Here is a 113,195-nt window from a genome sequence, read left to right on the forward strand (position 1 = left end):
GGGACCAGGTGGTCACCGTGGTGCCGCCGACGCTGGCCGAGCAGTCGTGGGTCAGCAAGACCAAGGCCGGGGAGGAGTACACCGAGGCCTGGGCCATGTACGTCGCCATGCTGCTGGGCAACGTCACCCCCTCGAACGCCACCGTGGTCAAGGAAGCGCTCGGCCCCATACTTGATTCGGGCATCTATCAGGACGTGATGGAGGTGCTGGACCATCAGATCTTCCTGATCCGCCAGGACCGGGTCTCGCTGGGCTTCGAGCCGCAGAAGGTGCTGCGCGATAACGCCAATCCCAACAAGTTCTTCGTCGTCGGCCGCTCGGTCAGCGAGGGCCCGATCGGGGACAAGAAGCGCCAATCCCGCACCTACGAGATGGAGTTGGTGATCCGCAACTACCGGCCGCTGCTGAGCTGGCTCAATACCTATTCGGGGGAGGCCCGCAGCCAGGATGTGATCGACCGGGAGACCAAGATGAACGAGCGGATGGACAAGCTGCACAACAAGACGGAATAGGTCTGTGCCGTATCGGCGCAGAACGGCAGTGAGGGCCAGCCTTCCTTTGGAATGGCTGGCCCTCTTCGTTTTTTGGGGGCCTTTCGAGCCAGAAAATCGCCGGAAAAGGCCGCACAGAAACAGATCGACTTTTCAGAATGGAGGCATCCGAGAACAGAGGTTGCCCCCATGCGTCCCACTCCATCTGCCCGACCTTCCCGCTCCGCCCAATGCTTTCGGCCTGCTGCCCTCCTGCTGGCCATCGCGGCGGCCACCAGCCATGCCGCGGATGATGTCAGCATCCCCGGTCTGAACCTGCCGATGGCGGCCAGCGAGCTGGCGCCGGCCGTCGAGGCCCAGGTCGAACCGGCGCAAACCGAGCGGAAAAGCTCCGCCCGGCTGGCCGCCGCCGAGCTTCCCGCGGTCCCGGCGCAGGTCGTGGCCAAGCCGCCGGCGGCCCCCGTGCCGGTCGAGACTCGCCAGGAGGTCCTGGTGTCGCCCGGCGCCAACACCCTCATCCCGATCAGCAGAGGCCAGATCAACCGGCTGGTGACCCCCTTCGAGCGGCCGATCATCCAGACGGTCAGCGGGGCGGACATCACGGCGAGCGGCAACGCCCTCTACGTCACGCCGCACACCGACCAGCCGATCACCATGTTCGTGACGCCGGAGGACGACGAGTCGATCGCCCTGTCCCTGACCCTGCTGCCGCAGACGATGCCGCCGATCCAGGCGAACCTGATCCTCGCGCAGAACGGGCCGGGCGGCTGGAAAGGCCAGGCTGTGCAGACCGGCGCCCGCACGAGCACGGAAGAGGCGAGCAAGTGGGAGCGCAGCCAGCCCTACATGGACACCCTCCGCGGCATCCTGCGCGACATGGCGCTGGGCACCCTGCCGCCCGGCTACAGCTTCGGGGCATTGCCCTCGGGCGCCTCGATCCCGGCCTGTGCCCAACCGGGGCTGAAGTTCGATTTCAGCAAATCGCAGCTGGTCACCGGCCACGATTTCCGCATCTTCGTGGTCGTCGCGCAGAACCTCTCGAGCCGGACCCTGGAGTTCGATCACGGCGCCTGCACCCACCCCTACCGGGCGGCGGTGAGCAGCTGGCCCCACGAGATCCTGGAGCCGGGCCAGAAGACGGAAGTGTTCCTGGTCACCCGGGTTCCCGTGGATCGCCCGGATCGTTCTTCCCGTCCGAGCCTGCTGCAGTAAGGAGCCCCCATGCAGAATCTCCAGAGCCTATACGAAAACCTCACGCCGACGGCCAAACGAACCCTAGCCATCGGCGGCACGGTGGCGGTCGTCGGCACCCTCGTGGCCGTCGCCATGAGTGCCGCCAATCCGGACAGCAGTGCGCGCAGCGCCCCGAGCAAACCCAAGGTGGAGGCGATCCTGACCGACGACGACCCGCGTTCGATGGGCCTCGATGCCCTGGTCACCCAGATCCAGAACCTGCAGAAAAGCCAGTACCGGATGGAGCAGGCGATGGGGCTGCGCGAGAAGGAAAAACAGGACGATCGGACCCAGCAGCATGTCAACGAGCTGGAAAAGGAGCTGAAAGAACTGCGCAATGCGCTGGCGCAACTGGAACGGCAGCGCGAGGCGTCCGAGGCATCCGGCGAGGAGGTTTCGCCGGGAACCCCCCTGGCGGACGAGAGCTACGAGCCGGCAAGAAGAAGACCCTTCGTTTCCCGGGCGACCAGCTCGCCGGCCGAGCTGAGCCAGGTGTACGCCAACATGCCGGCGCAAACGCCCGTCGCGGTTCCCGGCCAGCCCGGTTCGGGCGAAGCCGCCGCCCCGAAGATCCGCACCATCCGCAGCGGCGCGAACGCCAAGGACGCGGGCAAGGACAAGCTGCCCAAGGCGGTGACGGTCAGCCTGCCGGCCGGCGCCATCCTGTCGGGGGTGCTGGTCACCGGCATGGACGCGCCGACGGGCAGCAAGGCCCAGAAAGACCCCTATCCCAGCCTGGTGCGGATCAAGAGCGAGGCGATCCTGCCCAACCGTGCCCGCGCCGATTTCCGCGAGTGCTTCCTGATCGCCGCCGGCTGGGGCGAGCGCAGCTCGGAGCGGGCCTACATGCGCGCGGAGCGGTTGTCGTGCGTGCGCAACGACGGGGCCGTCCTCGAGACCACCCTGGATGCCTACGTGACCGGCGAGGACGGCAAGGCTGGCATCCGCGGGCGTCTGGTCAGCAAGCAGGGCCAGTTGCTCTCCCGCGCGCTGCTGGCCGGGTTCGCCGAAGGGATTTCTTCCGCCTTCGATGTCCGCCAGGTGCCCTCGATCAGTGTCACCCGCGGCGGCGATGGCGACTCGGGCAAGGTGTCCAGCCCCGTCTACGAGCAGGCGCTCGATGCCAATGCGATGCAGGGGGCCGCGGTGCGCGGCGTCGGTAGCGCCCTGGAGCGCCTGGCCGATTACTACATGGACATGGCCGAGGAAATGTTTCCGGTGATCGAGATCGATGCCATGCGCGAAGTGAACTTCATCGTCAAGAAAGGCCTGTCGGCCCAATTCGACGAAAGCTCCCTGAAACTCAGTTCGGTTAAGTGAGGAGAATTCAAAATGACCCAGAAAATTTTCGTCCTGCTGGCGCTGGTCGGCGCGATCACCGGCTGTTCCAGCCTCAAGATCGGCGAGGAGGAGTACAGCTGCAAGGGCATGCCCGAAGGCGCCACCTGCATGTCCGCCAGGGAGGTGTATGCGGCCACCGACGGCGGTGCCTACAAGACGGTGCTGCGCCAGGAGCAGGACAAGGGCACGGCGAAGAAAGGCAAGGACAAGGAGAAGGAGGGCAAGGAGAGCGAGCCGGAAACCCGCGTGTTGTTCGCCGAGGGCGCCGACAACACGCCGCTGCCGATGCGCGTGCGCAGCCCGCTGCCGATCCGCAGCCAGGCGGTGGTCATGCGCATCGCCGTTGACCCCTGGGAGGACGACAATGGGGATCTGTACGTGCCAGGGTTCGTCTATACCGAGATCGAGCCGCGGCGCTGGGAGATCGGCACGCGCAATCCCCAGGTGATTCCGTCGCTGCGGCCGTTGACCGTCCAGAAGTGAACCCGAAAGCCGTGGAGTCCGAGCACAGCACTTCGCTGTCTCGGTCGGTCGAACTCGGTGCAGGCCTGCGATCACGCCCATGGGCATTTTGCCTGTCCGGCTGGCGAGATCCATGCCTCAAGGTCAGGCAGTGGATCCGGATGCCAACGGCAGACAAACGCTCGACCGTGGCTCGGACATCCATAGCGTTGCGCTCGAAGCCAACGATCCGATCTGCCTGAGTCACCCTGCCACAGTGACGGCATGCCACGGTGACGTGGTGCGCCATCTGGGTACACTGCAGATGGTCATCACTGTGAGCTTTCTGCTTCCATAGCACGCCTTGCCGGCATGTTGTACTCCAGCAGCATCGCCGGCTTCTTCTTTTATCTGCTCTGCCCATACCCACGGTAGTGCCTCTCTAATCTCATCCATGCCACGCCTCTACCCCCTGTAAGCTATCGCCTACAACAGATCGAGCGTTCTCCCAATTTGCTCGAAACGGCTATCGGAGTAGATTGAATCCCACCAAGACGTCGAAGGAACGACGCAGGCTGACCAAGGATGGCAGCCAATGGGACAGTCGCAGGATGCGGCTAATTCATCAGGATGATGAACCCAGGGATGTGGTGTTTACATGAAGCGGCGAGGCTAACCCCCTCGCCGTTTTGTTTTTGTGTGCGCCGGAAAAGCGGCTACCCAGCCCCGCTGCGCTCTTGATGACCACCTGGAAGCCGCATTCCTTCGCGCCTTGAACCGTACCTATTGGTCGCCCTCCGTATCACCCGTCTGTCCCACGCACCGTGTTTCCAATTCTCGCCGGGTCTTGTCCAGTTCCTCGGCCAGCAGTTTTGCATCGGGCAGCACCGTCTGGTACTCGGCGGCCAATACCTTGTTGGGCAGCCCCTCCAGTGCATAGTGGGCTTCGGCCGCGCCTTTCTCGGCACAGAGGACCAAGCCCACTGGCGGGTTCTCGCCGGGTTTCATCCAGTGCTCGCGGGCATAGTTCAGATACATGTGCATCTGGCCGGCATCGGCATAGCTGAACTTGCCGACCTTCAGATCGATGACCAACAGGCATTTGAGCTGGCGGTGGAAGAACAACAGGTCGATACGGAACCAGCTGTCATCGATGCGCAAACGGCGCTGGCGGCCGACGAAGGCGAAGCCGTCGCCCAACTCCAGCAGGAAGTCGGCTAGGTGCTGGATCAGCGCATCTTCCAGGTCGGACTCGGAGTACTCGTCCTTGAAGTTGAGGAACTCCAGGACGAAGGGGTCTTTCAGGGCCTGCTCGGGCGTAATGAGGTCGCCCGGCTCTGCGTGCTCGGCCTTTTGCAACATGGCCACTTTGTTGTGCGACAAGGCGATGCGCTCGTAGAACTGGCTGTTGACCTGCCGGTCGAGTCGGCGCACAGACCAGCCGCAGCGCAGCGCCTCGGTTTCGTAGAAGGCGCGAGCCTGCGGGTTCTTGACCGAGAGGAGGCGGACGTAGCCTGACCAGGTTAGAGGAAACGCTTTGGCCAAGAGAGCGAGGTCGAAAGATTTTCGAGACAGTGACTCGGAAATCTCAGTACCGGCGGAACTCCCAGACACTGTCTGCGCAATTGGGGCAGGGCCCAATTGCGCAGACAGCGCGTAGGCCTGCCCTCGACGCCATCCCATGAGCCACCTCCCGCGGTTACCGAACCTCTGCTTTCTGTTCCGCGTGGCTGTCCGATTCCGGTCTGGCTATAACCGCTAGTCAGGACGAAAACGCTCTAACTCAGACATAGCCTTTACGATATGAGCACCTGGGATCCGAAGGCGCGGCCGGAGCGCACTCGCCAGCGCTGGCGGGCGGAAGCCTGGAGGCCATGGTGAACGAGGCGTTGGTCGAGGCGCAGGAGATCCTTCAAGCCGAGGGAGTGCTGGTCGAGCAGGCTGCGTAGGTCAGATGGAAGTGCGGCAGGATGCCATACCTCCAGCGCATATCTTTGAGTGGTGCACGAATAGCTCTGAGACTTCTATGCCTTCCCTGCAGCTTCCCTGCCCTGGCTTCCGGCCGGGGCAGATTTCAATGCCGTAATGTTGTTGCAACGGCTCTGGCGGCCTCCTCTATGGAGCGCTCATCGTAAGGAGCGAACCCCATCACCAGTCCCGGCGCTCGTGTATTCACGCAATAGCGCGCCAGCGGCATGGCATCGATACCTGCTGCCTGCAACCGCGCGAACGCATCGCTCTCGTCCTCGACTTGCAGGGAGCAGGCGATATCCATCCCGGCACGAATTTCTGGCACCGCGATCACCCCCTTCCAGTGACGCTGTGCCGCTTCGGTGAACGCCTCGGCGCGAGAGGCATAGATCTTGCGCATGCGCCGCACATGGCGGTCGAAGTGCCCTTCGTGGATAAAATCGGCCAGCACTGCCTGCGCCAGGCTGTTGGCGTGCCGTGACATCAGCGCCGCCGCGCGGGTGAAGCTTTCCACCAGTTGTGGCGGCAGCACCAGATAGGCCAAGCGGATGGCTGGGAACAGCAGCTTGCTGAAGGTGCCGGCGAGAATTACCGAATGCTCTGCCGCAGGCATCGAACGCAACGCTGGAATAGGCTTGGCGACGAACCGGTACTCGCTGTCGTAGTCATCTTCGAAGATGTAGCTGCCACACTCAGTCGCCCACTGCAGCAAGGCCAGGCGACGTGTCGGCGACAGTTCGCCGCCCAGCGGCGCCTGACGCGACGGAGTGACATAGGCCAAGCGGGCATCGGGGGCTAGGCGAATGCCCTTTTCCACCTGTAGACCGTCCTGGTCCACCGGCACATCCACGCGACGCACACCGGAAGCGTCGATTAACTGGCGTGCGCCCGGGTAGCCCGGATCCTCCATCCATACCCGAGCGTTCTCCGGCAGCAGCAGGCGCAGGCACAGATCCAGCCCCTGCTGCACGCTGTTCAGCACCAAAATGCGCTCGGCCGACACCTGTACTCCGCGCGCGATGGACAGGTAACCGGCGATGGCCTCACGCAGCACCGGCAGGCCGCCTGGGTCCGAGTCGAGCAGCATCGAGACGCGTGAGGCGCGCAATTGCTGGATATGCAGCTTGCGCCACAGATCAATAGGAAATGCCTGGATATCCCCTCGATGGGGGAAGAACGGCCGCAGCCCCGGCGTCATCCTGCTCCGGGTGAAGACCGGGGTGATGGCATTCAGGCGCTCTACCCAGGGTGTCGCCGGCGTCTCTCGTGGTGCCTCCGCCTTGGGCACCACCTTGCGCCGCACGTAACCGGCATTGAGCGTGGGATCCGGCAGCATCTCGCTGACCCGTGTGCCACTGCCGGTACGCGCTTCCAGGTAGCCCTCTGACAGCAACTGCTGATAGGCCGCCTGCACGGTGCCTCGTGCCACCTTGTGGTGCTCGGCCAGCAGTCGCGTGCTGGGCAGCTTGCTGCCGGCCGGCAGACGGCCGCCGAGGATGGCGCTACGCAGCGACTCGTACAGCCAGCGCTGCAGGCTGGTACCGGGTTCAGGTGTTCCTAGCGGCAGAAAGATCACCAGCGGCGGCGTTTTTTCGGGTGGCATACGTACCTCAAAAGTGGACCAATAATTTCTAGCAAGAATGGATCAATACCCTGATCCAAGTTAGAGACAGAATCGCTTCCGTAGTCAGTCAATAGCCTCTTTCTTCTCTACGGGAGTCAAACCCATGAAACAACAGATCCTGATCATCGGGCCGGCTTCGGCGGCATGTGGAGCGCCCTCAGTGCCGTTCGCCTGCTGGACCAGCACCAGCGTCTTGACGTCGCTGTTACCGTACTGGCACCCCAGGCTGAGCTGCGCGTTCGCCCGCGCTTCTACGAAGCCGACCTCTCCACCACCGTTGCCCAGTTGGGCCCGTTGTTCGAGGCCGTGGGTGTGAACTTCGTTCGGGGCAGCGCCACCCGCATCGACGCAGCGGCCAAGCGGGTGATCTACCGAGACGCCTCCGGCAGCCAGGCTGAACTGGACTACGATCGCCTGATTCTCGCCTCCGGCAGCCAGGTTTCCCGCCCACCGCTGGCCGGCATCGATCGTTTCACCTTCGACGTCGACAGCCTGGAGTCCGCCCAGAAGCTGGAGGCCCATCTGCAGAGCCTGAATCAACAGCCGGACAGCCTGGCCCGCAATACCGTGGTGGTGGTCGGCGGCGGTTTCACCGGCATCGAGACCGCCACCGAAATGCCTGCCCGCCTGCGTGCGATTCTGGGCGACAAGGCGGACATCCAGGTAATCGTCGTGGATCTCGGCAAGCAGGTCGGCGGCGCCATGGGGCAGGAAAGCGCCGGAGTGATCGCCGAAGCCAGCGAAAGCCTGGGCGTCACCTGGAAGCTGGGCAGTCCGGTATCCGTGGTGGATGAACGCGGCGTGGTACTCGATAGCGGCGAGCGCATCGAGGCCAGCACGGTGATCTGGGCCGTTGGTGTGCAGGCTTCGCCGCTGACTCAGCAAATCGCCGGCGAGCTCGACCTGCGCGGCCGCCTGCATGTCGAGCGCAACCTCAAGGTACTCGGCCATGACGCCATCTATGCTGCCGGCGACACGGCCTACGCGGTGGTGGACGATCATGGCAACCACGCCTTGATGACCTGTCAGCACGCCATCGCCCTGGGCCGCTCGGCCGGCAACAACGCGGTGGCGGATCTGCTCGGCATCGAGCCGATCCCCTACAGCCAGCCCAAGTACGTCACCTGCCTGGATTTGGGCGGCTGGGGCGCGGTATTCACCGAGGGCTGGGAACGCAAGGTGGTGCTGACCGGTGAGGAAGGCAAGCAGCTCAAGATTCAGATCAACACCCAGTGGATCTACCCGCCGGTAGCCGATCGAGAAATGGCCCTAGCTGCGGCCGATCCCCTGATCCCCGTGGTGGCTTGAGCCGTCTCACGCACAGACTCGGGCCAGTTTCCTTCTTCTGCAAAGCGTTGGACCGTTCGACGAGCCCTGGATCAAGCGCGACCTACACCCTGAGTAGAGCGAGGGGACGTGCGCACTGACGAGGTGCCGCCGCGTCGCCAAGCGATCCGCTGCAACAGGCGGAAACCGGCCGATTCTGTTGAAAAACTAGCTACCCCGGCAGACAGCAGCCAGACTCCTCGTGTCGGCAAGCGAGAGGGCACGCAGCATGATGGGGCAGCTGTCGAGTGGGCAGGAGCGGCTGTTTTACGCGCTCAACCTGGAAGAGTACGTCCCCGGCCAGCACCTCCTGCGCCGTATCGATCGCTGTCTGAATTTCGGCGATCTGCGCCACTACCTCAAGGATTTCTACAGCCCTGTCGGGCGTCCTCGATCGATCCCGAATTGATGATCCGCATGCTGGTCGTCGGCTATTGCTACGGCATTCGCTCCGAGCGGCGGTTGTGCGAAGAGGTCCATTTGAACCTGGCCTATCGCTGGTTCTGCCGCTTGGGGCTGGAAGACGAAGTACCCAATCACTCGACGTTTTCCAAGAACCGGCATGGCCGCTTTCGGGCCAGCGGCCTGTTTCGCTGGCTGTTCAATGAAGTGGTACGTCGCTGCATGACCGCCGGCCTGGTCAAGGGTGAAGGCTTTGCCGTGGATGCCAGCATCATCAAGGCGGACGCAAGCCGGCAGCGTGGCGTCGCCGGGGATGAAGCGATCAACTGGGGCGACCCGGCACTCAGCACGCGCGCCGTGCGTGAGTACCTCAAGGCGCTCGATGACGAAGCGCTGGCGGAAGCGCTACCCAAGCGCTTGTCGCTGACCGACCCTCTGGCCCGCTGGACAGCGGCTCCAGGCGGTCCGGCGTTCTTCGCCTATTCCACGAACTACCTGATCGACACCGAGCACGGCGTGATCCTGGATGTGGAAGCCACGCCTGCTCATCGTACTGCCGAGGTCGAGTCGACCAAGACCATGGTGGAGCGTGTCGAAGAGCGGTTCGCTATCACACCGGAACGTCTGATCGGCGACACCGCCTATGGGACAGCGCCCATGCTGGCCTGGATGGTAGAAAAGGACCTCGAACCGCATGTGCCGGTGTGGGACAAAACCGAACGCCAGAACGACACCTTCTCAAGCAATGATTTCCACTGGAATGAAGAGGTAGGGGAATACCGCTGCCCGGCCGGACGCCCCCTGCGTAGCGAGTGGCGGGCCTTCAAGCGTCAGCGCTCCCACGTCACCAAGGCCAACACGGTGATCTACCGATCCAGCCAGGCTGCCTGCACAACCTGCCCGCTGAAGTCACGGTGTTGCCCGAATACGCCGATGCGCAAGATCGTCCGCAGCGTTCATGAAGCCGCCCGGGACGTGGCTCGGCGCATCGCCAGCACAGCGGCATACCAACGCTCTCGCTGCGAACGTAAAAAGGTCGAGATGCTCTTCGCCCATCTCAAGCGGATCCTGAAAGTCGATCGCCTGCGGCTACGTGGACTGACTGGCGCAACCGATGAGTTCACACTCGCCGCAGCGGTACAAAATCTGCGGCGGTTGGCCAAGTTGATCCCTCAGGGGCCAGCGGTCACGGGATAGATATGCCTGTTTGGGGCAGAAACCCTCCAAATACCCCCAAAACTCGGGCCTGAAAGCTCAGCAGAACATCAAAAGACCATTGAAAGTGATGGACCAGCCCTTCGTTGGCAAACGTGAAGGCCGGCGTGCCTACTGTAAAACCGACTTTTTCAACAGAATCGGTTGAAACTCGCCAGCCACACATGACTGTGGATTTTGGCCCAGCAGGCTGCAATCTCTTTGAATGGCCGAGGAACACGGCGATTTTCAATTTTGGCTCAGCGGACGGGAGGATTGAGACGGGTATCGAGGGCAAAACGCTCCTGCAGGACTGGCTCGTACAGCCCTTCCGCCAGCGCGGGATTCATCACGATGTTCCAGCTGTAGCGGGATACGGTCGAGGGGATCAGGACGAAGGGGTGTTGCGCCAGCAACTCATCGCCGAACCGTTGTTGATCAAGGCTGGGCGTGCCGGGAATCAGCCAGTTGGGGTTTGGCACCTCCTCGGGGTCGACCCGATAGATCCGGGAGGGGTCGAGTAGGCGCGCGGCCGTAAGCACATGCGGCACCGTGTCGAGTGCCCGGAAGCCCTTGTGTACCGCCACCTCGAGGATCGCCGTCGAAGGATCGGTGGACGCATATACCGCCCTGACGCCTTTCGAGTTCCAGCGGCCACCGCCCAATTCGGCCCCGATGCCGCTGTTCCAGCTGTCCGCATGCTCTTTTCTGTCCAGCCGCCAGAGGTAGGCCTCCCCGCTCCAGGGTACTGCCGCCATCAGCAAAAATCCGCGAGAACCCTCGCCCATTCGGGCGGGGAGGAAAGCGGGGCGTGCACGGCACGCCTGAGGGACGCAAGGGTTGACGGAGCCGTTGGGCTGAATACTATATATTTATCCAGCTTTCTGGTGTGATTCATGCTGAAGGCCACCAAGGTACGCCTCTACCCGACCACCGAACAGGCGGAGTTTCTCCATCGCCAGTTCGGTGCCGTGCGGTTCGTGTACAACAGCGCTCTTCTCATCCTGTCCCACCGCTACAAGCACCACGGCCAGTCCCTGAGTGCCAGGCACGACATCAAGAAGCTGCTGCCGGTCGCCAAGACCTCCCGGAAGTACGGCTGGCTGAAAGAGGCGGATTCGATGGCGCTCCAACAGGCGTGCCTCAACCTCGACAAGGCCTTCCAGAACTTCTTCAACCCCAGGCTCAAGGCCCGGTATCCGCGCTTCAAGAGCAAACGCGGCAAGCAGTCCAGCTATCACTGCGTGGGGGTGAAGGTCGTGACGACTGGATCAAGGTGCCCAAGCTGGGGCCGATCAAGGCGCGGATTCATCGGCCCCAGGGCGGCAAGCTGAAAAGCATCACGCTGACCCGCACCGTTACCGGCCAGTACTACGCTTCCCTCCTGGTTGATACCGGTGAGGCAGCCCCGGCGCCGCTGACGACGCTCGACGCAGGCAAGGTGCTGGGTCTCGATGTGGGCCTGACCCACCTGCTGATCGACTCCAACGGTGCCAAGATCGACAACCCGCGCTTTCTCAGGCGTGCCAGGGCGAACCTTCGGCGCAAGCAGAAGGCGCTGTCGCGCTGCCGGAAGGGCAGTGCCAATCGGGCGAAAGCCCGCCTCAAGCTGGCCAAGGCCCATGAGCGCGTGGCCAACGCCAGAAATGACTTCCAGCACAAGCTGTCTCACACGATTGTTGGCGACAACCAAGCGGTGATCGTCGAGACCCTGCAAGTCAAGAACATGCTGAAAAACGGCAAGCTGGCCAAACACATTGCCGATGCCGCATGGCACTCTCTGCTGATCAAGCTGGAGTACAAGGCCAAGGTGCAGGGCAGACACCTGGCCAGGATCGACCCGTGGTTCGCCAGCTCGAAGACCTGCCACGTATGCGGCTACAAGGCAGAGTCGATGCCGCTGGGTGTCCGTGCATGGCAGTGTGCCGATTGTGGCACCCCTCATGACCGTGACATCAATGCTGCCCTGAACATCAAGCGACAAGGCATTTTGAAGTTGAAGGCGGAAGGACTGTCCGTCTCTGCCCATCGAGGCTTGCATAAATCCGGTGTGTCGCCGGTTGCAGCCTGAGAAGTGGGAAGCCTCGCCCGATAGGGCGGGGAGCAGTCACGAGTAGACCCCGTACTGCAGACGGGTCAGAAAGTCCTCGACCAGCTCGAAGCCGACCTGGGTCGTGAGCAGGTCGATGGGCGCACGCCCCTCGAGGCCCATGGCCGGCGTCACCATCCACTTCGCGGCCTCCTGGCGATCGCCCAACACCTCTTCCGCCTTGCTCAGCACCTCGGCAAAGCACCAGGCACGGCTGCTTTGCTCGGCCGACAGCGGCTCGGGGTGCTTGATGCGCCGCTGGAAGGTTCGCTCCGACATGCCGATCACCTTGGCGAAGACCTGCCGGTCCTTGAGCAGGCCGACGCTCTGCATGAGGGCGATCACCGTCTCCGAGGGAAAACCCTTCTCGATCAGCTCGTGGAGTTCGAACGCTGTGCGGGCCTTTGGCGGTTTGCTGCCGAACAACAGCTGCAGCGGCCTGGTCGGGTCCTGGGCCTGGCGGGGCCGGCTTGCTTCGGGGTAGCCATCGTTGTGTCGCCTCCACGTTACGCCATTTGGCAAAATTATACCGCCAAATGGCGTAAGGCGTGATGCCAAGTGGACACCTCAATTCCGCTACCGCCCGAGGCACTAAAAAAGTTTGGAAAAACCCCCGTTTTTCCTAATTTCCGGCAAAAAAGTGGCTCGATAGCGCCGCACAAGCCCCCTCGAACTCTGAAAAATCACTCCCCAGCGCAGTCACGCGCTTCCCACCTCAGGAGTGAAAAACCATGCAAGCCATCAACAAATCCCATGTTCAAGCCATCTCCCTCGTTGCTCTGATGATCGCTGCCGGCGCCGTCATGGCCGGTACCGGATCGACCACCTTCGACAGCGTCTGGACCACCATCACCGACTGGATGCAAGGCACCCTCGGCCGCGTACTGGTCGGCATGATGATCCTCACCGGCATCGGCGCCGGCGTTCTGCGTCAGTCTTTGATGTCCTTCGTCGTCGGCGTGGGCGGCGGTGTGGGCCTGTACGCCGCGCCGGACATCATCGAGTCGATCATGACCGCCACCGTCCCGGCCTCCGTCAAGGCTGCCGAAGCCCTGCTGGCGCTGCCCGTCGGCATGTAAGCCAGCGCTTTTTTTCGCCTCCCTTTCAGGCCATAAAATCGCCGGAAAAGGGGCTTTTTTTTGTCCCGACTTTATAGCCTGAGGGGACTTCCTCAGGAGATAACCCCCATGCGTCAACCTCTCTGTTCCGCCGCTTTTCTTTCCCTCTGCTCCTCGCCGGAGCCGCTTTCGCCCAGCCTTCCCAGCCCTCCTGGATCGACTCCGACAGCCTCGTCCTGTTGCCCGCCACGGCCGTCTTCGCCATCGAGAAGAACGGCAAGTTCGCCGTCATGACCGACACCGGCCGCTTCATCATCCAGGGCTCCGTCTACGACGTGTGGGCCCAGAAGGAGCTGAAGACCCTGGCGGACGTTCGCCATGCGGTCCGGTACGTGCCCGTCGACAAGACCCACCTGGGCTTCGGCGATCTGGCGCCGCTGCGCATCGGGCACGGCGACAAGGCCGTCACCCTGTTCGCCGATCCGGCCTGCACCTACTGCAAGGAGCTCATGCAGGAGGCGCGCACCGGCCTGCCCGAGGGCTACCGCCTGGATGTGCTGATGCTGCCGATCCTGACCCCGCGCAGCGCCCGCCGCACTCAGGAGCTGCACTGCGCCGAGGATCCGGCGGCGGCCTGGCAGGCAACGGTGGCCGGCGATCTGGATACGCCCCTGGCGCAGAAGCCCGACGGGGCGTGCGATCTGGAGGTGATCGGCAAGCGCCGCCTCACCGCCCAGTTTCTCGGTGCCCGCAACGTTCCCTACCTCATCCGCGACGACGGCCTGACCCGCGAGGGCAAGCCGGCCGAAGGCCTGCGCGCCTGGATCGAAGCCCGTTCGTCGAACTGAAGGAGTCCCCCCATGCTGTCCAAACTGATGACCCATATTCCACGCCTGTCCAAGCTGGTCGGCGTCCTGGCCTACGACCCCGACCAGGCGCTGTTCCAGCTCGAAGGCAAGCGGATCGGCTTCGGCTTCCTGTGTGCCCCCTGGCCGGGAGCAACGGCGACGAAGGCGATCGCCTGAAGGCGGGCCTGGCCCTGGAGTGGCCAGAGGGCTCCACCATCCAGTTCAGCCTGATCTGCACGGAGAACATCAACCGGGTCAGGACCGGCTACCTGAAGCTGCGCCAGGTCGCCCGCGAGTCCGGTCGCTTCGCCGTGGACCAGGACACCCTGGAACTGCTGGCCACGGCGACCCAGGCCCGGGCCGAGTATTTCGCCGAGCGCACCTTGCGCCCGGTGGATAGCGTCTCCGGGGTGAAGATCCGCGACCAGAAGCTGGTCATCGCGATCACCCTGCCGATCAAGGAGGCCTTGCCCAGCGACAGCGAAGGCGCCATGGCCCGCGAGCTGTCCGATGGACTGGGGGCCGCGCTGGAGAGCTGCGGCCTGGCGCCGGTCGCCTTGACCAACCACGCCTACAAGGAAATTTTCTCCTCGGTGCTCAACCAGGGCCCCGACGCCTCCTGGCGCCTGGACCCCGACATCAAGGCCGACCTGGACAAGCCGATCAACGAGCAGCTGCTGGACTACAACCGCAGCCTCGACGTGCGCAAGGACCACCTCCAGCTCGGCGACGACTGCTTCGCCAAGACCCTCTCGGTGAAGCGCTACCCGGACATCATGTGGCAGGGCGATGCCACCCAGTATCTGGCCGACCTCCTCTCGCAGCGCGGCGGGCTGCGCGGCAACTGCGTGATCACCATGACCCTCTACTTTCCGCCACAGCTGGAGACCAAGGACAAGCTCACCAAGCGCCGGCAGTGGGCGATCAACCAGTGCAGCGGCCCGATGGTCAAGTTCGTCCCCATGCTGCTCAAGCGCAAGGAGGCCTACGATGTCTTGTTCGAGGATCTGGACCGGGGCGCCCACAACGTCCAGGCCAACATGACGGTCGTGGTGTTCGGCAAGAACCGCGAGGAGCTGGTCCAGGCGACCTCGAACGCCAAGACCCATTTCGCCACGCAGAACTTCACCCTCATGGAGGACAAGTTCTGCCTGCTGCCGGTGTTCATCAACGCCCTGCCCCTGTGCGCGGACGCGGACGCCATCCGCGATCTGTTCCGCTACCGCACCCTGAGCCTGAACCAGGCCCTGCCGATTTTGCCGATCTATGGCGACTGGAAGGGCACCGGCACCCCGGTCGCGCCGTTCATCTCGCGCAACGGCCAGCCGGTGACCTTCGACCTGTACGACTCCGACACCAACTACAACGCCACGATCGCCGCGCAGTCCGGCTCGGGCAAATCCTTCCTGACCAACTACTTGGTCACCTCCTATCTGGGCATCGGCGCCAAGGTCTGGGTGATCGACGTGGGCCTGTCCTACCTCAAGCTCGCCGAAGCCTTCCAGGGCGATTTCGCCCGCTTCGACCACGACTCCAAGATCTGCCTCAACCCCTTCGAGCTGGTGAAGGATTTCAGCGACGAGGAGGACGTGCTGATCGGCCTGCTGACCGCCATGGCGGCGCCGACCGTCCCGCTGGTCGACTTCCAGACCTCGGGCCTGAAGCGGATTCTGACCGCCTGCTGGGAGCAGAAGGGGCACGAACTGACCGTGGACGACATCGCCACCGCGCTGCTGGCGGACGACGAAGACCAGCGCATCAAGGACATCGGCCACCAGCTGTACCCGTTCACCCGCAAGGGCCAGTACGGGCGCTACTTCAACGGCAAGAACAACCTTAACTTCCAGAACCCCTTCACCGTGCTGGAGCTGGAAGAACTCAAGGGCCGCCAGCATTTGCAACAGGTGGTGTTGCTGCAGCTGATCTACCAGATCCAGCAGGACATGTACCTGGGCGAGCGCGACCGGCCGAAGATCGTGATCATCGACGAGGCCTGGAGCCTGCTGGCGCAGGGCAACGTCGGCGAGTTCATCGAGCACGGCTACCGGCGTTTCCGCAAATACGGCGGCTCGGCCATCGTCATCACCCAGGGGGTGAACGACCTCTACCAGAACAAGGTCGGCCAGGCGATTGCCGAGAACTCGGCCTTCACCCTGCTGCTGGGCCAGAAGCCCGAGGCGATCAACGTCATCCAGGAGAACAAGCGGCTGCCGCTGGGGGAGGGAGGCTACCGCATCCTCAAGACGGTGCACTCGAGCAAGGGGCACTACTCCGAGATTTTCATGATCACGCCGCGTGGGATCGGGATCGCCCGGTTGACCGTGGATCCCTACTCCCTGCTGCTGTACTCCACCGCGCCGGAAGACGTGCAGGCGGTGCGCAACTACACCAAGGCCGGCATGCCGCAACGGCAGGCGATCCTGCAGGTGCTCGAGGACCGGGGGATCACCCTGTCGCCCGCCGAGGAGGTCGCCTGATGAAGCGGCGCAACCCCTTCTCCATTCAGGCCAAAATCGAGCGGGCCATGGCCGAGGTCGAGCGTGCCCGCCAGCCACGCCGGATCGGTGTCAGCGCCGGCTTCCTGGCCAAGGGCGCCCTGTTCTCGGCGCTGGTCGCCGCCGGCGTGGTCGCCCTGGCCCAGCGCTATTCCGTGGCCATTGCCGGGCAGGCCGAGCTGTGCCTGCCGCCGTACCGCGTCTGGATCATCGACAAGTACGAAACCGAACCGGCCCGGGGCGCTATGTTCGCCTTCAAATCCCGGGGGCTCGGCCCGCTGTTCGCGGACGGCACCACCCTCGTCAAGGTGCTGGACGGCCTGCCGGGCGACCGGGTGGCGGTCACGGAAGAAAGCACCCGCATCAATGACCAGGTGATCGCCACCGGCCTGCAGGTCGCACGCCAGTATGGCTTCGATCCACAGCGCTACGTGCGCCAGGGGGTGATCGAGCCAGACCGCTACTGGTTCTTCGGCCGCACGAACGATTCGTTCGACTCCCGCTACTGGGGATCGGTCGCCTCCCATCAGATCATCGGCAGGGCCTACCCGCTATGGTGAAGACACTGAGGGTGAGCGCCCTGGCGGCGGCGCTGGCGGGTCTGTCTCTGGGCGGCGTTGTTTTCGCCTCGGATAATCCCGCCCCCGCCAATCCGCTGGGCGCCAATGTCTACAAGCCGAGCGATCTTCCGGCTGCGCTGCTGGAGCAGGCCAGCGACCTCTCCCGGCAGGGACGGGCGGGCGCCCGGGCCCTGACCGAGCGGGGCGAGCTGGAGTGGGTGCAGGGCTTGTCGCGCAACACGGTGGTGCAGGCCGCGCAGGCCCGGCACGAGGCGCTGGATCTGCCCGCGCGCGAAGAGGCCCCCGCCGAGCGCCCGCACCCGCTGGGCGAGGGCTTCCGGACGCTGATCTTCGTCTCGTGGTCGCTGGGCGAGGCGGCGCTCGAGGACATCCTGCGCCGCTACGACGGCCAGCCCGGGGTCGGGGTGGTGTTTCGCGGCATCCCCGACGGCCTGCGCATGGTCGATGCAATGACCCGGATGCACCGGCTCACCCAGGCGACCGAGAGCCAGGTGCCAGTGCTGCTCGATCCGCTGGCGTTCCGGCGCCACGGCATCCAGCTGGTGCCCGCGGTGGTGTTCGAGCGTCCCGACGAGTCGCTGGCGGCGAAGGTCGTGGGTATCGACGCGGTGACCTATGTCGAGGAGGCGATGCAGCAGGGCCGCGCCGGCGACCTCGGCACGCTGGGGACACCCCGCGATATTCTCGAGCCCGACCTGATGGAAGTCGCCAGGGCGCGCATCGAGGGGCTGGATTTCACGGCCATGAAGCAACGCGCCCTCGACCGCTTCTGGCACGTCCACACCGGCCATGCCCTGCCGGCCGCCACCGAGAACACCACCCGCCGGGTCGATCCTTCGGTGGTGATACCGCAGGACATTCTCGACGCCGAGGGCCAGGTCGTGGCCCGGGCCGGGAAAATCAATCCCCTGCGTTTGCGGCCCTTCGATCAGAAGCTGGTGGTGATCGACCCGACCCAGCCCTGGCAGGTGGCTCTGGCCCAGCGCGAGCGGGCCGCGCACGGCCGCGGCCTGACCGTCACCGTCATGGCCACACAGATCCCGCCCGACGCCGGTTGGCCGCTGTTCGAGCGCACCCAGCAGGCGATCGACGCCCCGCTGTACCTGCTGCCGGGCGACCTGGCCCGCCGCTTCCAGATCCAGAAGGCGCCCTCGGTCGTCACGGCCGAGGGAGAGGTTTTCATGGTGCGCGAGTTTGCCCGCGAATCTGTCCAAGCCAAGGAGGTGCGTGATGTTCAGGAGTAAATGGTTCGCCGCCACGGTACTGACGGCCCTGACCGGCAGCGTTTCCCTGCCGGGGAAGGCGGCCGATCCCCTGTGCGAGGACTCCTCCCTGCTGGGCCCGAAGCTGTTCACCGACATCTGCTGGGCCTGCCTCTTTCCCATCCGGGTGGCCGGCGTGCCGTTCATGCCCGGCGCGGCCCCGGACAGAGCGACCGACAAGGTGTTCTGCCTGTGCGAGGAGGGCAGCTCCGGCCTCTACAAGCCGGGCATCACCACCTCGATGTGGGAGCCGGCGCGGATCGTCGAGACCGTCAAGACGCCGGGCTGCTCGCCCACCCTGGGCGGCGCCACGCTGCCGCTGGGCAACAAGCGCAGCTATGGCCGGCTGAACGCGGACAACCACTCGATGACCGGCCAGCACGACGGGTCGTTCTACCACACCCACTACTATGCGTTCCCGCTGCTGCAGATCCTCGACCTCTACACCCCCACCAAATGTAATGCCGACGGCTACCTGGACCTGGACATCATCAGTTTCACCGAGATTGACCCGACCTGGAACAACGCCACGCTGGCCTTCTTCCAGCATCCGGAATCCGCGGCGGTGGCCAACCCGGTGGCTCAGGCCGCCTGCGCCGCCGAATCGGCCCTGGTGACTGCCCGGGAGGAGCCGCTGGAGTCGCTGTGGTGGTGCACCGGCACCTGGGGAAGCATTTATCCGCTGGCCGGCAGCGTCTTCAGCCAGGACCAGAACCGCACGACGGCCCTGCTCAGCGCGCGGCTGCTGGCACAGCAGCACCGGCGGGGCCTGGCCCGGCGCACGATGGGCGACGAGAACCTGTGCCGGGCCTCGATCTACCCGACCATTCCCAAGAGCCAGTACAAGCTCACGCAGTTCTGGCCCAAGTCGCAGACCCAGCGCTCCCTGTGGCTGGGCGAGCCCCCGCAGACCTGGGAGGGCGGCCCCGGCCGGCACGTTCCCGGCACGGGCAACGACGCGATGTACCTGATCTGGCGCTGGACCGACTGCTGCTCGAAGATGTGAGGGAGAAATTTCATGTCCGATTTCCTGGCGATTTATTTACCGCTGGTGGTGTTCTTCCTGGGGTTGGGGGCGATCGCTCATGCTCGCCTGCTGGAAAGGCCGGCCTATCGCGGCTGGTGGGGCGAGTACAAGGTGAACCTCCTGCTGAGGGTCTGCCTGAGTGCGGAATACGGGGTGTTCACCCACGCCCTGTATCCGGGAAGGGACGAGGCCAAACCGACGCAGGTCGATCATGTCGTGGTGTCGCGCTATGGCCTCTTCGTGATCGAGAACCGCTGCCTGAAAGGCTCGATCGTTGTCGACCCCACCGAGCCGAATACTTGGCTGCAGACCATCGGTCGGCGAAAGAACCGGGTGCGGAATCCGCTGGTGCAGAACTACGCGGCGATCAAGGCCGTGCGGCAGGCGATCGGGGGGCATGCCTCGAAGATCTCCAACTATGCGGTGATGAGCGGTTCGGCGACCTTTCCGGCGGGCTGGCCCCCGCGGGTATTTGGTCCCTGGGCCTTGCTGCGCAAGATCCAGAGCAAGAAGACGCCCCTCTTGACGGGGAGCCAGGTGGCGTCGATCTGCCGTGCCCTGGAGCGGGGGCGGATCAGGGAGGGGTATTGGGCGGCGCGCAAGCATGGCGAGCGGGCCAACACCAGGTCAGCCAGCCGGTTTGAGGCACGTTAGATTTTTCTATAAAATATCTAACAAATAGAGGCCACCATGATGAGCACATCCCAAGCCGTTCGCGAACGTATCGCTGCCCAGCCGGCCGGTGCACCGTTTACACCCGCCTTGTTCGCAGGGCTGGGATCGCGTGCGGCTATCGATCAGGCGTTGATGCGGCTGGCCAAGGCCGGCAGCATCGAGCGCATTGGGCATGGCTTGTACGTCGTACCCCAAGTCGGCCGGTTCGGTATCAAGACGTTGCCTGCCCCGAGCGAGTGGCGCAGACCGTGGCCGAGGCGGAAGGGGCGACGATCGAGATCCACGGTGCAGAGGCCGCACGGCGTTTCGGTTTCACGACGCAGATGCCGGCGCATGCGGTCTTCTACACCACGGGTTCGTCGCGCGCGATCCGGCTGGGCAAGATGATCGTCCGGCTGCAGCACGTGGCCCCGCGCAAGCTGGTACTGGCGGGGCGGCCTGCGGGCCAGGCGTTATCGGCGCTCTGGTATTTGGGGCGAAACCAGGTCTCGCCCGGCACATTCAAGCGCATTGCGGAGAAGCTGCCGTCCAGCGAGTTCCAAGCCCTGCGCGAGGCCAAGGCGTCGATGCCTGCCTGGATGGTGAAAGCCCTGACCGGCTACGAGCGTGGCGAGCTCACGCATGCCTGACTCTTCCGTGCACTACTTTGGCTTGTCCCTGCCCGAGCAGGCAGAACTGCTGCATGGCTTGGCGCCCGTGCTGGGGCGTCGTGCCGAGATCCTGGAAAAGGACATCTGGCTGTGCCAAGTGCTGGGCATCCTGTTCGCGCTGCCATGCCGCAAACCGATGGCCTTCAAGGGCGGCACCTCGTTGTCGAAGGTCTACCAGGCCATCGAGTGCTCAACGACTAATACGAATACCCGATAGTGGGTTAGAGAGATAGATATAGCTATTGACGAGCACTCTTTCGGGGACAGGCTTGCCCTGTGCCAGGTGCTTCATCATCCGGTAGCTCTGGCGGCCAATTTCTTGACTGCTCATACCCAGGTAGGCCTGAATCAGGCCGTCGTCGAGGAGCGCGCGTTGTGCTGCATTGGGCTCTGGCGTCGCGATGATGATGGTCGGCCGGGCAGCCTTTTCTTCCTGCTTGGCAAGCAGCGGGCCGATTTGCTGACGATACAGTTCGGCTTGATGAATCGGCCAGCTCCCGATGCTGATGAGGGTGTCGACCTGGTTGCTCGAGGACAACAGGGTGGCGAGCTTCATCAACGCATCTTTCTGGTTGGCGGTGTTATACAAAGGACACCGCTCCGACTCGCTCCAGCCCTTCTCCCCGCCCAGCCGATCGGCTACGCCTTGCTCGGCCTGGCCGCGCAGCTGCTGACGAAGGCCCTGAATACGCTCCTGGTGGTTAGTGTCCTGTGGATTGCCACTCAAGATGCACAGTTTCCCGCCCTGTGGCTTGAAGTGCTGGGCGAGCATGCCCAACTGCCTGCCGAAAGCCAGGTTGTCGAGTCCGACGTAACCTCTGCGCAGATGCTGCTCGCTGGGTCCGAGATCCGAATCGAAGGTAATCAACAGCGTCTGGCCAACACTTTTCAGCGCATGATTGGCCAGCCATGCCGAATGGGTCACCGACAACGCAAGGCCGTCCAGTCCCATCGTCAGGGCCTGTTCCAGCGCTTCGTTCTGCTGGCGGAAATGCGACGAATCAGGAGGGCCCAGCAACAGGCAGGTATCGCCTTCGGCTTGGGCCGCCTCGGCACAGCCCTTTCCGGCCTGGATGAAAAAAGGGTGATTGATCCACTTGGAAACCAGTGCGAACTGCAAGGGTTCGGCATGGGCAATAACAATGAAAAAGCTTCCGCAAAGCAGGCCCATGGCGAAGAGACGGAGGAAAAAAGGCAAGGTTTTCACGACAAGTCCATGCGAACTACAACGTCATTGCTCTGGCGACAATGTTACGCTCGATCACTCCTTATGCCTGACCAATGATCGGAAATCACACACTTTTCTTATGCTCAAGAAGGGCTATTTAAGACTTCACAGAGTATTTGACGGCGCCTGGGGCAAGTAGATGTTAAAAGTGTCGATAAGTACCCTCTCGGGGACGGCTTGGCCTTGCACCAGACGCTTGAGCATCCGGTAGCTTTGACGGCCAAGCCCGTAACTGTTCCAGCCAATATAGGCCTGAACCAGACCATCATCGAGCAGCGCTCGTTGTGCCGCGTCCGGGTCAGGGGTGGCGATGATGATGACCGGGCGTGTTCCCCTCCCATCAAGCTCAGCCAAGATCGGACCAATCTGCTGACGGTATATGGCCGGCTGGTCAATTGGCCAGCTGCCAATATTAATGATGGCATCAAATTGGTTGGTGTTCAGCAGAGTAGCGAACTGGAGCAGCGCATGTTCTGTTGTTTCGGCCCGCTCGAGCGGGCAGCGACTTGGCTCGATCCAGCCCTTCTCCCCCCTCAGCCGCTCAGAGCCCCCCTGCTCTGAAATAGCGCCAAGTTGCAAGCGAATCCCTTGCAGGCGCGCCTGCTGGTGGGGGTTCTGCAGGCTTCCGGTTAGTACACAGAGTCTTCCGCCCTGTGGTCTGAGACGTTGTGCAAGTCTGCCCAGTTGCTTGCCGAATGCCAGGTTGTCAAAACCGACATGGCTGTGGCGCAGTTGCTGCTCCGTAGGGTTAAAGTCGGTATTAAAAGTGATCAATGGAATATGCCCCATCTGCTTCAGGGCATGCTCAGCCAGCCATTCAGAATGGGTTACTGCCAAGGCGATACCATCCAAGTCCCGATGGAGGGCCTGCTGCAGCAGTTGGTTTTGCTTGCGGAAGTGGGGTGGCCCGGATGCTCCCAACAATATACAGACATCACCCTGAGCCCGGGCCGCCTCAGCACACCCCTCGCCTGTCTGAATGAAGAAGCGTTGATCGATCCGCTTGGCAAGCAATGCGAACTGCAAGGGCTCTGCAAAGGCGGGAGCGATGTATAAAAGCCCGCAAAGAAGGTTTACAACCCACAAAAAGCAGAAAGATATCCCTCTTTTCACAGCGGCTCCTTGCTGCTCAAAAGCATCCCGATGGGGCAAGATATCATTTGTTTTATAATTAATAATGGAAAGTATGCCTCTACCGCATGCCGAAACAAGGCCATTGATTGCAGGTCGAGTATTTCCTTATTAGCATCAAGGTCTTTGTTTGAACAAGACAAGATACTGATAAAAAGATGCTATTTTGAGCATTGGCCAATTAGGGTCGATTTGCCGGGCTCCAGAGCGGGGCTGGATCAAGAGTCGGTATCGGACGATGGGCGTAGTGCCAAGCATGGCGAGCGAGTCAACGCGCTAAAAGAAGGAAAGGGGGCTTGAGCTGCTAGGATGTGCGGCTTCCCATTGATTTGTTAAGGAAAAGGCCCATGCTGGCTGAGTTGTTTGCCGTGATGGCGCCCATCTTTATCGTGGCGGGTGTCGGTTACGGCTGGGTGCGCTTCGGTCATGTCTATCCCACCGACTTTGTCACTCGCCTGATTCTCAATATCGGCACGCCCTGCCTGGTGCTGTCCACTCTGAGCAATTCGGAGATCGCCCCCGGGCCTTCGGTCAGATGGCGGCCGCCTGCGTAGCAGTGACCTGCTGCATGGGATTGGTCGGTCTGTTGCTCAGCCGACTGTTGCGCTATGACTGGAAGGTGCTGGTGCCGGCCTACCTGTTTCCCAATTCAGGCAACATGGGGCTGCCGATCAGTCTCTATGCCTTTGGCGAGGAGGGGCTGGCGCTGGCGGTGGCTTTTTTCCTGGTGCTTTCGGTAGGGCACTTCACCTTGGGCATGGTGCTTTCCGGAGCCGAGCAGTCCTTCAGAAAGCTGTTGGTCAATCCGATTATCATCAGTCTCGGAGTGGCCCTGCCGATCCTGTTGCTGGACCTTGAGTTGCCACGCTGGCTGGACAATACCGTGCAACTGCTCGGGGGCATGACCATTCCGCTGATGTTGGTCACACTCGGCGTGTCGCTGGCGAGCATCCGCACCCCCCAACTTGGCCAAGGCATGCTGCTCGGTGCGCTGCGACTTCTCTGCGGGGCTGGTGTGGCCTGGGGTGTCGGCCTACTGCTGGGGTTATCTCCCTTGGCTCAGGGGGTACTGGTCATGCAGTCGGCCATGCCGGTGGCGGTATTCAACTACCTGTTCGCCGTGCGGGCCGGGCGTTCTCCGGAGCAGGTGGCGAGCCTCGTGCTGTGCTCGACCTTCCTGGCGTTTGGCTTTCTTCCGCTGCTGCTGGCGTGGTGGCGGCTGTCGACAGCGCTCTGACGTATAGGAATATTCTGCATAGGAGCGTTATCCCATCAGATGCTCCTGCTTGGGGCCGGCTGGATCGCGAAACGCCCCTCGCAGGGGCGTTCTATTGTGGGGGCCACGTCTCACGCGGCGGATTCGGCCGTCTCCGCTATCTCGGCCACGTCCTCGTCCGCCCCGGTCGGCTCCACGAAACCGGCGGCCTCGCGCTCCTGCCTGTCGGCGGCCACCTGGGCTTCCACCTTTTCGATGTCCTTCTGCACCTCCACCTCGTTGTTGGCATAGGCCATGGCGCGCGCCGCCGCCCCATGCTTGATGAGCGCCTTGACCATCTTGCGCATGTCGTCGGTCTTGCGCTCGCGGAAATCCGCGGCCTCATTACTGTCAAGCTTCTGCGCCAGCCAGGCGGTATCGATGAGCGAGATCAGCGTGTCGAACGCCTGGAGCAGATGGGTGAGGCGCATCACCTCCGGGGAAGATATGTTGAATTTGCGCTCGAGCGGGTTGCTGTAGTTCGGACGCTGGCTGATGCCTTCCTTCTTGAGGAAGGTCTCCAGACGCAGGATCTCGTTGCTGACCTCCGTCTGCATTTTTTCGATGGTTTTGGATACGGCATCGGCCACCACTTGGTGGTTGAAGTTCTTTCGGCGCCGCGCCAGCTTGCGCGCCATCACGTCGATAACGAACAGGGCCGAGGTCACGTTATCGAACTCGGTGCCGCCAAAGCGCTTGGCTTGCTCGGAATTCAGGTGCAGCAGGCCGGGAAAGGAAGGGGTCGAATAGGCGTACTTCCGTGCAGGGGTTTTCGGGTCAGCCATGTTGGAAACTCCATAGGGGGATGGTGCCCCCTATTGCATCAGGTTGAATCCGTCCTGTGCGGCCAATTCAGGCCATAAAATCGCCGGAAATTAGCGCCGAAATTGAATTGACGCTGGAAAAACGGGCCGAGAGAATGGCCACATGCATCGACACGCTGTCGATTGAACCCCCGAGGGGGCCAAAGAAAACTCAGTCCCTTGCGTGTGCAAGGTGCTAGTTGCCAAGTGCTCTGTGCTTGGTAAATGCCCGGTTGAGCTTATCAACCTAAAACGTGAGTAGCCGTCGGCTATTCATGCCTTGAAAAAGAAGGAGGCCCTTGAGCCTCCTTTTTGCTTATCGAAACCCTGACGAGGAACATTCCCGTTCGGGGAAGTTCTCCGACATCTGAAAGGAGAACCTGAATGTTCCATATTAAATTTGTCTTCGATCTCAAAGGCTTCGATGTCTCTACGTTGGAGACTTCCGAACCTTTGATTATCAAAGGACCGATAGGCGAAATCCTCCTGACCATATCCAAAGCGGCTCCCTGGTCTTTCGCGCAGTTAAGGGCTATCGATTTCGAAGCCTTGTTGGGCGAGCTCGATGTCTGTGATGCCTATCTGGGGAGCCAATGGATAGGTAGTACCGAGATTTAACCTTTGATAATGGCTGACTCGTAAGCCTCTACCCAAAACTTTATACCCTGACGGGGAATATCCCCGTAGGGGCGTTCTCCGTCCTGATGAATGGAGAACTCGAAGTGACCACTCAAGAAACGCTGAAGGCAAAAGTTCTGTTCACCCTGGGACTGATGCTCTCGGTCGTTGCCGGGATCATCCTTTCCGACGATCAAAAGCCCCTCTTTCTGTTTGCCTTGTGCGTGCTGGTCTCCGTGCTGGCGCTCTACGCACCGCAGTACCTGAGGGTCGTTCTGCTGGGCATGAAAGCCCGCCGCCGTCTGGCTCGCCTCCAAGCGACCAGGGCGCCGCAAAGCGGCTGTATCCACGCCGTCTGGTGTTCTTCGGACATCGATTACGAGCGCTACCTCGCTCCGACCTTCCTGCGCCAGCGCAAGGGGAGACGGCTGCAGAGGACGTTCGACCACAGGCTGAGCAAGGCGTGGTTCTGGGCGAATTCATCGCCCGGGACGAGTCCTGCGAGCAGCCGGCAGCCTGCGCCACGGAGGCTGTCGAGAAGCGGGAGAAGGCGCTGGAGAAGGTCTTTCAGGCGCCACAGGAATCCGTCACCGGGCTCTATGCCGGTTCGGGTTTCGCTCCCTACCGGTTCCACAAGAAAAACCCCCAGTCGTTTTTCCTGCGGATCGGCAAGCACCTGGTCTGGGGCATCGAGCTGCACGCCGCGCTGCGGCAGAGCGGTGTTCGGCAGGGCCAGGAAATCACCCTGACCTTCCACGGGAAAACCCCGGTGAAAGTGCTCAAGACGAAGCGAGTGAACGGCGTGGTTGAACAGGACTGGGCAGACGCCCTGCGCAACGCCTGGTCGATCGAAGCCGTGCAGTAGCCAGCCATGAGCGCCCGTCCGGGCGCTCATTCATCCCCAGGAGGTCACGATGTCTGCTTGCTCGACGGGCGTTTACGCTCCAGAGAAAAAAGATGTGCTCGCTGCCGCCGAAGGTCGTTGGCTACACATCTACCAACTGTTGGCCCCTGAACTGGTCGACGCTCAAACGCAACCCGGCGTTGCCCGTCACTGTCCCGTTCACGGCGGCAAGGACGGCTTCCGGGTGTTCAGGAAAACCGCCGGCACGTCCGGAGGTGGCGTGTGTCAGACCTGTGGCATCAAGCCGGACGGCCTGGCCCTGCTGATGTGGGTGCGGGATTGGGGCTTCCATGAGGTGCTGCAGGAGGTCGGCTCGCTGCTGGGGGTGAAAGATCCTCACGGTCGCTACGGCAACGTGCAGCCACCGAAGGAAGTGATTCCGCGCCAGCCGGTGGTCACGTTGCCGCCCAGCGACAGCTGGCTGCGTGAGGCCCTGCGCAAGGTGTGGAGCGAATCCGTACCGCTCACGCACCCGGCGGCAGAACCGGCGCGTCTGTACCTGCGGTCGAGGGGAATCCTTGCCTGGGATCGTCCGGGCCTGGCGCGCAGCGTGCGCTTTCATCCGTGTCTGACCCATCGCGGGAAGGACCGGGAACGCACGCGGCACCCGGCCATCGTGGCCCTGATCTCGGATGTCGAGGGACGGGCGGTGACGATCCAGCGGATCTACCTGACGGCCAAAGGTGAAAAGGCTCCTCTGGAGTCGCCCAAGAAGATGTTCCCGATCCCGAGCGATCGCTCCTTGCCAGGGGGCGGCATTCGGACTTCCCAGCCGGGAGCGGTCGTGGACGTGTGCGAAGGGCTGGAAACCGCTCTGGCAGTGGAAACCGCCACGGGCCTGCCGGTTTGGCCCCTGGTGAACGCCTACCTGCTCGAGCACTTCATGCCGCCGCCGGCGGTCACTGCCGTCCGTATCTGGGCGGACAAGGACCGCAGGGAGGGTGGCCAGAAGGCCGCGCTCGCACTGAAAAAACGCCTCTGGGAAATGGGCATCAAGGCGCAGATTCTGCTGCCCTGGCTGCCGATCCCGGACGGCGCCAAGGGAGTCGACTGGAACGACGTTCTTCTGGAGCACGGCCCGTTCGGCTTCTCGAAGCGTCAGGCCGAGGTCTACCGAGCGGTGCGGTAGGCCTTGTGCCTTTTCGTGGTCGATAGGCAGAAACCGACTCAAGGGCACCTCTAAAAACCGCCCTCCGAATCACGCTGAGCGATGAAATACGCTCGTGCTCGCAGCAGAGCTACCCGTCAGGCTCGACGCTCACACGGTAAAGCGGCCCGAGGCAGCCCGGCCAAAGGCCTGGATCAGGCCATTTCCAGCAGACTGCTCATCCTTTTCAGGTTGTACACCGCCGATTTGAGCGTCAGACCAAACTCAGCCCGTGCCAGGCCGATGCTGCGGACGGCCTTGCCGCCCATCTGGGCCAGGCAGGCAAAGACATGTTCGACCCGGGCTCGGGGACTGGCTATGCGTTTGTTTCGTGCCTTGCCCCGTTCACCGATCGGCTTGCCGGCCTGGCCCTTGCGCTGGATAGATGGCCTCCAGCCGATCAGTTGGAGCCAGCGCTCCCGGGGTCTGTCGTGATACCCGCGATCCGCCCAGAACTCCCGGCTGCTATTGCTTCGGTCGAGCACATCCACCAAATGCTGGGTATCGGCCTCGCTGGCATCGCTTACCCGGACGCAGCGAATCAGCTTGTGCCGGCGATCCACGCTGACCGACAGCTTGTAGCCGAAGTACGACTTGCCGTGTTTCTTCGTCCAGCGCGCCTCGACATCCTTTTGCCGGCGCTTGGCGGGCGACCATTCGACCGGTACGGCCTGCTCTTTCACCATGGCCTGCTCATCGGCCGTGTTGTGCTGGATCGGTGCCCGGATAATGCTGGCATCGATGATCTGCCCCTCGCGGGCCCGCAAGCCGTGCTCCTGCAACTGGCGCTGCACCTCGGCAAAGATCTGGTGCTCGACGTCGGCCTGTACCAGGCGCTCGCGAAAGACCCAGATCGTGTTGCGATCCGGAACTCGGCCGGAGTTTTTCAACCCGGCAAAACGCTGGAAACTCATGCGGTCGAGCAGTTGGAACTCCATCTGCTCGTCGGACAGGTTGAACAACTGCTGGAGCACCAGCAGGCGCGTCATCAGCTCTGTTGGATAAGGCGGCCGACCGCCCTTGGCGCGGCTGGGGCGAGGAGTTCTGCGGTCGATCTCGGCTGCCAGGGCGACAAAGTCCACATGCTTGTCCAGTAGAGCCAGTGGGTCGCCCAGGCTATCGAGCCTGGCTTCTCGCTCCTGGTCGGCAAACAGACTGAACATCAGCAGGCTCCGGGTGATCAACAGGCGGATGATCTTACCCGGCGGCCGGGCTGGTTTTTAGAGGTGCCCTCAAGACGGACATTAAAAGGTACTCTGTGCCTGAGTGACCCCCACAAAATCACCCGAGTTCCTGCGCTTGCCGGTGGAACTCCTGCCGCAGGGCCAACTCCTGCTCCCGCAGCCTCTTCCGGGAAATATCCCCGGCATAAGTGCGTGCATACTCCTGCCCCAGCCGCCACAGCGACAGAACGTGCCTGTCCTTGACGTTGTTGCTCTGAAAGCACCGCTCGCGTCCTGCCTCCCGCGCCTGCAGGCACAGCACATAGCTGGCCAGCACGGCAATCAGCAGCAGGATCTCGATGCGCTGCGGGCAGCGGCTTCGATGCCGCCCCAGGCCGAACCCCAGCCGATGGCTCAGGGGCTGGGGCTATTCTGGAGACACGCTATCAAGCATCCATTGGCTAGCCAACTGAGAAGACATATCGCCCTCTGCAGGCACAGCAGTCGAAATTTAGGCATCATGGCCTTGTTAATCCACAAGGCTCGAGTATTTTCCGAAAACTACCAGATCAAATCATTCTTATTTCAAGCAGATAGGCAGCGCTTCCTAATGTCATGCTCTTCTTTTTCTCTTGATTTTCCACAAGCTACCCAAGCTCAGCTTGCGGCTTTAATGCAAAACATCTTGGATGATGACGAAATTGATTTGGAGGCCTACTGCCCAACAAAGCCCGTGCCTGATTTTACAGCGGCAGAATTGGCTGACTGTTACCGTCTAGCCTGGCAGCTTCTGGCCTCCGGCGTGAGTGCGTCCTCTGCCCGGCGCCTTGTTGCAACCATTGCTGTTCGCTGCTCAGCCACTCCCGACCAGGCCACCAGCTTCAAGCTCATACGCGCACGCTTCAAGCATATGCGTTTTGCCTGCACTAACTGTAGCGAGCAACACTCATACCCGGAGATACTTCATTCCACTACCCGGCTGATGGGCGATTTCCAGGATGCCTTCAAGCATGGCCAAAGGATTCGAACTCTCAAGCTGGGCATCAAGCTTTGGTACCGGCTTCAGACGGGTTTCTTTGAGGCTTTGCGTAAGAGCATTGCTGATGCTCAGACCTCTACCATCGAAAGCTTCCAGCGCTATCTTGCGGCAGAAAATCAGCATCTCGCCGATGCTACGCAAGAAGGGGCATACCTTACGGCCCGGCAGTTTCACAATCTACGCAAAATCATAAGTCGCCGCACAGCATTGAATGATACACGCCGCGCGCTCTATCCCTCTCCCGAGCTTGATGTCCTTTCTTTCTACCTGGCCACCATAAATGGCCTCATGGGAGACATGCATGATGACCTTGTTCTGAAACGAATCCGGAATGAGCTCGACTATGATAAACAGTTATTTAAGTTGCCAGAGGAAATTGCCAGCAGGATTCGGGCTTTTGTCATGACCCAGCAAGATCTGCATAAATTATGCGTCTAAAACTTAGCTCTCGGCCAGCGCTCTCATACCCAGCGGTCAATGCGGTCGATAGTGGTTGTAGAACTGAACCCAATCGCCGATCACCCGACCGGTACGTTGCAGACGCTCGAAATGTTGCCGACGGGCGCACTGCTCCTTCCGCGTGCGGCTCATCGAGTCTCGCTGCCAGCAGCCAGACCAAACTCCACTCACACCAGACCTCACCGTACTCGCTTTCGGTAGGTGCTTCCACGAAATACTCCGCTTGGCGATGAGGTATTTATAATTGGCGAGCTATAAAAGTATGCATTTTCTTAGAATACCGGGGCGAAAGGCTCCGATCATTGCAATCGTCGGCTCAGATGGCAGTGGAAAAACGACCGTAAGCCACGAAATATTGCGCTTCATGTCATCTTATCGCCCTACGACCCTGTGTCATCTAGGTAAACAGACGGGCAACCTGCGAAGAGCGATGCGCCAACATTCCTTAGGAAAGAAGGTTGATAGCCGCATCAAAGAAGCGGGAGTATCCGCACGACAAAATGGCATATCTTTTCCGGTCGCGCTGGTCATGTTCATAGCGTCCATGAGACGTGTACTCCGATTTACGAAAATGTTTTTCTTTCATTGCATGGGGCGTGCGGTTCTAACAGATCGTTACCCGCAAATAGCCGAGCCCGGCGCTATGGACGGTCCACTTTTAACCGGCCGGCAGCTTGCGGACGTCGGAGCAAAGATGCTTATGCATCTGGAGTTCTGGCTTTACAGGAAGATGACGGCACTTCGTCCCGATGTTGTGCTGCGACTGAATGTCGATCTTGAAACAGCAGCCAGACGCAAACCTGACCACCAAATTTCCTCTCTAAAGAAAAAAATTCAGGTCGTCCCCAAATTATCTTTCAACGGTGCCCCCATCATTGACCTTGACTCAAGAGAACCGCTGGAGAAAGTTCTTGAACAGTCACGAGAGATTGTCGGCACCATCATGGACTGCTATTGACATAGCATTCAGGTAGGCCTGAAAAAGCCACGCGACCTCCTGCCTCCCTGCCGAATTGCTCAAAAAAATGGCAGCTCCGTGGAAGTTCAGGCCAATACCGCTCTGCAAATCCATGGTTTTGCACTTGAGGAGTACCTTGCTTGCAGGCCACCTCTAAAACTTGCCGCCTCTCTGTAAAATCGACGCCCATTTGACCAGCCAGAGCCCCACCTATGCCCAGCCTATTTGCCGACCACTAGGCTAATGTTTGGGTTTCTCTTCAACCTAATGATGGCTGGCAACTCACACCTATCATCTTGGTACTTCAGCAGCTCCGAAGTGGGGTGAGAAGAAGTCCATCCCATTGCTTGAAAACCAGTCGAAAGAGTTTTTCAACAGAATTGTCCGCTTGCTGCCTGATATGACCGGCAGGTTCGGGTCGCTTCCATTCTCAAGCAGCGGCCCCATTAGCTTTCTCACCCCATGCTTGGGGTGAGATTTTTCAAGGCCGAAATCGAGCCAGAAAATGGCCTGAAATGGCCACACAGCCCTCTTGCCAATCAACACAATCGGGACTCCTGTCACCGACTGCTGGTTGATTGCATGCCCCATTTCAGACATCTCAGCCCCATCGCCCTGGCCATGGCGATGACGGGCCAGGCCCTGGCCGAAGCCCCTGCAACGCCCCCTGCGACTGCGGCCAAACCCGACCACACGCCCGCGCTCGCCGGCGAGTCCTTCTATCAGGACAAGGAACGCGGTTGGTTCTGGTACGAAGCGCCGCCCGAGCCCCAGCCAGAACCGGATCCCGCTACCGATCCCGCTCCGAAGCCACCCGAGCCGCCGCCCCCGAGGCCGCGCCGGCGCCCCCGGCCGGGCCGAAGCCGGGGACGGTGGCCTGGATCCGCGAGGTCCTGCCCAAGCTGCGCGAGGCCGCCATCGACAACCCCAGCGACGAGAACCTCCAGGCGTACTACTACGCCCAGCGCCTGATGATGGACAAGTCCGAGCGCTTCTCCCGGCGCTCCATGGAAGTGATCCGCAACGACCCGTTCCTCGACGAGGACCTGCGCTATCCCGCCTCCAACGCCGCCTCCGATGCCCTGGCCAGCGCCGCCGGCCGGCAGAAGGAAACGCTGCTGAAGATGATCGCGGGAAATGCAGGGATCGTTTTCTTCTTCAAGGGCGAGCAGTGCCCGCTGTGCGAGCAGGCCGTCACCGCGCTCGCCGCTCTCGAACACCGCTACGGCTTCAGCGTCATCCCGGTCTCCCTGGATGGGAAGCCCCTGCCCAGCGGGGCCTATCCCATCTACCAGACCGACACCGGGCTGGCCGACCGGCTCGGGGTCGTCACTGCCCCGGCCATGGCGCTGGCGGTCCCGCCGCACGGCTCGCAGATCATCAGCTACAGCACCGTCTCCATGGAGACGGCGACCAGCCGAATCCTCAACGTGGCCCGCCAGACCGGCCTCATCAGCGCCGAGGAATACCACGCCACCTCGCGCCTGGCCTCCATCGGCCTGATCGACAGCCAGGCGATGAAAACCGCTCCGCCCGCTATCGCCGAAGACCGCAAGGCCTTCGTCAACCGCCTGCGCGAGGCGGCACGCCGCGCCTATCTCAACGAAAACGGAGGCAACCCATGAAGCTCAAACCCCTGGTCCTGGCGATGGCCGTTCTGGCGCCCGTCGCCTCGATCGCCAATGTCCAGCAGCAGATCCACGCCATGTACGACGGTCTGATCAATGCCACGGCGCCCGGCTCGTACCAGACCGCCACCCGCGGCGTGGTCACCGGCGGCAGCGTCACCCTGCGCAACCGGATCTCGACCGCCAACCTCGTCTCGATCACCGCACCGTCGGCCAAGGGTGGCTGCGGGGGGATCAACCTCTACACCGGCTCGTTCTCCTTCATCAACGGCGAGGAGTTCGTGGCGCTGATGCGCAACGTCGCCTCCAACGCCGTGGGGGTGGTGTCGGGTTTCGCCTTCGAGCTGGCGATGGAGGCCATGGACTCGGCCACCAACGGCGTGCTGCGCAATCTGACCAACAAGATCCAGTCGCTCAACCAGATGTTCTCCAACAGCTGCCAGCTGGCGCAGGGCGTCGTGGCCGGCGCGGCGGATGCCTTCGCGGAAAAGCGCGATCTGAAGTCGGCCCTCGGCGGCGTGCTGGAAAACGTGGCCTCCGACCTGTTCGCCTCCAAGTCGACCAAAGAGGAGTCGCCGGCCAAGCGCCTGGCGAGCAGCGGCAAGGCCAAGGCCTGCACCGATACCGGCAACATCCTCTGGTGCGCCATGCTCAAGACCGGGCTGAGCAGCCAGGTCTTGTACGGCAGCGAGGAAAACGCCGAATTCATCCTGTCGATGGTCGGCAGCTACAATGTGGTGCTGGCCGGGGACGATGCCGGGGGCGAGACCTTCGTGCCCCAGCCGATCCCGCGGCTGATCGACAAGAATGCGCTGCGCATCTTCGTCGAGGGTAACGACGACACCACCACCCGGGTCTACGACTGCGCCTCCGACGATCTCGACCAGTGCCTGGAGCCCAGCACGCGCAGCCTGGGCACCTTCAAGGGGCTGGCTGCCAAGATTGTCGACGACTTGCAGCAGAACCAGGTGTTCGAGCGCTTCGCCCAGAACACGGCCACCCCATCGGACGGCACCCGTCTGGACTGGCTGACCCGCAGCCGCATCGGCGTGCACCTGCTGAGAATCGTCCAGAAGAACGGCGCGCAGGCCGGCTACGACTACCTGGGCAACTACGCCCAGCTGCTGGCGGCGGACGCGATCACCTCCTTCGTCATCCAGCTGCTCGATGTCACCGAGCAGGGATTGTCCAGCATGACCATGGCCGACTCGGTGAACGCCCTCGACAACCTGCGCGACACCCGCAACCGGGTGATGGGCGAGTACCGGGATCTGCTGCTGAGCTACGGGGGCTACAAGGATGCCGACCAGCAGGCGCTGGATCTGCTCGAGACGGCGCCGAACTCGGACCCGGGCAAGCTGCCGCAAGGCACCACGGCTTCGCACGCCGGCTGATCGGAGGAGCGCATCATGGATCTACCCATCTACACAGTCGGCAGCGCCGAGTTTCTGGAGATGATGCTCAACGCCTCGGCGATGATCACCGGCAGCGGCCATGCCGAAGACCTGGCGAAGATCGGCGCCCTCCTGGGGCTGGTGCTGATCGCCTTCCAGGCCGTGCTGAACAACCAGCCGATCGCCTTCCAGCGGGTCGGGGTCATGCTGGTGCTCTATATGGTGTTCTACGGACCGACGACCACCGTGACCATCGAGGACACCGTGACCGGGCAGGTGCGGGTCGTCGACAACGTCTCCCTGGGGCCGGCCTTCGTGGGCTCGGTGCTGTCGACGATTTCCTACGACATCAGCAAGGTCTCCGAGCAGGCCTTTTCCACGCCGGGCATGACCCAGTACGGACTGTTCTCCAGCCTGACCTCGCTGACCCGGATTCGCGATGCCCTGCGCAATCCGCTGGCGCTGGAGCAGTTCCAGACCTACCGGGCCGGCGAGGGGCACAACCTGCCGAAGACCCTCGAGGAGTACCTGACCTTCTGCACCCTCAACCCGGTCTCGCTGCGCAACGAGCAGGGCATCGACCAGCTCTACCGGGCCGGCAGCCTGGCGCAACTGATGTCCAACGCCGCCACCTCCCAGTACGTCTACGTCTATGACGGATCGGGGGCCCAGCCCCTGAAGAGCTGCGCGGAGGCCAAGAGCTATCTGAGCAGCGCCTTGCCGGACGCCTACGAGGCCGTGCTGGGCGACATCCTCAACCGGGGCTTCGCCGAAGACCGGGCCGCCGGGCGCATGGCCGACGGCGGCGATGTGGATGGGTCGGCCGAGCAAGCCCTGCAGAGCTTTTCCATGAGCGGCAAGTCGGCCCAGCAGTACGTGATGACCGCCCTGGTGATGCCGATCTTCAACGACTCGCGGGTGAAAGCCCTCGAGCACTGGCATGAGAAGCGCGCCGCCATGGCCTTGCGCGAGTCCCTGAACCAGCAGGAGATCCAGTGGGCCGGCAAGGGCGACTCCTTCAAGAACTACATGCGCCCGATGATTTCCTTCTTCGAGGGGCTGCTGTACGCCATGACGCCGTTCATGGCGTTCGCCCTCATGCTGGGGCGGCCCGGCCTGTCGGTACTGGGCAAATACCTGATCCTGCCGCTGGCGGTGGGACTGTGGATGCCGCTGCTGACCATCGTCAACGCCTTCACCCTCTGGTACGCCGGCGCGCAGATGGAGTCCATCCTGATGGGCTACGACGCCACCGGCGAGGGCTTCGCCATGCTGCAGGTGCTCGACATGGACCAGGCGATCACCAAGGCGCTGGGCGTCGGGGGGCTGCTCGCCGCGTCGGTACCGCCGCTGGCGCTGTTCATCGTGTCCGGCTCGACCTTCGTGCTCAACTCCGTGATGGGGCAGGCGACCTCGGCCGAGAAATTCCGCTCGGAGGACGTGCTGCCGCGCGCGAGCCAGCCGGCTCCCGTCTTGAACACCACGCCGATGTACAGCGCCGATCATGTGACCCAGGGCGTGGCGCTGTCCGGGATGCGCGAAACCGGGCCGCAGATTTCCGCGCAGCAGGCGGCAGACGCGGTCGTGGAGAGCAGCCGCACGGCGGCGGAAACGCAAACGGCCCAGTTGCAGCAGAACCTGCAGGCGGGCTTCACGCAGATGTCGTCCACCGCGGAGGGGCGTCAGACCCTGGCGAGCCTGGGCGAGCAGATGCAGTCCAGCATGGGGCTGTCCACGAATGCGGCCTACCAGCAAGCGGCTCGCCGGCTGAACTCGCTGGGCATCAGTCAGGATCAGGTCGCTCAGGGCACCTACGGCATGTCGGTGGGCGCAGCAATACCGTACGGCGTGGCGGGTGTGAGGTTGGAAGACAGCGAGCAGTTCCGAAATATGTCCTCGACACAGCAGCAGGAGGCCCGTGAGGCCATGAGCCAGCTTCAGCAGGCGGTGCAGGCCAGCATGAACGAAAGCACGGTGTTCAACGCCGCCGATGCCTTCACCCGCAACAGCCAGGCGATGTCGCAGAGCTCGAGCGGCGAGACCGTCTCGAAGTCGCTGACCTCGGCCCGGTCGGCGCAGAGTGCCTATCGGGAAGCTCAGGCGCAGCGCGAGGGCTGGGGCGCCGGGCAGAACCTCAACCTGGGCACCGCCGCGGCGCTCTCCATCCAGAACAGCGGCCAGTCCCGGGAGGATGCGGCACGGGGCATGCTCGATATGGCGGGGCGCAGCCTGGACGACCGGGACAGTATCCGCGCGCTGATGGGGACGGCCACGGTCCAGGGGGTGTCTTCCGACCTGCACGAACGGCAGATCGCCGCGGCCACGCTGCACATGATCCAGACGGGACGCATGGGCGAGCTGGTCAGCTCGGACTACTCGCCGTTCAACTTCGGGGTGGAGGCGGGGAATGCCAGGGAGAATGCCGGCCTCGACAAGCCGATCGCCGGCGCGGACGGGCTGCAACAGCGGTTCGACAGCGTGCGGGGAGCTGCCGGCGGAGCCTACGCTTCCGAGAAGGACATGGCCCGCTCGGGGTATCAGAGTACCAAGGAGGCGGGAGCCCAAGTCACCCAGGACAGCTACGACAACAGCACGGCGGTCGTTCAGGACTCGGCGCAGACCCATTCAGCCTTGGTAAAAGCTGCGCCGGATCAGGGGCTTACCGGGCCGGAGATCAAAGTCCAATCTGCGACGCCCATGGAGGATACGGCCCAGAATCTTCTGGAGATCAGTACGAACAACACACTTATTGTGGGAGCTAAACAAGTTGTAAGTGGTGTGGCCGCAGGAGTTGAAAAGCAGTTGAAACCGGAATGGAGTCTTATGAGCAGCTAAAAGAAATGGACCGGGAGTACCGAGCACGGTATGCGGCTCAAAACAAACAGGACAGGCAGGAGGAAATAGAAAGTAAGGATTAGAGAAGAGGGGGCGTTAAGCCCCCTTCTTTTTGATTGGATTCTAGAATGATAGCTTTGTTGTATTTACCAGCCACTTATAAGTTTGGTATCCGAGGTAAATAGAGCCAAAGATAAGGGCGGCCGCCAGCCAAGTTGTATATTCTTTGATTGATGGTTGATGATTGAAGTAGTCGTTGATTATATGTACTGGAATTAGGCTAACGAAAACATAAACGTAACCAAGAAAAACGGATATCGCCAAAGCCACTGTCTTGAACAGCACACCGCGATGCACCCGCTCGACCCCATCCCAGTCCTCGTCCAGACAGAAGGGGCAAATGCTACCGATGACCCGGCCGCCACCAACTCTCCAGCCATTGCTCCATATTCCCCGGCTGAAAATCGGTCGTGGCACCATCCACTTGCCGCAGCATTGGCATTGAACCTTGTCGTCTCGCATTTGAAATTTCCCCTTGTTCGACACTTCCATCTTCCTCGCCAAAGACCAAATCCCAAGAAAACTTTTCTCGTGGATCAGGAGCCGGGCCCTTCGGCCCAGACGAATGCCGGGCAGAACCCTACCAGAGATGGCGGCGACCTTGGGAACGCCTCGCCTGGCTGGGACTAAGAGCCGCACCACGAGCACTTGTGCGGGAGACGATGGTTTGCACATCCAGCTGCTTGCAATGAGAGCACTCCATCAGTCTGGCCTCCTGGGTTTTGATCGCGTTGCTGAGCCGGAAGGCATTCGAGGCCAGGAGCAGATCGTCGTAGGCGATGCCGAGGTTTGAACACAGCTTGCAATACTCCTCGTGGGCCTTGATCACTGCCCTGGCGTTCAGGGTCTTCTCCCCATCCGCCGCCAGCAGCAGGTAGCAGGCGAGATAGAGCAATGCGTGAAACGGCTGCTCGGCGATCGTCCGCTCGGCGGAGCGGATACGGCCGCTCTTGGAGTTGTAGATCTTGCCGGAGCGTACCTTTGCCCGCTTCTTGCCATCGATCCACTGCTCATTATGGCCGGTGTGCGCGGCGACCAGCTTCGGCTGGATCTGGGCCTTGAGCATCTGGTCGGCAATCTCGTCCAGCGACATCAGGCCGCGGTTGAAGTCGGCCACCGGCCCGAGGTGTTCCGGCTTGTTCGCTTTCAGGTAGCGGAACTCGGCGAGCAGGATCGCGCAGGTATCCTGCAGCAGAGCGATCTTGTCCGTCGGGTCGAGGTTGAGCTTCTTGATGCGCACCCGCGATTGGATGGTGAAGTCGCCCCGGTACACATACGCCTGCCGTTGCAGGAAGTCGGCATTCGAAAACCGGCTGTAGCCGTCCTCGTCGAATCCGATGGCCACCAGCGGGTGGAGCTGGTTACGGAGTGCGAAGTTCTGGATCTCGGTCAACATGGAAATGCGGTACACGGTCTCTCGGAACGCCTCGTTCTCCAACTTGCCGCAGCCGGTATCCTTTGCATCCAGGCTTTTGTAATTGACCCGGAACAGGGAAACCGGAAGCCTGTCCAGCGCCTCGAGGCGCTCGGGAGACAGTGTGGAAAGATAAGCCAGGTCCTCGGAATGTATCCGTTGCGACTGGTGCACCATGTTGTAGTCGGTGCCTTCGATAAACCAGCGCAAGCACATCTGTGTCATTCCCTTGTTGATCTTCAGCATATTCACGCTCCTGCGTTCAACCGTTTCAGAGACCGCCAGATCTTCAATACACGTTGCGCGTAGGCCCTCGCTTGAACATTACGTTTGGGGTTCAGGGTGTGGTAGCCGCCAATGGCAAGTTGCAGGTCGATCGGATGGCTCCTGATCGACTCGCAGAGAATGTCGGCGGCCACGCGGATATTGACTTCCATATTCAGCAGCTCATGCGGCTCCTTGACCCGATGAGCATTCCAGCGGTAATTGATCTGCATAATACCGATATCGGTCAGCCGGTCTTCCGCTATATAGCGCTGCAGGACTAATTTGGCGTCATCCAGGGTTTCTGGATAATGGGCGCCACTCGGTTCATTGCGCAGTGCATAGGGGTGGGGTGCAACGAATCCTCTTTTCACGGTATGCCCGGACTCTTGCAGCGCCAACGAATAGAGCAACAAGGGATCGGGCTTGCAGGCGGCAGAGGCGGCGGCACGTTCCCATGTCGTACCTTTCAGGCTGAACCCACCCGAATAGGCAGAAGTCCCAGTCAGGATGGAAACAGCCAACAGGATGATCGAGCTCGCTTTATTCCTTTTCATGTTCTTGGCCTGACAACCATTTGGGGGCTGTGCGTTGCTGAACCCTGGGTTTCAAATTGTCGTCCGACTCGGTTGCCGGCAGATGCTCTTGAATGGGATGCTCTCGAATAGCCGGCGTTTGAATCGTGTGCTCCCGAATGGAGGAAGTAGTTTTCATCTCGTGCAGTTGCATGGCTGCCAGGGCGACCAATCGCTTGCCGCGATATTCCTTGTCGATGCTCTCCAGATGCTCCAGCAATTCCTGATGAACCGGCGTCACTCTGACCTGCAGTCTCATATGTTTTCCTCGGCGAACTTCCGTGTTCAGGAATGGGCGATATGCCAGAAACCCTGGGCGTTACTGCGGATGATGTCGGAAGAGCACAGGATCAGCGCCGAGGGAAACTCCTGGCGGGCATAACTCTCATACAGGGAAGCGCCGCCACCGCCGAGAATCACACAGTCCACCTGGTTTTCCAGCTTGCGCAGTTCCTGTTTGATTGCACGCATGACGGTCGGAATGACCCGATCCGAAGCGCGCTTCAGATAGTCTGGCAGATCGACTTTCCGGCCAAACAACATGATGCTGTTCTTGCCTTCCTGAAGTGCCCATTCGATCTTGTCGGTGCCCGGGTTTCCTCCAAAGTCCAGGGCAACTTCTTCGGCACAGGTTTCCAGCAATACCGACATGGCCTTGAGGCTGGAGTTGCTGGTTTTGGTGGCCAGTTCGCGCTGTATAAATACGACCCAATCCACACTGAAGAAACCGGGGTCGATGACCAGCACCACGGACTCTTCGATAACTTCGGCATGCTCGCTCGTGCAGTAGACATCGGTCAGCGTGCCTACCGGTTGGGGCACGACTTCAACTTTCTTCACTTCAATTTCGATCTTCGGACTGATCCGGTGACGCCCGGTCATTCGCTCCTTGAGGGCTCGAACATAACTCTTGTCGTGGAATTGGGAAACCGGAAGTCCGGTTACCAGCGTGTCGACTACATCGCTATTGCAGGCGGCATTAAGGAGTGCTCCTTTGAACAGCGCCTGATAATAGTCGGACGCGGTGTAATCCTTGTGCAGCTCCCGATCGCTCGCCCGGCCCGGGCCGGCAAAGGCGACCCACGGCTGTCCGTCCACCTCCACGATGACTTCGCCGGCGCGCAGGCCGCTATCCCTGGGCAGAGCGTTCAGCGGCGTGGCACGCGCTGGCCTCACGATGGACTCCTGGTTGCCGGAATCGCCACTGTAGACGGCGATCACGTTGCTGTAGCCAATATCCAGTCCAACTTTCTTGCTCATGGAAACACTCCTCGATTCGGTAAGGTGCAATGCCTGCACACCAAACGGCGGTCAAATGACGACGGGCTCATGCTAAGAGGGGCTTCGCCAATCCCAAGTCCGCCCTGGCGACATCAAACGGTTGTCAAACGGCCGTCAAATGACGACGAGGGGCACGGCAAGCAGACTCCTTCCATTGCCCGGGCGAGCTCGAGCACCAGACGGTTGCCAAATGGCCTTGGAATGACGACGCACTTGCGATGATCCACATCGGAGCGGGGCTTGTGTGGCCCTTTCAAGCCAAAAAGTGGCTTGAAAGGGCCGCACAAAATCGCCGGCCTTTCCGACAATGCCTCCCAGCCATAGGGGAGATGAGCAATGATCGATACCGACCGAATGACCGAGCAGTCCGTTGAATTCCTCGATGCCGCCTACCAGGACATCGTGGAGCGGGCCAGGCACCTCGCCGAGCAGTATTTCGAGCAGGCCAGGCTGCTGCTGGCCGAGGTGCAGAAAACGCATGTGCCGGTGGTGATCACTATCCGGCAAACCAGCCCCAATGCCTGCAGCTTCTACTGGGCTCGAGTGCATCCCGGCCTGGGTGATGAGAAGGGAAAAATCGTGACGCGAACGATCCCGAAAGGGTTGGGCCACAAGTATCCGACTGGGGCGTTCAGCTTCGTGAAAGGCCGCCTCAATCGGCTCGTGAGGAGCTACGAAAACCGGCTGGCCGAGCTGCGCCAGCTGGCCGCGGAGAACCGAGCCCTGCGCCGGAGCACCTTGGCATGGGCTGGGCGCTACCAGAGAGTCCTGACCTTCGATGACCTGACACTGAGCGAGGCTGTGTGATAGATCCAATCAGTGAAAGCCAGTAACCACGCGGCTTTCACTGATTGGCAGGGCCGTTTTCACTGATTGGCGGGGGCTTTCACTGATTGGAACTGGCCGTTTTCACTGATTGGCTCATCCAAACCCGGCAATGCCCCCGTCGAAATTGCTGAAAGCCAGTAACCACACGGCTTTCACTGATTGGCAGGGCCGTTTTCACTGATTGGCGCCATGACAGCTGAAAACGCTGATTTCCCTATATGTAAGTGAGCCACCAGACTTACATAATTAGTTTATGTGTAGTCCGCTACTTTGGCCGATTTTGTGTCGCGAAGCGGGTCGGAGACCACTGTGTCGCGCAGCGGAAATTTGCTCGGCGTCGGGGTACTCCGAAGGGGCATCCACAGGGCGGAATAATGGTCGGGCAGCGGGATTGTGGTGGGGCTGAAGGAGCCGGATTCGAGAGGAGAAAATCCGCTGGGCGATCAGGTTGAGCTGCGGGTGGAAGTCCACCGGATCGAATGGGGAAGGTGAAAGAGGGGCCGAGCGGGTCAGTGGGTGCCGATCGTTTGGCGGGCATCAGGGGCAGCCGAGGGATACCCTGGCAGGCTGTTCGGAGGTGAGCCAAGGCGGTGGGTGGTCAGCGAGAGGCTGGTGGCAGCTCGAGCAGGTGATCGAGAGAGTGGGGTCGAGCCCACCTCACCCCCAGCGAAACGAATGGTCCAGGTGCAGGGGCACCGATCAGCAGGTGGTGCCCAGGTGAGCACGATGGGTAATGGGGGGCGAGGGACACCCAGGCAGGCTGTTTGGAGGCGGGCCAGGGAGGTTGATCTCGCTGGCGCCTCACAGGGGACCTCTGTGGGCCGGATGGCTCTGCTATCGTGGGCGCGCCTGGTGCATCTTGCCAGGTGAAGCAGGGACAGCACGGCCCATATGCAGCGGGCTGGCCGGCCCAACTCCAGACCTATCAAAGGAGAGCTCCAACATGGAATTCCGTGAAGTGGCACCCGGCAGACTCTGGCCCCCGATAATTCCCGAGGGAACTGCATACGGTTGTTCGCAAATCGCACCAGGTAAACTCATGGAGTTGTTCAAGATAAAACCGGAGGGAATTTTTTGTGCTGGGGCTAATTACGCCTGGGGAGATTTGGGTTCCATATCCACCATCAATGACACGATCTGGATTCACAGCGAAAAGTATTCGTCTGGTGGTTTGCGCTTCAAGGAGCATCCCTTTTACCTGATCGATCCATTCGGCGAGCGCTTCGATTATATCCATGGCTACCGGGCGGCCTGGTGTTTGGTGAACCGGGTGATGTATGAGCAGCAGCTTGCTGAGAGTGGTAGGGGTGTTTTGATATAAATGTATGCCGTGGTTCTTGCTCAAGTTTTTTGAGGTTATCGGAGGCTCAACTTGGTTAGTGAGAGTCTTTGGGTTTCATCTATAAGAATTTTCTTTTGGAGATTTATAATGGATTCTAGGAAAGTAGGATTCATGCTAGACGAGGAGGTTTTGCGCGTTAGCTCTCCAGAATACGTTTATGACTGGCTAAAGACTAGAGCGATTAATAGCGCTAACGCTGGAGATGTGTCGTCAATCTCTTTGCGGTATCGTTTGTTGGAAGCGGGGGATTATGAGCTTGAAGAAACTTTACTGCTTCGAAATGACCCGCTTATTGATCTTGGCCTGGCCCGATTTTGCATCAACGAAAATGTTGGCAGGAGGCTGTTCGCCAAATCCATTGATTATGAGCGCACAGGTATTAGTGAAACCCATGCTAGAGCAATTAGGATTGGACTACTTTACAACCAATGGCTTATGTTTGGTGAGATATTAGAAAGTGGTGTGATTGATGGTTTGTTAGAGTCTGCTACCAAGGAAGAACTGGCTGCTATATGTGAAAACCCTAACCCAAGAGACAAGTCACTACTGTTGCCATTGATAGAGAAGATCGCAAATAAAAGCTCAAGACTATCTGATGAAAAAAAATTAACAGCGATATCTGCTCTTGCCAAGAATAATAATTTCTCGGATTCAGTAAGTTTCGACATCTATGATGACTTAGAAATTTATGAAGTACAGAAATCGCTGTGGAGACTTGTAAAAACCCTTCCAGTTGAAAAGGTTTGGGCAAGCGCTCTGGCTGAGCTTCTTTGCAATCTCAAACCAATGTATCAAGTCTTCACATTTGAGGAAATAATTGAGCTCTCTGAGCGCTGGCATCCAGACTCAGAACGCAAAAGCAAAACGACATACCTGTCGAGCTTTGGGGTTATTCGTCAGCGCATTGGAAGGATTGCATTCAGTAGTAACTATGATGAGGCTGAAACACTACTGAATAATGATGACGTTGCGCTCCGATGTGCGGCGTATGCCCATGCTAAATTGACTCCGGCTCTTATCAAAAGTGCGTATGAGCTTGATGGAGGAGTAGTTCTTGAATATCTATTGGGAAACAATAGTGCTTGGTCTTCCCCTGAAAAAAGAGAAGTCATAAAAAACATTATGAGCAATGAGGATTATACATATAGCTTTGCAGAGCTAGAGAATGAGTGGGCTAAGAGTCACCCGCAATATTTCGCGAGCAATGATTATCCTCAATCCAAAACTATAGATTCTTTATCGGAGGAAATATTTATTTTTAGGAATGGTGTAATTGATGACCATAATTTTATTTTTAAGTGGTTGTTTTTTAACTTCGCCATTACAGGCTCTGTACTGGTATATTTGTTAGTTTTCTAAGATATTTTATCCCCAGCCTTGGTGAGTAAAGCTGTGGAAAACGCGGCCGGCCTCACGTGGGATGCGCGCCAGCGCTCGGCGGTCAAAAACTGACCAGAGCGCAGGGGGATCGCAAAGTTGCGAGGGAGGGCCGGCGAGTTCTGCCTTGAGCGGTGTGCCTTCTGCCCCCCCTAAGCGCTCAAGCCTGTAGCCAGCTCGCCGGGCAGTAGCGAAGGCGCTACAGGCCATCTCCTTCCCCTATGGCCAAACGCAACTGGTGGGCTTCCTGGCGGCTTGCTGAATTGCTCCCTCGTTGTCGGTTCACCTCGTTGCGCTTGCGTGCACCACTGGAGGTCGGGATGGCGCTCGAACCAGGTGGTGCACGAGCAGCCTCTTTTCCGGCCACAAAAGCGCCGGAAAGCGACGCACGGCGTGCCGAGAAGCAGGTAGCGTCAAGGCCTCCCAAACGGCACAGGAAGCCCACTCATGCCCGCACCTATTCTCGCTTCGTCCATCGCAGTACTGCCCTTGCCGCCGTCGGTGAGTGACCATGCGGTCATGATTCCGGCCAGCGACTACATAGTTGGCGACAAGCTTTTTTCTCTGGAATCGGCCTCCCGTTGCGAGGGGTTGATCGCCCCGCATTTCAAAAGCAAGCCCTATATGGCCGTCGTTCTCGCCAATGTGGATGATGTGATCCGTCTCGGCCAGAACGGAACCATCTTCCTGGCGGACTCCAAGTCCGCGCTGATGCGAGCGGCTTTGCGCTTCGACTTGCTGGGTGCTGAAGTGGTGTGGGTGGAGTCCAACAGCGACCAAGAGCGAGGGGAGTTCGAGTGGGCTCTCAAGTCAGAATTCGACAGTTTTTGCGCCTCGTTGAAATATCACGATTGGTGGAGACCTGAAGATGAAGAGCGTTACCAATGCCACCTCAAAGAAATCGTCGGCGGCCAATGGCAACTCCTGGGTATGCCAGCCATTAAAGGATTGGCTTGGAAATCTCCTTCTGCGCCAGCCATCAAGAACTTCAATCTCAGCCAAAGAGAAGTCGAGGATATCTTTTGGGCCCAGATTTACGACTGGCTTCAAGGAGGCAATGAGGACGGTGAAAATGGTATAGGCCTCACTATCGAGGACCCGATCACCGGATATACCTTTCTCACGGAATTGTGGCGCTGTCTGGTAGAAGGGATGGGACGACTTTTCCAATCGCATTATCGCGCCCGGTCTTGAGTATTGCGGCACTTCCCTACTCAACACTTTTCAAGGAAATCCAGTGAAAAAGATTGTCCTGTTTTTCGCTTCAGTTATTGCCATGACTGGCTAGTGTGGTGAATCACAACTACTCAGGATAAATCTTGTCTACCGCGGAGCTGACAGAGTTCTTTCGGAGGGCATGCGATGAAAACAGGCCGCCCAGCCGTTCGGATCGAACTGACCGAACAAGAGCATGCCGAACTCACCCGCCGCCGAGCCAGGCACAAGGGGCCTGCCGATATGCAGCTGCGCGCCGAGATCATTTTGTCCTGCGCTCGGGGCGAGTCCGGCTCCTCCATTGCTCGACGGCTTGGCATTACGGCGCAAACCGTTTCGAGGTGGCGCCTTCGCTTCGCCCGTTTGGGCCTGCAAGGCCTCAATGACGAGCCGCGCTCAGGCCGCCCACGCAGCATCAGTGATGAAAAGGTCCAGGAAGTGGTCGACCGGGTGCGGCAGACCCGGCCCGACGATGCCAGTCATTGGAGCTCGCGCCGGATGAGCAAGGCCACCCATATTTCACCGGCGAGCGTACAGCGTATCTGGCGAGCCTTCGGGCTCAAGCCTCACCTGGAGCACACCTTCAAGCTGTCCACCGATCCTGCCTTTGTCGACAAGGTGCAGGATATCGTAGGGCTCTACCTGAAGCCGCCGGATAAAGCGCTGGTACTGTGCGTCGATGAGAAAAGCCAGATCCAGGCGCTCAATCGAACACAGCCGGGGCTGCCGCTGGAGCCTGGGTATCCGGCGACCCGTACCCATGATTATCAGCGCCATGGCACGACGTCCTTGTTTGCCGCCCTGGATGTGGCCACCGGCGAAGTGATCGGACGCCTCAAGCGCCGTCACCGCAGCGCAGAATTCCTGGAGTTTCTCAGGGCCATTGAGGAATCGGTCGAAAGCGACAAGGCCATCCACCTGATCATGGATAACTATGCCGTGCACAAGACCGACAAGGTGCGCGCCTGGCTTGTCGCGCACCCGCGTTATCACGTGCACTTCACCCCGACGTCTGCGTCATGGCTGAATCTGGTGGAGCGCTTTTTCTCGATGCTCACCCAGAAGTGGATAAAGCGCCAGGCCCATACCAGCGTGAAGGATCTCGAGCAGTCCATCGAGTATTACCTGGCGACCTACAACCAGAATCCAAGGCCCTTCCGCTGGAGTAAGGGAGCAGGTGAAATCCTGGCCTCTGTCGGCAGGGCTGCTCGAGCCTTGCAAAGAAATAATAATGAAGCGAACTTGTGATTCACCACACTAGCATGTTCTGGCTGGCGCCCCGGAGTCGTTCGAGAAAGCCAAGATCGCCCTGCGCGAGAAAGTCTACTTCGACCGGCAAACTTCCGACGTTGGGGACCTGTATTGCGGTTGCCGGTGGACATGGATGGGGCGCTCGGGTGGCCGTATCGACCTGAAGTCCTGCGGCTACGAAGTCCGGGCCGACAGCAACCGCGCCCAACGCATCGAGTGGGAGCACATCGTTCCGGCCTGGGTGCTCGGTCACCAGCGGCAGTGTTGGCAGAAGGGCGGCAGGGAGAACTGCAAGACCAGCGATCCGGTGTTTCGCGTCATGGAGGCGGACATGCACAACCTGTCGCCCACGATTGGGGAGGTGAACGCAGATCGCAGCAACTACAGCTACGGCGTGCTGCCCTCGACGCCGGCGCAGTACGGAGCCTGCCCAACCAGGACGGATTTCAAGCAGCGGGTGACCGAGCCCCGAGACGTGGTGAAGGGCCTGGTTGCCCGGGTGCAGTTCTACATGCACGACCGCTACGGGCTGTCGATGTCGCGCCAGCAGCAGCAACTGTTCATGGCCTGGAACCGGATGTACCCGGCCAGCGCCTGGGAGCGCGAGCGTGATCAGCGGATTGCGAAGGTCATGGGCCACCATAACCCGTTCGTGACGGGCGAGCGCACCTGGACGCTGGGGCACAAGCCGAGCCGGGAAGGCTTGGGCGGGCCGGGCACGGCCACGCCCGCCCGCCGGCCGGTAGCGCCGCCGGTGCAGGTTGCCGAGCAGGGCGGCAGCGCCCCGGTGATCGGCAACCGCGCCAGCAAGGTCTACCACCTGCCGGTCGGCTGCCCGAGCTACGAGCAAGTGCAGGAAAAAAATCGTGTTTCGTTTGGCTCGGCGGCGGATGCCGAGGCCGCTGGGTTCCGCCGGGCTGGGAACTGCCGATAGGCAATTACGCCGCCGCTGGCGCTTTCTTCTGGAAGGCCAGCGGCGCGTCCGGTTTCCTGCCGTCGCGGCGGTCGACGAACTCCTTCATGATCTCCAGTACGGTCGAGTTGACGGCCAGCACCTGCATGGCCCGGGTGCAGGCCACGTACAGCAGGTTCATCTCGTCCACCCAGGCCTCCGGGTCGTTGTCCGGGTCGAACGGCTCGAAGGCGAAGTCCTCGGCGAGCTGAACGGCGTCCCACTCCAGACCTTTGGCCCGGTGCGCCGTGCTCAGGGTGATACTGGCCTCCGGCTCGTCGGTGACCGCATTGCGGCGCAGCTTGGCGAACAGCTCCGGCAGGTTCTGGCTGTACTGCTCGACGCTCTTGACCGAGCGGGTCATCTCCGAGTCCTGGCTTTCGAAAGCGACATCCTTGTAGTGGTCGTAGTCGGGATAATCCTGGAGGAGTTTTTTTCCCTTGATCCGCTCGCGCCAGCCCTTCGACAGGGCGTGCAGGTCTTCGAGGTCCTGCAGGTTGTAGCCCTCGATACCGCCCACCCAGAAAATCTTCGCCCCGGTTTCGACCCAGGCCAGTGCCTCCTCGATGACGCCGACCACGGTGCGGCAGAGGATCGCCCGGTGCTCCAGATCGGCGGGCAGGGTCTTGGCAATGCGCGTCTGCTGCCCAAGGCCTGCCAGTTGCCGGCGCTCGCCCTTGAAGTGCAGCAGCATGTTCGCGACGTGGGCCGCTGCCGGCCCGAAGCGGAAGGACTGGGTGAGATAGTGCACCTCGGCGTCGGCCAGCCAGGGGGCATCGAGGGCGTCGACGGCTCCCCGGAAGCGGTACAGCATTTGATGGCCATCGCCGCAGACGACGACGCCCATGCCGTAGGCTGCCTGCTGCGCCAGGAGGCCGGCGACCACCGGGTTGATGTCCTGGGCCTCGTCGCCCAGCACGATGTCGAAGCGGGTGCTCAGGTCCGGCTTCGACAGCGCCCAGAGCTTCAGGTAGCCATCGTGGTGGATGGGCGTGGCGTGGTTGTTCAGGTCGCACATCTGCGCCCAGAGCCGGCGGGTGGCCTCGACGATACTGTCGGCGGCCCGTCGCATGCGCTCGTTCTGCAGTTTTTCTGCGGGGAAATGAAACAGTCTGATTTTCTCGTCCGCGCTGGCGAGGTAGTTGTTCAGGGTGTCCTGAACGCTGCGGACCAGTTCCCAGTTCTGGGAGTTGATGGCCCGGGCGATGTCGGTGAGGCGCAGGTTCCCGAGCTTGTGCTTGTACTTCGTACCGACAGCACCGTAGGCCAGGCCATGAGCGGTCTTGCAGGTCACGTTGAGGGGGAATTTCTGTTTGGCGGCCACCTCGACGCTCTTGTTGTAGCAGAGGTACAGAATCCGGGCCTCCGGGCGGGCCTGGGCGTAGCCGACCAGGGTCGTGGTCTTGCCGGTGCCGGCGAAGGCGACGAGCTTGATGATTCTGGCCAGCGATCGGATCGCCGGCTCCTGTTCGTGGGTGAATTGCATGTGTCTGGCCTCGCGCATGCGCTGCAATGGTGGTTGCAGGCCATGCTACCTACCAGCCGAAAAATCCCAAGGCGCTGGGCGGGCGGCGCCTTGGGAGCATGTTGCGGTGCGGCTAGTTCTGGACGGGGAACGCCGGCAGTCCGGCGTCCTGCTGCTCAGCACCCTGCCAGTCGGCCTTGGTCCCCCCACGCCACCACGGCTCCACTGCCGCGATCCGGGCCGGCTCGACCGGCTCGCCGAGGCGCGGCATGACCAGCCCCTCCGAGGCGTGCGCCAGCAGCACATCTGCTGGCTGGGCCCAGGGATGCATCGCCAGGTTGAAGGTGCCCCAGTGCACCGGCAGGAGACGCCCGCTGCCCAGTTGTGCCCAGGCCTGCAGGGCGTTGTCCGGCCCCAGGTGCACATTCCCCCAGGCCGGATGGAAGGCGCCGACCTCGATCATCACCAAGTCGAAGGGGCCGAGCCGCCGGCCGATCTCGGTGAAGGCCGGCGAGAGCCCGGTATCGCCGCTGAAGAACACGGCATGCCGCTCGCCGCGCAGGGCGAACGACGACCAGAGGGTTACGTTACGGTCGCGCAGCCCGCGCCCGGAGTAGTGATGTGCTGGCGCAGCGGTGATCGCCAGGCCGCCCGGCAGCACGGTGCGTTCCCACCAGTCGAGCTCGACGATGCGTTCGGCCGGCACGCCCCAGGCTTCCAGATGCAGGCCGACGCCAAGCGAGGTGACGAAGGGCACCCGAAGCTTGGCCAGCGCCCGGATGCTCGGGTAGTCCAGATGGTCGTAGTGGTCGTGGGAGATCAGCACCGCATCGAGCGGCGGCAGGCTGGCGATATCGACCGGCACCGGCTGGAAGCGCCGGGGACCGAGAAAGGGCAGCGGCGAGACGCGCGCGCCCCACACCGGATCGGTCAGCACCCGGTGGCCGTCGATTTCCAGCAGCACGGTCGAATGACCAAGCCAGGTGGCCCGCAGCCCGGTTTCGACGGGGCGTGCCCAGCTGGCGCGTGGGTCGATGATGGGGAGGGGATTCGCCGGCGTGCGGCCCTCGCCGCGGAACAGGAAGTCGGCCAGCGTCGGCCGCCCCTCGGGCACGCGCAGTATGCTGGCCGGGTAGGTGTTCGTGAAGCCACCATCGGCATACTGCCGGGAGGCCTGTATGCGCTCCAGCCTGAATCCATTGGCACGTCGGGCCGAAAAAACCATCCTGGATCTCCTGTGAAGGGGTGTTCGGTGTTCGAGCCGGGTTTTCCGCTCGAAGGGACGGGTTTGCGTGTGTCCCGGCATCCCATCCAGGCGGAGCGGGAAAAATCTCCTGCGTTCCGGATTGGACCTCTGCGCCAGCGCCAGCCCCGCTCGGAGTATCCCGACCAGCCTGCCCGCTGGGCAGGGACTGGGCCTCCCCGTACCGTCGCAGCGGGTAGGGCTGGGAGAAGGAAGGGCCGCACAGGTGCCTCTCCCAAGTCGCCGCCCTGCTCCAACGTGCCAGCAAAAGCCCGCACGGGGCGGGCTAGAACAGGCTTCTGCTGGTTGGGAGGGCTTCTCACACCTCGGTGCTGCCGACCCATTGCTCGCCCAGGTAGGCGTCTGCGCCGCCCTCCAGCGCCTCGCCCAAGAGCTCCTGGAGCGGAAGGCCTATCAGCCGTTCGTGCGTCCACGGCTGGATTGGCGCCAGCCTCAATAGCTCATCACCATCCATGGTCTTAATGACCAGCGGGGCGTGCTCGTGGCCCTGGATGATGCAGGGCTCCCCCGGGCGGCAGTCCGTTACGAAAAATACTGTGTTCAATGCCGTTTCCTCCTTGGCAGTTGTCACTGTGCTCAGGCTCGCACGGGCCGACGAAAACCCAAGCGGCTGACGGCCGTTTGCAGCCCGATAATGCGGGCAATCCCAGCGGATCTTTTCTCCCCGGAGAGCGCATGGCCTGAGCAACCCGCGCCGCGCTTCAGGCGCTCGCCAGCAGGTACGGCTACCAATGCAGCTGAGCTGGCGGCCCGCAATCCGAGCAGAGGATTCCTGTTCCGACAGCCGTGCCCCGGCGACATCCGCCACCCGGCCGAATTCGTGCTGCCGGCTCGGTGTCGAGCCGTATCCGGGAAGCCTGCTATCTGCCCGCAGGCCGAACGTCGGAAGGAAAAAATCTGCCTGGAATAGGCGTACGTGCCTGGCTTCGCCTTTCCGGCCGCGCCCACCGCGCCGGGGCATCTGGCCTTCTTCGAGGCAATGGCCCTCGCTGCCCTGGCCGTAGGGCGCCTTGCGCCCGCCCTGGCGTTGATCCGCTCCAGGGGGAGGCTTCGCCACCCCGTCCCGCTCGGGGCGCCCCCCAAGAGCGCGCCACGACACGCCGGCTGGTTCTTCTTCCACCAAACGGGAGTCTTGCGCAGTCATCTATAATGATGAAAACTAGCATCAAATATGATGCAGAGAGGTGCCTATGAGAACCACTGTGACGATTGATGATGCCCTGTATGAGCAGGCGCTGGAAGTTGCCGACCCGGCTATGGACAAGGCGGACCTGTTCCGTGAAGCTATCAAAACCTTCGTGCGAGTTCAGTCCGCCAAGCGACTTGCCGCTCTTGGCGCAACCATGCCGGAAATGCAGGAGATTCCCCGCCGCCGCGAGGCCCAATAATGAAGGGGGTTCTTGTTGATACGTCGGTGTGGGTCGATCACTTCCGGCAGCGTAATGATGTGCTGGTCGAGCTGCTAGAACTTGACTTGGTGATGATACACCCCTTGATTCTGGGGGAGATCGCATGCGGTACACCGCCGAATCGGGTTCAAACGCTCGCTAATCTCGATAGATTGCAGCAGACCCAACAGGCCAGCGTGCGGGAGGTGATGGCATTCATCCAGCGCGAACGTCTGTATGGCTTGGGTTGTGGCCTAGTGGATATGCTTTTATTGGCATCCACCGTGATAACACCAGGGGTCGAGCTGTGGACGCTGGACAAGCGGCTCTGCGCATTGGCGGAGCGATTTAGCGTGATGCATCACCCCACCCTGCACTGAGATAGCAGCAGACTCTTGATAAAAGCCCCCACCGCTGCGAGGCAGTGGGGCTCTTTCTTAATCGTCTTGCTACTTGTGCCGTCGCAGCAGGTAGAGCATGGGAGATCTGCTCATCGCCTGCGCCTTTTACACCTGTCATGCCACGGCCTGAATAGATCGGCATCCTGACCCGGTGCAGACCCTGGCTCTGGGCGCACCGGCAGTACCGGCGCGATGGCGGACTCGATCTCTTGGTAGGAAAAGAATTCGTAGGCGAGCCCCACCAATTCGTCCGCATCAGCGGCCAGCGGGAAACCGTCCCCGTCGAGAATGGCCACGTCGGAGAAGATGCCGCTGCCGTTCAAGTGAGGGGCCTCGCGGCATATCCAGCCGTGCTCGACCTGCGATTGCCCTTCGGCCTCCCAGCGAATCCGCAGCGAGAATTTTCCCTCGGGAAGTTCGAGCACCGCATCGAGCGTGCCGTGGGCGAAGTCGCGGAGGGGATGGCCCTCGGCGCGTGAGCGCAGGACGTGTACAGTGCCGCGCGCGAGGGCCTTGCAGAACCTGCGGCTGCCCGAGCGTTTTCTGCGCTTGAAGGACGAGCAGCAGGCCGGCGCGCTCGTGGCGCTGCAGCAGGTGGACGAGGCGCAGCGGCAGGCCGTTCTCGACGAGTGGGCGGCGCGCTGTGGCGGCAGCACGGTGCGCAATCCCGCCGACTACCTGTTTGGCATCATCCAGAAGGCGCTGCGCGGGGAGTTCAAGGCGTGGGCGGGCACCGACGCAGCAGTGCTGCCCGCGCCGCGAGCTGCGGGGCCGGCGCCATCGTCGTCGCCTTCGGCTTCCCGCCCGGCCGACCCCGAGGTGGCGCGCGCCTACCTCGCACGGCTGGGTTCAGCCTTGCGCGATCCCTGAGCTATCCCCAGGGGATAGACTGAACAGGCCGCCTTCCGTGGGGTGATGCGGTCAGGTCGCCGCTTTGTCTTCTTCCGTTTCGCGCCAATAGGCGTAGTTGAACAGCGCATCCAGCTCCGTGAAGTCGTCCAGGCCCAACGACCGTCTGACCGTATCGGCATGCCCGCAGTACCTTGCGTAGCTTTCCGCGTTGACGTTCTGCTTGGTTGGATGCAGTGGGTAGTCTCGGATGCAGGTGAGCGCCAGTTCCGACACCGCGTTCTGGTTCATCACGGCGAACCGCTTGTTGTCCAGCGCGTGCAGTATCTCGGTCGGCAGATTGATGCCTGCTCCGGTGACGACGCCGGGATGTCCGTGAAGAACGGCGAAGTGAACAGGGGTGCAGCAAGTGAGATCATGGACATCATTCTTGGATGGTCACGACATACGGGTAGCCGCGGCAGCCCTGGCTTGGCTAACGATCACCCACGCAGCTCCTGATCAAGCGCACGACGCAACCGTATGCGCGCAATGCGCATGGAGGAAACCTTTGCAATGAAGCTGAAGGTCACGCCGAGCCCCATAGCGAGCAGTGCCGTGCGCCACCACCCCAAAGAACCGATCATGCCGTATCCGATGGCCAAACCGATGCCAACGAGCAGGCCAACCGTTGCCTGCACGCAGCCGCACTCCTGATACAAGGTGCCAAGGCGGGCATGTAGGTCCTCGTTCTCGCGCTCCGTGAGGTCTGGGATTTCGAAGCGCACATGCGGCTCGTGCGAGGTAAGAAGTTTTGGCAGCTCAGCTCGATTTCGAATGATCAGTGTCATAGGTACGTCACATGGCGGGAGGCACGAAAGATGGCCTTCTCCCAACGCGTCAAGCCGCACCGTCGAACTCCCCCTGCATCCCTCAGAGGGGTCATCAGTCTATCGGGGGCAGATGAGTGCCAGATCAGATTGCAGGCATGTCCGATCTCGTGGGCCAAAGTGGATATGTTTCCCAGCCGAATGTCTGACGTAAGCAGCATTGGATCTGCAATTGTCGTTTCCGAGTCCTGAAACTGCACCACGATCCAGTCGGTCAGCGGTCCTAGAGAGCATCCCGTTGTGGTTCCTTCAAAGCGCCGGGTGGTAAAGGCGACAATGGGGGCACCATAGGTGAGCAGGCGTCGGGCGCCGCCCCAGAAAGAGTAGAACGTCATCTCTTGATTGAGGTCGGCGCCAACGGTGCTCAGGCCTTTACCGAACATGCAGGCCTCACAGCACAGATCCAACAGTCGATCCGAAACGGGGCGTCCATCAATGATGTAGTCGCGACTTGCCACTTCACGGTCCTCGAATGAGGACTGGTATTGCGTGTAACGAACCGGAATCACTCGCGTATTGGCTTGCTCGGCGAAAACGTTGATGGCGCATTGAACGGCGCGCAGCAGGACCGCGTCATTCGTTACGATGGGACCGCCCCGGCCATCGCGGAGGTGAATGATGGCTAGGCGCAGCTTCTTCTCCGGCATGATCCCAACAAGCGTTAAGCCAATGTCCGGGAGGCTCAAGATGGCGTTCCAGATGGCCGAGGCTACGCCAACAACCCATGTGAGCAGCGGCCCCAGTCCTGGAATGGAAGTGATCACGCCCCAAACGAAGGCCGCCGCGCTCCACGCCCAGCCAAGCGCCGCCTCAATGGCGCTGACGAACACGCCCACGAGGCTGCTGATGGCATCGATCAACTGACAGAAGACGGCCGGTGTCACGGCCCAGGCCACGCAGACTGTCTCCTTCACAGTCGACCAGGCTACACAGACAACGTTCGAGATCCACTCCCAGGCGATGCACACCACGTTGACGACCCACCAGAAAGCCTTACAGAACCAACTGCAGGGCGCCCAGTCACAACAGCGTTTGTAGCGGTCCTCACGCGTCTGCACACACTCGTTGTAACCCTCGTCCCGTTCTTCGACGCACTCGGTACGCTCTCGCGTCGCCTCTCGGGCGCACTTTCGGCGCTCTGCTGTAGAGCCTTCTCCGCAAGTAGACATGTCCGCTCCTTGCCGCGTCCGTAGGGGTTTATGGTAACAGGCTTCGGCAGGTGAGAGGTTGCGCCGTTCGAGGCCGAGGTCTTCGTGAAGGCCACCAGGCATTCCAGGCGTTCCGCCCGCTTCAGCAGCTCCTCGAGCACGTGACCGTGCCCGTGCTCTTCCCCGTTCAGCAGCAACTGAACGGCTTTCCCATCCTGCATGTTTCCCCCTCGTTCTTCTGCGCAGCAACCCCAGGTGTGCTGCGCCGCCAGTCATTGTCATGGTTCACGCCCCGACATCAAGCCACGATGGCTCAAGACCTATCCCCAGGGGATAGCTGGCACAGGCAGCCTTCCATTGACGGACAAACCGGGCGCGGGCTGGATGCGGTTTGATGACTGACGGCCTTCCGGCCGATCACGATGCTGGCGGCTCGTCCCTTTACCGCGAGTCGTCCTCATAGCCAACGAACCCCTGCAACTGAATCTCGGGTCGCTGCGCAGCGCGATGTCGCTGACGCTGCACACGCACCACGCTTCGCGCATCTGGCACGGCCGTGCGCCTACCGAGGGGCGCCCCGGCATCATCGGACTCAATGGCTTCATCAGTGCGATGAACAAGATGAAGCGCGGTTCCGAGCAGGATGACCCGTACTCGGACTGGTGGATGCTGAGGGTCGAGGACAAGCTCGCCGACACCAAGACCCGCCTGCAGACCCTGCGCGAACAGGTGGACCAAGCCCTGGCCGATGTGCCTCCGGCGCTGTCGCTGGGCGAGAACATGAATGTGCAGCCTGTGAAGCTGCCGCTGTTCGTGAATGCACAGCTCGATTTCATGGCGGTGTACCTGCTGGCCGACTACGACGACCTGGCGCGCAAACTCATCCTGGCGCACCACACGGCGCTGATCGACCGCAGCACCTTGGAGCGCTGGCTCAATGATGGTGCGCACGCGCTGCGTAGCCTGTTCTCGCTGGCCCAGCAGTACCGCTACTCGGGCACGACGCGCGACGACTTCGCGGCGAAGAACGCCGCGGCGCGAGCGGCGTTGGAGAAGTTCGGTGAGCTGCCGCAGGACGTGCTGGAAGGCACGCGCCGCTCGCGCTTCGCGCCACCGATCGCGCGGCGGACGACCAAGCCCGGCACGCCGCCTGCTGCGCCCGCCATCGAGCCCTATGCGCCGACTCACACGGATGGCGCAGCCAACCCAGCGACGGGTAATGAGGGTGCTGACGCATGACGGCATCGCCCCCCATCAGCCACTCCACGCGCTTCGTGGCTATCTTCATGGCTCCATCCTCTCAAAGGTTGGAGTCTCCGGGAAACCCGGGGCGGTTCAACGGGAGCTGGAGACGCATCCGCGTGCAGCGCCTGTCGGGTCGCAAGGCTGTCCGGCACTGACCTCCCAGCAGCTTCTCGCCCTCGCGGCGGGAAGCCTCTCTTCCTGCCTCCCTGGAGATCACACCCATGACTGTTCGATTCAAAGGCACGGAGCTGCGGCCCGTGCTCGCCGAAGCGGTGGCGAATCAATGCCGCGTCATCCTGGTCAAGGATCAGGGCGTGTACTTCCTGGCCGAACGCGGTGAGCGCCGGCCCGATGGTCGGCAGAAGACCATCGCCTATGCCGTGGGCTGCAACCCGGATGTCGATGCCTTCGATGACTGGTGGGAATTGGCGCGCGCCGAGTTTGACACCAGCAGATGGATCCGCCATACATATTGGGGATGGCGCCCGGCTCCATTCGTGGTCGACTGACTGGTAGGTCAATTGGCTAGGCCGCCTTGCAACGGTACTGCGCCCGAGTCGCTGCAGAGCGTCCCGGCACTCCAAGGAAGAAGATCTCTGTGGTGCGTTCAGCGTCCATTGATGGAAGTGCCGAGACCCGCCCGACGCGGGGGTCGACAGGCGGGTCCTCTTTCAGCGTGGTGCCTTCAGTCGCGTTGCCCAAGGGCGGCGGGGCCATCCGCGGCATCGGTGAGAAGTTCGCCGCCAACCCGGTTACCGGCACCGGCTCGATGTCGGTGCCCATCGCCACCAGCCCAGGGCGTTCGGGCTTCGAGCCCCAGCTATCGCTGTCCTACGACTCCGGTGCCGGCAACGGTCCGTTCGAGTTCGGTTGGAGCCTCTCGCTGCCGTCGATCACGCTCAAGACCGACAAAGGCATTCCGCAGTATCCCGACGCTGTCGATTCCGGTCCCTTCGTCCTCTCGGGTGCGGAGGACCTGGTGCCCGTGCTGGTGAAGGATGGCAGCGGCAACTGGAAGCCCGAGGCGCCTCCTCGAGCGCGGACTATCGATGGCGAGACCTACCTTGTCCGCCGCTACCGCCCGCGCACCGAGGGACTGTTCGCGCGGATCGAGCGCTGGTCAAACACCTCCGATGCCGTCGACGTGTTCTGGCGTTCGATCTCCAGGGAGAACATCACCACCTGGTACGGCAGGACGCCCAACAGCCGCATCGCCGATCCCTTTGACGCGACGCGCATCTTCAGTTGGCTAATCTGTGAGAGCCACGATGACAAGGGGAATGTGGTCACCTATGGCTACAAACCCAAGGACTCGAAGCGGATCTTCGAAAACGCGAATGGCAACCCCGTTGCCAAAGCCCACGAGCGCAATCGCGCCGACGATGCGCGTGGTGCCCAGCGTTACCTCAAGCGCATCCGCTACGGCAACCGCTCGCCGCACTTCCCCACGCTGAAGGCCGACGATGTATGGCCCGAACCACCGGCCCCTCCTTGGCCGAAGGCCCCGTCGACGCAGCCACCTGACGGCAGCAACGACTGGATGTTCGAAGTCATCTTCGACTACGGCGACCATGACGCCAACGCGCCGACAACCAACGACAGGGGCATCTGGCCCGCGCGCCTGGATCCGTTCTCGTCCTATCGCGCCGGCTTCGAAGTACGCACCTACAGGACCTGCCAGCGCGTCCTGATGTTCCATCACTTTCCGGGCGAAGCCGGTGTAGAGCGCAACTGTCTCGTGCGCTCGACGGACTTCACCTACTCTGACGAGGTCAATCCCACCGATGCTCGCAACCTCGTCTACACCTTCCTAAAGGCCGTCACGCAGACCGGCTATCGCCGTAACAACGGCGGCTACGACAGCCGCAACCTGCCGCCAGTGGAGTTCGAATACACCGAGCCCATCGTGCAGGAGGCCCTCGAGGAGGTAGATCCCGCAAGCCTGGAGAACCTGTGGAGAGGAACGGCCCCGTTTTGTGATGGGGAGTGCCTACCAGGGGAGGAGCGAATCGGCGTCAGCGACTTTGGCGACGGCGGCTATTGCGTTACTGGGCACAAGGTGCTCTGCCGCAATAGCACCACTCAGTGGCGTTCCACTATGACAAAGAGCACGTGTTACGGCGTTGTCCTGATCTGCGAAAACGGATACCGGGAATCACTCAACCAAGTGTGGCACAACTGTGCGACGTACGGGTGCAGCGTTTGCTTCTTTTCCGGCAGTGACGAATCGCAAAGGCCAACACCACAGTCGATCGGCGGTTCCGGTTCGCATCGAAGCGGCGTTTGCAGATCCGGGTTTGTCTGGCGGGAAGCTATCAAGGGCGATCATGTCTGCGTAACACCGAGTGCGCGAGATCAAGCCGCTGCCAACAACGCACAGGCCAAGTCCAGAGTTCAGCCCAGTACCAATGCCTCTGACGCATGCAAGCCGGAGTTTGTTTGGCGCGAGGTCGTCCCTGCGGACCATGCCTGCGTGACTCCAGGCACTCGCGCACAGACTGCGAAAGATAACTCGTTTGCTGTGTGCCTTTTCTGGCTGGATGCGAACGACGTTCCTTTGGCAGCCGATCCTGCCAATTGCAGCCCTGAGCAGCGGTTCGCAGCCGGTCGGTGGGATAGGCACGCCGGCGGCCCCATTGAAGCGGGACCCTGCCCAGGGAGACTTGCATGCGAGTGAGTCGACTTGCGGCTTCGGCGCTTTGTGCTGCGAGCACATTAGCGACGGCTCTTTACGCGCCTGTGTCTGCAGCATTGCCGGAATTCCACAACTATCAAGTCCCCTTAGGCACGCCGCAGGCCGACTTCACCGCCGCATTCAATTCCATAAAAGATCGCCGGCAGGCCGTGATCGATTGGAATGCCTGCGCCGAAGAAGTGGAGTTTCTGGCTCAGGAAGGAAAGCGCAAGTTCGATGAAGGCTCAGAGGAGCACAACAAGAGAGAAGGTGGAATCTATCATCTCGTGCTGGCCAAGGTCCTCTGGCTGACGAACCGAACCGAGGCCAGATGCGAACAAACGCTGCGTGTCTATGCCGAGCACGTGGCCGCATACGCGGGTTGGCCGTTGACGACGAAGGAGGGGCTCAACCATATCGACGCGCAGATCGGCCGATGGCCGGCACACGCGGGATTCGACGACGGCGACGGCCGCGCGCTTCTCAACGCAGCTTTCGATCGTCGCTTCGGCGGTGAGTGCAAGGACAGCCTGAAGAGCGTGACGAAAGTGACGCTTCCGGATCAGGTGGTCGCGTACGACCTCACGTTTTCCGTGACGCGAGCCTGCATGATTGAAGAGGTCAATCGGGCGCTTCTGTCTCGGGTGCAGGTCGGTCACCCTGGCACCGATGCATTGCCTTGTCGCGTCGTGGGCAAGGCCGGGAAAGGCGACTGGGACATGGCGGTCATCAGTCTGCTGCGCATCGTCAACAGCGATACCAACACCCGATTCCCGGTTCTGAGACAGGAGACCAAGGATCACATTTTCAACAACCTGCTCACCATCAGCGGGGACCTTGAACCGGAGAGCTATGGGCTTTTTCAATGCGGCAACACAGAGCGCGACACCGGTTCAGCCCAGGATCGCGCGGATGAACGTGCGTTCTACAACGACGGCAACTTCTTCGATGATCTGGGGGATCTGTTTGACTGGTTCATGAACTTCTTTCTGGTGGCCGGCATCGTGGTCGCCGGTCTGCTGTTTCTCTATGGCCCGGGACTCGCGGCATTGGCAGCAGCAGTCGCGACCGCGGGTGCCGTTACTATGAGCCTGGCGCAGTTTCGAATCCCGGAGACTGAAAATCATCTACTGATGATCAATACCTCGCGATTTCTGACCAACCAGATGATCATCAACTCGCTTGCTGACAAGGACGACAAGGAGTGGTTTGAAGAGGATCAGGAAGAGATCCGCGAGTGGCTGCTACAGCGCATGCAGCGCATTACGAGCGAGGATTTTATCGAGTACAATTCCAAGCCCTATCAGCGCCTGAGTATTGCCGCGATCCTGAACATCTACGACTTCGCGGATCCCGACGAGGTCAAGTTGCGAAGGGCCGCCAACATTGTGCTTGATTTCGCCTCCGCCAAGTACGCGGCCGGCAGCAACCAGGCTCGACGACTGGTGCCGTTTCGCCGGTTGATGGAAGTCAATCGCCACGAAATATGGGGCCCTTCCGATGAGGGGCTGGTGCCCCGACGGCTGTTCGAACTCGGTGATGGGAGCGACGCTCAGGCGGCGGCCATGCTCTTCTTCACAGGCCAGTTGCATCAGCTGCCGAGGAAGATGCCCGCCGCCGAAACCCGGTTTGCCTCACGCGGCAGCGTCGGGCAAATGATGTGGCAGGCCTCCTCCAAGTACGTTCCGGATTCCGTGATCCTTGATCTCGCAATCAACAAGCAGGTCCCTTACGAGCAGCGCATTCGCCATGATGGCGTGGAGATCTACTCAAGCGGCAAAGGCTACCTCATCACCGCCGGGGGCATCAGAACCGACTATGCGTATGGCGCCTTGCTAACGCCCATACAGATTCCGACAGGTGTCCCTTTCAACGTGTTCTTGAAGAATTCCGACCGCGGGGCCGCAGTACCGACCACGCTCATGGCCGCTTCGAATGAGATGGCCGTCAGACGAGAGGACTTCTTGCGCATCGAAGGACCGCTCATCGAGTGGAACCATGAAGATCGCGATGAGGACTTCTCCATCAATGCGCAGTGCGAGCTGGATCCCGCCAAGGCGCGGGAAAGCGGGTGTAAGCGCAACGTGACGCATGACTTCAATGTCTGTGTTCGCAAGGGATTTGCGTGCGGCACTCACATCCGCGTGCCGCCCGGCATCGAAGATACCTGCTTGGACGCACCGGCCGGCGCTCCATCCGAGTGGAAGTTCATCAACTCGGAGTCCTGCCCGGCATATCAAGGTGCCCCACCCTTCTACGTCGTGTTGTTCCGGCGAGCCTGCCCTGCGAATGAGGAGTACTGCAAGGGCGAATGGGGGTTTTTCGAGGTGGTCGACAAGCCTGCCGGCATGAGCTTCCAGCAGTTCATGGAGCAGACCATCGCGCGCAATCCGCTGTCCCTCCTGCCCTTGGCAGACAGCATGGTTGGAAACTATCGCAGCTGGCGCAATGAGCGACTTCAGTTCTCTGCACTGGGCAATGATGAGGACAGCGACAGCACCGGCATCACCGGCGTGAATGACATCGATGATGATTTTGTCGAGGGACTGGGCGACATCGACGATTGGCCCCTGGCCGCCGGCGATGCCCTTACGGCCGATGGTCAAGGCCGGCTGACGATCCGCTCACCGGCCTGGACGACACGGCGTATCGAAATCGATTTCACTGACTGGGAGAACCCCAAATGGCAGGTGATCCCGTGAGAGTGCTTCTGGCTCTCGTGGCTGTTTCAGCCCTGCTCGGGGAGCCCGCGCAGGCGGGCGGTACTGTTGATCTCTGCGAGAAGGACGTGCAGCCGCAGCCGCCAGGGAAAATCAATCTAGCCAACGCAGTGTCAACCGGGGGTGTGGTGACCATCCGTTGTGCACCCGGCACCGTGCTGCAGATTACGCAGACACATCAACTCAGTCGGCCGGTACAAATTTTCGGCAACGGCGTCATCCTCGATGCCCGCGATACCACCGCCTTCTTCGAAGCTGACGCGAGTGCATCGCGCATCGAGTTGCATTCACTGACGCTTCGAAACGGGCCCTCTTCCTTCGGAACTTTCGGGCTCGGTGTGCAATTCGGCGGCGCGATCTTCGGGCCGGTCAAATTAATACTGGAGGATGTCAAAGTCGAGCGCACGAAAGCGCCAATTGCGGTAAATGACATCATCGTCCGCGGCGGGCGCTTTTCAGACAACACCGGTCCTGTGATTCGCGCTTTCAATGCACACATTTCCGCCGATGCCAAGTTCGTAGACAACGATGGCGCACCGCTTACACCTCCAGCGATTTCCTCAGTGCCTGGTGTGGACGGTCTCGCCCGAGGCGGGACTGCCAGGATTGAAGATACTGAAGTCGCTGGGAACGCCGCTATTGTGTGGCGCGGGCGGATCGAGATCGTTCGCTCAACGTTCAGCAATAACGGCAGAGAGACGATGAACGGCGGAGCGCTTTGGTATGACGGTGAGGGGATCGTCGAGAAGTCCAAATTCATCAACAACAACGCAGCCAGCGGAGGTGCCATTGCGCTCGAGGCCGGAACGCTTTCGGTACGGCGAGGCACGTTCACGGGAAACAAGGCTGTCGACAGCGGCGGAGCTATCTCCGTCGGGGTCACGCGTCCGAACACACCCGAACCGCAGGCATCGCATCTCGCGATCAGTTATTCGACCTTCGAGCGCAACTCCTCCCCTTCCGGAGGTGCAGTGATCTTGGCATTTCGCATGCAGGGCCAAAACTCGATGCTCGGCAAGGCGGTCAAGTTCGCATCGAACAATGCGAGCGGAATCGGTGGTGCGATCGCAAGCCTGGACGGGAACGTGAGACTGCAGCGAGCCGTCTTCATCGCCAACCGCGCCGGTTCCCGGGGCGGGGCGATAGGCGCTCATGGGCTCAGAAGGGATCGCACTGAGCTCGGGAGCAGTTTGATCGTACGAAACGAAGCGCCTGCAGGAGGTGGTTTCATTGGAGCTCGACTTGATCTCGTGAACACGACGCTCGCAGATAACAAGGGCGGCGGTGTTCGCATGATTCCCTTGACGACTAGCATGGAGTCGCAGCAGCGGGGCGAACTGCGCCTGAAGAATGTGATTCTGCTGAACAACGCAGGAGGCAATTGCCCGCCTGCAGCCGACAATGCGACGACGCTGGATTTAGGCAACAACATCCAGTTCCCCGACACGGGCTGCGGCGCCGGCCTTGCCAGCGTCGATCCCGAACTCGACTTCATGTACGTTCCGACCCACCGCAGCCCAGCGCGCCTCGCCGGAGACAACGACGCATGCATTCAGCATCCGCTGGTTGCTGGGCGCGATGTGTACGGTGAGTCACGGCCCGAGGGTGAACGATGCACGATCGGCGCGGTTGAAGGTGACTTGGAACGACATGTCCTGGCCGAAGTGCGCCGCCCACGCGAAAGCGCCATGCCACAGGTTCTGAAGGAGCTTCTCGCCACACTGGGCATCAAGCGCTATTCACAAGAACGCCAGGGACGATAGGACCTGTGACCATCTCAGACCAAGACGTGCAGCCACAGGACCTGCCATCAGTGGCGGGTGTTCCCAGTCAAGGGGGGCGGGGCTGCCTTAGCGAGCTCGCGCCTTCGCACATGGTGGCTCCGGGGTTCCGGGGCGGTTCACTCTGATGAGCGCAGCGAGGAAATGCCGCAGTTCGACCCTTTTCCCGAGTGCGTCTAGCAGGCCGCGCTCCAGCGCAGCCGGGCACCATATGGCGGGATGGTGCAATCCCCGGTGCAGGTCCTGCTTCTGCATCCGGGCCACGCGCTGCGTGATCTTCCCGGACCATCCGCAACGCGTGCGCTTGGCCGGGCATATGTGGCCATTCGACGAATAGTGGCTGGTCTTGGCAGCTTGCGCTATACCGCGTCGCCGACTATCTTGCAGCGGACTGAGCTTACGGAGGTCAGCAAGTGAAGTTCTCCTTCCAACTTCTCGACATCCTCTGCAAGAGCACGTTGTCAACCGAGGACAGCGACTGGGGTGCCGCTGACGGCATCCGCGTCTACCTTCTCGCAGTCACGAGCGGCGGTGATCACCGTGTGCTGGTGAGCGGCCGCGAGTTGCCGCCCCCGGACGCTGCCGACAACTACATGTTCGTGCCGGGAAAGAAACTGGATCTGAAGAACTTCCCGCCCCACAACGCGTCGACTTGGACGGTTGGACCGCTTGAGATCGATCTCGACAAGCACGACGTTCGCATCGCGATCATTGGCATCAATGAAGGCCTTCCCTACATCGCAGGCGGAGGTGGATTCGGTACTGGTGGAAAGGCTACTCTTAAGACTTTTGAGGAAATTGCCAAGAAGGCCGCAGAGGAAGCGGCCGAAAAGGTGGCACACGGTGCGGGGATCGCAGGCGCAAGCGTGTTTGCCGCTGCTTGGGTGGTGTTCGAGGGGCTCATTGAGCACCTGAACCACTCTGAGGACTGCCGTGGCGTTGCGTTTCTCTATGACATCGAGTGGAACGCATCGAAGCTCCTTCGTGAGCACCTGGTCGCAAAGCACACTACGCACAGACTGGGGAGCGGTGACGCGCAAAGCACGCTGTCCATCGTCGAGAAGATGAAGCTCTCCGCTGATTGCGGAACGCCGGAGTACGAGGTTGGCTTCAGGATTTCGAGGGTCGACGACCTGCGTATGGACGTCGATGATGTACCTGGGCCGCCCCGGCAGGGAGAGCGCACGCCCGTGGCTGTGCGCGTTGAGAAGTGTCGGCCGAGCTCTCCGGACTTGGTGATGCTGACGTGGCCAGTCTTTGTGGATCGAACTATCACCCTCACTCCAAGTCAATACCCATCCACATACAAGGCGACTTGGTACGTCGACGACGTCGAGCTTGATCGCACAGACGGCACTATTGGGCTGACGAAGCCTGGGGACGTCTTCGTTGGCGACAGCCCCACGCTGCACGCCGTCGAGGTCGGGTACGAACGGATCACCCGACAAGGTGTCGAAAACCTCGTGCTCAAGACGAAAGGCGAGCACGGCAACTACCGCCTTGAAGTCAAGCTTAGGCTGAATTTCACAGGCGTGTTCCCCATTCGGCCCGATCCGTGGGAGGACTTTTGCCCAACCGTCGTATGGGTGAATGGGGTCTCCCCGGATGGCAACGACGCATGGTGGAGCTACATGCGCTGTGTGATCCGCGAGACCGTCAAGGAAAGGTTGGTCAACTACATCCCGGTCGACTGGAAGCCGGAGAAGCCGAAGCCCGTAGAGATCGCAGTTCTAGAGCGGCAGGTGACACAAATGGTGCTGCCACAGGTGCTCGCTCAGCATCTCAAGCAGCGTGAGTAGCAGTCGTGATGACGGAGTGAGCCCCCCACGGTTGCTCCGACTACTCTTGCGGAAGGTCTTCAAATGGGTTTGCTCGCACCTCGGCGTTCAGGCGCTTGGGCGGTGAAGTGCGGCTGGCGCAGGCAGGTAGCCTCAAGGCTTGCGCTGGTGACGGCCTGGATGAGTTGGTCGAGGGGGATAGTCATGGGGCCTCCGTGTTGGCGCCCAGACTACGCCCAAGGCGCAGCAACCCAAGCGGGCCGGTGAGCTTCGATAGGGATTTCGCCGGCCCGTAGTAGGGTGAGGGGGATCGATATGCCATGGAGAGCGACCGATGACCGAGGAAATGCTTGCCGCCTGGTACACCCTCAATGCTGCTGCGCGCCTGCAAAGCATGCCGGCCAGCAAGCTCACTGCTGCGCTGGAGGAGCTGGAGAGCGCGCGCCTTGTGTTCCGTGCGCTGGTCGAGGCCTCCTTGCCCAAGCCTCCGGCCGAGAAGTCGCCGCGGCACGCCCACGACTACGAGGACGCGCCGGCGTGGGCCACGCACATCCTGGAGGGCTTCCCGAGCGACGGGATCTACGTCTATGCCCGGCGCGGGACCGGGACGGCCAGTGCTATCGGGGCAGCCCGCACGAACGACACACGACGATCAGCTCGTTCGCCATGATCGGCGATGGCGCGGATGGGGACGAGGAGGACTGTGGTTGGCAGGTGGTATCGGCGCGTGGACAAGCTGAACCGATAGGCGAGCGCCAGCCTGATCCGTCCTGAGAAACGCAGAAGAAAATTTCTCCCTGCTGGCGCTTGGGTTTTCCGAGAAGGCCCTGAGCATGGTCGGAGGTAGTTGGAGGAATCACCATAGCCACAGGACGAACCTCGAAACATTCTCTGCGGTACGGAACCTCTTTCAAGCGCAAGCCAGGGCTCGGTCGCTACAACGCCACTCGTGCAGAGTGGAAGGCGGCCTATCGCGCTGCGCGGATCGCCATCGGCCAAGGAGCAGAACCTGATCCCGCAACCGATGGCGTGCTCTGGAAAGCGCAGCTGGTCGTTGCCTATGAGCGCAACGGACATGGCGACCGCCTGGAGCAGCCGGCCAGCGTCAAGCTGGCAGCGAAGCGGCTGATCGACGAGATCGTAGGCGCAGTGTGACTCGCCCGATCAGAAGCATTTATGTGTTCCGACAAGTCCAGCCGATATTTTTTGCTCGATTCGATAGGGCGCGAGCACCGACGCCCTATCGGCGTGCCGACTTGCCGGTCACGCTGTTTCGATCATTTGAGGGCGTCTTTCAGGCCCTTGCCCGGCTTGAAGCCCGGCAGCTTGGCGGCATCGATCTGGATCGCGGCCCCCGTCTGCGGATTGCGACCTTCTCGGGCAGCGCGCTCCTTCACGGTAAAGGTGCCGAACCCTACCAGGGAGACATCGTTGCCCTGTTGCAGGGCCGTAGTGACGCTGGCGGTGAAAGCCTCCAGAGCGCGGGCAGCCGTGGCTTTGGGCAGGTCGGTGGCGGTCGAGATGGCGTCGATGAGTTCGGCTTTGTTCATGGCATGGTCCATGGCAGGGATGTGAAGCTCCAAAGAGCGGGGCACGGGGTGATTAGGTGGGGGTTATTCGGAAACTTGGCGCACCTCCAGCACGGCCCAGACTTCCCATCCTTTGCTGCGCACAATCTTTTCGGCCTCGAGTTGGGCTTCCAGCGTGCTGAGTGAACGGGAGCGATGCTCGAAGCGAAAGGTGGGACCGCCGCTGCGCTTGCGAACGCTCAGTTCTACCCGGATGTAGGAGGGACGCTGTTTGGGTTGGCGGGGACGGATTTGGCCGGCACAAGCCCCAAGGCTTCGCGCATTTCGGCTTCGAGACGCTGTTGTATATCCAAGGGGCATGTCCGTTGCGGTTTCCTTGAGAAGGACCATTATCCGTAAGCCGGTTCTGGGCGCCAAGTTCGAATCGTTCCTGACTTCGAGCCTCCGAGGCGTAACCGACCCCCAAGGCGGATAGCCAGGGGCATGGATTCAGGCCAGCAAGTAAGCAATGAAGTGCTTGCTCGTTGATGCGTTGATGCGTTGATGGAGTATGCCTCAACACCCACGCAGCCGATGCTGTTGCTCAGGTTCCACTGGGATCTGCGTCAGCAGCCTTCTCGGGGCAATACAGGCGGTACACGCCATCCAGCGTCTCGAGGATCTCGTGCACCAAGGCGGCGAACTCTTCCTGGCTAATCCGGCCCATGTGCTTCAGGGCGCGGGCATAGCCCTGCAGGAAAGCCGCGGAGTCTTCGGCAAGCTCGACAAGGCGCGAAGGCTCTGGGTTGGTGGAGTTGAGGCCGCGCAGGTGGCGAACACGGAGTGCCAGCTCGCCATTCTCGATGGAGGCTATGTTGTCCAGATTCATGGCTGGCTTGGCTCCTTTCGTTGTCGTGTTGGTAGAGGGGGCGAGCGTTGGCGCTCATGTTAGGCGAGTCGGGGCTGTCCTGCATCCTGCTCGCAGTCGCCCCATCACCGAGGAGCCGTCATCCGTGAGAGCTGGGTTGGCTTGCGCCATCAAGGTCCAGTCGCTTGATCTCGGCCAGAGTCAATGCCCCTGCCTTGACGAGGGCGCGGCGGGCGTCGCCTGGCTTCCACCATTCCAGAATCCAGGGCCAGGTATGACTGGGGTCGGTACTACGGAGACCGAGCGCCTGGCGCTGAGCGAACAGCGCATAGCAGGCTGCCGCGGCCGGAAGCTCGCCGTGGTCTTGTTGGCGATCGTGCTCCGGCGAAAAGCCTTCCACCTCAATCTGCCGGCGGCGCTCGGCAAGCACCTCGCGAGCGGCGGTGCTCAGTTCGGTCTGCTGCTCACCAATGCTCGATCCCGTGTGCCGTTCCAGCACCCGCAGGGCTACTTCGGTTGATCGACAATCGCCATGATCTTCTCCTTCTGAATTGCCTTTTGGACTGGTGATACCAATACGCGAGAGATGGCTCCGGATGTGGCCTTTTCCGGCTGGATTCTGGCTTGAAAGGGTGGAGGCGGGGCCGGTAAGCACCGGCCCGTAGGGGATCACTCGAAAGCGGTTTGGACTTGTGCCTGCGCCAGGATCTTCTGGCGTATCCGTTGGGTTTGAGCCTCGGCGGCGGCCGTCCGGGCCGCCAATGCGCCGTTTAGCTGGTCGACGAAATAGGCTAGGTTGGAGGGGGTTTTCGGTCCCCAGAAGGCGTGCCATCGGGCTTTGCATTGCGCTTTCAGCTCGGGCGACAGCGCGTAGTAATCCTTGCGAACCTTGCGCCACTGCCGTGCATAGAGATCACGCATCCGCTGCACGCTGCGCCGGTTCCGCTGGTCCCGGAGCCGTTTTTCTTCGCCCCAGGAGTGCTGCTCCTGGGCGATCTGCTCGGCGAACAGCGGCATGGACTGCTGCTCGCGGGCCAGCTTGCGATTGAAGGCGGCTTCCTTGCGGGAGGTGTAGGTGATCGCCTCGTGACGCTCGGTGCGCTTGAACTGCATGACGGGTTTCCTCGACGTTGAACGGGCTTCTGCTGACGGGATGGCTCGGTGGTGGGTGCCCGTCACCGGTCGGTCGTCAGGGGCACTTCCCCCAGCACGCACCAGGCGATTTCGTCGTAATCGCTGCTCAGACGGCCGATGATCGCACTTTCCCACTCGTCCGAATCGGGAATGCAGAGGCCGTCCTCGTTGGTGAGGCGCAGTACGCTTCCGTCCGGCAGGGTCAGGTCCAGCGCCCTGCAGTCGCCGCCGGTCCAGACCTCCTCGAAGCCATAGGCGGCCACGGGGTCCACCTCGAAACGGCCGCAGGGGGAAAGGGAGGGATTGCGGATTTCGACGCCCTCGTGCTGGAACGCCAGCAGGGCAGGATCGTAGGGGGCGTTCTGGTTCAGACCGGATTCGGTGATCAGGTACATGGTTTTGCTCCTCGTGATTGGCAGCGACCTGCTGCAGGCCTTCAGGCTGCCATGGTCACGGGAGAACCCAAATCGGGCGCGATGGGCGGCCGGCAGGTGGTCGGGTGCTGCTGGCGCTCGAGCCGTGGAGCCTGCTGCCAGCGGGAAAGATTGTCCTCACTCGCCGCCGGCGGACTCCGATACCGCAAGCGCCTTGAACACCACCTCGCGTTCGAAGGTGCCCAGGAAGGCCGACCACTCCTCCATCAGCGCCCGGCGCTTGTCCAGCAGGTCGCCACGGTTGTAGGCCGCCTCCACCTTGCTCTCCAGCGTGTGTGCCAGCGCCATCTCGCAGACCTCGCGCGGATGGTTGGTCTGCTCGGCGGCCCAGGTCCGGAAGGTCGAGCGAAAGCCATGGGGCACGCAATTCTCGGCCCCGGCGGCATCGAGCACGCGGCGCAGGGCGTTGCCCGGGAGGGGCCGCTGCGTCGGGCATTGAGGAAAACAAACTCCCGGTGATTTCCCTCTACCTGATCCAGAACCTCGAGCATGGCCTCGGTGAGCGGTACCCGGTGAGCACGCTTGGCCTTCATCCGCTGCGCCGGGATGGTCCAGATCCGGGCCTCCCGATCGAACTCCTCCCAGCGGGCGCCGCACACTTCGCCGCTGCGGGTCGCCGTGAGGATCAGCAGTTCACAGGCACGGGCGGCCGGGTTCGCCATCCGGTCGAGTTTGTGCAGCAGCGCCGGTACCTGCTCGGCCGGCAGGGCGGGGAAGGGCAGGGTGCTGCGCTTGTGACGCGGCAGGAGCTTGTCGAGGTGTCCGCGCCAGCGCGCCGGGTTTTCCCCCGTGCGCAGCTGGCGGGCCTTGGCGGCATCGAGGATCAGCTCGATGCGGTTGCGCACCCGGGTGGCGGTGACCGGCACCGTCGACCAGAGCGGGATCAGGACCTCCAGCACCTGGTCGGTGTCGACCTGCTCCACCGGCAGCTCGCCGATCCGGGGATAGACATGGGTGTTCAGGCTGTTGCGCCACTGTACGGCATGCCGTGGGCTCCAGGACGGGGCGTGGGTGCGCAGGAACAGCTCGGCCTCGGTCTTGAAGGTCGTGCCCTTGCGCCGCTTCGCCCGCGCCTCGTGCTGCAACTGGTGACGCTTGCCGAGCGGGTCGATGCCTTGGGCCAATTCCAGGCGCGCTTTATCCGCGGCCAGTCGGGCATCGCGCAGCGAGACCGCCGGGAAGGAACCCAGCCCCATGTCGCGGCGGCCGCTCTGGAAGCTGTAGCGGAACACCCAGCTCTTCGTCCCGCCGGCGGTGACCTTCAGGAACAGGCCCCGGCCGTCCTGGTAGGTCCCGGGGGCGCTCGTCTCCTTGACGAATTTCGGCGTCAGTTTGCTCATAGGGGGTCAACCGGGTGGGGGAGCGATGGCATCGCTGGAAGGAATTCGCAAGGGGGAAATTACCGGTGGCTGGCGCAGATCGAAGCATACTGTACGCAGAGTTTCTATCCTCGTACAAATCACCTACAGGCCGCATAAATTGGAGATTCTATCAGTCACCTGCAGGACAGTCCCACAGCTTCCCCCACGGTGGGATTCCCCCATCGGGGCCGGCCTGCTGGCGCGAGCCAGGCACCCAACCAGGAGAAGGAGCCGGTTCACGCCGGCCTCTTCGGTCAATGGGACGAGCGCTTGCCGAGGGCTCGGCCGATGCGAAACGCCACCCAGGCCCAGTACTCGAGCACCGTGTCATCCTCGCCGATCGAGAACGCCCAGGTCGTTTTCTTGAACAGCGGATGTTCGTTTTTTCCGGCCTGACAATACTTTTCCTCCAACTGTTCGGCACTCAGATTGGCCTCTTCCAAGTACGGGGTAATTAACTCGGCCTCGCTCGGAAGTTTCTTTTCGCCGATGCGGAAGGCCAGCCAGGCCGGATTGACTTGGATGAATCTGGCAATCTTTTCAACATCGGAAAGAATGGGCTGAGTTATTCCGCTGGCATAGTCAGCGAGCACCTGCTCAGGAATACCTGTGCCTACCGAAATATCATGCCGGCTATGGCCAGATCCATAAAGACAGGACTTCAGTCGATTGGCAAAACCGAAGCTGGTGCAACTACTGATAATAAGGTGAGGCACTTTGAAATCCTCGCTGTCCGTGCGAGTTTCATTTTCAGGGGTTAAGAGGAAAACCCAAATTTCCCTATTTGGACAGCCCCAGAAGTAATTATTAAATTGCGGGTTTGATGGGAGGCGTTGCTCATATGCGGATTTCCAGTTTGGTGGATGGCTTCAGCCTCTCACTCACCACTGCCGGAAAGTCTTAATCCCTTATCAAACAGGGCTCAATTCAAACTAAATGGACATCGCAATTGACACCCCGGACGTGTCTTAATCCCTTATCAAACAGGGCTCAATTCAAACCTTGTACCGCAGCAAATTCCGATCGTGGTGGGTCTTAATCCCTTATCAAACAGGGCTCAATTCAAACCCCCCTGGCAAATTTTATCCTTTACAATCAATATGTTGCAAAGGGGGTTGCCGGGAATTCGGCGTTTCGAAAAGTTGCTCATTTTTTAAGCAGCCTGGCATCGGTTTCGGCCGCCACGGAGTCTGCCCTGATGCTGCGTGGCGAGCAAGGGAGGCTTACGGCAAGGCGAGGATTTCATGGGGCAGCACGGCTTCGCCGAGGCGACCGATGCTCTGCGGGTCGCGCAGGCGGTAGACGCGCACGTCGTCCTCGGTGGCGTCGATCAGCCGGGCGATGCGCAGGATCAGGGCCTCGAGCTCGCCCCGCGTGGCGGTCAGCACGAACACCGAGTACTGGTAGGGCACGGCGACCTTGCAGCAGGTGCGGAAGACCCGCCCCAGGCGGCGCGGGTCGCGGATGTCGTAGCACAGCAGGTAGGTGGCGGGGGTCATGGGCGATGGGCCTCCAGCGGGGCGTCCTGAAAGAGCGCGGTGCGTTCCAGTTGCTGTTCGAGCAGGCGCAGGGCGCGCTCGATGCGCAGCTCCATGCCCCAGCCCTGCCAGGCGCGTAGCAGGTTGGCGTGCGGGGAGCCGTCCGCACGGTGGCCCTCGTCGCTCCAGTATTCGAGCAGCTTCAGTTGCGCCAGGTTGACCAGCGGCTGTTCCAGCGCATCCACCAGTTGGCCGACCGGCTGGCTGAACAGGGTCAGCCGGCGGGCCAGCAGGGCGTCCTCGATGGCGTTGCGGGCCAGGGTGTGCAGCGCCGGTTGATGCTGGCGCAACTGTCCGCGCAGACCGAGGCGGGCGGCGAGCTGGCCGGTGAGGTTGACCAGCCGCTGCCGGCGCAGGGCCGGCGTGCCGTGGCGCATGCCCAGCTCGGCATACCAGTGGGCCAGCAGGTTGTCGTGCCAGTCCTGCCAGGCCTGCTGCAGATCGGGGTCGCAGTCCTTCGCCTCCAGCCAGTGATGTAGCGGGGAGGGCAGGCCGCCGGGATGCAGCAGCTGGGCGACCAGCCTGCCGCTGGCGGCCAGGAAGCTCACCGGGATGCCTTCGCCGGCGCACCACAGCAGGGTGGCGAAATGCGGCGCCGGGTCGCCGCTGCAGAGGATGCGGCTGAGGCGGCGCAGAGGGAGCCATTGTTCGCTGCGCCCGCGCAGGGCCAGGCGCAGGGCCGGGCCGTCGCGGCGCAGGCTGGCCACCCGGTCCAGCTCAATCAGCAGGGTCCGCCGGGTACTCATCGTTCAAGCCCTCGGGTAGTTGCAGGGGAAGCGCCAGCAGTTCTTCGGCCCAGGCGCTCGCGGTCTGGCGCATGCCCTTGCGCCATTCCCGCGCCTGGATTTCCCAGGCGGGGTAGAAGAGCTGGCGGCCCTGCTTGTCCAGCAGGCAGATGCCGGGCTGGGGTTGGCTGAAGTGTTCGGGGCGCAGCTGGCGCTCGCGCAGCAGTTCCCAGACCCAGGCGTCGACGGAGCAGCGCCACAGCTCGACCAGGTCGCAGGCCAGGGATTCGCGCGACCAGGCCGGCCGGTGCAGGAAGCCCAGCGACGGGTCCAGGCCGGCGCCGCACAGGGCGCGTACGGCATCGCCGTGGAGCATGCTGTAGGCCAGCGACAGCAGGGCATTGACCGGGTCCGGCGGCGGGCGGCGCTGGCGGCGGACGAAGCCCCAGGCGGGCGCCACGACGGCGGCGAGGCCGGAAAAGTAGGCCGCCGCCGCGGCACCTTCGATGCCGAGCAGGGCCGCACGGCTGTCGGTGTCGCGGCTGCTTTCCAGCAGTTCGCGCAGTTGCCGGGCGGCGCGGTGCAGGGTCAGGCGCTGGTCCGGACGGGCCGCCTGCCAGCGGCGCAGCTGGCGCCACTGGCGATACAGCTTGGCGCGCACCAGGCGGCGCGCCGCTCCGGTCAGCCAGGCCTCGTCCAGGCTCAGGGCGTACTGGCGGACCCGGCGCATGGCGTGGCCGTGGCGGTAGGGTTCGGTGAGGGTGACGGCCTGCTGGCCGCGCCCCTGCAGCAGTACCAGGCGTATGCCATGCTTGGTCAGGGCCTGCAGCACCCGGCTGGAGAACTCGGTGTTGGCGCCGATGGTCACGGACTCCAGCTGCATCAGGGGCAGGCTGGCGGCGCGCGGGGTATCCGGCACGTGGATGAGCAGGCGGCCGGCATCCACGTCGAGGCGGGTGTCGCGGCGGTCGATGTAAAGCTGGCGCATGGGATTCTCCTTGCTGAGGCGTGGTGGCGGGCCTGCCGGCGGCCGTCAGGGGGCGAGCTTCACGCTTTGCGTGCCCTTGGGAACGGGATGCCAGATCCTCTGTGCCTCGCCCGCGGCGAGGCGGCCGGTGGGGATGGCGATTTTCCGGCCGTCCGCCAGGAGAGGGATCTCCCTGCCTTCGATATCCCGGTCCGAGCAGTTGTAGGCGGTGGCCGAGATCCAGGCGTCGCGGCTGGTTTCGACGAGGCGCAAGTTGCGCAGGCCGACGCCTTCGCAGTCGGCGCGGGCGGCGGAGGAGGCCAGGGCCAGGGCGACAAGCAGTCTTTTCATCTGGGGGCGAGGGTCCTGTGTCGGGGGATGAGTGCTTTCCGCCTGCGGGCGGGAGTCCATTGCCGGCTGCCGTTCAGCCGACGTAGTAGAACTCCGGATCGCTGGGCGGCACGGCGATGCCGAGGGTGCAGACGCTGGCCTCGGCCGGCAGCGGCGCGATGAGGAAGCGGTCTTCGCCCAGGTCCATGGTGCCGGCCATGCGTTCGAGCAGTTCCTGGCGTTCGGCGGCGCTCAGGTAGCACTCGAACACCGACTTCTGCCCGCCGCAGGCGTAGTCCTTGAGGATGTGCAGGCAGCGGCGCAGCCGGCGCGGCTCGCGGATGTCGTAGGCGGCGATGAACAACTGGCGCTGGCTCATGGCGGTGGCTCCGTGGTGCGTGCCGAAAGCATGCCTGCGCGGAGGAGGAGGGAGCGGGGTGACAAGCTTGTCAGGCAGGAGGGGGAGGATCGTCCCGCGGGGCGGCGTATTTCTTATGGACTGGGGCCGGACAGACCGACAATAAAAAGCCCGGCATGTGCCGGGCTGGATGGGTCCCTTATCAGGCAGGGCTCGGTTCAAACGCGAAATGTGCGGCCGCTGCTTGCGGAGGTAGAGTCTTAATCCCTTATCAATCAGGGCTCGGTTCAAACTCCATGGAAGTTCGAGATAAAACCCAGGACATTTGTCTTAATCCCTTATCAATCAGGGCTCGGTTCAAACGTAGCGCTGGTGTTTCACCGCAGGAACCTCATGGGTCTTAATCCCTTATCAATCAGGGCTCGGTTCAAACGCAGCATGTCCAAATGCGCGATCCGTACGCGTCTTAATCCCTTATCAATCAGGGCTCGGTTCAAACTTACTACCGGGTCAGTAAGACGGCAGGTAGTAGGTCTTAATCCCTTATCAATCAGGGCTCGGTTCAAACCGAGTTTGCTGGACTGATCGAGGACTTTTCCTGTCTTAATCCCTTATCAATCAGGGCTCGGTTCAAACAGTACCATCACCCACAGGAGCAACACCAGTAGGTCTTAATCCCTTATCAATCAGGGCTCGGTTCAAACAGTCTCGCCGATTTTCACCTTTCGAATCAATAGCTTGCAAGGGGGGTTGGCGGAAATTCCGGGTTTCGAAAAGTTGTCCATTTTTTGATCAGTTCTCGGGCGGTTTTCGGCCAGCCATTGGGCACCTCTAAAAACCAGCCCGGCCGCCGGGTAAGATCATCCGCCTGTTGATCACCCGGAGCCTGCTGATGTTCAGTCTGTTTGCCGACCAGGAGCGAGAAGCCAAGCTCGATAGCCTGGGCGATCCACTGGCTCTACTGGACAAGCATGTGGACTTTGTCGCCCTGGCAGCCGAGATCGACCGCAGAACTCCTCGCCCCAGCCGCGCCAAGGGCGGTCGGCCTCCCTATCCAACAGAGCTGATGACGCGCCTGCTGGTGCTCCAGCAGTTGTTCAACCTGTCCGACGAGCAGATGGAGTTCCAACTGCTCGACCGCATGAGTTTCCAGCGTTTTGCCGGGTTGAAAAACTCCGGCCGAGTTCCGGACCGCAACACGATCTGGGTCTTTCGCGAGCGCCTGGTACAGGCCAACGTCGAGCACCAGATCTTTGCCGAGGTGCAGCGCCAGTTGCAGGAGCACGGCTTCCGGGCCCGCGAGGGGCAGATCATCGATGCCAGCATTATCCGGGCACCGATCCAGCACAACACGGCCGATGAGCAGGCCATGGTGAAAGAGCAGGCCGTACCGGTCGAATGGTCGCCCGCCAAGCGCCGGCAAAAGGATGTCGAGGCGCGCTGGACGAAGAAACACGGCAAGTCGTACTTCGGCTACAAGCTGTCGGTCAGCGTGGATCGCCGGCACAAGCTGATTCGCTGCGTCCGGGTAAGCGATGCCAGCGAGGCCGATACCCAGCATTTGGTGGATGTGCTCGACCGAAGCAATAGCAGCCGGGAGTTCTGGGCGGATCGCGGGTATCACGACAGACCCCGGGAGCGCTGGCTCCAACTGATCGGCTGGAGGCCATCTATCCAGCGCAAGGGCCAGGCCGGCAAGCCGATCGGTGAACGGGGCAAGGCACGAAACAAACGCATAGCCAGTCCCCGAGCCCGGGTCGAACATGTCTTTGCCAGCCTGGCCCAGATGGGCGGCAAGGCCGTTCGCAGCATCGGCCTGGCACGGGCTGAGTTTGGTCTGACGCTCAAATCGGCGGTGTACAACCTGAAAAGGATGAGCAGTCTGCTGGAAATGGCCTGATCCAGGCCTTTGGCCGGGCTGCCTCGGGCCGCTTTACCGTGTGAGCGTCGAGCCTGACGGGTAGCTCTGCTGCGAACACGAGCGTATTTCATCGCTCAGCGTGATTCGGAGGGCGGTTTTTAGAGGTGCCCTGAAGTCGTAAGTAGCGTTGTCGGGGTTATAGCTCTGTCCAGCCAGCAGGATCTTGCCGTCCGGTTGCAGGGCCAGGCTATTGACTTGGGCGTAGCCTTTCCCGAGAGCGAAGCTGGCCTTGCCGTCGCTACCGAAGCTGGCATCGAGACTGCCGTTGGCATTCAGTCGAGCCACGCTGAATTCGGTGTCATAGTCAGGGTTATAGCTCCGTCCGGCCACCAGGATCTTGCCGTCGGGCTGCACGAGCAGGCTATTGCCGAAATCGTCGTTCCCATCGATATCGGCGGTGGCCTCGCCACCACTACCGAAGCTGGTATCGAGCGTGCCGTCGGCGTTCAGCTGGATCACGCTGAGGTCGAAATAGGTGCTGTTCTCGGAATAGTCATAGCTGGATCCCGCCATCAGGATCTTGCCGTCGGGCAGTACGGTCACGCTATGGCCCTGGTCGTCGCTATATCCGAGCTCGAAGATGGCCTTGCCATCGCTGCCGAAGCTGGTGTCGAGGGTGCCGTCGGCGTTCAGCCGGATTACGCCGAAGTTGTCATCGCTGCCGTTATCGCTCCGTCCAGTCACCAGGATCTTGCCGTCGGGCTGCATGGCCATGCTATAGACGTAATCATCCCTCCCGAGATCGAAGGTAGCCTTGCCGTCGCTGCCGAAGCTGGTATCGAGACTGCCGTCGGTATTCAGCCGGATTACGCTGAAGTCGCCATTACTGCTGCCGCTCAGCAGGATCTTGCCGTCGGGCAGCACGGTCAGGCTACGGCCTTGGTTGCTTCCTCCGATATCGACGATGGCCTTGCCGTCGCTATCGAGGCTGGTATCGAGAGTGCCGTCAGCATTCAGCCGGGCCACGCTGAAGTCATCATTACTGCTGACGGGGTTATAGCTCTGTCCGGCCAGCAGGATCTTGCCGTCCGGTTGTAAGGCCAAGTCATAATTGAGATCGCTATGCCCTGCTATGTCTATCAGCATCTTGCCTGTGGCTGTGCGGGACGTAGGGCTTGGCGCGTCATTGCTTGGTGTCGAGGTTTCCATTCAACGATCCTTTTGGGTTTCGGGGTATTTTAGCGAGCGTTTTAGAGGCGATCCGCTGCCACTTTGTTGCAGGCAGAGGGAAAAGAACAAAGCTTTAAACGGCAAGAGCCAAGAGACCTTGTGAGCCGAATGCTTTTTGTGGTGCTCTGCAGGATGTGTATGTAAGTCGGTAAGTGCCTCGGTATTGTTCAAACGGCCTTTGTTGCTCATGGCAAAAGCCTGATTCGGCATTGGGCTTCCGCCAGCAGAACCTATTCCTTCACGGGAAGCACCAGAAGCTCGGCGCCCTGCTCCGTAGCGTCCTGCCAGTCGCCTCCGGCTACCCTTTGCCAACAGGGATCTACCGCTTCGCCCCAAGTCAGCTCGACCGGCTCGCCGAGGCGCGGCATGACCAGCCCCTCCGAGGCGTGCGCCAGCAGCACATCTGCCGGCTGGGCCAGGGGTGCATCGCCAGGTTGAAGGTGCCCCAGTGCACCGGCAGGAGACGCCCGCTGCCCAGTTGCGCCCAGGCCCGCAGGGCGTTGTCCGGCCCCAGGTGAATATTCCCTCAGGCCGGATGGCAGGCGCCGACCTCGAGCATCACCAGATCAAACGGCCCGAGCCGCCGGCCGATGTCGGCGAGGGCCGGCGACAGCCCGGTGTCGCCGCTGAAGAACACCGCATGGCGCTCGCCACGCAGGGCGAACGACGACCAGAGCGTCACGTTGCGATCGCGCAGCCCTCGTCCGGAGTAGTGATGTGCTGGCGCGGCGGTGATCGCCAGGCCGCCCGGCAGCACGGTGCGTTCCCACCAGTCGAGCTCGACGATACGCTCGGCCGGCATGCCCCAGGCTTCCAGATGCAGGCCGACGCCGAGCGAGGTGATGAAGGGCACCCGCCGCTTGGCCAGCGCCCGGATGCTCGGGTAGTCCAGATGGTCGTAGTGGTCGTGGGAGATCAGCACCGCATCGAGCGGCGGTAGGGCGGCGATGTCGACCGGCACCGGATGGAAGCGCTTGGGGCCGAGAAAGGGCAACGGTGAGACGCGCGCGCCCACACCGGATCGGTCAGCACCCGGTGGCCGTCGATTTCCAGCAGCACGGTCGAATGGCCGAGCCAGGTGGCCCGCAGTCCGGTTTCGACGGGGCGTGCCCAGCTGGCGCGTGGGTCGATGATGGGGTGGGGATTCGCCGGCGTGCGGCCCTCGCCACGGAACAGAAAATCGGCCAGCGTCGGCCGCCCCTCGGGCACGCGCTGTACGCTGGCCGGGTAGGTGTTCGTGAAGCCACCATCGGCATACTGCCGGGAGGCCTGCATGCGTTCCAGCCTCAATCCATTGGCACGTCGGGCCGAAAAAACCATCGTGAATCTCCTGTGAACTCATATTCGGTGTTCGAGCCGGGATTTTCCGCTCGAAGGGAAGGGTTTGCGTGTGTCCCGGCATCCCAGCCAGGCGGAGCGGGAATAATCTCCTGCGTTCCGGATTGGGCCTCTGCGCCAGCGCCAGCCCCGCTCGGAGTATCCCGGCTGGCTTGCCCGCCGGGTAGGGACTGGGCGTTCCCGTACCGTTCCAGCGGGTAGGGCGAGGGGAAGGAGGAGCCGCACAGGTGCCCCTCCGGTAGTGGGTCAAGCCTCTTCCGCCTCCTGGCGGAGGATCTGGATCTTCTCGATGGAGGTGCCGTCGAGCTGTTGCGAACCGAGGAGGAAAAGATCCTCCTCGTTGGCTCGCCACAGGCCAATGGCTTGGCTCAGTTCGTCCAGCGAGAAGGCAGCGGTATGCAGCTCGACATCGCCGGCCTTCGAGGTCACGGTGAGCCACAGGTGATTGCGTCCGGAGCAGGCCAGTTCCATATGCTCTTGCGGGAATCGGCAGTGGCTCGCGTCCCATGGGCGGATCTCGCCGGTGAGCAACGTCCAGTCCTTCGGAGTCCGCATCCGTGCTTCGCTCAGGTGCCTCGTCTCGCAGGCGTCGATCAGCATTTCGGCGCGCTGGCGCAAGACCCAGAGAGAGGCCCCGGCAAAGCACAGGTAGCCTGGGCCGTCCTCGATGAGGCGCGAAGCCAGAGGCCTCTTGCCAGTGTTGCCATCAGCGGTTTCCCCCATCGTTGTTGGCCACGTCGATTTCGCTGACGACCCACTGCCAGTAGCCGGACAGGGTATTTTCGCTGGCGACGGCTTCGCGCCATAGGGCGCGGGTGTACGTCGGGTGCTCGCCATCGCCTTCCGGGTTGTACTTGTGGTCCAGTTGGTCGGCGTTCAAGTCGAAGTCGTCGCCGAGAGCATGGGCTTGAGGGTGGGCGTTGGATGAGTCTTGCATTGCTGGTACTCCGTCTTGTGGAGTTGTCAGCATCACGCACCTGGCGAGAAACCCAAGCAACCGGGCCTGCCTGGACCCTACCTGCAAAAAAGCCCGCACGGGGCGGGCTAGAACAGGCTTCTGCTGGTTGGGAGGGCTTCTCACACCTTGGTGCTGCCGACCCACTGCTCGCCCAGGTAGGCGTCTGCGCCGCCGTCCAGCGCCTCGCCCAAGAGCTCCTGGAGCGGAAGAGCGACCAATCGCTCGTGTGTCCAAGGCTGGGTTGGCGCCAGCCTCAATAGCTCATCACCCTCCATGGTCTTAATGACCAGCGGGGCGTGCTCGTGGCCCTGGATGATGCAGTGCTCCCCGGGCGGCAGTCCGTTACGAAAAATACCGTGTTCAATGCCGTTTCCTCCTTGGCAGTTGTCACTGTGCTCAGGCTCGCACGGGCCGACGAAAACCCAAACGTGCTCCGTCCGGGATCACAGCGCGAGTTCACCCTGCCGGTCGGCGTAGCTGCACCAGCGCGCGAAGGACTTCGGGCAATTGATCTTCTGTTCGATGTAGCCGATATAGCCGTGCTGGCGCGCATCCTGAATCAGGGCAGAAATTACCTTCTCGGAGTCGCCCATCTCGAAACATGTGTCGAAAGTGCGCTCGCCCAAGTCCACGTAGCCGCGATCCCACAGGGCGTAGCTGGTTATTTCGTCTACCAGGCCGTAGCGGTAGGCCAGCTGCACAAACTCGATGCGGGCCTTGAAACCTTTCGTGCCGGTACCGCGGACCAAGTTGCGCAGCGCGTGCAGACGGCGGACGGCTTCGATGTGCGGATGGGCTTGCTGGGCGGATTTGTGGTGTTTCATGTGTGCTCCGTGCTTTGCCGGCCTCTCGGTGAGACCTATGGCTTCAAGCTACGGGGCATCCGGGAATCCCAAGCCATAAGGCCAGCTGCGCCATGCAAGCCGGGGAGAAAAGATCCGCTGGGCTTGAGGCGGCCATGGAATACTGTTGATGGAGCCGGTCGGGAGCGATTGGCTAGCGGAGGCGCAGCCGCAGTCTGTCGATCGATTCCGGCTGGCCGCCGCCGGCAGGCGACTTTGGCGGACTCCCTACCATCGCAGAGCGAAGACCCAGAGATCATGAGAAGAGACAAAATTTAGTTCGTTGATTTTGAAGGCTTTTTTTCTTTGGAAAGCTCACCTCTTGAGCTAACCCTAGCTCACATGATGAGCGAACCTAGCTCACCCTATGAGCTAGGTTCCCGCGCTGGACGCCGCTTCCCCATGCCCCAGCCAGCTCACCTACTGCCCGCAGGAGAAGCGCGGCAAGCCCTCAGCTCAAGGATCACTAGACGGTATGCTTCCCGACCTCCCTTCCCTGCCCAATCCAGCCGCGCAGTAATATCCTCAGCAGGAAAAATCGGGTATTCGGGAAATCCTGTTGTTGCCACTGCCAAGCTGGCTGGCTAGACTTTCTCCCAAATTGGGAGGTGCATGGCGGTGAGAATTATTGCGCGAGGTACATTGCGCGCTTTCTGGGAAAGCAGCCCGGCCTATGCAGACGCCATGACACCTCTGGTGGAGTGGTATCGGCACATGGAGAAAGCCACTTACCACACGCCGCAGGAGGTCAAGGCAGAGCTACGTACAGCAAGCATCCTGAAAGGCGGCCGTGTGGTTTTTAATATTGCAGGTAACAAATATCGGGTGATCTTGGCAATCGACTACGAACGACAGCTTGGGTTCGTGAGATTCGTAGGCACTCATGCCCAGTACGACCAGATCAACGCGGAGACAGTGTGATGAATATCAAGCCGATTCGTTCCGAGGAAGACTTGGCCGCCGCCTTTGCACGCATGGAGCAACTGTGGGGTGCCGAAATCGGTACCCCGGAGGGCGATGAACTGGAGGTGCTGGCGGTATTGATCGAGAAATATGAGGACGAGCATTATCCGATCCCGCCGTCTGACCCCATCGAGGCCATCAAATTCCGCATGGATCAGCAGGGGCTGACCCCTAGCGACCTAGAGCCGTATATCGGCTCTAGCGGTAGGGTTTCCGAGGTATTGAACCGAAAGCGCAAATTGAGCCTGGCAATGATAAAGCGTCTTCATGATGGGCTGCGCATTCCCTATGAAAGCCTGCTGGCTGGTGCTGCCTGACAGCACTTTTCCCTAATACCCGAAAAACCTGCCTGGAATATACATCAGGGGAGGATCATCCATCGCAGTCGCGCGAGTTCGTGCCCCCTGCATCTGAACGGCCGGCAGCGGGGCAGCGGGTGAGAGCGAATTTTTTCGCTGGCATTGAGGCTGCGTGCGGGCAGTGCGTGGCCTGACTTCGCCTTTCCGGCCGCACCCACCGCACCGGGGCGCCTGCCTTCTTCGAGGCAATGGCCATCGCTGCCCTGGAAGGGAAGAAGATCCGCAGCGATCAGTTGTGGGATGAAAATTAAGTTTCATCCTGAATCGATGTGGAGGGCGTGCGCACAGGCGTGGTGCCGAGTCCCCAACCGGTTCGCCGCAACATGCCTACCGCAAATCCGTTTTTCAACAGAGTCGACCAGAGCGGTCTTTTGCCGCCATCCTGATAGAGCCATCGGTCGATAGCATTCCAACGTTGGCACGGCCTCGCATGCTCTGTTTGCATCTGTCTCAAACGATTTTCTATACTCGACGCCAATCGCCAAAACTCACGAGGTATTCATCCAATGCGCCTTTGATGCCACCGTCTGTATGACGGCCTGTCTCTACCTACCCCTACAAGCAGGGGAGATCTTGGCATCCCTGGAATGACGCATGATGAATCCTTATCTGGCGCTGGACAGCCTTTCCTACGTTCTGTCCGATGGCAGAACGCTTTTCTCCAATCTCACCGAGCAATTCGACCAACAGCCCACTGGCTTGGTTGGGCGCAATGGCATCGGCAAAACCGTGCTGGCGCGCATCTTGGCCGGGGAGCTGGAACCCTCCACTGGACGCTGTTTGCGCTCTGGCACAGTGCATTACCTGTCCCAGCAGGTTTCCCGCCTGAATCATGTCTCCGTCGCTAGCCTAGCGGGTGTACAGGCCACATTGAATGCGCTGGAACGCATCGAGGCCGGTAGCACGGCGCAGGTTGATTTTGATGTCGTGGGTGATTGTTGGGATGTTCGCCAGCGCCTGAAGCATGAGTTGGAGCGAAATGGATTAGGACATCTGAATCCCCAGACTCCGGCGAGCACCATCAGCGGCGGCGAAGCCATGCGTGTCGCCTTGATTGGAGCCGTTCTCTCGGACGCCGATTTTCTGATTCTCGACGAGCCCAGCAACCATCTCGACCGTCCGAACCGCCAGGCACTGATCGAGCAATTGCAGCGCTGGCCGAATGGCCTGCTGCTGGTCAGCCATGACCGGCAACTGCTGGAGGTGATGGCCCGCATCGTGGAGTTGTCGCCGCTCGGGCTGCGCAACTACGGTGGCGGCTACTCGTTCTATGCGCAATGCAAAGCCCAGGAGCGTGAGAGCGCCATTCAGCAGCTCGAACAGCGCAAGCTCGAACGCAAGCGCGAAGAACAGTCTCTGCGCGAACAGTGTGAACGGCAGGAACGCCGACAGGCGCGTGGCAACCGGCACGGACGCGAGGCCAACCAGGCGAAGATCCTGCTTGATCGCCAGAAGGAGCGCAGCGAAGGCTCGGCAGGCAAGTTGCGGCAGCAGCAAACGGCTTTGCGGGAGCAACTGTCCCAGCGCGTGCGCAATGCCGCACAGCAGGTGGAAGATGATGCCCAGATCACGCTGCATACGCTTCCTGTCACCCAGGCACCGCAACGCCGAGTGGCGGCACTGGATGAAGTAGAACTCCCCTTCGTGCCGCCCGCCCTGCGAAAGATCAGCCTGACATTGAGCGGCCAGCAGCGTATAGGCGTCGTCGGCCCGAACGGCTGCGGCAAATCCACCTTGCTCAAACTGCTGGCCGGTCAGTTTCCACCGGTGTCTGGCCGCTGCGACGTGTATGTCAAAAGTGCCTACCTCGACCAGCAACTGGCCGACTTGGTGCCGCAGCGGTCAACCATTGAACAGATACTGGCAGCCAACAGCACCGCAGGAGAGGACATGTTGCGGACACGACTGGCGCAATTGGGCTTGGATGCGCAAAAGATAACCGCTCCGAGCGGCTCGCTCAGCGGCGGTGAGCGCCTGAAAGCGGCCTTGGCCTGCGTGCTCTACGCCGATCCACCAGCTCAACTCTTGTTGCTGGACGAACCCAGTAATCATCTTGATCTGCCTTCGGTTCAAGCCCTGGAATCCATGCTGTGCGGCTATCAAGGCGCGATATTAGTGGTTTCGCACGATGACACCTTTCTGAACAATCTTTCTCTGACAGATCGACTGGTGGCGACTTCGGAGGGCTGGCGGCTGGAGGTGTGGTGAATTACCGAGCAATAGGCAGAAAAGATCGCCTCCGATCCGCCGATCTCGACCAGGGTGAGCCGGCCTCCCTCGAAGCAGCCGCCGGTATCCAGATAGCGCACGTTGCCCAGGTCCAGCACCTCGGCGACGACGGCGTGCCCGACATAGACCCGCTCGATGCCGGCGATGGGGCGGGTATCGGCGTCGTCGTACCGCTTCCTGCGCCACAGGGCCTCCTTGACGTGGTGGTCGCGATAGGAGTCGCCCAGCTCGCCTTCCAGCGCCTCCACGAAGCGTCCCCAGCTCGAGCCGGTGCATTCGGCATGCACCACGCCGTAGCGCTCGCCGGAACGCCCGGCAACCTCAATAGCCACGGGCAGCTCGTTCAGAAACCCGCCCAGGAAGGGGCGAAGCTCCTCGCTTAACTTGTAGAACCACTCTCCGCCATGCTTGCGGTGGCCGGCCGGCTCCTCGAACAGGCCGGCCTCCACGCACCACTGGTCATGGTTGCCGCGAACGGCCTTGAACCAAGGCTTCAAAAGCCACCAGGCGACACGGTGGGACTCCGGCCCCCGGTCCACCAGATCGCCCATGGAAAATAGCCGGTCGGTTTGCTCGTTGAAGCCGGCCTTTTCCAGCAGGCGCTTCAGGAGAGAAAATTCCCCGTGAATGTCGCCCACGGCAAAGTCCCGCCCTTTCTGGTTGGGACCGTACTGGACGAACAGGCGGTTGGCGGAGGTATGGACCGGTGTCAGGTGGCTGGATGCGTTGTTCATGCGGAATCTCCGGTTGGGTGGATACCTTCAAGCTCTCACCGGTTTCGGAAATCCCAAGCGGGCCGGCTCATGCGCCGGAACCATGGGAGACGAAGCAGCAAAACTGCCTCGGCCTCCTCCAGCCCTGGGAGATGAAGCAATAGAAACACCCCAGCGTCGCAGCGCAACTCATGCCCAGAGCAGAGCCGGCTGCAGGGGGAAATAAATGCCTAGAAAATGGCCGGCAGCGGCCAGAAGCGGACTGTTGTGCACTGCCAATCTATCCAGTAGCTTTGTGCCATCTACAAATGGCAGTTTTTGGCCGCTCGGTATATTTCTTATCTTAGAGTCAGACATGCTCAAGTCAGTCACCGTCCGTCGATTTAAAAATCTCTCAGACGTCGCAATCCCTCTGGAGCGTATCAATATTCTTGTAGGCACAAATAATTCGGGAAAAAGCAGTATCCTTCAGGGAATTGCTTTTGCTGTAAGTATTGCTCAAACATCGAAGCTTCAGGGCGAGGTCACCACTCTTTCACCTGAGCAATTAATTTATACACCTCTTCGCGATGTTTCAGCTCTTGCCTTTGGCGGCGATCTGAAACAGAGTAGACAACATGCGATTGAAATTTTATTCAATCAGGAAGCAGTAGACCAGCAAGGCCAGAGTATTGAGGCCAGTACGGCAGTTGAAGTTAGGCGAGGTAAAAACAAAAATATCTCCGTGAGCATAAATGACGGTGGTCTGAAGGAACAAATTTCTTCTCTTGATAATCAATTTGCAATGTATGTGCCCGGCTTGGCCGGGTCCCTGCCTCAGAGCCCTATAGGACGCCAGCCGCACTACGAAAAGCTGCTGCTCGTGGTGATGCTAACGCCGTGCTAAGAAACATCCTTTGGAGCCTAAGGTCTGACGATGACGCCTGGGAAGTATTCAGTGAGCATCTTTCTCGCGTTTTTCCGGAAATTGTAGTCAACCCAAAATTCGACCCAAATGTTGACGAATATATTGATGTAACAATAGAAAGACAGGGAATTAAGTTGCCTATCGACGCAGCTGGAACTGGTTTTTTGCAAACGGTGCAAATTCTTGCCTACACAGCTAAGTACAAGCCAAAATTGCTTCTCTTAGATGAGCCAGATTCGCATATTCACCCTGACAGACAACGCCAGTTAATAAAGCTCCTGTCTGAGCTGGCGGAGAAAGATGACTTTCAAGTAATTGTGGCCACACACTCTAGGCATTTGCTGGAGGTCCCTGGGGCTGAGTAATCCCCAGAAATTTTCCCGGAAAATCAATTAGGTAGGGCTTGAAGAGGCCTGCATGGACGGGCACGTTGGTTGTCGCCAAACAAAAACAGCGTCCCCAGCCCCATGCAGACCGTCCAATTCTTGCACGATGCCTTCGCCAAGGCACTCCTCACGATCCATGCCCGCCGTCTCGAAGCCCTGATGGCCGCGGTGGCCGCCCTGCTGCAAGGCCGCTGCCTGAACCTGACCGCGCTGGGGCGCTTCCTGCCCGGCTCTGCCTATCCCAGGCATGCCATCAAGCGGGTCGACCGCCTGCTCGGCAATCGGCAACTGCAGGCCGAGCGGGGGTTGTTCTACTGGGCCATGCTCCGCGCCCTGCTGGGCTCGCTCAAGCATCCGTCGATCCTGGTGGACTGGTCGCCGATCGATGCCGCCGGCAAGCTGTTCCTGCTGCGCGCCGCGATCCCGCTGGCCGGACGTTCGCTGCCGGTCTGCGAAGTCGTCCATCCGCACGAGGGCTGCCCGCGTTGCCAGAAACGCCTGCTCGAGGCCCTCGCGGCGATGCTGCCGGCCGGCTGCACGCCCATCCTGGTCACCGATGCCGGTTTCCGGCGGCCCTGGTTCCGGGCCGTCGAAGCCATGGGCTGGCATTACGTCGGCCGTGTGCGCAATCGCGACCTGTGCCGATTCGGCGAGCAGCCCTGGCAGCCGGTGAAAAGCCTGTACGCCCTGGCCTCGGCATCGCCTAAACGGCTCGGTTGCCTCGAGATGACGCGCTCGGCGCCTTGGTCCACCCCACTCTACGCGGTGAAGCAGGCGCCGCGGGGGCGCAAGCACCGGCGCGTCACCGGAACCGTGGCCCGGGACAAGCGCAGCCGGCAAAACGCGCAGCGCGAAAGCGAGCCCTGGCTGCTGGCCAGCAACCTGCCCGGGACGCAGTGGAATGCCGCACAGGTCGTGGCGATCTACAAGCGGCGCATGCAGGTCGAGGAAGGCTTCCGCGACCTGAAGAGCCATCGGCTGGGGTTCGGCCTGGAGCTGCATCGAAGTCGCTGCCCGCGGCGCATCGAGATCCTGCTGCTGATTGCCGTGCTGGCCAACTACGCACTGTGCCTGCTGGGCCTGCAAGCCCGGGAGGCAGGGCACGAGCGGCGCTTTCAGAGCAACAGCGTCAAGGACAGGCACGTGCTGTCGCTGTGGCGGCTGGGACTGGAGTATGCACGCACTTATGCGGGAGACATTTCCCGGGAGAGGCTGCGGGAGCTGGAGTTGGCTCTGCGGCGGGAGGTCCACCGGCAAACGCAGGAACGGGGGTGATTTTGTGGGGATCACTCAGTCCCTGGGGCCTATTTTCACTGGATGGCACAGGGAAGCCGAGTGGATATTGAGCCAGACGAAAGCAGCCGGCTTCGCGTGCTAACGGATTTAGGCGCCCTAGATAGCGGTGATAGACTTAAGAATGGAAATATAGATATTGTTTTACTGACGGAGGATAGCGATCAGAGATTTCTCAAGACGCTCATGATTGCTTCAGGCGCAGAGGAAGATAGAGTTCAAATTTGGTCTTACTCTGGCTGTACAAAAATAGACGCAGCAGTAACCTTGTGCCGCTTCATTCAAGATCATGCACCTGGAACAGAAGTCCTTGTTCATCGTGATAGCGACTATCTGACAGACGAAGAAATAACTCAAATAAACGATATTTTCTCTGCAAAAAATATTCGAATTTTCCTTACTCAAGGAACCGATGCTGAGTCTCACTTAATAAATATTCAGCATATTCGCATATTCTATCCGCAGCTTTCAGCGCTTCAAATAAATCAGGCTATTGATGAAGCCACAGAAGCGGTTAGAGATTACTCTATCAAAACGCTTGCCAGAAGCCTCCTAAGAGAAGAAAAAGCGAGGAGAAAAGCAAATGGTGACAATGGCGAACCAGATATTGTTGCATTGACGGATCAGGCCCGGGCTGATTTCGCTGCCCGCCCTGAAAGATGGAGGCATGGCAAAAAAACTTTGGGTCATCTCAAATCAAGACTCCAAGCCTTACTTGGTGAGAACCCAAATATTGTTCGCCCTTCAGAAAATTTAGCCATTGAGGTTCTTGCTGAGGCTATTAGAGCAGTTCGAGAGCGAAGAGGCGCAAACCAAGCAGGCGATCAAGCCTGACATAGCAGACATTGGATGACCTACGCCCGCTTTGGGGCGGACTGAGCCGGACGCCACCGGCGCAGAGAGACCCAAAGCGGTCATTCGCGGTGGCCTGTTCCCGACACTAACCAGCCAAGATCTTGGCTGACTGCGCTCGGCTATTTTCCGCTTTAGCTTGTATGTACACGTTGGCTTGCCGAATCGCCGTACTTATATCATTAGTTCGGAACATTTCGACAACCATCCTGACTTCTTCGCTCGCGCAAGCGTTGCAGTCCACCCACACTTCCTCTGCTTCAAGGCAGCGATGGACAATTAGGCTATAGCGCTGCGACCAAAACTCCCTATAGCCGTAGGGGATCGTATCGATGGCACCGACAACTCCTGCCTCAGGCAGGCTCTCCACGGCATTTTTCAAATAATACCATGGCCGCTGGCTGATCGACGTGTAGCCTTTCCACCGAATAGGATATTCCAGCTCTTGCACTGTAGCGCCCGATACGGTCACCAAAGCCGCGAACCGCTCTATCAGCGAAATCTCCTCGGCCTCTTGAAATCTCATCGCAAGCACCAGCGTCGAAAAGTTCCAGTAAAGCTGCCAATGCTGCCGTTCGATACTGATGCCAGCGATATCCGAGAGCAGTTCAAAAATTTGGTAGTCTGTATATTTATTCTCGCTATACAACCACTCCCTGCCCAGCTCTAGCGGTTGCAACGAAGGAATACTGATATCCGTTTTCAAGAACTCAACTAGGGCATCGGTTGCATAGAGCTTGTGCTCGACTTCCAGCAGCGTCAGATGTACGAACAGCGCTTGATCAAGCCTTCCAATCGCCGTGCCCTGACCTTTCGGCAGGAGCCCCCTTAGCGCCCACATCACTTGCTCCTTTACCGGCCGATATCCTTTCAAAGTGCTGAGCACATGTGGAAAGCTTCGGCTTTCAAATTGGCACTGTAAGAGCAGCATTACCTGCTTCAAGTCATCATGATCACGCCCCATCTGAAACGTCATCATAGCTTTAAGGTCCGCCACAACAGCAACGATTTCTCGGGCCTTCTCAGCAGCCTTACCATTAGCATCGAATGGCCAGACGCTTCTGAATTCAGAGGAGTAATTCTTGCCAGGCTTAGGGCCTTTGAGAAGGCTCGTGAGCGTTGGGTAATTAAAAACTCTGAATTCGTAGATACTGCACAGCACCTTGGTGGCTATGCTCGGGTCAAAGTCGTAGTAGGCCTTGAACTCATGACCTGTCCATTGCTTTATGTTATTTTTAACGGACCTAATAAGCGGCTTGGGTTCGCGTCGAAACGCATCCAGCAGGTAAGCAGAGACACGTACAGGACGAGCACTGTCTGCATCAAGCGGCAGAAGATTCCCCATGTCATAGCGCGATGGGTAGACCGCATTGCGTTCGTCATCAGTCAGCAGAAAATTGGAAATGAGCTCGACCAATGATTGAGTGTTATTGATCCACTTATAGGCCATCGTATCTAGGGTTCGGACGTGAATCCAAGCATGGCCCCGCAGGAAGGCACGACTGAACGGGCCTCCTGGGCACTTCTGGATTTCTGGCCGTTGCTGAACCTGCTCCCTGAGCTTATCTACATCCACTTGATTTTCCTCGTTCTGAGTGCGCCGCCCCTTCAGCTCCCGGGGCGGCGATTGATGTGGTTAGGCCAATACCCCCGAAGCGCCGGCGTGGCCATCGGTGCAGGTGCCGGCACCCGCTCCCGAAGCGATTTGAAGCGCTCCTCACCAGACTCAAGGCGCTTCATCATCTTGAACTCGGCAGCAGCAGCCACGGCTGCGTCCTCGAAAGGGAGCTTCTGCTTCTCCATGATTTCCTCCTGCATCGCAGCTAGGAAACGAGTATCCCCCACCTCCATGCAGCCCATGTTGAAGTGATAATGCTCACCTCCGGCGTTGTAGACGGACTTGGATGCCCGCGCCGCACGACTCAATTTTTCTTTCATGATTCACCTCTGCGTTAATTACGTTGCTCGCGAGGCAAAAAGTACTGAGCCAGGCCGGCTCTCAACTAGGGTAGTTTTTTTCAATGGGCCACAATCGCCCTAGAAACGTAAGGGGCTGGGGAGCATGCCTTGTGCAGATCAGGCTGGTAGGTGACTTGGCCACAGGAAATGCCTGACCGTGGTCGATGACTTCACCAAGGAGTCGATGGGTATCTTGGTGGAGCACGGTATCATCGGCTTTCGCGTCACCTGGGCATTGGATGAGATGGCGCGGTTTCGCGGCTACCCGCAGACGATCCGCATCGACCAGGGCCCCGAACTTACCGGCAAAGCACTCGACCAGTGGGTCTATCAGCACGACATCAAATTGAAGCTGGTCCAGCCTGAATCGCCTCGGATTTCCTAGACACCCGATGACCGCTCCTGGCCGGACTGAGCCGGATACTACCGGCACAGAGCGACCCAAAGCTGCCTGTCTCATTGGGCTGGCACCGGCCAATTGTGGTCAGTGGCGACAGCAAATCCTTATCAATTTTCATCATAAAAAATGGAGTCGAAACTTGATGTTAACGAATCATCCTGCGCCCTGCTCTAACGAGGCTGATTTGGAGGCGTCCATACATGCCGCAATCGAAAAAGCGTTTCCTTTTGCCAATATCGAGATACGGCATCAGGTGCGGTTTAAGTTTCAAATTGGCAGAGCAATGGTTGAGATCGACGGTGGGCAAGCGTGGGTTAAAGAGGGGCGTGCCGATATTGTTCTTAGCCACAAGGGGCGCCCGTTAGCGGTCGTGGAACTGAAGCGCAAGGGGCTTGCGCTGCATGATGAAGACAGATTGCAAGGCCTTTCCTATGCGCGGATGCTCGATCCGATCGCCCCGCTGGTAGTAGTTACCAACGGAGAAACCACTAAGAAATACAGCACCTACAATGGGCAAGAGTGGGATGCAGGCAGCGACAGCGAGAAGCAGCTCAATAAGTTGATCGACAGCGCGTGCCTGCTGGCCGCAGATGATACGCGCCAGGCAGCGCAGATCCTGATGGGCAAGGTCTGCGATGTTTGGTCCTCGGTGGTAAAGGAAAGCACCGCTGAGCTGCTCGAATCGCTGACCGGTGAGCTGCAAAACACTCACCTGCCGTTCGCACGGGACTTTCTGATTCCCCGTCAGGCGACCAAGGCTGTGATTGAAGCTTTCGAACGATCCTGTTTCGTTATTCTCGAAGGGGAACCGCTGATCGGCAAAAGTAATGTACTCCGTGAGGTGATCGCCACTACTTGGGACACGACCTCTTTCACTACGCTTTATGTGGAAGACGGGGGTGGTGGTTATTTTCAATGCTTGGCTGACGCATTGAGCAAAACCTTGGGGTGGTCCCTGACAGTCGAAGAGGCTCGTGCCTGGCTGCAGCGTCTGACGCCCGATCAGGACATGAAGTTGGTAATCCTGATTGATCAGTACCGGAGCGCCAGTGAAACCAGCAAAAGAGAGCTCGAAAACCTGGTTGGGATCGCCCAGCGCGGTGGGTTTTCCGTTGTAGTGGCTATGGATGACGCGTTGGTCGATCATGTCATTAACTCGCAAAGCGCTAGGGCGCAGTCTCTTTTGGGCAGGCTGAGTGAGAGAGTGATGGTCTGCCCGTTGCAGGATGAAGAGTTTGGACACGCTGTCGTTGCTGCTAAGTACTTCGGGGTTACGATGATGGAGGGAAGTTTCCGTTCTGATCATTATCGACATCCATGGATTCTCAGATCGGTGATCTGCAGTGCAATGAACAAGCGTAAGGTGGTTGAGCCTTTTGCAGTCGAAGCCCCGCCGTTACTCGGAATCGACTTCATAAACTACGTTCGTGAAGTTTATAAGGCAGCGAATCTGAGGCACCATTTCCATGAACTGGCTAGCGCGACTCTTGAGGACTATCTTAGGGCCGGCCGTTCGGACGCTATGGAGATAGAAGCCGCAACGGTGTTTCTACTACGGAGAGAGGCCTTGAAGGACCTCTCGGATGAATCGAGGCAGTACTTATCAGACCACGGGGCGATTCGGTTAGCTGTTCATGAGGAGCAGCCCGTCATCCGAATTGGTTTCTACGAAATGCTGGTAAGCGAGCTTTCATCCGTTATCGCCATTCAGCTTGAACAGCAGATCAAATTAGGCGTCGAAAGTGCCATGGAATGGTTGATGAACGTAGCGGAGATCCTACCCATGGGTGAAGTTATTGCTGCGCGAGCCATTGTCATGTTGATTCGATCGGGTGTTGATCCGATCCCGTTATATCGAGAGCTTCTGGCACAGACACCGATCGTAGGCACTAGCTCACCACGTACCCGGTTTGCTATCAAAACCATCGATCTTCCTCTGGACGAAAAAGCCTCCTTGGACGGGCCAGCACACGGAGGCCAAGCCTACTACAATGACAATATCTTGCCCTGGATTACGCTTTCACATGTACTAACTGCACATCCATTGAGCAATGAAGACATTGGGCTATTTCCCCAGTTGTACATATTGATGGAGGTGGCCAAGGCGGTAGTGGTACTGCGACGGCCTGGAAATACTACCGCGTCGCACGAACTTTTCTCTGCAGAAATGAAAGATGGCACGTTCGTCGCTGCTTGGAATGCCGGCATCATAGAGCCCGTGACGTACGCGATATTCAATACTTTCCGAAGGTATCCAGAACTTGGGGAGGCGTGGATGACAACGCTCGAACGGATGGACTCTGTACATCTGCTAGCGCGAACCTACACTGTATTGATCGAACTGATTCGCCTAGGTGGCCCTCAAGGTCTATGGGCTCGTCATGCAGCAGTTAACGTAGTCTGTCCATTGCTGATCAACCACCCCAACTTTCCTTCCGAAAATGTTTCCTTCAGATGGGTTAGTACTGCGGACTGATAGAACCTTAGGAGTTCCCTTGGCGGTCACAGATTCAGGCTAGCCGATTGAGAAGGTCATTGAAAGTTTGCTCAGGGTATTTATCGGTTGAACCTAATGGCTAGGAGGCCTAAAGTTCCCTTGTCCGCTTTGGGTCGGCCAGCGACCATTCGACGGTATCGGTGCTCCCTCTAACCAGAACAGTTGCAAGCTTTAGCTCCTTCATCTGGAGGAGCTAATCATGAACGCAACGCCTATTAATGCAGGGCATCAGCCCTGGAATAAAGGAAAACTGGTTGGTCAGAAAGCACCGCTTAGGCTCAAGGATATCTGGGCCATCCGTGTCAGATTGCAAATCGCTGAAAAAACGCGCGATCTTGCACTTTTCAATCTGGCAATCGATAGCAAGCTGCGAGCCTGCGATCTGGTCAAGCTTCGAGTCCGGGATATAGCCCATGGGACCGAGTGGCGTCACGTGCCATTGTCATGCAGCAGAAGACACAACGCCCTGTGCAGTTTGAGATCACTGAGCAGACAAGGGACGCCGTAGGAAACTGGATTCGGCACGCAATGCTCCGTGCGGAGGATTTTCTCTTTCCGAGCCGGCTGCACGATTCTGATCACCTATCTACCCGACAGTATGCGCGCATCGTTGATAGCTGGGTAACGGCGATCGGCCTGGATCCCACTGCGTACGGAACCCATACGATGCGTCGAACAAAAGCCTCACTGATCTACCGACGGACGAAGAATCTTCGAGCTGTCCAGCTACTGCTAGAGCCTGTTATTAACCCGTTCGTTTCTTGATCAGCCTGGTGCTGCCAAGGCCTTGAGAGCAGTCGGCAACATCAGGCAAACAAAGGCTATGAAGTGAAAGCCCGCCAGCGTCGAGGCCAGGCGCTCGTAATCCCGACTCAGTCTTCGAAAGCGGGCCATCCAGCCGAAGCTGCGCTCGACCACCCAGCGCCGAGGCAGCAGGATGAAGCCCTTCTTCGCTTCCGTGTGCTTGATCACTTCCAGCTGGATGCCATGCGCCTCTGCCTGTCGGGCCGCCGACTCGCCGCTGTAGCCCTGGTCGGCGAAGGCAACCTCCACCGCCTCACCGGTCACCCGCTGCACCTGCTCGGCGAGGGCGGCCACCTGGGCGCGGTCCTGTTCGTTGGCGGGCGTCACCCGCAGGGCGAGCAACTGCCCCAGCGTATCCACGGCCATATGCACCTTCGAGCCCTTGCGGCGTTTGGCCCCGTCATAGCCGGCCCGTGTGCCGCTTTCCGGCGTCGACTGCAGGGTGCGGCTGTCGAGGATCACGGCGCTGGGCTGAGCCTTGCGCTTGTCCGCCACCCGGATCAACTCGCGCACATCATGCAGCAGTTCCTCGAAGACGCCGGCCTCGATCCAGCGTCGGGTCTGCTGATACACCACCTGCCACGGCGGCAGATCATGCGGCATCTGCCGCCAGAGCAGGCCGCCGCGGACGATGTAGCGCAGGGCATTGAAGACCTCGCGCAGGCTGTGGACGCGATGGGCGGAGGATTCGGGCATCAGCGCCAGATAGGGCGCCACGAAGGCCCACTCCTCATCGCTGACATCGGTGGGGTAGGGTTTTCGGGTTGTCGTCTGCATAACTGCAAACGATAACCAAAGCAGTGGTTAATAACAGGCTCTAGGCCATACGAAGCTCGAAAGCACGGTGCGATACTTGGGCATTGAGGTCGACGACGCGCTGGAGATAGCTGAACAGACGGAGGTGTGAGCCAGCACGGCCAAGTGCGGTGTTCGTGGTTCGTCATCGAGGGTCCGGTCAGAAATGAGGGCGGACGTTGAGAGCAGCCTGGAACACGGCTGCTTTCAACCCAGAGGAAACGGCATAGGATGGAGAGGTGGAAGGTAGAAGTTGCCGAAAACAGCATGGCTGGCTGAGCTATTGATTGCCTTGAGTACGTCATTGACGTATGCTCTGCCCATGCTGACTATCATCGAATCTCCGCTGTTCACCAAGCTCTGGCCCGATTACTGGACGGAGGATGAACGTGGTGCCTTCATGACCTTTCTCGCCAGCAACCCCGAGGCTGGTGCTGTCATTCCCGGCTCCGGTGGTTGCCGCAAGGTGCGCTGGGGGATCGAAGGACGCGGCAAGAGCGGTTCCGTACGCGTCATCTACACTGCGCAGTTGGCCAGCGGAGCCCTGGTGGCCCTGTTGATTTACGGCAAGGGCGCTACCGACAACATTCCGGCGCATATCCTGCGCAAGATCGCCAAGGAGATGAATCATGCCCCTGACTGAGAAAGAACTGCTTGAGCGAGATGCCAAGCGCAACATCGGCGAGGAGCTGTTGGCCGCCATTGTCGATGTCAAGGCAGGACGCCACGGCGCCGTGCATCGCGTGGAATTGACCGAGGCCGCCGAGGCGCGCAGCAAAACCGGGCTGTCGCAGCCGAAATTCGCTGAGTTGCTGGGAGTGTCGGTGCGCACCCTGCAGGAGTGGGAACAAGGTCGCCGCTCGCCATCTGGCGCTGCGCGCTCACTGCTGCATATCGCCGCCCAGCGTCCAGACGTGTTCCGAGACGTACTTTCGGGCTGAGTGCGCACAGAGCAGAAATGAGAAAGCTGCTCAGATGACCATCACGCCTGTAAGTCGCGTGATAAGTGGAGTCCGGCCGATTCTGTTGAAAAAGTCGCATCCGACGGTTTCGAGGCATTTTCAGGGGGTACTTGACCCCTTACCCAAGGGAGATCGTCGCGTATACGCGATTCTAGGAGGTCGGTTTTCCTGAGAGTCTGCGTGTCTCCTTCGAAAACCGACTTTTTCAACAGAATCGGCCAGAAGCAGCCACTATCCAATGGATGCGTTGAGGCGGTTCTAGCCATAGCTGATACCGGCTACAAGCAGTGGTTCAATTGCTTCCCAGTGATCATGTCAGCAAAGCACGACGGTACAGATAGACAGAAGCGTTCAGCAATGACCAGGCGGGCGTTTGCCAGCACATGCCGCCTTTGACTAGGCCTGGATACAGTTGCCGCATATATCTGCGCTTCTATCGCCTTCCATATATCGCTATGCCACTATCGTCACCAATGCCTCAGACGCGGCTATGTGATCCCCGTGGATGATGCACTGCTTCCCATTTTGGGCTCCTTTGACACTCGACAAACAGGATATTTGTCATGTCTGTTTCTTTACCTCCTCCTGACCCTCTTCATGATGACTATAACGGCCAGTTGGCCTATCTCCCTCCCGGTAATCTTGAATGGCTGCCAATTACTGAGGATGCATACAAGCTCTTTACTGGTAGCGAAGAAATTGATCAGGGAGCTCTCCAGCGAATCAAAGGTAATCAGTCAGCCCTATCGGAGCTGTTTGCAAGCGCACTGCAAGTGCCGAACCTTGGCTTCTTCGCAGGTAGCGGCACGTCTTTGGGGCCAGTGAATGGCCCTAGCATGTGGAGGTTATGGACGGAGGCCATGTGCAGTGATCCAAAAGGCGAACGTCTTACAGAGCAGGCGACTGCTGTTTGCGAGGTGGTGCAATACACAGAGATGCACTCACCTAACATCGAGCATTTTCTATCGCAGTGCGATGCCTTCCTCGCTTTCAATCAAAATGAAATGGTCGAGAACTTCGTTCGCCAGGTAAAAGCTCTCATTCTTCGCCTTTGTACTAATTTCCTAAGTCAACCTGGATCTGATATTACGTGCTATAGGCACTTGCTACAGAAACTCGCCCGTCGCCGTGTACGTGATCCGCGCTTGAAGGTATTCACAACCAACTACGACATGTGCTTCGAGACAGCGGCCTCCGACCTTGGGATGGTGGTTGTCGATGGACTTTCTTATACTCATAAACGACGGTTTGATGGTAGGCACTTCAGCTATGATATCGTTCGTCGAGAAAGCGATAAGCATGAATTTGTCGAAGGTATTTTTCAATTTTATAAACTGCACGGCTCGGTAAGCTGGTCGCGCGAAGACAATGGAATCTATGAGGATGGCGCTCCTTCTCCTGACAATGCGTGCCTAATATATCCAGCGAAAGGCAAGTATCAGCAGGCCTTTATTCAACCGCACCTAGAGCTACTTTCTCGCTTCTTAGACTTTCTTCGCCAACCCAATAGCTGCCTAGTTATTGCAGGATTTGGCTTCAATGACGACCATCTTTCCGAGCCTGTACTTTCCGCGATCCAGTCGAACCCAGGCCTGAAACTAATTCTTGCTGATCACCGCTGCATAGCGCACGTACACAATAGAGGGCATCATGGCTCAAGCCCATATTGGAGCAAATTCCATGAGCTTGCACTAAAGGGATTTGATATCCACTTTATCGGTGGATCGTTCAGAGATGTCGTTGATCGAATACCCTATTTGCGCGCAATTTCGCCAGCAGAGCAGCTAGCAAACGCCGTTAGACGTTTAGGCAATGGAGAGTAAAGCATGGCCATTGATATATCGTCCAACGGAATCTTGCTGGGGGAACTTAAGATTGGCGTCATCTCCAGCGTTGCCGCTCAGCATATCAAGGTGAACCTTGCTCATGCAGGAGAGGTAAGCGGTTGCTATTTAAACAATAATCGATACGGCAAAGGTGAGGTTGGTGAGCTAGTACTAGTCGAAGGACAGCAGTCAATCCTTCTTGGAAGAATCACTGAAGTAAGCTTACCTGACAGAGATCGCAATGAGATATCCCAGGATTATTCCGGGCTAAGAAAGATCGATGCGATTGGTTTTATTCGATTGCTTGGGTCAATCGATCCAATTACCCTTAGGGTTCAAGCTGGAGTTAGCACTTATCCTCGCCTTGGGGATCGTGTGTATTCTGCCCCGGGTGAGTTCGTTTCTAGAATTCCTCTCCTCACCAGTGGCGGTATTGATGTACAGTCCCCATTGGTCTCTCTCGAATTGGGAATAGTGTCTGGAGATAGTGGATTTCCGATCTCCGTTACACCAGAAAAGCTATTTGGCCGACATTGTGCAATCTTGGGATCAACTGGCGGCGGTAAGAGCTGGACTACAGCGAAAATCATCCAAGAGTGTCGACGTTACAACTCAAAGGTTGTTCTGCTGGACGCTACCAGTGAGTACCGCTCACTGACTGGGCCAGATACTAAGCACTGTCACCTTGGCAAGCCATTACATCAAGCCCAGAGTTCGGCTGAGATCGTGATCCCCCCTACTAATTTTACAGAAGGTGACTTTATTGCATTGTTCCAGCCCTCAGGGAAAACCCAAGGCCCGAAGCTCCGAGAGGCGATGAAAAGCTTACGCCTTGCGGCACTGGTTCCCGCCATAGCCCCTAATGGGTATGTTCCTAAGGTGAATCAGCCGAAAGCCGATTACCGTAGAGCGCTTAGCACGGACGATAACGCCAGATTAGTTGATAGTCCAACGCAACCCTTCGACCTTCGTTTCTTGGTTAGGCAGATCGTTCAAGAGTGCTGTTATCCAGATGCTGGCTCAAACAATTTTGATCGCTGGGGCGGCCCGAGCAACGAGCAATCGTACTGCTCGTCCCTTCTAACACGGATCACAGGTGTGATGGGCTCTTCCTCGCTCGCGTGTGTATTCAGTTCCAACCCAGATCTGCCAAGTCTTTCTCAGCAGTTAGATCAGTTTCTCAACAGCGATGCCAAACTTTTACGAATCTGCCTTAGCTCCATCGGATATGAGTTCAATGCCCGAGAGGTTGTCGCTAATGCCATTGGTCGCATACTGCTCCAACGCGCTCGGGACGATGCCTTTAGAAATAGTCCCCTCTTGGTGATTCTGGACGAAGCGCACAACTTTCTCGGCAAGTCGGTAGGAAGTGAAGATGACCTGCAAAGTCTAGACGCCTTTGAACTGATTGCAAAGGAAGGGAGAAAGTATGGCCTGAATATCTGTCTAGCAACTCAGCGTCCGCGTGACATTACCGAGGGTGTACTTAGTCAGATGGGCACATTATTGGTACATCGCTTAACCAATGATCGCGATAGAGACGTTGTTGAGCGGGCTTGCGGGGAAATCGACAGATCTGCAGCAGCATTCCTTCCGAACCTTAAGCAAGGTGAAGTCGCGATTGTGGGGGTCGACTTTCCGATTCCGGTAACAATCCAGATCAATAAACCCTCACAGCCACCGCTGTCAGACGGTCCAAGCTACCAAGCACTTTGGGGCGCGGAAAGGCACCCGGCTGGCTAATAGTCCTCCCGCCGCTTTTGACCAGACTAGACGATCAAGAACATCCGCTCAGGGTCGACTTTAACTGGCTAATCGCGGTCATTCGACTTGCTCGCCTAGTACACCACATAAGTTGCTAAGTGGCTTCAGCCCAGCAAGCGTATCCTGCAATCAGTGGCGATTGAGATGCTTAGGATAGCTCAATCCTTCTCCCTGAAACTCCTTGAAAATTGGTTTCTGGGAGTTTTTCAACAGAATCGGTCGACTCTGGCCTGTCGTGACCAACAGAAGTCGACCATTTGTAGACATTCATAACGATTAAGCTAAGGCGGGATTTAGCCAGCCCCGGTGAGCAGAGCGAGCGATTTGAGCATATAGCTACGTTGCGATGCGATTATGTGAATCCGTAACGATGGATATCATCCGCTCTTTCAGGCTTCAGCGAATCGAGGCACATCAAGTCCATCGACACCCAAGCGCCTTTGAGATCGATACGGCTTTCTTTCCCGGGCAGTTGTCGCCCATAGCGCGCCTTTTTTCGCGCATCCATGTTAGTAAGAGCATTAGGTGACCACGTCTCGATCTTGAGATCTTCACAATCCTCGCGTGCGTTCCGGACCCACAAGCCCTGATGTATCCATGATTTCGCGCACTTGCTGTGGATTGATCTCAGTGCCCAATCTAGGCTCCAGTCCCTGGGAAGCCTTTTTCTAACCCTCGCCTCAACCAAACTGGCGAATTGCTGCGAGCAGTAGCCGTTTGCCGTATCCCCTAGGGATGGGCTCTCTAGGTATTGAGCACGATATCCGGTGTTTGCGTTGTGGAAAAAATCCACCAAGAGCGACTGAGCGCAATGAAGAGTGGCTACAACCCTAAAATAGTCATGAGACTTCTTACACGGTTCTCGTGCCACTGAAACTTTATCGATCCCCCTAACTATGAGATCTACAATGATCTGAAAGTCCGGGGCGTTTAGAAGTTGATTACGACGCTCAAACGCAACAGTCTCGGCAATTTTCCAGCGATTCTCATCAATTCGGACGTACATCCTGTGAGCCCTTGTTTTGCCTGAAGGTGGTCACTGCGAATGCGGCCCTACTCAAAGAAAATACGAAATGGACAGCAAGCCCATCCATTTCTAACAGCATAGTCATCAATCCTAAGAGCGCTATTTTCTTGCTGCCATGCTATCCATTTCCGATTGACTGCTTCTGGCCGGACTCGCTTATCACGCGACTTACAGGAATGCTGGTCATCTGAGCAGTTTTCTCATTCTGCTCTGTGCGCACTCAACCCGAAAGTACGTCCCGGAACACGTCTGGACGCTGGGCGGCGATATGCAGCAGTGAGCGCGCAGCGCCAGATGGCGAGCGGCGACCTTGCTCCCACTCCTGCAGGGTGCGCACCGATACTCCCAGCAACTCAGCGAATTTCGGCTGCGACAGCCCGGTTTTGCTGCGCGCCTCGGCGGCCTCGGTCAATTCCACGCGATGCACGGCGCCGTGGCGTCCTGCCTTGACATCGACAATGGCGGCCAACAGCTCCTCGCCGATGTTGCGCTTGGCATCTCGCTCAAGCAGTTCTTTCTCAGTCAGGGGCATGATTCATCTCCTTGGCGATCTTGCGCAGGATATGCGCCGGAATGTTGTCGGTAGCGCCCTTGCCGTAAATCAACAGGGCCACCAGGGCTCCGCTGGCCAACTGCGCAGTGTAGATGACGCGTACGGAACCGCTCTTGCCGCGTCCTTCGATCCCCCAGCGCACCTTGCGGCAACCACCGGAGCCGGGAATGACAGCACCAGCCTCGGGGTTGCTGGCGAGAAAGGTCATGAAGGCACCACGTTCATCCTCCGTCCAGTAATCGGGCCAGAGCTTGGTGAACAGCGGAGATTCGATGATAGTCAGCATGGGCAGAGCATACGTCAATGACGTACTCAAGGCAATCAATAGCTCAGCCAGCCATGCAGTTTTCGGTAACTTCTACCTTCCACCTCTCCATCCTATGCCGTTTCCTCTGGGTTGAACGCAGCCGTGTTCCAGGCTGCTCTCAACGTCCGCCCTCATTTCTGACCGGCCCTCGATGACGAACCACGAACACCGCACTTGGCCGTGCTGGCGACCACAGAGCTCATGGTCGCCAGCCGACCTGGCTCACACCTCCGTCTGTTCAGCTATCTCCAGCGCGTCGTCGACCTCAATACCCAAGTATCGCACCGTGCTTTCGAGCTTCGTATGGCCTAGCAGTAGCTGGACAGCTCGAAGATTCTTCGTCCGTCGGTAGATCAGTGAGGCTTTTGTTCGACGCATCGTATGGGTTCCGTACGCAGTGGGATCCAGGCCGATCGCCGTTACCCAGCTATCAACGATGCGCGCATACTGTCGGGTAGATAGGTGATCAGAATCGTGCAGCCGGCTCGGAAAGAGAAAATCCTCCGCACGGAGCATTGCGTGCCGAATCCAGTTTCCTACGGCGTCCCTTGTCTGCTCAGTGATCTCAAACTGCACAGGGCGTTGTGTCTTCTGCTGCATGACAATGGCACGTGACGCCACTCGGTCCCATGGGCTATATCCCGGACTCGAAGCTTGACCAGATCGCAGGCTCGCAGCTTGCTATCGATTGCCAGATTGAAAAGTGCAAGATCGCGCGTTTTTTCAGCGATTTGCAATCTGACACGGATGGCCCAGATATCCTTGAGCCTAAGCGGTGCTTTCTGACCAACCAGTTTTCCTTTATTCCAGGGCTGATGCCCTGCATTAATAGGCGTTGCGTTCATGATTAGCGCCTCCAGATGAAGGAGCTAAAGCTTGCAACTGTTCTGGTTAGAGGAGCACCGATATCGCCGAATGATTGCTAGCCGATCCAAACCGGCCGGTCGTTACAGACAACAAGCGGCCAGAAGCTGCCCCCTCATGGGCAGGGATTAGAAACGACGACCATTAGGGAACAGCACATGTACCATAAAGATCACTCCCCGCATGAAAAACCGAGCGAAACTCGCGGCGAGAATAGCGAGCGCGTGAGGAACCCCCATCAGATCACCGTCAACCAGCATGTGATCCCCCAAAAGCACCTAGCGGAATGGCTGTGTGGTGAGAAGGTTTTATCGGTGATTGACAAGAAAACCGGTGAGTCTCTCCAGAGGGCGCCTAAGGATGCGTTTGTCGTAGCTAGGCTGTGGGAGCAGCCTGCCGAGCAGGGCATGATTAAATCTACTGAAGACCTTTACTAAGAACAGCTAAGCATTCTCAGGAGCCAAGGGAGCATCAAGCACCAGATCATTACGGAATATTTTGTCATGCTGGCCGCACGAGCCCATTGTGCCGCCAAGAAGCGACCACTATATAGCGACTCCGTCATGGAACCACTACCTTCCATACCCACCCAATCAGAGCTTGAAAAAGATGAGGTGGAACAGGTTCACGACACCGTCCGGGTCTTCAGGGGAATAAGTGACCCTCATGCCACGTCCCGGCTACTTGTGGCCCAGTTACTTACATTGATTTTCATCAAATGGCGATCGATTCTACAAGATACCGTCTGGGTGCCCTACTCAACATCCGGAGAAAAATTTATCCTCCCTGATTCAAACTGGGAGCTGCTTGAAGCAAGATTCCTCGCATTGCCAGTGAGTCCCGATCTTGTACTGATGGATGAAAAGCTCTTCAACCAACTTACTGAGGCAGGCCAGCTCACACCTCAAGATCTGAATAAAAAATTTCGCGAGGCGTCGAAGCGGTACTACGTCGCGCCAAAGTGAAAATTGTCGTGGCTTGCGCTCCAGCCAAGAAGCTAATCCCTCTTGGCCAAGACAATGGATTTTCACCGGGCCATAAGCGCTGATGCGGGTTGCTAGAGCGGCATCTCTTGTAGCCGACCTGACAAAGCACCCCCAGCCTAACGACGTCAGCATCAGGCTGGTTGCATGGTGTAGACCGCTTTGCGCCTCCCGTAGACCGCAATTTTGACAACCTTATTGCCAAGGCTAGCCGCCTCGGCAACCTTGATGAGCTTAGCCATGCTGTTGACCGTACTCGTCTTGGACTGATATTTGAACCGTTCAATCTCAGCTACCGAGCACGCTCGGTAAGCGGTTCTGATCACGCCGCTTTTCTCAAGCAAATCGATTTTTTCCGGCGAAATCCACGAAATCAGCTCGGTGATTTTGCCGATTTTCTCATGCAAATGAACCACCGCCTGCTGCTCATCGGTGACTCCGAAGCGCTTCCATGCGGGCTCGTGATGGAACACACGATTCCGAAACTTTCGGACTAAGCAAACTCTGTTCTTGCAATCCGCGAGCATGGTGGCAGCCTGTGTAGTAGGCCACTGCCCTTTGAACACCCGCCCTAGGTGCTTGGGCCAGATCAGGTTGTTCCCCATGTATTCATTCTCAAGAATGAACTCCCATGTCGAAAAATCGGTTTTGGAAACGACCTCCTGATGATCAGGGCTCCCCTTGCCACCGCGCTCCTTTCTTTCGGTTTTAGCCACATTGAACGCCGTCGAAAAATTTTTGGTAAGGCGATCAATAGGATATGGTCGCGTAACAGCACCAGGGGTAAAGCTCTTATATTTCAGCTTCCCTGCTTTCCACCAAAACTTACCAAGATCAGCCATGAGAGCGGCATCTATGGAGTTTCTGAGGGTGACCTCTACCGCACTCAGCAATGGGTAGAGCGCCGCACAAACATGGGAATTCCACAGATAGGCGCCGACCAGCTCCGCGTCGTTGGTTGTGGAAAAAACTTTGCTGTAGCTAGCGATTCTGTGAGAGCTGATCAGCTCATCGATCAGCAAGGGTCTATACTGGACGCTATGCGGCATGCTCGGCTTCCTTCTCGGCGAGGCGCCTGTATAAATGGGGGTTGACACAGGTGTCAACCACTCGTAGCATCGGTCCAGAGGTTGGCACTGAGCTCCAATGAGCGAAAGCTTACGACTCCTTGCAAAGACCACGAAACACCCACCCCGGCCTTGAGCCGGGGTTTTCGTTTCTGGGAGATACCAAGCTGCTTCGCCCCTCTCTTCAGCCAGCTCTCCGCTTCGTAGCCCACCACTTTTCAGCTTTTCTCTAACCAGCCTGAGTTGACTAGGCACGGTAGTGGAGTAGCTCATTTCCAGCCTAGAGGCGTTCAGCTACCATCGATTTGCTCCCCCGCCAGGCGAGAGGCATAAGCCCTGACCGCAAATACCAGTCGGGTGCCAATTGAACCGCCCCTTGTTTCGTAGACGCCCTGACCGGCTGCTATGGGTCGCTTCCGGTCACAAATGGCGAGTTCGATCCAGTAGCCAAGCATTGGGATGATTCTTTATTTTCACTGCGAGGCTACTTTCAGCAGGGTTAGGCCCTGAGTGATCCCACAAAATCACCCCCGTTCCTGCGTTTGCCGGTGGACCTCCCGCCGCAGAGCCAACTCCAGCTCCCGCAGCCTCTCCCGGGAAATGTCTCCCGCATAAGTGCGTGCATACTCCAGTCCCAGCCGCCACAGCGTAAGCGGCCGGGCATCACACCTTGCAGGAAGGTTTCCAGTTGTGTGGCAGCAGCTGGGTGATCTCGCTGGCCTTCTGCGTCGGCAGCCGGGTCAGCACATCTTTCAGATAGGCATACGGATCATGCCCGTTCAGGCGTGCCGATTGAATCAGCGTCATCAGGGCGGCCGCACGCTTGCCGCTGCGCAGTGAGCCGGCGAACAGCCAATTTGCGCGGCCGATGGCCCACGGGCGTATCTGGTTTTCGCACCAGTTGTTATCTATCGCCACCATCCCGTCATCGAGATAGCGCACGAGGGCCGTCCAGCGCTTGAGGCAGTAGTCGAGTGCCTTGGCGATGGCCGTGCCTTCATGCACCAACCGGCGCTGGGTGAGCATCCAGCCGTGCAGGGCATCGGCGATGGGCTTGGCTTTTTCCTGGCGTATTCGCCATCGCTCGTCGGGCGGCAGGTCGCGCACCTCGCGCTCGATGTCGTACAGCTGACCGATGTAACGCAGAGCCTGCTCGGCCAGTTGACTCTGGTTGGCGACATGCAGGTCGTAGAACTTGCGCCGGGCATGGGCCAGGCAGCCGATCTCGGTCACGCCCCGCTCGAAGCAGGCCTTGTAACCGGCGAAGTCGTCGCAGACCAGCTTGCCTTTCCAGTCGCCCAGGAAGGTGCGGGCATGCTCGCCGGCACGGCTGGGGCTGAAGTCGTAGACCGTCGCACGCAGCCCGGCGAACGGGCTGGGAACGTAGGCCCAGACGTAGGCGCGCTGGGTCTTCTTCATGCCCGGCGCGAGCATCTGCACCGGGCTCTCGTCGGCATGGACGACGTTCTGCTCCAGGACTATGTCCCGCAGCGCATCGACCAGTGGTTGCAGTTGCACGCCGCAACGGCCGACCCACTGCGCCAGGGTCGAGCGCGGGAGGGCGAAACCGGCCCGGCCGAAGATCTTTTCCTGCCGGTACAGGGGCAGATGGTCGGCGAACTTGGCCACCATGACCTGGGCCAGCAGCCCGGCAGTCGGGATGCCCTTGTCGATCACCTGGGCCGGAACCGGCGCCTGGATCAGCGTTTCGCATCGTTCGCAGACCCATTTGCCGCGGATATGTTGCTCCACCGTGAAGACGCCCGGGGTGTAGTCGAGCTTTTCGCTGACATCTTCACCGATGCGTTTGAGCTGGCAGCCGCAGGAGCACTGCGTGGTGTCCGGCTCGTGATGGATCAGCGTGCGGGGGAACTGCGGCGGCAAGGCCGTGCGCTTGGGCTGCCGGCGTGGCTCGGTAGCGGCGGGAGCTGGAGCCAGTTCCTCGAGCTCGGCTTCGATGGCCGCGATATCGGTATCGAGCAGATCGTCCAGCAGGCTGAGCTGGGCAGCCTTGAGCTGCTCGCTGCGCCGGGCAAACCGATGCCGCTTGAGGACGGCAATTTCGTGAGCCAGCTGCTCGCCGCGGGTTTTGTAGTAATGGACCTGCTGCGTCAACTGCGCCGCCAGTTCGCGCAGTTGCTCGGGAGTCAGATGGTCGAAGCAAGCAGAAGTCATGGCGCCGAGTGTGCCTGCCTTGATCGCCATCGACGATAGACCGTTCGGTCAATTGCGCGGCATGGGGCACCTGACGGCCAACTATAAAAGGCGGATTTCGGCCCCCGATCCGACCCGCTGCCAAGGCAGCCCGACCACCAGTGCCTGAAGCTGCTCGGCGCTCAGTTCAAACTGGGCACCCTGCCAGCTGCCCGGCCAGACGAAGCGACCTCGGTTCAGCTGGCGCGAGGCCAGCCAGACACCGAAACCATCGTGAACCAGTACTTTCATGCGGTTGGCCCGCTTGTTGGCGAACAGGTAGGCGTTGTGTGGCTTCGCCGCACCGAAGACCTCCACCACCCTGGCCAGCGCCGTTTCCGTTCCGGCCCGCATATCCAGCGGTTCGGTGGCGAGCCAGATGGCATCGATACGGATCATTGCAGGATCTCGCGCACGAACCGGGCACAGCCCTGCGCATCGCCCGCAGGCCAGTGAACGGTCAAGGTCGTACGGCGATGAGGAATTTCGATACGGATGTCCGCGCTGGATGAGCACTCCGCTCGCGCCGGCGATTCAAGCGCAAGCGGGATGAACGCCGGCAGGGTTTCAACCGCCTGGCTGCGAGCCGTGCGTATCCATTTATGGACAACGTTGCTGTTGATGCCATGGCTCAGCGCCACGCTGGCGACGGAGGCGCCGGGCTGGCCACACTCCTGCACGATTTGAGCCTTGAAGGCCGTGGAATAGGAACGACGCTGCATGATTTCCCGCTTGAAAGCCTGGAGATGGTGTCCACGATAAATAGGTGGACACCATCTCTTAGCCTGGCGGGCTCAAACCAGATGACTTGGCCGGACGCTTACGCCACAGCGACAGCACGTGCCTGTCCTTGACGCTGTTGCTCTGAAAGCGCCGCTCGTGCCCTGCCTCTCGCGCCTGCAGGCCCTGCAGGCACAGCGCATAGCTGGCCAGCACGGCAATCAGCAGCAGGATCTCGATGCGCCGCGGGCAGCGGCTTCGATGCTGTTCCAGGCCGAACCCCAGCCGATGGCTCTTCAGGTCGCGGAAGCCTTCCTCGACCTGCATGCGCCGCTTGTAGATCGCCGCGACCTGCGCGGCATTCCACTGCGCCTCGGGCAGGTTGCTGGCCAGCAGCCAGGGCTCGCTTTCGCGCTGCGCGTTTTGCCGGCTGCGCTTGTCCCGGGCCACGCTTCCGGTGACGCGCCGGTGCTTGCGCCCCCGCGGCGCCTGCTTCACCGCGTAGAGCGGGGTGGACCAAGGCGCCGAGCGCGTCATTTCGAGACAACCGAGCCGTTTCGGCGATGCCGAGGCCAGGGCGTACAGGCTTTTCACCGGCTGCCAGGGCTGCTCGCCGAATCGGCACAGATCGCGATTGCGCACACGGCCGACGTAATACCAGCCCATGGCTCCGACGGCCTGGAACCAGGGCCGCCGGAAGCCGGCATCGGTGACCAGGATGGGCGTACAGCCGGCCGGCAGCATCGCCGCGAGCGCCTCGAGCAGGCGTTTCTGGCAACGCGGGCAGCCCTCGCGCGGATGGACGACTTCACAGACTGGCAGCGAACGTCCGGCCAACGGGATCGCGGCGCGCAGCAGGAACAGCTTGCCGGCGGCATCGATCGGCGACCAGTCCACCAGGATCAGGGGATGCCTGAGCGAGCCCAGCAGAGCGCGGAGCATGGCCCAGTAGAACAACCCCCGCTCGGCCTGCAGCTGCCGGTTGCCGAGCAGGCGGTCGACCCGCTTGATCGCATGCTTGGGATAGGCAGAGCCGGGCAGGAAGCGCCCCAGCGCGGTCAGGCTCAGGCAGCGGCCTTGCAGCAGGGCGGCCACCGCGGCCATCAGGGCTTCGAGACGGCGGGCATGGATCGTGAGGAGTGCCTTGGCGAAGGCATCGTGCAAGAATTGGACGGTCTGCATGGGGCTGGAGACGCTGTTTTTGTTTGGCGACAACCAACGTGCCCGCCCATGCAGGCCTCTTCAAGCCCTACCTATTTGATTTTTCGGGAAAATTTCTGGGGATTACTCAGGGTTAGGCCTGTTCAGGATGAAACTTTAGCTGAACCGGAAAGCAAAAAGCCGCCAGAAATAGCGGCTTTCAGGGGTGGATTAGGATGAAACTTTATTGTCATCCCACACTTGAGGATTCTGGCCTGCGAGCGGATCGCCGGCTCCTGTTCGTGGGTGAATTGCATGTGTCTGGCCTCGCGCATGCGCTGCAATGGTGGTTGCAGGCCATGCTACCTGCCAGCCGAAAAATCCCAAGGCGCTGGCCGGGCATCGCCTTGGGCGCGTGTCGCGGTGCGGCTAGTCCTGGACGGGCTGCACCAGAGGCCCGGCTTCCTGCGGCGCATCGTCCTGCCAATCGCCCTCGGCCACCCCACGCCACCACGGCTCCACCGCCTCGATCCGGGCCGGCTCGACCGGCTCGCCCAGGCGCGGCATGACCAGCCCCTCCGAGGCGTGCGCCAGCAGCACATCCGCCGGCTGGGCCCAGGGATGCATCGCCAGGTTGAAAGTGCCCCAGTGCACCGGCAGGAAACGCCCGCTGCCCAGTTGCGCCCAGGCCCGCAGGGCGTTGTCCGGCCCAAGGTGAATATTCCCCCAGGCCGGGTGGCAGGCGCCGACCTCGAGCATCACCAGATCGAAGGGCCCGAGCCGCCGGCCGATCTCGGCGAAGGCCGGCGACAGCCCGGTGTCGCCGCTGAAGAACACCGCATGGTGCTCGCCGCGCAGGGCAAACGACGACCACAGCGTCACGTTGCGATCGCGCAGCCCACGTCCGGAGTAGTGATGTGCTGGCGCGGCGGTGATCGCTAGGCCTCCCGGCAGCACGGTGCGCTCCCACCAGTCGAGCTCGACGATACGCTCGGCCGGCATGCCCCAGGCTTCCAGATGCAGGCCGACGCCGAGCGAGGTGATGAAGGGCACCCGCCGCTTGGCCAGCGCCCGGATGCTCGGGTAGTCCAGATGGTCGTAGTGGTCGTGGGAGATCAGCACCGCATCGAGCGGCGGTAGGGCGGCGATGTCGACCGGCACCGGATGGAAGCGCTTGGGGCCGAGAAAGGGCAACGGTGAGACGCGCGCGCCCCACACCGGATCGGTCAGCACCCGGTGGCCGTCGATTTCCAGCAGCACGGTCGAATGGCCGAGCCAAGTGGCCCGCAGTCCGGTTTCGACGGGGCGTGCCCAGCTGGCGCGTGGGTCGATGATGGGGTGGGGGTTCGCCGGCGTGCGGCCCTCGCCGCGGAACAGGAAGTCGGCCAGCGTCGGCCGGCCCTCGGGCACGCGCTGCGCGCTGGAGGGGTAGGTGTTCGCGAAGCCGCCGCCGGCATACTGCCGGGAGGCCTGCATGCGTTCGAGCTTCAGCCCATCGGCATGTCGAGCAAAAAAGGGCCGGCGTCAAGCCTTTCGTGCAAATCACGCGAGCCTTGAAACCATATGCGTGGCAATAGGTTAGCTCTGTTTAGTGCCGCTTGCAGAGGATGCGGCATTGTGGGCTGGGAGCCACATAAGAGCCTTGAGAGAGCAAGCCTGGTCGCGCTGTGGCGGTGACGATTGCCAAGGGACAGCGAACTTGGTCCGTCATCATAGCTTGATCGGTTGCCGTACTCCAGAACGAAGAACGCGCAGCGTTCGGCTGCGCATTCGAGGGATCAGCCACTTACTTCAGGCAAAACCGCAGGATTGCTTCGGCGACAGCCTGCGGCGTTTCGCGCTGTGGGAAATGCCCCACGCCATCGAGCACCAGCCGCTCGTAGCCGCCCTGGAAGAATGCCTCCCGCCCCTTGGAGCTGTCGGGATGGTTGCAGGTGTCGGCACCGCCGTGCAGCACCAGCGTCGGCACCGACAGCACCGGCGCCGGATGCAGGCGCGCTTCATCCTCGGCATAGGCCAGATCGCCCTCCGCGAAGCCCCAGCGGTGGCGGTAGGAGTGCAGCACGATTTCGGCCCAGTCCTCGCCTTGGAAAGCCCGCGCCGCCTCGTCGAAGTCGGCCTGTTCGTACCAGCCTGACGGTGCCCAGGTGTCCCACATCATCCGGGAGAACGCCTCGCGCTCGTCCTGCACCACGCGCGCGCCGCGCGGCGTGGCCATGTACCAGTGATACCAGTAGTTGCGCGCCTGCGGCAGCGCCAGCGGCTGGTTCGGATCGTTGGTGCCGTAGCCCACCGACAGCATGACCAAGTGCGAGGCCACGCCGTCACGTAGGCCGCAGGCATTGGCGGCCGCGCGTGCGCCCCAGTCGTGGCCGACTAGCGTGGGCTGCGCCAGGCCGAGCACGTCGATGAAATCCAGCAGGTCACGGCCAAGGGCGGACAACTGGCCGCTGCGCGGCGTGGCGGCATCGCGGAAGCGCGTCGGCGCGAAGCCGCGTAACGCCGGCGCCAGCACGCGGTAGCCGGCATCGGCCAGGACGGGGGCCACGGCCTTCCAGCATTCGGGGCTGTCCGGCCAGCCGTGCAGCAGGATGGCGGTTCGACTGCCCTGCGGGTTCCATTCGAGATGAGCGATGTCGAGCCGTTCGGTCGAAGCGAAGTGGTAGTTGTGCATGGGCTTGTCTCTCGTCATGAAGATGCGCCAGCGTAGCTGGACGACTCCATTCGATTGGAGAATAATCATTCATCATTAATGATTTTTCATGTTGAATGACAGGATGAACATATCCCCCATCGTCGATGGTCCGCCGCTGGAGACGGTGTTGCTGCGCACCTTCCTCGAAATCGTGGACAGTGGCAGCTTCGCCACCGCCGCCGAGCGGCTGGCGCTGACGCCTTCGGCCGTCAGCGGGCACATGCGGCGGCTGGAACAGATCGCGGGCGCCAGCCTGCTGGCGCGCACCACGCGCCGGCTGGAGCTGACCCAGGCGGGCGACACCCTGTACGCCTACGGCCGCAACATCCTCGATCTGGAACGCGAGGCCCGCGCCAAGCTGCGGGGCGTCTCGCTGCGCGGGCGCCTGCGCATCGGCGCCTCGGAAGACTTTGCCGGTGCCTGGCTGCCACAGGTGCTGCAACGCTTCCGCCAGTGGCATCCCGAAGCCACGGTGGAGTTGAAGGTTGGCATCACCGCCGACCTGCTGCGCCAGCAGGAGCGTGGCCGCCTGGATCTGGTGTTCGGCAAGCAATGCAGCCGGGTCGAAGGCAGCGGCACGCTGCTGTGGGAAGAACCGCTGGTCTGGGCGTTCGCAGCCGATCAGCCGCTGCCGGCGGGAGAGCCGCTGCCGCTAGCGGTCTTCCCCGAGCCGTGCGTCTATCGGGAATCGGCGGTCACGGCGCTGAGCCAGACGGATCGCACCTGGCGCATCGTCTTCGAGAGCAGCAGCATGGCCGGCTGCCTGTCGGCGGCGCGAGCGGGTTTCGCCACCACGGTCATCGCCGACAGCCAGCGCGGCGAAGGCTTGCGCGTGCTGAGCCGCGAAGATGGCCTGCCCGAACTGCCGGCGGCGCGCTTCTACGCTTTCGCCGGCAAGGACAGTCCGGCCAGCGCGGCACTGATCGAGGCGGCCCGGCGCGCCGGCCAGAGCCGATTCACTCCGCGCGGCTGCGGGACTGATCAGCGCTGAGGCTGCTTTCGCGGATCGCCCAGAAGCCGTAGCTCCACGACGAAAACCCCGATCCCCAGCGATGAACGCCTCCAGCATGTGCGGGATCAGCGCCACGGCATCGACCGCCTCGCCATACGCCTGCGCGTGCAGCGCGGCGTAGCGGTCGAGGTCGGCTTTCAGGCTGGCCGGGCAGGCGAAGGTCAGCTTGACGTTTTCGGTCTTGGGCAGCGGCCCCAGCCGCAGTTTCTTGGTTGTACTCATCGTGAAGTCCCCGGTTGAAGAACAGCGGCTGGTACGGCCGCAGCACCAAGTCGCGGTTGACGATGATCCTCACCGGCAGGCCGGGCCGTTCGGTCAAGGTGGGCTGGATGTTGAGGTTGCGCCGAGTGACCTCCTGGCCGACCTGGTTCACTGTGTCTTGCAAGCTGTCGCGTCCGGCGATGATGACGCGATCGCCATCTTGTCGATTCTCCGGCGCGGCCAGCTCGGCGCCGATACCCAGCAGCGGTCAGCGCCGCACCGGCAAAGATGCGATCCCAATGCCAGTCCACATCGTCTTCCAGCCCGGCACACCCCGAAGAATCCCCTGCGACAAGGTATCCCTTTCAAGCGCAAGCCAGGCCTCGGTCGCTACAACGTCACCCGTGCAGAGTGGAAGGCGGCCTATCGCGCTGCACGGATCGCCATCGCCAAAGGAGCAGAACCGGACCCCACAACCGATGGGGTGCTCTGGAGAGCGCAGCTGGTTGTTGCCTTCGAGCGCAACGGACATGGTGATCGCCTGGAGCTGCCGGCCAGCGTCAAGCTGGCAGCGAAGCGGCTGATCGATGAGATTGTTGGCGCAGCGTGACCCGTTCGATCAGTCTGGCTTCCCGAGAGTTGAACGTGAGGAGATCCGCATGGCTCGTCCGCTTTCCATCATCCTGTGTGACGCCTTCGACCGCTCGGCGAGGGACGTTTTCGAGGCTCCGCAGGCGCATGGGCATTATGGTCTTCCAGCCCCAACCACATGGGATAACTGGGTGTACTGGTGGCGTGGTTTCGCCGCAGGTCTAGCCGGCGACGCCGACTCCATGCCCCTGCTCGCCCGACTGGTGGCCC

At 60.5% G+C, this 113,195-nt stretch carries 104 protein-coding genes, 17 pseudogenes and 1 CRISPR repeat array (1 of these 122 only partly in view); of the genes and pseudogenes, 60 read left to right on the plus strand and 61 right to left on the minus strand.

All coding sequences use genetic code 11. From position 1 onward, the window contains the following. The 4 genes from Atro_RS23115 to traV all read left to right on the plus strand — a co-directional run. On the plus strand, positions 1 to 512 hold the 3' portion of the coding sequence (locus tag Atro_RS23115) for a TraE/TraK family type IV conjugative transfer system protein (protein ID WP_497927787.1). 121 nt of this gene lie to the left of the window's left edge; 512 of the gene's 633 nt are visible here — the last part of the coding sequence; the start codon falls outside the window, past its left edge; its stop codon occupies positions 510 to 512. A gap of 168 nt (positions 513 to 680) precedes the next feature. Continuing rightward, on the plus strand, positions 681 to 1,703 hold the full coding sequence (locus Atro_RS23120; RefSeq protein ID WP_497927788.1) for a TraK domain-containing protein: 1,023 nt from the start codon (positions 681 to 683) through the stop codon (positions 1,701 to 1,703). Between the two features lie 9 nt (positions 1,704 to 1,712). Further along, on the plus strand, positions 1,713 to 3,044 hold the full coding sequence (locus tag Atro_RS23125; RefSeq protein ID WP_497927789.1) for a TraB/TrbI/VirB10 family type IV secretion system protein: 1,332 nt from the start codon (positions 1,713 to 1,715) through the stop codon (positions 3,042 to 3,044). Positions 3,045 to 3,056: 12 nt separating this feature from the next. Then, positions 3,057 to 3,548, plus strand: a complete 492-nt coding sequence (traV, locus tag Atro_RS23130) for a type IV conjugative transfer system lipoprotein TraV (protein WP_497927790.1) — start codon at positions 3,057 to 3,059, stop codon at positions 3,546 to 3,548. Between the two features lie 741 nt (positions 3,549 to 4,289). On the opposite strand, the pseudogene Atro_RS23135 reads toward traV, so the two are convergent. Further along, positions 4,290 to 5,153: pseudogene (locus Atro_RS23135) on the minus strand (PDDEXK nuclease domain-containing protein); the annotation flags it as partial. Between the two features lie 427 nt (positions 5,154 to 5,580). Continuing rightward, positions 5,581 to 7,080 (minus strand): MocR-like pyridoxine biosynthesis transcription factor PdxR, encoded by a 1,500-nt coding sequence (gene pdxR / locus Atro_RS23140; RefSeq protein WP_497927791.1) that lies wholly within the window; start codon positions 7,078 to 7,080, stop codon positions 5,581 to 5,583. Positions 7,081 to 7,204: 124 nt separating this feature from the next. On the opposite strand from pdxR, the pseudogene Atro_RS23145 reads away from it, so the two are divergent. Further along, a pseudogene (locus tag Atro_RS23145) lies at positions 7,205 to 8,409 on the plus strand (NAD(P)/FAD-dependent oxidoreductase). Positions 8,410 to 8,656: 247 nt separating this feature from the next. Then, positions 8,657 to 10,026: pseudogene (locus Atro_RS23150) on the plus strand (transposase). Here Atro_RS23150 and Atro_RS23155 read toward each other — a convergent pair. Together Atro_RS23155 and Atro_RS23160 are read right to left on the minus strand one after the other, a co-directional pair. Further along, positions 10,016 to 10,276, minus strand: coding sequence for a hypothetical protein (locus tag Atro_RS23155; RefSeq protein ID WP_497927792.1), 261 nt, complete (start codon positions 10,274 to 10,276; stop codon positions 10,016 to 10,018). The pseudogene Atro_RS23150 and the gene Atro_RS23155 sit on opposite strands and share 11 nt — an antisense overlap. Positions 10,277 to 10,283: 7 nt before the next feature. Continuing rightward, entirely contained in the window at positions 10,284 to 10,781 is a 498-nt protein-coding gene (locus Atro_RS23160) for an RES family NAD+ phosphorylase (RefSeq protein ID WP_497927793.1), read from the minus strand. Positions 10,782 to 10,919: 138 nt separating this feature from the next. Between Atro_RS23160 and Atro_RS23165 the strand changes: the two are divergent. Then, positions 10,920 to 12,094: pseudogene (locus Atro_RS23165) on the plus strand (RNA-guided endonuclease InsQ/TnpB family protein). Between the two features lie 36 nt (positions 12,095 to 12,130). Here the strand turns inward: Atro_RS23165 and Atro_RS23170 are convergent. Next, positions 12,131 to 12,538, minus strand: coding sequence for an Xre family toxin-antitoxin system antitoxin (locus Atro_RS23170; protein ID WP_497927794.1), 408 nt, complete (start codon positions 12,536 to 12,538; stop codon positions 12,131 to 12,133). Positions 12,539 to 12,843: 305 nt separating this feature from the next. Here Atro_RS23170 and traA point away from each other — a divergent pair, with 305 nt between their 5' ends. The 10 genes and pseudogenes from traA to Atro_RS23220 all read left to right on the plus strand — a co-directional run bounded on the left by traA (position 12,844) and on the right by Atro_RS23220 (position 20,925). Continuing rightward, entirely contained in the window at positions 12,844 to 13,191 is a 348-nt protein-coding gene (traA, locus tag Atro_RS23175) for a TraA family conjugative transfer protein (RefSeq protein ID WP_497927795.1), read from the plus strand. A 218-nt stretch (positions 13,192 to 13,409) separates the two neighbouring features. Beyond that, on the plus strand, positions 13,410 to 14,018 hold the full coding sequence (locus Atro_RS23180) for a DsbC family protein (RefSeq protein WP_497927796.1): 609 nt from the start codon (positions 13,410 to 13,412) through the stop codon (positions 14,016 to 14,018). Between the two features lie 12 nt (positions 14,019 to 14,030). Beyond that, positions 14,031 to 14,195, plus strand: a complete 165-nt coding sequence (locus Atro_RS23185) for a hypothetical protein (protein ID WP_497927797.1) — start codon at positions 14,031 to 14,033, stop codon at positions 14,193 to 14,195. After that, positions 14,150 to 16,495: a type IV secretion system protein TraC gene (gene traC / locus Atro_RS23190; RefSeq protein WP_497927798.1), complete on the plus strand. Its 2,346-nt coding sequence runs from the start codon at positions 14,150 to 14,152 to the stop codon at positions 16,493 to 16,495. The genes Atro_RS23185 and traC overlap by 46 nt, the downstream gene beginning before the upstream one ends. Beyond that, complete coding sequence (locus tag Atro_RS23195; protein WP_497927799.1) at positions 16,495 to 17,073, plus strand: S26 family signal peptidase; 579 nt, start codon at positions 16,495 to 16,497, stop codon at positions 17,071 to 17,073. The genes traC and Atro_RS23195 overlap by 1 nt, the downstream gene beginning before the upstream one ends. Continuing rightward, positions 17,067 to 18,338 (plus strand): TrbC family F-type conjugative pilus assembly protein, encoded by a 1,272-nt coding sequence (locus tag Atro_RS23200; protein WP_497927800.1) that lies wholly within the window; start codon positions 17,067 to 17,069, stop codon positions 18,336 to 18,338. Before Atro_RS23195 ends, Atro_RS23200 begins: the two co-directional genes overlap by 7 nt. Continuing rightward, a complete protein-coding gene (locus Atro_RS23205; RefSeq protein WP_497927801.1) occupies positions 18,325 to 19,362 on the plus strand; it encodes a TraU family protein in 1,038 nt (345 codons plus the stop codon). The genes Atro_RS23200 and Atro_RS23205 overlap by 14 nt, the downstream gene beginning before the upstream one ends. Positions 19,363 to 19,374: 12 nt before the next feature. Then, positions 19,375 to 20,037 (plus strand): nuclease-related domain-containing protein, encoded by a 663-nt coding sequence (locus tag Atro_RS23210; protein ID WP_497927802.1) that lies wholly within the window; start codon positions 19,375 to 19,377, stop codon positions 20,035 to 20,037. A 39-nt stretch (positions 20,038 to 20,076) separates the two neighbouring features. Then, positions 20,077 to 20,687: pseudogene (locus Atro_RS23215) on the plus strand (DUF6088 family protein). Further along, positions 20,680 to 20,925, plus strand: a complete 246-nt coding sequence (locus Atro_RS23220) for a hypothetical protein (RefSeq protein ID WP_497927803.1) — start codon at positions 20,680 to 20,682, stop codon at positions 20,923 to 20,925. The pseudogene Atro_RS23215 and the gene Atro_RS23220 overlap by 8 nt, the downstream one beginning before the upstream one ends. Here the strand turns inward: Atro_RS23220 and Atro_RS23225 are convergent. Both Atro_RS23225 and Atro_RS23230 read right to left on the minus strand, forming a co-directional pair. Then, complete coding sequence (locus Atro_RS23225; RefSeq protein ID WP_497927804.1) at positions 20,899 to 21,915, minus strand: substrate-binding domain-containing protein; 1,017 nt, start codon at positions 21,913 to 21,915, stop codon at positions 20,899 to 20,901. The genes Atro_RS23220 and Atro_RS23225 overlap by 27 nt on opposite strands. Before the next feature lie 126 nt (positions 21,916 to 22,041). Beyond that, the gene (locus Atro_RS23230; protein WP_497927805.1) at positions 22,042 to 22,962 is read right to left on the minus strand and encodes a substrate-binding domain-containing protein; all 921 of its coding nucleotides are present in this window, start codon (positions 22,960 to 22,962) and stop codon (positions 22,042 to 22,044) included. A 452-nt stretch (positions 22,963 to 23,414) separates the two neighbouring features. Between Atro_RS23230 and Atro_RS23235 the strand changes: the two are divergent. Next, a pseudogene (locus tag Atro_RS23235) lies at positions 23,415 to 24,304 on the plus strand (AEC family transporter). A gap of 110 nt (positions 24,305 to 24,414) precedes the next feature. Here the strand turns inward: Atro_RS23235 and Atro_RS23240 are convergent. Continuing rightward, positions 24,415 to 25,107 (minus strand): hypothetical protein, encoded by a 693-nt coding sequence (locus tag Atro_RS23240; protein ID WP_497927806.1) that lies wholly within the window; start codon positions 25,105 to 25,107, stop codon positions 24,415 to 24,417. 402 nt (positions 25,108 to 25,509) lie between these two features. On the opposite strand from Atro_RS23240, the gene Atro_RS23245 reads away from it, so the two are divergent. The 3 genes from Atro_RS23245 (at position 25,510) to Atro_RS23255 (ending at position 27,776) form a co-directional block, all read left to right on the plus strand. Further along, positions 25,510 to 25,743: a hypothetical protein gene (locus Atro_RS23245; protein WP_497927807.1), complete on the plus strand. Its 234-nt coding sequence runs from the start codon at positions 25,510 to 25,512 to the stop codon at positions 25,741 to 25,743. Between the two features lie 463 nt (positions 25,744 to 26,206). Continuing rightward, positions 26,207 to 26,608, plus strand: coding sequence for a hypothetical protein (locus Atro_RS23250; protein WP_497927808.1), 402 nt, complete (start codon positions 26,207 to 26,209; stop codon positions 26,606 to 26,608). A 49-nt stretch (positions 26,609 to 26,657) separates the two neighbouring features. Beyond that, on the plus strand, positions 26,658 to 27,776 hold the full coding sequence (locus Atro_RS23255; protein WP_497927809.1) for a DUF7146 domain-containing protein: 1,119 nt from the start codon (positions 26,658 to 26,660) through the stop codon (positions 27,774 to 27,776). A gap of 173 nt (positions 27,777 to 27,949) precedes the next feature. Here the strand turns inward: Atro_RS23255 and Atro_RS23260 are convergent, their stop codons facing one another. From Atro_RS23260 to Atro_RS23270, 3 genes and pseudogenes are all read right to left on the minus strand, one after another. Further along, the gene (locus Atro_RS23260) at positions 27,950 to 28,978 is read right to left on the minus strand and encodes an IS5 family transposase (protein WP_497927810.1); all 1,029 of its coding nucleotides are present in this window, start codon (positions 28,976 to 28,978) and stop codon (positions 27,950 to 27,952) included. Between the two features lie 97 nt (positions 28,979 to 29,075). Then, positions 29,076 to 29,372 (minus strand): annotated as a pseudogene (locus Atro_RS23265) (IS4 family transposase); the annotation flags it as partial. 1,098 nt (positions 29,373 to 30,470) lie between these two features. Next, on the minus strand, positions 30,471 to 30,587 hold the full coding sequence (locus tag Atro_RS23270; protein ID WP_497927811.1) for an IS3 family transposase: 117 nt from the start codon (positions 30,585 to 30,587) through the stop codon (positions 30,471 to 30,473). 112 nt (positions 30,588 to 30,699) lie between these two features. On the opposite strand from Atro_RS23270, the gene Atro_RS23275 reads away from it, so the two are divergent. Then, complete coding sequence (locus Atro_RS23275) at positions 30,700 to 31,413, plus strand: nucleoside/nucleotide kinase family protein (protein ID WP_497927812.1); 714 nt, start codon at positions 30,700 to 30,702, stop codon at positions 31,411 to 31,413. A 291-nt stretch (positions 31,414 to 31,704) separates the two neighbouring features. Here the strand turns inward: Atro_RS23275 and Atro_RS23280 are convergent, their stop codons facing one another. After that, positions 31,705 to 32,013 carry a hypothetical protein gene (locus Atro_RS23280; RefSeq protein ID WP_497927813.1) on the minus strand — a complete coding sequence of 103 codons (309 nt, stop codon included), beginning with the start codon at positions 32,011 to 32,013 and terminating at the stop codon, positions 31,705 to 31,707. Between the two features lie 140 nt (positions 32,014 to 32,153). Between Atro_RS23280 and traF the strand changes: the two genes are divergently transcribed. From traF to Atro_RS23295, 3 genes are read left to right on the plus strand one after another with little or no spacing between them, the layout of a single operon-like run. After that, complete coding sequence (traF, locus tag Atro_RS23285) at positions 32,154 to 33,038, plus strand: conjugal transfer protein TraF (RefSeq protein WP_497927814.1); 885 nt, start codon at positions 32,154 to 32,156, stop codon at positions 33,036 to 33,038. Then, the gene (locus tag Atro_RS23290) at positions 33,035 to 34,435 is read left to right on the plus strand and encodes a conjugal transfer protein TraH (protein WP_497927815.1); all 1,401 of its coding nucleotides are present in this window, start codon (positions 33,035 to 33,037) and stop codon (positions 34,433 to 34,435) included. The genes traF and Atro_RS23290 overlap by 4 nt, the downstream gene beginning before the upstream one ends. A gap of 15 nt (positions 34,436 to 34,450) precedes the next feature. Next, positions 34,451 to 37,270 (plus strand): conjugal transfer protein TraG N-terminal domain-containing protein, encoded by a 2,820-nt coding sequence (locus Atro_RS23295; RefSeq protein WP_497927816.1) that lies wholly within the window; start codon positions 34,451 to 34,453, stop codon positions 37,268 to 37,270. Positions 37,271 to 37,393: 123 nt separating this feature from the next. Here Atro_RS23295 and Atro_RS23300 read toward each other — a convergent pair whose 3' ends face one another. The 5 genes from Atro_RS23300 to Atro_RS23320 all read right to left on the minus strand — a co-directional run bounded on the left by Atro_RS23300 (position 37,394) and on the right by Atro_RS23320 (position 40,843). Further along, positions 37,394 to 37,822, minus strand: a complete 429-nt coding sequence (locus Atro_RS23300; RefSeq protein WP_497927817.1) for a hypothetical protein — start codon at positions 37,820 to 37,822, stop codon at positions 37,394 to 37,396. Between the two features lie 88 nt (positions 37,823 to 37,910). Beyond that, positions 37,911 to 38,990 carry a hypothetical protein gene (locus tag Atro_RS23305; protein WP_497927818.1) on the minus strand — a complete coding sequence of 360 codons (1,080 nt, stop codon included), beginning with the start codon at positions 38,988 to 38,990 and terminating at the stop codon, positions 37,911 to 37,913. A 2-nt stretch (positions 38,991 to 38,992) separates the two neighbouring features. Next, positions 38,993 to 39,565, minus strand: a complete 573-nt coding sequence (locus Atro_RS23310; RefSeq protein WP_497927819.1) for a lysozyme family protein — start codon at positions 39,563 to 39,565, stop codon at positions 38,993 to 38,995. Further along, the gene (locus tag Atro_RS23315; RefSeq protein ID WP_497927820.1) at positions 39,552 to 39,842 is read right to left on the minus strand and encodes a hypothetical protein; all 291 of its coding nucleotides are present in this window, start codon (positions 39,840 to 39,842) and stop codon (positions 39,552 to 39,554) included. Before Atro_RS23315 ends, Atro_RS23310 begins: the two co-directional genes overlap by 14 nt. Before the next feature lie 26 nt (positions 39,843 to 39,868). Further along, positions 39,869 to 40,843: a ParM/StbA family protein gene (locus Atro_RS23320; protein ID WP_497927821.1), complete on the minus strand. Its 975-nt coding sequence runs from the start codon at positions 40,841 to 40,843 to the stop codon at positions 39,869 to 39,871. A 357-nt stretch (positions 40,844 to 41,200) separates the two neighbouring features. Between Atro_RS23320 and mobI the strand changes: the two genes are divergently transcribed. The 6 genes from mobI to Atro_RS23350 all read left to right on the plus strand — a co-directional run bounded on the left by mobI (position 41,201) and on the right by Atro_RS23350 (position 47,811). Then, positions 41,201 to 41,671, plus strand: coding sequence for a conjugative transfer protein MobI(A/C) (mobI, locus tag Atro_RS23325; protein ID WP_497927822.1), 471 nt, complete (start codon positions 41,201 to 41,203; stop codon positions 41,669 to 41,671). A gap of 964 nt (positions 41,672 to 42,635) precedes the next feature. Continuing rightward, positions 42,636 to 43,013: a hypothetical protein gene (locus tag Atro_RS23330; protein WP_497927823.1), complete on the plus strand. Its 378-nt coding sequence runs from the start codon at positions 42,636 to 42,638 to the stop codon at positions 43,011 to 43,013. 132 nt (positions 43,014 to 43,145) lie between these two features. Beyond that, positions 43,146 to 44,393 (plus strand): hypothetical protein, encoded by a 1,248-nt coding sequence (locus tag Atro_RS23335; protein ID WP_497927824.1) that lies wholly within the window; start codon positions 43,146 to 43,148, stop codon positions 44,391 to 44,393. A 465-nt stretch (positions 44,394 to 44,858) separates the two neighbouring features. Beyond that, positions 44,859 to 45,605, plus strand: coding sequence for a hypothetical protein (locus Atro_RS23340; protein WP_497927825.1), 747 nt, complete (start codon positions 44,859 to 44,861; stop codon positions 45,603 to 45,605). Between the two features lie 168 nt (positions 45,606 to 45,773). Then, complete coding sequence (locus Atro_RS23345; RefSeq protein WP_497927826.1) at positions 45,774 to 46,874, plus strand: IS630 family transposase; 1,101 nt, start codon at positions 45,774 to 45,776, stop codon at positions 46,872 to 46,874. Between the two features lie 19 nt (positions 46,875 to 46,893). After that, entirely contained in the window at positions 46,894 to 47,811 is a 918-nt protein-coding gene (locus tag Atro_RS23350; protein WP_497928007.1) for an endonuclease, read from the plus strand. A gap of 4 nt (positions 47,812 to 47,815) precedes the next feature. Here the strand turns inward: Atro_RS23350 and Atro_RS23355 are convergent, their stop codons facing one another. The 3 genes from Atro_RS23355 to Atro_RS23365 form a co-directional block, all read right to left on the minus strand. Beyond that, positions 47,816 to 49,315, minus strand: a complete 1,500-nt coding sequence (locus tag Atro_RS23355; RefSeq protein ID WP_497927827.1) for a UvrD-helicase domain-containing protein — start codon at positions 49,313 to 49,315, stop codon at positions 47,816 to 47,818. A gap of 112 nt (positions 49,316 to 49,427) precedes the next feature. Next, the gene (locus tag Atro_RS23360) at positions 49,428 to 50,519 is read right to left on the minus strand and encodes an MBL fold metallo-hydrolase (protein WP_497927828.1); all 1,092 of its coding nucleotides are present in this window, start codon (positions 50,517 to 50,519) and stop codon (positions 49,428 to 49,430) included. A gap of 337 nt (positions 50,520 to 50,856) precedes the next feature. Continuing rightward, positions 50,857 to 51,102, minus strand: a complete 246-nt coding sequence (locus Atro_RS23365; RefSeq protein ID WP_497927829.1) for a hypothetical protein — start codon at positions 51,100 to 51,102, stop codon at positions 50,857 to 50,859. A 646-nt stretch (positions 51,103 to 51,748) separates the two neighbouring features. On the opposite strand from Atro_RS23365, the gene Atro_RS23370 reads away from it, so the two are divergent. Both Atro_RS23370 and Atro_RS23375 read left to right on the plus strand, forming a co-directional pair. Beyond that, positions 51,749 to 51,946, plus strand: coding sequence for a type II toxin-antitoxin system VapB family antitoxin (locus Atro_RS23370; RefSeq protein ID WP_136889821.1), 198 nt, complete (start codon positions 51,749 to 51,751; stop codon positions 51,944 to 51,946). Continuing rightward, positions 51,946 to 52,326 (plus strand): type II toxin-antitoxin system VapC family toxin, encoded by a 381-nt coding sequence (locus Atro_RS23375; protein ID WP_136889820.1) that lies wholly within the window; start codon positions 51,946 to 51,948, stop codon positions 52,324 to 52,326. Before Atro_RS23370 ends, Atro_RS23375 begins: the two co-directional genes overlap by 1 nt. A gap of 110 nt (positions 52,327 to 52,436) precedes the next feature. On the opposite strand, the gene Atro_RS23380 is transcribed toward Atro_RS23375, so the two are convergent. Beyond that, positions 52,437 to 52,772 carry a hypothetical protein gene (locus Atro_RS23380; protein ID WP_497927830.1) on the minus strand — a complete coding sequence of 112 codons (336 nt, stop codon included), beginning with the start codon at positions 52,770 to 52,772 and terminating at the stop codon, positions 52,437 to 52,439. 64 nt (positions 52,773 to 52,836) lie between these two features. Here Atro_RS23380 and Atro_RS23385 point away from each other — a divergent pair. Continuing rightward, positions 52,837 to 53,217: pseudogene (locus Atro_RS23385) on the plus strand (STY4528 family pathogenicity island replication protein); the annotation flags it as partial. A gap of 51 nt (positions 53,218 to 53,268) precedes the next feature. Here Atro_RS23385 and Atro_RS23390 read toward each other — a convergent pair. The 3 genes from Atro_RS23390 to Atro_RS23400 form a co-directional block, all read right to left on the minus strand. After that, positions 53,269 to 53,487 (minus strand): hypothetical protein, encoded by a 219-nt coding sequence (locus tag Atro_RS23390; RefSeq protein ID WP_497927831.1) that lies wholly within the window; start codon positions 53,485 to 53,487, stop codon positions 53,269 to 53,271. A 191-nt stretch (positions 53,488 to 53,678) separates the two neighbouring features. After that, complete coding sequence (locus Atro_RS23395) at positions 53,679 to 54,026, minus strand: hypothetical protein (RefSeq protein WP_497927832.1); 348 nt, start codon at positions 54,024 to 54,026, stop codon at positions 53,679 to 53,681. Next, entirely contained in the window at positions 54,023 to 54,961 is a 939-nt protein-coding gene (locus Atro_RS23400) for a hypothetical protein (RefSeq protein WP_497927833.1), read from the minus strand. The genes Atro_RS23395 and Atro_RS23400 overlap by 4 nt, the downstream gene beginning before the upstream one ends. A gap of 711 nt (positions 54,962 to 55,672) precedes the next feature. Here Atro_RS23400 and Atro_RS23405 point away from each other — a divergent pair. The 8 genes and pseudogenes from Atro_RS23405 to Atro_RS23440 all read left to right on the plus strand — a co-directional run bounded on the left by Atro_RS23405 (position 55,673) and on the right by Atro_RS23440 (position 66,566). Further along, positions 55,673 to 56,452 carry a PFL_4669 family integrating conjugative element protein gene (locus Atro_RS23405; protein ID WP_497928008.1) on the plus strand — a complete coding sequence of 260 codons (780 nt, stop codon included), beginning with the start codon at positions 55,673 to 55,675 and terminating at the stop codon, positions 56,450 to 56,452. 227 nt (positions 56,453 to 56,679) lie between these two features. Beyond that, a pseudogene (locus Atro_RS23410) lies at positions 56,680 to 56,901 on the plus strand (DUF3085 domain-containing protein); the annotation flags it as partial. 233 nt (positions 56,902 to 57,134) lie between these two features. Continuing rightward, positions 57,135 to 59,135, plus strand: coding sequence for a SpvB/TcaC N-terminal domain-containing protein (locus tag Atro_RS23415; RefSeq protein WP_497927834.1), 2,001 nt, complete (start codon positions 57,135 to 57,137; stop codon positions 59,133 to 59,135). Further along, on the plus strand, positions 59,132 to 61,834 hold the full coding sequence (locus Atro_RS23420) for a hypothetical protein (RefSeq protein ID WP_497927835.1): 2,703 nt from the start codon (positions 59,132 to 59,134) through the stop codon (positions 61,832 to 61,834). The genes Atro_RS23415 and Atro_RS23420 overlap by 4 nt, the downstream gene beginning before the upstream one ends. After that, positions 61,816 to 63,615 (plus strand): hypothetical protein, encoded by a 1,800-nt coding sequence (locus Atro_RS23425; RefSeq protein WP_497927836.1) that lies wholly within the window; start codon positions 61,816 to 61,818, stop codon positions 63,613 to 63,615. The genes Atro_RS23420 and Atro_RS23425 overlap by 19 nt, the downstream gene beginning before the upstream one ends. A 431-nt stretch (positions 63,616 to 64,046) precedes the next feature. Continuing rightward, a complete protein-coding gene (locus tag Atro_RS23430; protein WP_497927837.1) occupies positions 64,047 to 65,432 on the plus strand; it encodes a hypothetical protein in 1,386 nt (461 codons plus the stop codon). A 313-nt stretch (positions 65,433 to 65,745) separates the two neighbouring features. Next, on the plus strand, positions 65,746 to 66,081 hold the full coding sequence (locus Atro_RS23435) for a hypothetical protein (protein WP_497927838.1): 336 nt from the start codon (positions 65,746 to 65,748) through the stop codon (positions 66,079 to 66,081). 359 nt (positions 66,082 to 66,440) lie between these two features. Then, the gene (locus Atro_RS23440; RefSeq protein ID WP_497927839.1) at positions 66,441 to 66,566 is read left to right on the plus strand and encodes a hypothetical protein; all 126 of its coding nucleotides are present in this window, start codon (positions 66,441 to 66,443) and stop codon (positions 66,564 to 66,566) included. A gap of 122 nt (positions 66,567 to 66,688) precedes the next feature. Here the strand turns inward: Atro_RS23440 and Atro_RS23445 are convergent, their stop codons facing one another. The 13 genes from Atro_RS23445 to Atro_RS23505 all read right to left on the minus strand — a co-directional run bounded on the left by Atro_RS23445 (position 66,689) and on the right by Atro_RS23505 (position 74,655). Further along, a complete protein-coding gene (locus Atro_RS23445; protein ID WP_497927840.1) occupies positions 66,689 to 66,961 on the minus strand; it encodes an HU family DNA-binding protein in 273 nt (90 codons plus the stop codon). 562 nt (positions 66,962 to 67,523) lie between these two features. Next, positions 67,524 to 67,808 (minus strand): hypothetical protein, encoded by a 285-nt coding sequence (locus Atro_RS23450; RefSeq protein ID WP_497927841.1) that lies wholly within the window; start codon positions 67,806 to 67,808, stop codon positions 67,524 to 67,526. Positions 67,809 to 67,926: 118 nt separating this feature from the next. Further along, the gene (locus tag Atro_RS23455) at positions 67,927 to 68,460 is read right to left on the minus strand and encodes a hypothetical protein (protein WP_497927842.1); all 534 of its coding nucleotides are present in this window, start codon (positions 68,458 to 68,460) and stop codon (positions 67,927 to 67,929) included. Then, the gene (locus tag Atro_RS23460) at positions 68,457 to 68,900 is read right to left on the minus strand and encodes a hypothetical protein (RefSeq protein WP_497927843.1); all 444 of its coding nucleotides are present in this window, start codon (positions 68,898 to 68,900) and stop codon (positions 68,457 to 68,459) included. Before Atro_RS23460 ends, Atro_RS23455 begins: the two co-directional genes overlap by 4 nt. 62 nt (positions 68,901 to 68,962) lie before the next feature. After that, positions 68,963 to 69,316 carry a hypothetical protein gene (locus tag Atro_RS23465; protein ID WP_497927844.1) on the minus strand — a complete coding sequence of 118 codons (354 nt, stop codon included), beginning with the start codon at positions 69,314 to 69,316 and terminating at the stop codon, positions 68,963 to 68,965. A 156-nt stretch (positions 69,317 to 69,472) separates the two neighbouring features. After that, a complete protein-coding gene (locus Atro_RS23470) occupies positions 69,473 to 69,613 on the minus strand; it encodes a hypothetical protein (RefSeq protein WP_497927845.1) in 141 nt (46 codons plus the stop codon). Beyond that, positions 69,562 to 70,695, minus strand: a complete 1,134-nt coding sequence (locus tag Atro_RS23475) for a tyrosine-type recombinase/integrase (protein ID WP_497927846.1) — start codon at positions 70,693 to 70,695, stop codon at positions 69,562 to 69,564. The genes Atro_RS23470 and Atro_RS23475 overlap by 52 nt, the downstream gene beginning before the upstream one ends. A gap of 275 nt (positions 70,696 to 70,970) precedes the next feature. Further along, a complete protein-coding gene (locus Atro_RS23480; protein ID WP_497927847.1) occupies positions 70,971 to 71,432 on the minus strand; it encodes a helix-turn-helix domain-containing protein in 462 nt (153 codons plus the stop codon). A gap of 507 nt (positions 71,433 to 71,939) precedes the next feature. Then, complete coding sequence (gene cas2 / locus Atro_RS23485; RefSeq protein ID WP_497927848.1) at positions 71,940 to 72,215, minus strand: CRISPR-associated endonuclease Cas2; 276 nt, start codon at positions 72,213 to 72,215, stop codon at positions 71,940 to 71,942. Further along, on the minus strand, positions 72,212 to 73,000 hold the full coding sequence (locus Atro_RS23490; protein WP_497927849.1) for a hypothetical protein: 789 nt from the start codon (positions 72,998 to 73,000) through the stop codon (positions 72,212 to 72,214). Before Atro_RS23490 ends, cas2 begins: the two co-directional genes overlap by 4 nt. After that, entirely contained in the window at positions 72,972 to 73,967 is a 996-nt protein-coding gene (cas1, locus tag Atro_RS23495; protein ID WP_497927850.1) for a CRISPR-associated endonuclease Cas1, read from the minus strand. The genes Atro_RS23490 and cas1 overlap by 29 nt, the downstream gene beginning before the upstream one ends. A gap of 45 nt (positions 73,968 to 74,012) precedes the next feature. Further along, positions 74,013 to 74,297 (minus strand): hypothetical protein, encoded by a 285-nt coding sequence (locus Atro_RS23500; RefSeq protein ID WP_497927851.1) that lies wholly within the window; start codon positions 74,295 to 74,297, stop codon positions 74,013 to 74,015. A gap of 73 nt (positions 74,298 to 74,370) precedes the next feature. After that, positions 74,371 to 74,655, minus strand: a complete 285-nt coding sequence (locus Atro_RS23505; RefSeq protein ID WP_497927852.1) for a CRISPR-associated endonuclease Cas2 — start codon at positions 74,653 to 74,655, stop codon at positions 74,371 to 74,373. 167 nt (positions 74,656 to 74,822) lie between these two features. Beyond that, positions 74,823 to 75,338: a CRISPR direct-repeat array (repeat unit 36 nt; unit sequence GTCTTAATCCCTTATCAATCAGGGCTCGGTTCAAAC). A 167-nt stretch (positions 75,339 to 75,505) separates the two neighbouring features. On the opposite strand from Atro_RS23505, the gene Atro_RS23510 reads away from it, so the two are divergent. Continuing rightward, positions 75,506 to 76,534 carry an IS5 family transposase gene (locus Atro_RS23510; RefSeq protein WP_497927853.1) on the plus strand — a complete coding sequence of 343 codons (1,029 nt, stop codon included), beginning with the start codon at positions 75,506 to 75,508 and terminating at the stop codon, positions 76,532 to 76,534. A 33-nt stretch (positions 76,535 to 76,567) separates the two neighbouring features. On the opposite strand, the gene Atro_RS23515 is transcribed toward Atro_RS23510, so the two are convergent. From Atro_RS23515 to Atro_RS23540, 6 genes and pseudogenes are all read right to left on the minus strand, one after another. Next, complete coding sequence (locus Atro_RS23515; protein WP_497927854.1) at positions 76,568 to 77,704, minus strand: WD40 repeat domain-containing protein; 1,137 nt, start codon at positions 77,702 to 77,704, stop codon at positions 76,568 to 76,570. Next, the gene (locus Atro_RS23520) at positions 77,705 to 77,914 is read right to left on the minus strand and encodes a hypothetical protein (RefSeq protein WP_497927855.1); all 210 of its coding nucleotides are present in this window, start codon (positions 77,912 to 77,914) and stop codon (positions 77,705 to 77,707) included. 41 nt (positions 77,915 to 77,955) lie between these two features. Beyond that, positions 77,956 to 79,045 (minus strand): annotated as a pseudogene (locus Atro_RS23525) (MBL fold metallo-hydrolase). Positions 79,046 to 79,309: 264 nt separating this feature from the next. After that, the gene (locus tag Atro_RS23530; RefSeq protein ID WP_497927856.1) at positions 79,310 to 79,663 is read right to left on the minus strand and encodes a hypothetical protein; all 354 of its coding nucleotides are present in this window, start codon (positions 79,661 to 79,663) and stop codon (positions 79,310 to 79,312) included. A 106-nt stretch (positions 79,664 to 79,769) separates the two neighbouring features. Continuing rightward, positions 79,770 to 80,000 (minus strand): hypothetical protein, encoded by a 231-nt coding sequence (locus Atro_RS23535; RefSeq protein ID WP_497927857.1) that lies wholly within the window; start codon positions 79,998 to 80,000, stop codon positions 79,770 to 79,772. Positions 80,001 to 80,464: 464 nt separating this feature from the next. After that, entirely contained in the window at positions 80,465 to 80,845 is a 381-nt protein-coding gene (locus tag Atro_RS23540; protein WP_497927858.1) for a hypothetical protein, read from the minus strand. Between the two features lie 636 nt (positions 80,846 to 81,481). Here Atro_RS23540 and Atro_RS23545 point away from each other — a divergent pair. The 3 genes from Atro_RS23545 (at position 81,482) to Atro_RS23555 (ending at position 84,393) form a co-directional block, all read left to right on the plus strand. Further along, positions 81,482 to 81,784 carry a type II toxin-antitoxin system HigB family toxin gene (locus Atro_RS23545; RefSeq protein WP_136888327.1) on the plus strand — a complete coding sequence of 101 codons (303 nt, stop codon included), beginning with the start codon at positions 81,482 to 81,484 and terminating at the stop codon, positions 81,782 to 81,784. Next, positions 81,784 to 82,143 carry a helix-turn-helix domain-containing protein gene (locus Atro_RS23550; protein ID WP_136888326.1) on the plus strand — a complete coding sequence of 120 codons (360 nt, stop codon included), beginning with the start codon at positions 81,784 to 81,786 and terminating at the stop codon, positions 82,141 to 82,143. The genes Atro_RS23545 and Atro_RS23550 overlap by 1 nt, the downstream gene beginning before the upstream one ends. 636 nt (positions 82,144 to 82,779) lie before the next feature. Beyond that, positions 82,780 to 84,393, plus strand: a complete 1,614-nt coding sequence (locus Atro_RS23555) for an ABC-F family ATP-binding cassette domain-containing protein (RefSeq protein ID WP_497927859.1) — start codon at positions 82,780 to 82,782, stop codon at positions 84,391 to 84,393. Here Atro_RS23555 and Atro_RS23560 read toward each other — a convergent pair. After that, entirely contained in the window at positions 84,285 to 85,148 is an 864-nt protein-coding gene (locus Atro_RS23560; RefSeq protein ID WP_497927860.1) for a metallophosphoesterase, read from the minus strand. The genes Atro_RS23555 and Atro_RS23560 overlap by 109 nt on opposite strands. Before the next feature lie 334 nt (positions 85,149 to 85,482). Here Atro_RS23560 and Atro_RS23565 point away from each other — a divergent pair, with 334 nt between their 5' ends. From Atro_RS23565 to Atro_RS23580, 4 genes are all read left to right on the plus strand, one after another. Next, on the plus strand, positions 85,483 to 86,013 hold the full coding sequence (locus Atro_RS23565; protein ID WP_497927861.1) for an AAA family ATPase: 531 nt from the start codon (positions 85,483 to 85,485) through the stop codon (positions 86,011 to 86,013). Beyond that, positions 86,007 to 86,399 carry an ATP-dependent nuclease gene (locus Atro_RS23570; RefSeq protein ID WP_497927862.1) on the plus strand — a complete coding sequence of 131 codons (393 nt, stop codon included), beginning with the start codon at positions 86,007 to 86,009 and terminating at the stop codon, positions 86,397 to 86,399. The genes Atro_RS23565 and Atro_RS23570 overlap by 7 nt, the downstream gene beginning before the upstream one ends. Positions 86,400 to 86,501: 102 nt before the next feature. After that, complete coding sequence (locus Atro_RS23575; protein WP_497922994.1) at positions 86,502 to 87,695, plus strand: IS4 family transposase; 1,194 nt, start codon at positions 86,502 to 86,504, stop codon at positions 87,693 to 87,695. 60 nt (positions 87,696 to 87,755) lie between these two features. Further along, a complete protein-coding gene (locus Atro_RS23580; protein ID WP_497927863.1) occupies positions 87,756 to 88,547 on the plus strand; it encodes a hypothetical protein in 792 nt (263 codons plus the stop codon). A gap of 106 nt (positions 88,548 to 88,653) precedes the next feature. On the opposite strand, the gene Atro_RS23585 is transcribed toward Atro_RS23580, so the two are convergent. Both Atro_RS23585 and Atro_RS23590 read right to left on the minus strand, forming a co-directional pair. Further along, positions 88,654 to 90,141 (minus strand): hypothetical protein, encoded by a 1,488-nt coding sequence (locus Atro_RS23585; protein WP_497927864.1) that lies wholly within the window; start codon positions 90,139 to 90,141, stop codon positions 88,654 to 88,656. A 32-nt stretch (positions 90,142 to 90,173) separates the two neighbouring features. Beyond that, on the minus strand, positions 90,174 to 90,503 hold the full coding sequence (locus tag Atro_RS23590) for a hypothetical protein (protein ID WP_497927865.1): 330 nt from the start codon (positions 90,501 to 90,503) through the stop codon (positions 90,174 to 90,176). Positions 90,504 to 90,669: 166 nt separating this feature from the next. Here Atro_RS23590 and Atro_RS23595 point away from each other — a divergent pair. From Atro_RS23595 to Atro_RS23605, 3 genes and pseudogenes are all read left to right on the plus strand, one after another. Next, positions 90,670 to 90,897: pseudogene (locus Atro_RS23595) on the plus strand (integrase catalytic domain-containing protein); the annotation flags it as partial. 169 nt (positions 90,898 to 91,066) lie between these two features. After that, positions 91,067 to 93,400 (plus strand): type I restriction endonuclease, encoded by a 2,334-nt coding sequence (locus tag Atro_RS23600; RefSeq protein ID WP_497927866.1) that lies wholly within the window; start codon positions 91,067 to 91,069, stop codon positions 93,398 to 93,400. Between the two features lie 220 nt (positions 93,401 to 93,620). Continuing rightward, positions 93,621 to 94,186 (plus strand): annotated as a pseudogene (locus Atro_RS23605) (tyrosine-type recombinase/integrase). Here the strand turns inward: Atro_RS23605 and Atro_RS23610 are convergent. After that, a complete protein-coding gene (locus tag Atro_RS23610; protein ID WP_497927867.1) occupies positions 94,187 to 95,002 on the minus strand; it encodes an IS5 family transposase in 816 nt (271 codons plus the stop codon). It abuts the pseudogene before it with no gap. A gap of 340 nt (positions 95,003 to 95,342) precedes the next feature. Here Atro_RS23610 and Atro_RS23615 point away from each other — a divergent pair, with 340 nt between their 5' ends. The 4 genes from Atro_RS23615 (at position 95,343) to Atro_RS23630 (ending at position 99,551) form a co-directional block, all read left to right on the plus strand. Further along, on the plus strand, positions 95,343 to 95,663 hold the full coding sequence (locus Atro_RS23615) for a transcriptional regulator (protein ID WP_317687272.1): 321 nt from the start codon (positions 95,343 to 95,345) through the stop codon (positions 95,661 to 95,663). Continuing rightward, the gene (locus tag Atro_RS23620; RefSeq protein ID WP_165894149.1) at positions 95,650 to 95,961 is read left to right on the plus strand and encodes a helix-turn-helix domain-containing protein; all 312 of its coding nucleotides are present in this window, start codon (positions 95,650 to 95,652) and stop codon (positions 95,959 to 95,961) included. The genes Atro_RS23615 and Atro_RS23620 overlap by 14 nt, the downstream gene beginning before the upstream one ends. A gap of 584 nt (positions 95,962 to 96,545) precedes the next feature. After that, positions 96,546 to 97,805 (plus strand): SIR2 family protein, encoded by a 1,260-nt coding sequence (locus Atro_RS23625; protein ID WP_497927868.1) that lies wholly within the window; start codon positions 96,546 to 96,548, stop codon positions 97,803 to 97,805. Between the two features lie 3 nt (positions 97,806 to 97,808). Continuing rightward, on the plus strand, positions 97,809 to 99,551 hold the full coding sequence (locus Atro_RS23630; RefSeq protein ID WP_497927869.1) for an ATP-binding protein: 1,743 nt from the start codon (positions 97,809 to 97,811) through the stop codon (positions 99,549 to 99,551). A gap of 1,268 nt (positions 99,552 to 100,819) precedes the next feature. Here the strand turns inward: Atro_RS23630 and Atro_RS23635 are convergent. The 3 genes and pseudogenes from Atro_RS23635 to Atro_RS23645 all read right to left on the minus strand — a co-directional run bounded on the left by Atro_RS23635 (position 100,820) and on the right by Atro_RS23645 (position 102,304). Continuing rightward, on the minus strand, positions 100,820 to 101,131 hold the full coding sequence (locus Atro_RS23635) for a helix-turn-helix domain-containing protein (RefSeq protein ID WP_165894149.1): 312 nt from the start codon (positions 101,129 to 101,131) through the stop codon (positions 100,820 to 100,822). Next, a complete protein-coding gene (locus Atro_RS23640; protein ID WP_317687272.1) occupies positions 101,118 to 101,438 on the minus strand; it encodes a transcriptional regulator in 321 nt (106 codons plus the stop codon). Before Atro_RS23640 ends, Atro_RS23635 begins: the two co-directional genes overlap by 14 nt. A 243-nt stretch (positions 101,439 to 101,681) precedes the next feature. Beyond that, positions 101,682 to 102,304: pseudogene (locus tag Atro_RS23645) on the minus strand (tyrosine-type recombinase/integrase). 177 nt (positions 102,305 to 102,481) lie between these two features. Between Atro_RS23645 and Atro_RS23650 the strand changes: the two are divergent. Further along, complete coding sequence (locus Atro_RS23650) at positions 102,482 to 102,760, plus strand: hypothetical protein (protein ID WP_497927870.1); 279 nt, start codon at positions 102,482 to 102,484, stop codon at positions 102,758 to 102,760. 66 nt (positions 102,761 to 102,826) lie between these two features. Next, on the plus strand, positions 102,827 to 103,288 hold the full coding sequence (locus Atro_RS23655) for a hypothetical protein (protein ID WP_497927871.1): 462 nt from the start codon (positions 102,827 to 102,829) through the stop codon (positions 103,286 to 103,288). 152 nt (positions 103,289 to 103,440) lie between these two features. Here the strand turns inward: Atro_RS23655 and Atro_RS23660 are convergent, their stop codons facing one another. The 9 genes and pseudogenes from Atro_RS23660 to Atro_RS23700 all read right to left on the minus strand — a co-directional run bounded on the left by Atro_RS23660 (position 103,441) and on the right by Atro_RS23700 (position 111,100). Next, entirely contained in the window at positions 103,441 to 104,355 is a 915-nt protein-coding gene (locus Atro_RS23660) for a CAAX protease (RefSeq protein ID WP_497927872.1), read from the minus strand. Between the two features lie 542 nt (positions 104,356 to 104,897). Next, positions 104,898 to 105,038 (minus strand): annotated as a pseudogene (locus tag Atro_RS23665) (IS4 family transposase); the annotation flags it as partial. Beyond that, the gene (tnpC, locus tag Atro_RS23670) at positions 105,037 to 106,548 is read right to left on the minus strand and encodes an IS66 family transposase (protein WP_497927609.1); all 1,512 of its coding nucleotides are present in this window, start codon (positions 106,546 to 106,548) and stop codon (positions 105,037 to 105,039) included. The pseudogene Atro_RS23665 and the gene tnpC, both read right to left, overlap by 2 nt. A gap of 81 nt (positions 106,549 to 106,629) precedes the next feature. Further along, the gene (gene tnpB, locus Atro_RS23675; protein ID WP_497923359.1) at positions 106,630 to 106,965 is read right to left on the minus strand and encodes an IS66 family insertion sequence element accessory protein TnpB; all 336 of its coding nucleotides are present in this window, start codon (positions 106,963 to 106,965) and stop codon (positions 106,630 to 106,632) included. Further along, entirely contained in the window at positions 106,962 to 107,288 is a 327-nt protein-coding gene (gene tnpA, locus Atro_RS23680; protein ID WP_497923361.1) for an IS66-like element accessory protein TnpA, read from the minus strand. The genes tnpB and tnpA overlap by 4 nt, the downstream gene beginning before the upstream one ends. 100 nt (positions 107,289 to 107,388) lie before the next feature. Further along, positions 107,389 to 108,468 (minus strand): annotated as a pseudogene (locus Atro_RS23685) (IS4 family transposase); the annotation flags it as partial. A gap of 122 nt (positions 108,469 to 108,590) precedes the next feature. Next, entirely contained in the window at positions 108,591 to 108,743 is a 153-nt protein-coding gene (locus Atro_RS23690; RefSeq protein WP_497927873.1) for a hypothetical protein, read from the minus strand. A 112-nt stretch (positions 108,744 to 108,855) separates the two neighbouring features. Then, positions 108,856 to 109,902 carry an MBL fold metallo-hydrolase gene (locus Atro_RS23695; RefSeq protein ID WP_497927874.1) on the minus strand — a complete coding sequence of 349 codons (1,047 nt, stop codon included), beginning with the start codon at positions 109,900 to 109,902 and terminating at the stop codon, positions 108,856 to 108,858. Positions 109,903 to 110,212: 310 nt separating this feature from the next. Next, positions 110,213 to 111,100: an alpha/beta fold hydrolase gene (locus Atro_RS23700; RefSeq protein WP_497927875.1), complete on the minus strand. Its 888-nt coding sequence runs from the start codon at positions 111,098 to 111,100 to the stop codon at positions 110,213 to 110,215. 103 nt (positions 111,101 to 111,203) lie between these two features. On the opposite strand from Atro_RS23700, the gene Atro_RS23705 reads away from it, so the two are divergent. Beyond that, entirely contained in the window at positions 111,204 to 112,112 is a 909-nt protein-coding gene (locus Atro_RS23705; protein ID WP_497927876.1) for a LysR substrate-binding domain-containing protein, read from the plus strand. 24 nt (positions 112,113 to 112,136) lie between these two features. Here the strand turns inward: Atro_RS23705 and Atro_RS23710 are convergent. Then, a pseudogene (locus Atro_RS23710) lies at positions 112,137 to 112,355 on the minus strand (DUF2274 domain-containing protein); the annotation flags it as partial. A 7-nt stretch (positions 112,356 to 112,362) separates the two neighbouring features. Then, a pseudogene (locus tag Atro_RS23715) lies at positions 112,363 to 112,672 on the minus strand (TraB/TrbI/VirB10 family type IV secretion system protein); the annotation flags it as partial. Positions 112,673 to 113,195: the final 523 nt, after the last annotated feature.

The organism is Azotobacter tropicalis (genome assembly GCF_059739045.1).

Bases quoted from the DNA above. Each gene is read 5' to 3' on its own strand.
- Atro_RS23705 (WP_497927876.1), top strand. From the start codon at position 111,204: ATGAACATATCCCCCATCGTCGATGGTCCGCCGCTGGAGACGGTGTTG.
- pdxR (WP_497927791.1), bottom strand. From the start codon at position 7,080: ATGCCACCCGAAAAAACGCCGCCGCTGGTGATCTTTCTGCCGCTAGGA.
- Atro_RS23650 (WP_497927870.1), top strand. From the start codon at position 102,482: ATGTACCATAAAGATCACTCCCCGCATGAAAAACCGAGCGAAACTCGC.
- Atro_RS23345 (WP_497927826.1), top strand. From the start codon at position 45,774: ATGAAAACAGGCCGCCCAGCCGTTCGGATCGAACTGACCGAACAAGAG.
- Atro_RS23445 (WP_497927840.1), bottom strand. From the start codon at position 66,961: ATGAACAAAGCCGAACTCATCGACGCCATCTCGACCGCCACCGACCTG.
- Atro_RS23610 (WP_497927867.1), bottom strand. From the start codon at position 95,002: ATGCAGACGACAACCCGAAAACCCTACCCCACCGATGTCAGCGATGAG.
- Atro_RS23370 (WP_136889821.1), top strand. From the start codon at position 51,749: ATGAGAACCACTGTGACGATTGATGATGCCCTGTATGAGCAGGCGCTG.
- Atro_RS23450 (WP_497927841.1), bottom strand. From the start codon at position 67,808: ATGAATCTGGACAACATAGCCTCCATCGAGAATGGCGAGCTGGCACTC.
- Atro_RS23310 (WP_497927819.1), bottom strand. From the start codon at position 39,565: ATGAAAAGGAATAAAGCGAGCTCGATCATCCTGTTGGCTGTTTCCATC.
- Atro_RS23330 (WP_497927823.1), top strand. From the start codon at position 42,636: ATGGAATTCCGTGAAGTGGCACCCGGCAGACTCTGGCCCCCGATAATT.
- Atro_RS23615 (WP_317687272.1), top strand. From the start codon at position 95,343: ATGCTGACTATCATCGAATCTCCGCTGTTCACCAAGCTCTGGCCCGAT.
- Atro_RS23340 (WP_497927825.1), top strand. From the start codon at position 44,859: ATGCCCGCACCTATTCTCGCTTCGTCCATCGCAGTACTGCCCTTGCCG.
- Atro_RS23575 (WP_497922994.1), top strand. From the start codon at position 86,502: ATGCAGACCGTCCAATTCTTGCACGATGCCTTCGCCAAGGCACTCCTC.
- Atro_RS23475 (WP_497927846.1), bottom strand. From the start codon at position 70,695: ATGAGCAAACTGACGCCGAAATTCGTCAAGGAGACGAGCGCCCCCGGG.
- Atro_RS23125 (WP_497927789.1), top strand. From the start codon at position 1,713: ATGCAGAATCTCCAGAGCCTATACGAAAACCTCACGCCGACGGCCAAA.
- tnpC (WP_497927609.1), bottom strand. From the start codon at position 106,548: ATGACTTCTGCTTGCTTCGACCATCTGACTCCCGAGCAACTGCGCGAA.
- Atro_RS23505 (WP_497927852.1), bottom strand. From the start codon at position 74,655: ATGAGCCAGCGCCAGTTGTTCATCGCCGCCTACGACATCCGCGAGCCG.
- Atro_RS23300 (WP_497927817.1), bottom strand. From the start codon at position 37,822: ATGGAAGTGTCGAACAAGGGGAAATTTCAAATGCGAGACGACAAGGTT.
- Atro_RS23335 (WP_497927824.1), top strand. From the start codon at position 43,146: ATGCTAGACGAGGAGGTTTTGCGCGTTAGCTCTCCAGAATACGTTTAT.
- Atro_RS23555 (WP_497927859.1), top strand. From the start codon at position 82,780: ATGATGAATCCTTATCTGGCGCTGGACAGCCTTTCCTACGTTCTGTCC.
- Atro_RS23690 (WP_497927873.1), bottom strand. From the start codon at position 108,743: ATGCAATTCACCCACGAACAGGAGCCGGCGATCCGCTCGCAGGCCAGA.
- Atro_RS23655 (WP_497927871.1), top strand. From the start codon at position 102,827: ATGCTGGCCGCACGAGCCCATTGTGCCGCCAAGAAGCGACCACTATAT.
- Atro_RS23320 (WP_497927821.1), bottom strand. From the start codon at position 40,843: ATGAGCAAGAAAGTTGGACTGGATATTGGCTACAGCAACGTGATCGCC.
- traV (WP_497927790.1), top strand. From the start codon at position 3,057: ATGACCCAGAAAATTTTCGTCCTGCTGGCGCTGGTCGGCGCGATCACC.
- Atro_RS23500 (WP_497927851.1), bottom strand. From the start codon at position 74,297: ATGAAAAGACTGCTTGTCGCCCTGGCCCTGGCCTCCTCCGCCGCCCGC.
- Atro_RS23640 (WP_317687272.1), bottom strand. From the start codon at position 101,438: ATGCTGACTATCATCGAATCTCCGCTGTTCACCAAGCTCTGGCCCGAT.
- Atro_RS23635 (WP_165894149.1), bottom strand. From the start codon at position 101,131: ATGCCCCTGACTGAGAAAGAACTGCTTGAGCGAGATGCCAAGCGCAAC.
- Atro_RS23540 (WP_497927858.1), bottom strand. From the start codon at position 80,845: ATGAAACACCACAAATCCGCCCAGCAAGCCCATCCGCACATCGAAGCC.
- Atro_RS23295 (WP_497927816.1), top strand. From the start codon at position 34,451: ATGGATCTACCCATCTACACAGTCGGCAGCGCCGAGTTTCTGGAGATG.
- Atro_RS23210 (WP_497927802.1), top strand. From the start codon at position 19,375: ATGTCCGATTTCCTGGCGATTTATTTACCGCTGGTGGTGTTCTTCCTG.
- Atro_RS23245 (WP_497927807.1), top strand. From the start codon at position 25,510: ATGTTCCATATTAAATTTGTCTTCGATCTCAAAGGCTTCGATGTCTCT.
- Atro_RS23200 (WP_497927800.1), top strand. From the start codon at position 17,067: ATGGTGAAGACACTGAGGGTGAGCGCCCTGGCGGCGGCGCTGGCGGGT.
- Atro_RS23290 (WP_497927815.1), top strand. From the start codon at position 33,035: ATGAAGCTCAAACCCCTGGTCCTGGCGATGGCCGTTCTGGCGCCCGTC.
- Atro_RS23700 (WP_497927875.1), bottom strand. From the start codon at position 111,100: ATGCACAACTACCACTTCGCTTCGACCGAACGGCTCGACATCGCTCAT.
- mobI (WP_497927822.1), top strand. From the start codon at position 41,201: ATGATCGATACCGACCGAATGACCGAGCAGTCCGTTGAATTCCTCGAT.
- Atro_RS23625 (WP_497927868.1), top strand. From the start codon at position 96,546: ATGTCTGTTTCTTTACCTCCTCCTGACCCTCTTCATGATGACTATAAC.
- Atro_RS23205 (WP_497927801.1), top strand. From the start codon at position 18,325: ATGTTCAGGAGTAAATGGTTCGCCGCCACGGTACTGACGGCCCTGACC.
- Atro_RS23375 (WP_136889820.1), top strand. From the start codon at position 51,946: ATGAAGGGGGTTCTTGTTGATACGTCGGTGTGGGTCGATCACTTCCGG.
- Atro_RS23120 (WP_497927788.1), top strand. From the start codon at position 681: ATGCGTCCCACTCCATCTGCCCGACCTTCCCGCTCCGCCCAATGCTTT.
- Atro_RS23660 (WP_497927872.1), bottom strand. From the start codon at position 104,355: ATGCCGCATAGCGTCCAGTATAGACCCTTGCTGATCGATGAGCTGATC.
- Atro_RS23305 (WP_497927818.1), bottom strand. From the start codon at position 38,990: ATGCTGAAGATCAACAAGGGAATGACACAGATGTGCTTGCGCTGGTTT.
- Atro_RS23185 (WP_497927797.1), top strand. From the start codon at position 14,031: ATGCTGTCCAAACTGATGACCCATATTCCACGCCTGTCCAAGCTGGTC.
- tnpA (WP_497923361.1), bottom strand. From the start codon at position 107,288: ATGCAGCGTCGTTCCTATTCCACGGCCTTCAAGGCTCAAATCGTGCAG.
- traA (WP_497927795.1), top strand. From the start codon at position 12,844: ATGCAAGCCATCAACAAATCCCATGTTCAAGCCATCTCCCTCGTTGCT.
- cas1 (WP_497927850.1), bottom strand. From the start codon at position 73,967: ATGCGCCAGCTTTACATCGACCGCCGCGACACCCGCCTCGACGTGGAT.
- Atro_RS23460 (WP_497927843.1), bottom strand. From the start codon at position 68,900: ATGCAGTTCAAGCGCACCGAGCGTCACGAGGCGATCACCTACACCTCC.
- Atro_RS23315 (WP_497927820.1), bottom strand. From the start codon at position 39,842: ATGAGACTGCAGGTCAGAGTGACGCCGGTTCATCAGGAATTGCTGGAG.
- Atro_RS23255 (WP_497927809.1), top strand. From the start codon at position 26,658: ATGTCTGCTTGCTCGACGGGCGTTTACGCTCCAGAGAAAAAAGATGTG.
- Atro_RS23270 (WP_497927811.1), bottom strand. From the start codon at position 30,587: ATGAGCCGCACGCGGAAGGAGCAGTGCGCCCGTCGGCAACATTTCGAG.
- Atro_RS23395 (WP_497927832.1), bottom strand. From the start codon at position 54,026: ATGACACTGATCATTCGAAATCGAGCTGAGCTGCCAAAACTTCTTACC.
- Atro_RS23280 (WP_497927813.1), bottom strand. From the start codon at position 32,013: ATGTCTGAAATGGGGCATGCAATCAACCAGCAGTCGGTGACAGGAGTC.
- cas2 (WP_497927848.1), bottom strand. From the start codon at position 72,215: ATGACCCCCGCCACCTACCTGCTGTGCTACGACATCCGCGACCCGCGC.
- Atro_RS23535 (WP_497927857.1), bottom strand. From the start codon at position 80,000: ATGCAAGACTCATCCAACGCCCACCCTCAAGCCCATGCTCTCGGCGAC.
- Atro_RS23530 (WP_497927856.1), bottom strand. From the start codon at position 79,663: ATGCTGATCGACGCCTGCGAGACGAGGCACCTGAGCGAAGCACGGATG.
- Atro_RS23360 (WP_497927828.1), bottom strand. From the start codon at position 50,519: ATGGTTTTTTCGGCCCGACGTGCCAATGGATTCAGGCTGGAGCGCATA.
- Atro_RS23620 (WP_165894149.1), top strand. From the start codon at position 95,650: ATGCCCCTGACTGAGAAAGAACTGCTTGAGCGAGATGCCAAGCGCAAC.
- Atro_RS23695 (WP_497927874.1), bottom strand. From the start codon at position 109,902: ATGCAGGCCTCCCGGCAGTATGCCGGCGGCGGCTTCGCGAACACCTAC.
- Atro_RS23465 (WP_497927844.1), bottom strand. From the start codon at position 69,316: ATGTACCTGATCACCGAATCCGGTCTGAACCAGAACGCCCCCTACGAT.
- Atro_RS23565 (WP_497927861.1), top strand. From the start codon at position 85,483: ATGCTCAAGTCAGTCACCGTCCGTCGATTTAAAAATCTCTCAGACGTC.
- tnpB (WP_497923359.1), bottom strand. From the start codon at position 106,965: ATGATCCGTATCGATGCCATCTGGCTCGCCACCGAACCGCTGGATATG.
- Atro_RS23515 (WP_497927854.1), bottom strand. From the start codon at position 77,704: ATGGAAACCTCGACACCAAGCAATGACGCGCCAAGCCCTACGTCCCGC.
- Atro_RS23590 (WP_497927865.1), bottom strand. From the start codon at position 90,503: ATGAAAGAAAAATTGAGTCGTGCGGCGCGGGCATCCAAGTCCGTCTAC.
- Atro_RS23390 (WP_497927831.1), bottom strand. From the start codon at position 53,487: ATGAACCAGAACGCGGTGTCGGAACTGGCGCTCACCTGCATCCGAGAC.
- Atro_RS23160 (WP_497927793.1), bottom strand. From the start codon at position 10,781: ATGGCGGCAGTACCCTGGAGCGGGGAGGCCTACCTCTGGCGGCTGGAC.
- Atro_RS23195 (WP_497927799.1), top strand. From the start codon at position 16,495: ATGAAGCGGCGCAACCCCTTCTCCATTCAGGCCAAAATCGAGCGGGCC.
- Atro_RS23435 (WP_497927838.1), top strand. From the start codon at position 65,746: ATGACCGAGGAAATGCTTGCCGCCTGGTACACCCTCAATGCTGCTGCG.
- Atro_RS23240 (WP_497927806.1), bottom strand. From the start codon at position 25,107: ATGGCTGACCCGAAAACCCCTGCACGGAAGTACGCCTATTCGACCCCT.
- Atro_RS23550 (WP_136888326.1), top strand. From the start codon at position 81,784: ATGAATATCAAGCCGATTCGTTCCGAGGAAGACTTGGCCGCCGCCTTT.
- Atro_RS23220 (WP_497927803.1), top strand. From the start codon at position 20,680: ATGCCTGACTCTTCCGTGCACTACTTTGGCTTGTCCCTGCCCGAGCAG.
- Atro_RS23630 (WP_497927869.1), top strand. From the start codon at position 97,809: ATGGCCATTGATATATCGTCCAACGGAATCTTGCTGGGGGAACTTAAG.
- Atro_RS23520 (WP_497927855.1), bottom strand. From the start codon at position 77,914: ATGAGCAACAAAGGCCGTTTGAACAATACCGAGGCACTTACCGACTTA.
- Atro_RS23600 (WP_497927866.1), top strand. From the start codon at position 91,067: ATGTTAACGAATCATCCTGCGCCCTGCTCTAACGAGGCTGATTTGGAG.
- Atro_RS23355 (WP_497927827.1), bottom strand. From the start codon at position 49,315: ATGCAATTCACCCACGAACAGGAGCCGGCGATCCGATCGCTGGCCAGA.
- Atro_RS23425 (WP_497927836.1), top strand. From the start codon at position 61,816: ATGGCAGGTGATCCCGTGAGAGTGCTTCTGGCTCTCGTGGCTGTTTCA.
- Atro_RS23490 (WP_497927849.1), bottom strand. From the start codon at position 73,000: ATGAGTACCCGGCGGACCCTGCTGATTGAGCTGGACCGGGTGGCCAGC.
- Atro_RS23560 (WP_497927860.1), bottom strand. From the start codon at position 85,148: ATGAACAACGCATCCAGCCACCTGACACCGGTCCATACCTCCGCCAAC.